This window comes from Streptomyces sp. NPDC048191, from assembly GCF_040652655.1.
GTDB lineage: Bacteria > Actinomycetota > Actinomycetes > Streptomycetales > Streptomycetaceae > Streptomyces.
Genome location: NZ_JBEZMO010000002.1, coordinates 283,117 through 397,406, shown reverse-complemented (window position 1 = coordinate 397,406; position 114,290 = coordinate 283,117). Strand labels below are relative to the sequence as shown.

At 72.0% G+C, this 114,290-nt stretch carries 105 protein-coding genes, 4 pseudogenes and 1 riboswitch (2 of these 110 only partly in view); of the genes and pseudogenes, 69 read left to right on the top strand and 40 right to left on the bottom strand.

Annotation, left to right across the window (positions count from 1 at the left end; genetic code table 11):
- Positions 1-168 carry the 5' portion of a sulfur carrier protein ThiS gene (gene thiS, locus AB0D93_RS04835; protein ID WP_362112976.1) on the bottom strand. 51 nt of this gene lie to the left of the window's left edge, so only the first 168 of its 219 coding nucleotides appear in the window; its start codon is at positions 166-168; the stop codon falls past the left edge of the window.
- On the bottom strand, positions 165-1,337 hold the full coding sequence (gene thiO, locus AB0D93_RS04830; protein ID WP_362112972.1) for a glycine oxidase ThiO: 1,173 nt from the start codon (positions 1,335-1,337) through the stop codon (positions 165-167). Before thiO ends, thiS begins: the two co-directional genes overlap by 4 nt.
- Positions 1,335-1,445: riboswitch (TPP riboswitch) on the bottom strand. It overlaps the preceding gene by 3 nt.
- 53 nt (positions 1,446-1,498) lie before the next feature.
- Here thiO and AB0D93_RS04825 point away from each other — a divergent pair.
- The 6 genes from AB0D93_RS04825 (at position 1,499) to AB0D93_RS04800 (ending at position 6,364) form a co-directional block, all read left to right on the top strand.
- Entirely contained in the window at positions 1,499-1,849 is a 351-nt protein-coding gene (locus AB0D93_RS04825) for a hypothetical protein (protein WP_362112969.1), read from the top strand.
- 32 nt (positions 1,850-1,881) lie between these two features.
- Positions 1,882-3,114 carry an FAD-dependent oxidoreductase gene (locus AB0D93_RS04820; protein WP_362112966.1) on the top strand — a complete coding sequence of 411 codons (1,233 nt, stop codon included), beginning with the start codon at positions 1,882-1,884 and terminating at the stop codon, positions 3,112-3,114.
- 64 nt (positions 3,115-3,178) lie between these two features.
- Positions 3,179-3,544, top strand: coding sequence for an Rv2175c family DNA-binding protein (locus AB0D93_RS04815; RefSeq protein WP_055707421.1), 366 nt, complete (start codon positions 3,179-3,181; stop codon positions 3,542-3,544).
- A 92-nt stretch (positions 3,545-3,636) separates the two neighbouring features.
- Complete coding sequence (gene thiE, locus AB0D93_RS04810) at positions 3,637-4,284, top strand: thiamine phosphate synthase (protein WP_362112961.1); 648 nt, start codon at positions 3,637-3,639, stop codon at positions 4,282-4,284.
- A 152-nt stretch (positions 4,285-4,436) separates the two neighbouring features.
- Entirely contained in the window at positions 4,437-5,360 is a 924-nt protein-coding gene (gene metF / locus AB0D93_RS04805) for a methylenetetrahydrofolate reductase [NAD(P)H] (RefSeq protein ID WP_362112958.1), read from the top strand.
- A gap of 56 nt (positions 5,361-5,416) precedes the next feature.
- Complete coding sequence (locus tag AB0D93_RS04800) at positions 5,417-6,364, top strand: hypothetical protein (RefSeq protein ID WP_362112955.1); 948 nt, start codon at positions 5,417-5,419, stop codon at positions 6,362-6,364.
- A gap of 15 nt (positions 6,365-6,379) precedes the next feature.
- Here the strand turns inward: AB0D93_RS04800 and AB0D93_RS04795 are convergent, their stop codons facing one another.
- The 4 genes from AB0D93_RS04795 to AB0D93_RS04780 all read right to left on the bottom strand — a co-directional run bounded on the left by AB0D93_RS04795 (position 6,380) and on the right by AB0D93_RS04780 (position 11,806).
- Positions 6,380-7,891, bottom strand: coding sequence for an NAD(P)/FAD-dependent oxidoreductase (locus AB0D93_RS04795; protein WP_362112952.1), 1,512 nt, complete (start codon positions 7,889-7,891; stop codon positions 6,380-6,382).
- Between the two features lie 384 nt (positions 7,892-8,275).
- The gene (locus AB0D93_RS04790; protein ID WP_362112949.1) at positions 8,276-8,905 is read right to left on the bottom strand and encodes a TetR/AcrR family transcriptional regulator; all 630 of its coding nucleotides are present in this window, start codon (positions 8,903-8,905) and stop codon (positions 8,276-8,278) included.
- A gap of 47 nt (positions 8,906-8,952) precedes the next feature.
- The gene (locus AB0D93_RS04785) at positions 8,953-11,037 is read right to left on the bottom strand and encodes a YhgE/Pip domain-containing protein (RefSeq protein WP_362112946.1); all 2,085 of its coding nucleotides are present in this window, start codon (positions 11,035-11,037) and stop codon (positions 8,953-8,955) included.
- A complete protein-coding gene (locus AB0D93_RS04780) occupies positions 11,024-11,806 on the bottom strand; it encodes an ATP-binding cassette domain-containing protein (RefSeq protein WP_362112943.1) in 783 nt (260 codons plus the stop codon). Before AB0D93_RS04780 ends, AB0D93_RS04785 begins: the two co-directional genes overlap by 14 nt.
- A 167-nt stretch (positions 11,807-11,973) precedes the next feature.
- Here AB0D93_RS04780 and AB0D93_RS04775 point away from each other — a divergent pair, with 167 nt between their 5' ends.
- From AB0D93_RS04775 to AB0D93_RS04765, 3 genes are all read left to right on the top strand, one after another.
- Positions 11,974-12,537 carry an SAV_6107 family HEPN domain-containing protein gene (locus AB0D93_RS04775; protein WP_362112940.1) on the top strand — a complete coding sequence of 188 codons (564 nt, stop codon included), beginning with the start codon at positions 11,974-11,976 and terminating at the stop codon, positions 12,535-12,537.
- Positions 12,538-12,668: 131 nt separating this feature from the next.
- Positions 12,669-13,436 (top strand): methyltransferase, encoded by a 768-nt coding sequence (locus AB0D93_RS04770; protein ID WP_362112937.1) that lies wholly within the window; start codon positions 12,669-12,671, stop codon positions 13,434-13,436.
- A 278-nt stretch (positions 13,437-13,714) separates the two neighbouring features.
- A complete protein-coding gene (locus AB0D93_RS04765) occupies positions 13,715-14,098 on the top strand; it encodes a DUF3040 domain-containing protein (protein WP_362112934.1) in 384 nt (127 codons plus the stop codon).
- Between the two features lie 81 nt (positions 14,099-14,179).
- Here AB0D93_RS04765 and AB0D93_RS04760 read toward each other — a convergent pair whose 3' ends face one another.
- From AB0D93_RS04760 to AB0D93_RS04745, 4 genes are all read right to left on the bottom strand, one after another.
- Positions 14,180-16,564 (bottom strand): DUF3488 and transglutaminase-like domain-containing protein, encoded by a 2,385-nt coding sequence (locus tag AB0D93_RS04760; protein WP_362112931.1) that lies wholly within the window; start codon positions 16,562-16,564, stop codon positions 14,180-14,182.
- On the bottom strand, positions 16,561-17,922 hold the full coding sequence (locus AB0D93_RS04755) for a DUF58 domain-containing protein (RefSeq protein ID WP_362112928.1): 1,362 nt from the start codon (positions 17,920-17,922) through the stop codon (positions 16,561-16,563). Before AB0D93_RS04755 ends, AB0D93_RS04760 begins: the two co-directional genes overlap by 4 nt.
- Positions 17,922-18,962, bottom strand: a complete 1,041-nt coding sequence (locus tag AB0D93_RS04750; RefSeq protein WP_362112925.1) for a MoxR family ATPase — start codon at positions 18,960-18,962, stop codon at positions 17,922-17,924. The genes AB0D93_RS04755 and AB0D93_RS04750 overlap by 1 nt, the downstream gene beginning before the upstream one ends.
- Positions 18,963-19,206: 244 nt before the next feature.
- The gene (locus AB0D93_RS04745; RefSeq protein WP_362112922.1) at positions 19,207-19,755 is read right to left on the bottom strand and encodes a carbonic anhydrase; all 549 of its coding nucleotides are present in this window, start codon (positions 19,753-19,755) and stop codon (positions 19,207-19,209) included.
- Positions 19,756-20,175: 420 nt separating this feature from the next.
- On the opposite strand from AB0D93_RS04745, the gene rsmH reads away from it, so the two are divergent.
- The 16 genes from rsmH (at position 20,176) to AB0D93_RS04665 (ending at position 38,550) form a co-directional block, all read left to right on the top strand.
- Positions 20,176-21,132 carry a 16S rRNA (cytosine(1402)-N(4))-methyltransferase RsmH gene (gene rsmH, locus AB0D93_RS04740; protein ID WP_362112919.1) on the top strand — a complete coding sequence of 319 codons (957 nt, stop codon included), beginning with the start codon at positions 20,176-20,178 and terminating at the stop codon, positions 21,130-21,132.
- A gap of 72 nt (positions 21,133-21,204) precedes the next feature.
- Positions 21,205-21,777 (top strand): septum formation initiator family protein, encoded by a 573-nt coding sequence (locus tag AB0D93_RS04735; RefSeq protein ID WP_362112916.1) that lies wholly within the window; start codon positions 21,205-21,207, stop codon positions 21,775-21,777.
- 543 nt (positions 21,778-22,320) lie between these two features.
- Entirely contained in the window at positions 22,321-24,285 is a 1,965-nt protein-coding gene (locus AB0D93_RS04730; protein ID WP_362112913.1) for a penicillin-binding protein 2, read from the top strand.
- Between the two features lie 28 nt (positions 24,286-24,313).
- The gene (locus tag AB0D93_RS04725) at positions 24,314-26,026 is read left to right on the top strand and encodes a UDP-N-acetylmuramoyl-L-alanyl-D-glutamate--2,6-diaminopimelate ligase (protein WP_362112910.1); all 1,713 of its coding nucleotides are present in this window, start codon (positions 24,314-24,316) and stop codon (positions 26,024-26,026) included.
- Between the two features lie 28 nt (positions 26,027-26,054).
- Positions 26,055-27,461: a UDP-N-acetylmuramoyl-tripeptide--D-alanyl-D-alanine ligase gene (murF, locus tag AB0D93_RS04720; RefSeq protein WP_362112907.1), complete on the top strand. Its 1,407-nt coding sequence runs from the start codon at positions 26,055-26,057 to the stop codon at positions 27,459-27,461.
- Positions 27,458-28,531 carry a phospho-N-acetylmuramoyl-pentapeptide-transferase gene (gene mraY / locus AB0D93_RS04715; RefSeq protein WP_362112904.1) on the top strand — a complete coding sequence of 358 codons (1,074 nt, stop codon included), beginning with the start codon at positions 27,458-27,460 and terminating at the stop codon, positions 28,529-28,531. The genes murF and mraY overlap by 4 nt, the downstream gene beginning before the upstream one ends.
- Entirely contained in the window at positions 28,513-29,949 is a 1,437-nt protein-coding gene (gene murD / locus AB0D93_RS04710) for a UDP-N-acetylmuramoyl-L-alanine--D-glutamate ligase (RefSeq protein ID WP_362112901.1), read from the top strand. Before mraY ends, murD begins: the two co-directional genes overlap by 19 nt.
- Before the next feature lie 68 nt (positions 29,950-30,017).
- Entirely contained in the window at positions 30,018-31,385 is a 1,368-nt protein-coding gene (ftsW, locus tag AB0D93_RS04705; protein WP_362112898.1) for a putative lipid II flippase FtsW, read from the top strand.
- A gap of 6 nt (positions 31,386-31,391) precedes the next feature.
- Complete coding sequence (gene murG / locus AB0D93_RS04700; protein WP_362112895.1) at positions 31,392-32,480, top strand: undecaprenyldiphospho-muramoylpentapeptide beta-N-acetylglucosaminyltransferase; 1,089 nt, start codon at positions 31,392-31,394, stop codon at positions 32,478-32,480.
- A gap of 26 nt (positions 32,481-32,506) precedes the next feature.
- Entirely contained in the window at positions 32,507-33,301 is a 795-nt protein-coding gene (locus AB0D93_RS04695; protein WP_362113511.1) for an FtsQ-type POTRA domain-containing protein, read from the top strand.
- A gap of 279 nt (positions 33,302-33,580) precedes the next feature.
- Positions 33,581-34,786: a cell division protein FtsZ gene (ftsZ, locus tag AB0D93_RS04690; protein WP_362112892.1), complete on the top strand. Its 1,206-nt coding sequence runs from the start codon at positions 33,581-33,583 to the stop codon at positions 34,784-34,786.
- Complete coding sequence (gene pgeF / locus AB0D93_RS04685; RefSeq protein WP_362112889.1) at positions 34,783-35,511, top strand: peptidoglycan editing factor PgeF; 729 nt, start codon at positions 34,783-34,785, stop codon at positions 35,509-35,511. Before ftsZ ends, pgeF begins: the two co-directional genes overlap by 4 nt.
- Positions 35,512-35,517: 6 nt before the next feature.
- The gene (locus AB0D93_RS04680; RefSeq protein ID WP_362112886.1) at positions 35,518-36,237 is read left to right on the top strand and encodes a YggS family pyridoxal phosphate-dependent enzyme; all 720 of its coding nucleotides are present in this window, start codon (positions 35,518-35,520) and stop codon (positions 36,235-36,237) included.
- Between the two features lie 128 nt (positions 36,238-36,365).
- Positions 36,366-37,007 carry a cell division protein SepF gene (sepF, locus tag AB0D93_RS04675; protein WP_362112883.1) on the top strand — a complete coding sequence of 214 codons (642 nt, stop codon included), beginning with the start codon at positions 36,366-36,368 and terminating at the stop codon, positions 37,005-37,007.
- Between the two features lie 60 nt (positions 37,008-37,067).
- Positions 37,068-37,355 carry a YggT family protein gene (locus tag AB0D93_RS04670; RefSeq protein WP_055707297.1) on the top strand — a complete coding sequence of 96 codons (288 nt, stop codon included), beginning with the start codon at positions 37,068-37,070 and terminating at the stop codon, positions 37,353-37,355.
- A 55-nt stretch (positions 37,356-37,410) separates the two neighbouring features.
- On the top strand, positions 37,411-38,550 hold the full coding sequence (locus AB0D93_RS04665) for a DivIVA domain-containing protein (protein WP_362112878.1): 1,140 nt from the start codon (positions 37,411-37,413) through the stop codon (positions 38,548-38,550).
- Positions 38,551-38,788: 238 nt separating this feature from the next.
- On the opposite strand, the gene ileS is transcribed toward AB0D93_RS04665, so the two are convergent.
- Positions 38,789-41,932 carry an isoleucine--tRNA ligase gene (ileS, locus tag AB0D93_RS04660; RefSeq protein ID WP_362112875.1) on the bottom strand — a complete coding sequence of 1,048 codons (3,144 nt, stop codon included), beginning with the start codon at positions 41,930-41,932 and terminating at the stop codon, positions 38,789-38,791.
- A 605-nt stretch (positions 41,933-42,537) separates the two neighbouring features.
- Between ileS and AB0D93_RS04655 the strand changes: the two genes are divergently transcribed.
- The 6 genes from AB0D93_RS04655 (at position 42,538) to AB0D93_RS04630 (ending at position 48,531) form a co-directional block, all read left to right on the top strand.
- Entirely contained in the window at positions 42,538-43,899 is a 1,362-nt protein-coding gene (locus AB0D93_RS04655) for a histone H1-like repetitive region-containing protein (protein ID WP_362112872.1), read from the top strand.
- Between the two features lie 67 nt (positions 43,900-43,966).
- Positions 43,967-44,554, top strand: a complete 588-nt coding sequence (gene lspA / locus AB0D93_RS04650; RefSeq protein ID WP_362112869.1) for a signal peptidase II — start codon at positions 43,967-43,969, stop codon at positions 44,552-44,554.
- A gap of 63 nt (positions 44,555-44,617) precedes the next feature.
- Positions 44,618-45,562: an RluA family pseudouridine synthase gene (locus tag AB0D93_RS04645; RefSeq protein ID WP_362112866.1), complete on the top strand. Its 945-nt coding sequence runs from the start codon at positions 44,618-44,620 to the stop codon at positions 45,560-45,562.
- Entirely contained in the window at positions 45,559-46,026 is a 468-nt protein-coding gene (locus tag AB0D93_RS04640) for a GNAT family N-acetyltransferase (RefSeq protein ID WP_362112863.1), read from the top strand. The genes AB0D93_RS04645 and AB0D93_RS04640 overlap by 4 nt, the downstream gene beginning before the upstream one ends.
- Before the next feature lie 95 nt (positions 46,027-46,121).
- Positions 46,122-47,708, top strand: coding sequence for a Na+/H+ antiporter (locus AB0D93_RS04635; RefSeq protein ID WP_362112860.1), 1,587 nt, complete (start codon positions 46,122-46,124; stop codon positions 47,706-47,708).
- Positions 47,709-47,790: 82 nt separating this feature from the next.
- Entirely contained in the window at positions 47,791-48,531 is a 741-nt protein-coding gene (locus tag AB0D93_RS04630) for an SDR family oxidoreductase (RefSeq protein ID WP_362112857.1), read from the top strand.
- On the opposite strand, the gene AB0D93_RS04625 is transcribed toward AB0D93_RS04630, so the two are convergent.
- Positions 48,494-49,576, bottom strand: a complete 1,083-nt coding sequence (locus AB0D93_RS04625) for a mechanosensitive ion channel domain-containing protein (protein ID WP_362112853.1) — start codon at positions 49,574-49,576, stop codon at positions 48,494-48,496. The two genes, AB0D93_RS04630 and AB0D93_RS04625, sit on opposite strands and share 38 nt — an antisense overlap.
- 104 nt (positions 49,577-49,680) lie before the next feature.
- Here AB0D93_RS04625 and AB0D93_RS04620 point away from each other — a divergent pair, with 104 nt between their 5' ends.
- The gene (locus AB0D93_RS04620; protein WP_362112850.1) at positions 49,681-50,259 is read left to right on the top strand and encodes a dienelactone hydrolase family protein; all 579 of its coding nucleotides are present in this window, start codon (positions 49,681-49,683) and stop codon (positions 50,257-50,259) included.
- A 6-nt stretch (positions 50,260-50,265) separates the two neighbouring features.
- On the opposite strand, the gene AB0D93_RS04615 is transcribed toward AB0D93_RS04620, so the two are convergent.
- The 4 genes from AB0D93_RS04615 to AB0D93_RS04600 all read right to left on the bottom strand — a co-directional run bounded on the left by AB0D93_RS04615 (position 50,266) and on the right by AB0D93_RS04600 (position 55,006).
- Positions 50,266-51,936: an alkaline phosphatase D family protein gene (locus AB0D93_RS04615; protein WP_362112847.1), complete on the bottom strand. Its 1,671-nt coding sequence runs from the start codon at positions 51,934-51,936 to the stop codon at positions 50,266-50,268.
- Positions 51,937-52,029: 93 nt separating this feature from the next.
- Entirely contained in the window at positions 52,030-52,842 is an 813-nt protein-coding gene (locus tag AB0D93_RS04610; RefSeq protein WP_362112844.1) for a DsbA family protein, read from the bottom strand.
- A gap of 80 nt (positions 52,843-52,922) precedes the next feature.
- Complete coding sequence (locus tag AB0D93_RS04605) at positions 52,923-53,612, bottom strand: hypothetical protein (protein WP_362112841.1); 690 nt, start codon at positions 53,610-53,612, stop codon at positions 52,923-52,925.
- 68 nt (positions 53,613-53,680) lie between these two features.
- Positions 53,681-55,006, bottom strand: a complete 1,326-nt coding sequence (locus AB0D93_RS04600) for a DUF2252 domain-containing protein (protein WP_362112838.1) — start codon at positions 55,004-55,006, stop codon at positions 53,681-53,683.
- 201 nt (positions 55,007-55,207) lie between these two features.
- Here AB0D93_RS04600 and dnaE point away from each other — a divergent pair, with 201 nt between their 5' ends.
- Positions 55,208-58,747: a DNA polymerase III subunit alpha gene (dnaE, locus tag AB0D93_RS04595; protein WP_362112835.1), complete on the top strand. Its 3,540-nt coding sequence runs from the start codon at positions 55,208-55,210 to the stop codon at positions 58,745-58,747.
- 83 nt (positions 58,748-58,830) lie between these two features.
- Here dnaE and AB0D93_RS04590 read toward each other — a convergent pair whose 3' ends face one another.
- Entirely contained in the window at positions 58,831-59,007 is a 177-nt protein-coding gene (locus AB0D93_RS04590) for a hypothetical protein (protein WP_362112832.1), read from the bottom strand.
- A 225-nt stretch (positions 59,008-59,232) separates the two neighbouring features.
- Between AB0D93_RS04590 and AB0D93_RS04585 the strand changes: the two genes are divergently transcribed.
- From AB0D93_RS04585 to AB0D93_RS04570, 4 genes are all read left to right on the top strand, one after another.
- A complete protein-coding gene (locus AB0D93_RS04585) occupies positions 59,233-60,450 on the top strand; it encodes an NYN domain-containing protein (protein WP_362112829.1) in 1,218 nt (405 codons plus the stop codon).
- A gap of 84 nt (positions 60,451-60,534) precedes the next feature.
- Complete coding sequence (locus tag AB0D93_RS04580; protein ID WP_362112826.1) at positions 60,535-61,548, top strand: ABC transporter ATP-binding protein; 1,014 nt, start codon at positions 60,535-60,537, stop codon at positions 61,546-61,548.
- A 64-nt stretch (positions 61,549-61,612) separates the two neighbouring features.
- Positions 61,613-62,434, top strand: coding sequence for an ABC transporter permease (locus AB0D93_RS04575; RefSeq protein ID WP_362112823.1), 822 nt, complete (start codon positions 61,613-61,615; stop codon positions 62,432-62,434).
- Positions 62,435-62,468: 34 nt separating this feature from the next.
- Positions 62,469-63,107, top strand: a complete 639-nt coding sequence (locus AB0D93_RS04570; RefSeq protein WP_362112820.1) for an AAA family ATPase — start codon at positions 62,469-62,471, stop codon at positions 63,105-63,107.
- A gap of 68 nt (positions 63,108-63,175) precedes the next feature.
- Here the strand turns inward: AB0D93_RS04570 and ybaK are convergent, their stop codons facing one another.
- The 4 genes from ybaK to AB0D93_RS04550 form a co-directional block, all read right to left on the bottom strand.
- On the bottom strand, positions 63,176-63,676 hold the full coding sequence (ybaK, locus tag AB0D93_RS04565; RefSeq protein ID WP_362112817.1) for a Cys-tRNA(Pro) deacylase: 501 nt from the start codon (positions 63,674-63,676) through the stop codon (positions 63,176-63,178).
- A gap of 9 nt (positions 63,677-63,685) precedes the next feature.
- On the bottom strand, positions 63,686-64,426 hold the full coding sequence (locus AB0D93_RS04560; RefSeq protein WP_362112814.1) for an LON peptidase substrate-binding domain-containing protein: 741 nt from the start codon (positions 64,424-64,426) through the stop codon (positions 63,686-63,688).
- A gap of 11 nt (positions 64,427-64,437) precedes the next feature.
- On the bottom strand, positions 64,438-65,523 hold the full coding sequence (locus tag AB0D93_RS04555) for a hypothetical protein (RefSeq protein ID WP_362112811.1): 1,086 nt from the start codon (positions 65,521-65,523) through the stop codon (positions 64,438-64,440).
- Between the two features lie 580 nt (positions 65,524-66,103).
- Positions 66,104-67,681 carry an oxidoreductase gene (locus tag AB0D93_RS04550; protein WP_362112808.1) on the bottom strand — a complete coding sequence of 526 codons (1,578 nt, stop codon included), beginning with the start codon at positions 67,679-67,681 and terminating at the stop codon, positions 66,104-66,106.
- Positions 67,682-67,843: 162 nt separating this feature from the next.
- Here AB0D93_RS04550 and hisD point away from each other — a divergent pair, with 162 nt between their 5' ends.
- Genes hisD through hisF form a run of 8 tightly spaced genes read left to right on the top strand, consistent with a single transcriptional unit; the run spans position 67,844 to position 73,551 of the window.
- Positions 67,844-69,169 carry a histidinol dehydrogenase gene (gene hisD / locus AB0D93_RS04545; RefSeq protein ID WP_362112805.1) on the top strand — a complete coding sequence of 442 codons (1,326 nt, stop codon included), beginning with the start codon at positions 67,844-67,846 and terminating at the stop codon, positions 69,167-69,169.
- Positions 69,166-70,272 carry a histidinol-phosphate transaminase gene (locus AB0D93_RS04540; RefSeq protein WP_362112802.1) on the top strand — a complete coding sequence of 369 codons (1,107 nt, stop codon included), beginning with the start codon at positions 69,166-69,168 and terminating at the stop codon, positions 70,270-70,272. The genes hisD and AB0D93_RS04540 overlap by 4 nt, the downstream gene beginning before the upstream one ends.
- Before the next feature lie 3 nt (positions 70,273-70,275).
- The gene (gene hisB / locus AB0D93_RS04535) at positions 70,276-70,869 is read left to right on the top strand and encodes an imidazoleglycerol-phosphate dehydratase HisB (protein WP_055710051.1); all 594 of its coding nucleotides are present in this window, start codon (positions 70,276-70,278) and stop codon (positions 70,867-70,869) included.
- Complete coding sequence (locus AB0D93_RS04530) at positions 70,866-71,030, top strand: hypothetical protein (RefSeq protein ID WP_362112798.1); 165 nt, start codon at positions 70,866-70,868, stop codon at positions 71,028-71,030. Before hisB ends, AB0D93_RS04530 begins: the two co-directional genes overlap by 4 nt.
- Positions 71,021-71,668 carry an imidazole glycerol phosphate synthase subunit HisH gene (hisH, locus tag AB0D93_RS04525; RefSeq protein ID WP_362112795.1) on the top strand — a complete coding sequence of 216 codons (648 nt, stop codon included), beginning with the start codon at positions 71,021-71,023 and terminating at the stop codon, positions 71,666-71,668. Before AB0D93_RS04530 ends, hisH begins: the two co-directional genes overlap by 10 nt.
- Before the next feature lie 3 nt (positions 71,669-71,671).
- The gene (priA, locus tag AB0D93_RS04520) at positions 71,672-72,397 is read left to right on the top strand and encodes a bifunctional 1-(5-phosphoribosyl)-5-((5-phosphoribosylamino)methylideneamino)imidazole-4-carboxamide isomerase/phosphoribosylanthranilate isomerase PriA (RefSeq protein WP_362112792.1); all 726 of its coding nucleotides are present in this window, start codon (positions 71,672-71,674) and stop codon (positions 72,395-72,397) included.
- Positions 72,394-72,789, top strand: coding sequence for a RidA family protein (locus AB0D93_RS04515; RefSeq protein ID WP_362112789.1), 396 nt, complete (start codon positions 72,394-72,396; stop codon positions 72,787-72,789). Before priA ends, AB0D93_RS04515 begins: the two co-directional genes overlap by 4 nt.
- Before the next feature lie 6 nt (positions 72,790-72,795).
- Complete coding sequence (gene hisF / locus AB0D93_RS04510; protein WP_362112786.1) at positions 72,796-73,551, top strand: imidazole glycerol phosphate synthase subunit HisF; 756 nt, start codon at positions 72,796-72,798, stop codon at positions 73,549-73,551.
- 140 nt (positions 73,552-73,691) lie between these two features.
- On the opposite strand, the gene AB0D93_RS04505 is transcribed toward hisF, so the two are convergent.
- Complete coding sequence (locus tag AB0D93_RS04505) at positions 73,692-74,090, bottom strand: VOC family protein (RefSeq protein ID WP_362112783.1); 399 nt, start codon at positions 74,088-74,090, stop codon at positions 73,692-73,694.
- Between the two features lie 12 nt (positions 74,091-74,102).
- Complete coding sequence (locus AB0D93_RS04500) at positions 74,103-74,738, bottom strand: TIGR03085 family metal-binding protein (RefSeq protein ID WP_362112780.1); 636 nt, start codon at positions 74,736-74,738, stop codon at positions 74,103-74,105.
- 74 nt (positions 74,739-74,812) lie between these two features.
- On the opposite strand from AB0D93_RS04500, the gene hisI reads away from it, so the two are divergent.
- From hisI to lgt, 11 genes are all read left to right on the top strand, one after another.
- Positions 74,813-75,274, top strand: a complete 462-nt coding sequence (gene hisI / locus AB0D93_RS04495) for a phosphoribosyl-AMP cyclohydrolase (RefSeq protein ID WP_362112777.1) — start codon at positions 74,813-74,815, stop codon at positions 75,272-75,274.
- Between the two features lie 11 nt (positions 75,275-75,285).
- Positions 75,286-76,764 carry an anthranilate synthase component I gene (locus tag AB0D93_RS04490; RefSeq protein WP_362112774.1) on the top strand — a complete coding sequence of 493 codons (1,479 nt, stop codon included), beginning with the start codon at positions 75,286-75,288 and terminating at the stop codon, positions 76,762-76,764.
- Positions 76,765-76,836: 72 nt separating this feature from the next.
- Positions 76,837-77,475, top strand: coding sequence for a TIGR02234 family membrane protein (locus tag AB0D93_RS04485; protein WP_362112771.1), 639 nt, complete (start codon positions 76,837-76,839; stop codon positions 77,473-77,475).
- 171 nt (positions 77,476-77,646) lie between these two features.
- Positions 77,647-77,907 carry an HGxxPAAW family protein gene (locus AB0D93_RS04480; RefSeq protein ID WP_362112768.1) on the top strand — a complete coding sequence of 87 codons (261 nt, stop codon included), beginning with the start codon at positions 77,647-77,649 and terminating at the stop codon, positions 77,905-77,907.
- A 196-nt stretch (positions 77,908-78,103) separates the two neighbouring features.
- Positions 78,104-78,496 carry a DUF2752 domain-containing protein gene (locus tag AB0D93_RS04475; RefSeq protein ID WP_362113508.1) on the top strand — a complete coding sequence of 131 codons (393 nt, stop codon included), beginning with the start codon at positions 78,104-78,106 and terminating at the stop codon, positions 78,494-78,496.
- Positions 78,497-78,630: 134 nt separating this feature from the next.
- Positions 78,631-79,440, top strand: coding sequence for an indole-3-glycerol phosphate synthase TrpC (gene trpC / locus AB0D93_RS04470; RefSeq protein WP_362112765.1), 810 nt, complete (start codon positions 78,631-78,633; stop codon positions 79,438-79,440).
- Between the two features lie 21 nt (positions 79,441-79,461).
- Complete coding sequence (locus AB0D93_RS04465; RefSeq protein WP_362112762.1) at positions 79,462-79,668, top strand: tryptophan synthase subunit(beta); 207 nt, start codon at positions 79,462-79,464, stop codon at positions 79,666-79,668.
- 69 nt (positions 79,669-79,737) lie between these two features.
- Entirely contained in the window at positions 79,738-81,021 is a 1,284-nt protein-coding gene (gene trpB, locus AB0D93_RS04460; protein WP_362112759.1) for a tryptophan synthase subunit beta, read from the top strand.
- On the top strand, positions 81,018-81,836 hold the full coding sequence (gene trpA / locus AB0D93_RS04455; RefSeq protein WP_362112756.1) for a tryptophan synthase subunit alpha: 819 nt from the start codon (positions 81,018-81,020) through the stop codon (positions 81,834-81,836). Before trpB ends, trpA begins: the two co-directional genes overlap by 4 nt.
- An 89-nt stretch (positions 81,837-81,925) precedes the next feature.
- A complete protein-coding gene (locus tag AB0D93_RS04450) occupies positions 81,926-82,702 on the top strand; it encodes a thioredoxin domain-containing protein (protein ID WP_362112753.1) in 777 nt (258 codons plus the stop codon).
- A gap of 101 nt (positions 82,703-82,803) precedes the next feature.
- Positions 82,804-83,820 carry a prolipoprotein diacylglyceryl transferase gene (lgt, locus tag AB0D93_RS04445; protein WP_362112750.1) on the top strand — a complete coding sequence of 339 codons (1,017 nt, stop codon included), beginning with the start codon at positions 82,804-82,806 and terminating at the stop codon, positions 83,818-83,820.
- 70 nt (positions 83,821-83,890) lie between these two features.
- Here the strand turns inward: lgt and AB0D93_RS04440 are convergent.
- The 6 genes and pseudogenes from AB0D93_RS04440 to AB0D93_RS04415 form a co-directional block, all read right to left on the bottom strand.
- Positions 83,891-84,132: pseudogene (locus AB0D93_RS04440) on the bottom strand (CoA ester lyase); the annotation flags it as partial.
- Positions 84,133-84,173: 41 nt separating this feature from the next.
- Positions 84,174-84,287: pseudogene (locus AB0D93_RS04435) on the bottom strand (CoA transferase); the annotation flags it as partial.
- Between the two features lie 198 nt (positions 84,288-84,485).
- Entirely contained in the window at positions 84,486-85,379 is an 894-nt protein-coding gene (gene rbsK / locus AB0D93_RS04430; protein WP_362112747.1) for a ribokinase, read from the bottom strand.
- Positions 85,376-86,758 carry an ADP-ribosylglycohydrolase family protein gene (locus tag AB0D93_RS04425; RefSeq protein ID WP_362112744.1) on the bottom strand — a complete coding sequence of 461 codons (1,383 nt, stop codon included), beginning with the start codon at positions 86,756-86,758 and terminating at the stop codon, positions 85,376-85,378. Before AB0D93_RS04425 ends, rbsK begins: the two co-directional genes overlap by 4 nt.
- A pseudogene (locus tag AB0D93_RS04420) lies at positions 86,746-86,931 on the bottom strand (ADP-ribosylglycohydrolase family protein); the annotation flags it as partial. The pseudogene AB0D93_RS04420 and the gene AB0D93_RS04425, both read right to left, overlap by 13 nt.
- A 59-nt stretch (positions 86,932-86,990) precedes the next feature.
- A pseudogene (locus AB0D93_RS04415) lies at positions 86,991-87,271 on the bottom strand (ADP-ribosylglycohydrolase family protein); the annotation flags it as partial.
- 220 nt (positions 87,272-87,491) lie between these two features.
- On the opposite strand from AB0D93_RS04415, the gene AB0D93_RS04410 reads away from it, so the two are divergent.
- From AB0D93_RS04410 to AB0D93_RS04400, 3 genes are all read left to right on the top strand, one after another.
- Complete coding sequence (locus tag AB0D93_RS04410) at positions 87,492-88,223, top strand: VIT1/CCC1 transporter family protein (RefSeq protein ID WP_362112741.1); 732 nt, start codon at positions 87,492-87,494, stop codon at positions 88,221-88,223.
- A gap of 479 nt (positions 88,224-88,702) precedes the next feature.
- Entirely contained in the window at positions 88,703-93,295 is a 4,593-nt protein-coding gene (gene gltB, locus AB0D93_RS04405; RefSeq protein WP_362112738.1) for a glutamate synthase large subunit, read from the top strand.
- Positions 93,288-94,751: a glutamate synthase subunit beta gene (locus AB0D93_RS04400; RefSeq protein ID WP_362112735.1), complete on the top strand. Its 1,464-nt coding sequence runs from the start codon at positions 93,288-93,290 to the stop codon at positions 94,749-94,751. Before gltB ends, AB0D93_RS04400 begins: the two co-directional genes overlap by 8 nt.
- A 114-nt stretch (positions 94,752-94,865) precedes the next feature.
- Here the strand turns inward: AB0D93_RS04400 and AB0D93_RS04395 are convergent, their stop codons facing one another.
- Positions 94,866-95,543, bottom strand: a complete 678-nt coding sequence (locus AB0D93_RS04395) for a hypothetical protein (protein ID WP_362112732.1) — start codon at positions 95,541-95,543, stop codon at positions 94,866-94,868.
- 56 nt (positions 95,544-95,599) lie between these two features.
- Positions 95,600-96,466, bottom strand: a complete 867-nt coding sequence (locus AB0D93_RS04390; protein ID WP_362112729.1) for a rhomboid family intramembrane serine protease — start codon at positions 96,464-96,466, stop codon at positions 95,600-95,602.
- 143 nt (positions 96,467-96,609) lie between these two features.
- Between AB0D93_RS04390 and AB0D93_RS04385 the strand changes: the two genes are divergently transcribed.
- The gene (locus tag AB0D93_RS04385) at positions 96,610-97,335 is read left to right on the top strand and encodes a VWA domain-containing protein (protein WP_362112726.1); all 726 of its coding nucleotides are present in this window, start codon (positions 96,610-96,612) and stop codon (positions 97,333-97,335) included.
- An 18-nt stretch (positions 97,336-97,353) separates the two neighbouring features.
- Here the strand turns inward: AB0D93_RS04385 and AB0D93_RS04380 are convergent, their stop codons facing one another.
- Together AB0D93_RS04380 and AB0D93_RS04375 are read right to left on the bottom strand one after the other, a co-directional pair.
- Positions 97,354-98,364, bottom strand: coding sequence for an acyl-CoA dehydrogenase family protein (locus AB0D93_RS04380; RefSeq protein WP_362112723.1), 1,011 nt, complete (start codon positions 98,362-98,364; stop codon positions 97,354-97,356).
- A complete protein-coding gene (locus AB0D93_RS04375; protein ID WP_362112720.1) occupies positions 98,364-99,503 on the bottom strand; it encodes an acyl-CoA dehydrogenase family protein in 1,140 nt (379 codons plus the stop codon). Before AB0D93_RS04375 ends, AB0D93_RS04380 begins: the two co-directional genes overlap by 1 nt.
- A 60-nt stretch (positions 99,504-99,563) precedes the next feature.
- Between AB0D93_RS04375 and AB0D93_RS04370 the strand changes: the two genes are divergently transcribed.
- From AB0D93_RS04370 to AB0D93_RS04360, 3 genes are read left to right on the top strand one after another with little or no spacing between them, the layout of a single operon-like run.
- Entirely contained in the window at positions 99,564-100,349 is a 786-nt protein-coding gene (locus tag AB0D93_RS04370; RefSeq protein ID WP_362112717.1) for an SDR family oxidoreductase, read from the top strand.
- Between the two features lie 15 nt (positions 100,350-100,364).
- Positions 100,365-100,976 carry a TetR/AcrR family transcriptional regulator gene (locus AB0D93_RS04365; RefSeq protein WP_362112714.1) on the top strand — a complete coding sequence of 204 codons (612 nt, stop codon included), beginning with the start codon at positions 100,365-100,367 and terminating at the stop codon, positions 100,974-100,976.
- Positions 100,977-101,016: 40 nt separating this feature from the next.
- A complete protein-coding gene (locus tag AB0D93_RS04360; RefSeq protein ID WP_362112711.1) occupies positions 101,017-102,174 on the top strand; it encodes an acetyl-CoA C-acetyltransferase in 1,158 nt (385 codons plus the stop codon).
- Here the strand turns inward: AB0D93_RS04360 and AB0D93_RS04355 are convergent.
- Genes AB0D93_RS04355 through AB0D93_RS04340 form a run of 4 tightly spaced genes read right to left on the bottom strand, consistent with a single transcriptional unit; the run spans position 102,158 to position 105,613 of the window.
- Entirely contained in the window at positions 102,158-103,219 is a 1,062-nt protein-coding gene (locus AB0D93_RS04355; RefSeq protein WP_362112708.1) for a nitronate monooxygenase, read from the bottom strand. The genes AB0D93_RS04360 and AB0D93_RS04355 overlap by 17 nt on opposite strands.
- A 4-nt stretch (positions 103,220-103,223) precedes the next feature.
- Positions 103,224-104,021, bottom strand: a complete 798-nt coding sequence (locus AB0D93_RS04350; RefSeq protein ID WP_362112705.1) for a CoA-transferase — start codon at positions 104,019-104,021, stop codon at positions 103,224-103,226.
- Positions 104,018-104,869, bottom strand: coding sequence for a CoA-transferase (locus AB0D93_RS04345; protein WP_362112702.1), 852 nt, complete (start codon positions 104,867-104,869; stop codon positions 104,018-104,020). Before AB0D93_RS04345 ends, AB0D93_RS04350 begins: the two co-directional genes overlap by 4 nt.
- Positions 104,870-105,613, bottom strand: coding sequence for an enoyl-CoA hydratase family protein (locus AB0D93_RS04340; protein WP_362112699.1), 744 nt, complete (start codon positions 105,611-105,613; stop codon positions 104,870-104,872).
- Positions 105,614-105,697: 84 nt separating this feature from the next.
- On the opposite strand from AB0D93_RS04340, the gene AB0D93_RS04335 reads away from it, so the two are divergent.
- Both AB0D93_RS04335 and AB0D93_RS04330 read left to right on the top strand, forming a co-directional pair.
- Entirely contained in the window at positions 105,698-106,507 is an 810-nt protein-coding gene (locus AB0D93_RS04335; protein ID WP_362112696.1) for an SDR family oxidoreductase, read from the top strand.
- A gap of 1 nt (position 106,508) precedes the next feature.
- A complete protein-coding gene (locus tag AB0D93_RS04330) occupies positions 106,509-107,414 on the top strand; it encodes an SDR family oxidoreductase (protein WP_362113505.1) in 906 nt (301 codons plus the stop codon).
- A 106-nt stretch (positions 107,415-107,520) separates the two neighbouring features.
- On the opposite strand, the gene AB0D93_RS04325 is transcribed toward AB0D93_RS04330, so the two are convergent.
- On the bottom strand, positions 107,521-108,003 hold the full coding sequence (locus AB0D93_RS04325; RefSeq protein WP_362112693.1) for a MarR family transcriptional regulator: 483 nt from the start codon (positions 108,001-108,003) through the stop codon (positions 107,521-107,523).
- A gap of 111 nt (positions 108,004-108,114) precedes the next feature.
- Between AB0D93_RS04325 and AB0D93_RS04320 the strand changes: the two genes are divergently transcribed.
- Positions 108,115-109,554, top strand: coding sequence for an MFS transporter (locus AB0D93_RS04320; protein ID WP_362112690.1), 1,440 nt, complete (start codon positions 108,115-108,117; stop codon positions 109,552-109,554).
- A gap of 28 nt (positions 109,555-109,582) precedes the next feature.
- On the opposite strand, the gene AB0D93_RS04315 is transcribed toward AB0D93_RS04320, so the two are convergent.
- Both AB0D93_RS04315 and AB0D93_RS04310 read right to left on the bottom strand, forming a co-directional pair.
- The gene (locus AB0D93_RS04315) at positions 109,583-110,464 is read right to left on the bottom strand and encodes a hypothetical protein (protein ID WP_362112687.1); all 882 of its coding nucleotides are present in this window, start codon (positions 110,462-110,464) and stop codon (positions 109,583-109,585) included.
- A 58-nt stretch (positions 110,465-110,522) separates the two neighbouring features.
- Positions 110,523-112,280 carry a beta-galactosidase family protein gene (locus tag AB0D93_RS04310; protein WP_362112684.1) on the bottom strand — a complete coding sequence of 586 codons (1,758 nt, stop codon included), beginning with the start codon at positions 112,278-112,280 and terminating at the stop codon, positions 110,523-110,525.
- Between the two features lie 111 nt (positions 112,281-112,391).
- On the opposite strand from AB0D93_RS04310, the gene AB0D93_RS04305 reads away from it, so the two are divergent.
- From AB0D93_RS04305 to pepN, 3 genes are all read left to right on the top strand, one after another.
- The gene (locus AB0D93_RS04305; protein ID WP_362112681.1) at positions 112,392-113,309 is read left to right on the top strand and encodes an AraC family transcriptional regulator; all 918 of its coding nucleotides are present in this window, start codon (positions 112,392-112,394) and stop codon (positions 113,307-113,309) included.
- A gap of 5 nt (positions 113,310-113,314) precedes the next feature.
- A complete protein-coding gene (locus AB0D93_RS04300) occupies positions 113,315-113,662 on the top strand; it encodes a chorismate mutase (RefSeq protein ID WP_362112678.1) in 348 nt (115 codons plus the stop codon).
- Between the two features lie 217 nt (positions 113,663-113,879).
- Positions 113,880-114,290 carry the start of an aminopeptidase N gene (gene pepN / locus AB0D93_RS04295; RefSeq protein WP_362112674.1) on the top strand. 2,103 nt of this gene lie beyond the right edge of the window, so the window shows 411 of its 2,514 coding nt (coding positions 1-411); it begins with the start codon at positions 113,880-113,882; its stop codon lies beyond the right edge, outside the window.

The following is a 114,290-nucleotide window of genomic DNA, read 5'->3' as shown; positions in this document are numbered from 1 at the left end:
CACCGTGCTCGCCCACTCGGTGCGCGGCACCACGGTCTCGTTGACGGCGGCGGCGACCCCGGAGGGCGCCGCGACCAGCGAGCGTACGACGGCGTCGAGAGCGGTACCCGGAACGATCTCCCGGCGCTCTCCGTTGACGGAGATGGGAACGGTGACAGGGATGCTCATGCGGGCTGCTCCAGGAGGACGGCGGCGCCGAAGCGCCGCGGCGTGAACGGACGGGCCTCGTCCGGCAGTTCGCCGTCGGCCAGCAGCCGGGCCATGACATCGCCGGTGACCGGGGTGAGCAGCACCCCGTTGCGGTAGTGCCCGGTGGCCAGCAGCAGCCCGTCCAGCCCGGACGGGCCGAGCAGGGGCGCGTTGTCGGGCGAGCCGGGGCGCAGCCCGGCCCGGGTCTCGGTGAGCGGCAGTTCGGTTATGCCCGGCACCAGCTCATGGGCGTCGCGCAGCAGCTCGTACACCCCGCCCGCGGTGACCGTCGTGTCCCAGCCCAGCTCCTCGCTGGTGGCGCCGACGACCAGTTCGCCGTTCTCGCGGGGCACCAGGTAGACCTGGCTGCCCCGGACGACGGCCCGTACGGTCCGGCTGAGGAACGGCGCGTACCCGCTGGGCACGGTGAGCCGCAGCACCTGCCCCTTCACCGGCCGCACCGGCGGCAGCAGCGCCTCCGGCAGCCCCGCGAGCCGCCCGCTCATGCTCCCGGCGGCGAGCACCACCTGTCCGGCGCGCAGCTCGGCGCCGTCCGCCGTGGTGACCCCGGCGGCCCGGTCCCCCGCGACGTCCAGCCGCTCGGCCCACGCCCGGTGGAACCTCACGCCGGTCCGCTCGCACGCGGCCACCAGGGCCGCCGCCAGCCGCCGCGGGTCGATCTGGTGGTCGCCGTCGACCCGCAGGCCACCGCGCACCCCGGGCGCCAGCATCGGCTCCAGGCGCCGGCACTCCCGCCCGGACAGCCACTCCGACTCCAGCCCCGAGCGCTGCTGCAGGGCGTGCAGTTCGCGCAGGTGGGCGCGGTCGTCGGCGTCCATCGCGACCGCGAGGGTGCCGCAGCGGCGGTAGCCGAGGTCGTGGCCGGTCAGTTCGGTCAGTTCGGCCGCGAAGTCCGGGTAGCGGCGGGCCGATTCCAGGTTCAGGGCGAGTAGTCTCTCCTCGCCGTAGTGCAGTTCGGTGACCGCGGCCAGCATCCCGGCCGCGACCCGCGCGGCCCCGCCGCCGGGCTCGGGATCCACCACGGCCGTGGCGAGCCCGCGCTGCGCCGCGCGCCAGGCGGTGACCAGGCCGATGATTCCGCCCCCGATGACGAGGACGTCGGACGTATCGGACGTACGTGACGACATGGGCGGTAAGCCCCTCCCTTCGCCGGCATGACCCGGATCAGGTTCGTACGGTCGGAGGCCGCCAGCCTCCCTCTCAGCCCGGTGCGCCGGGCTCCCGCGAGTGCTTGTACGGTGGCCACCCTAGCCCGCCCCGCTCCTCACCCGTAAGGGAGCCCCTGCTCATGGCCCGGTCGCTCGACGGACTGACCTTCGCCCCCGTGGCGGATCAAGCCCCAGGTCAGGTGGGCACCCGCACCCGGTTCGCGTACCACGAGGAGGGCGGCGGGATCTGGGCCGAGTACGCGGGCGGCGACGTCGTACGCGGCCGTCTGGTCGGCACCCGGGAGGGCGACCGGCTGGACTTCCGCTACGTCCAGCTGAAGACCGACGGCACGACCTCCTGCGGGCACTGCGTGTCCACCGTCGTGGAGCTGCCGGACGGCCGGGTGCGGCTGGAGGAGACCTGGGAGTGGGAGTCCCAGGCGGGCGCCGGTACGAGTGTTGTGGAACAGGTCACCGAGCACGCCCGCTGACTGACGCTCCGTCACATGTCTATGGTGATCGGGTGAGCGAGCAGACAGCACAAGAGGGCACGTCACAGGGGCGCCGCGTGGTCGTCGCGGGCGCCGGCATGGCCGGGGTGCAGACCGCGGTCGCGCTGCGGGAGCAGGGCTTCAAGGGCCCCGTCACCGTGATCGGGGCGGAGCCGCACCAGCCGTACGACCGGCCGCCGCTGTCGAAGGCCGTGCTGCTCGGCAAGGCCGAGGACTCCGCCTTCGACGTGGACTTCGAGTCCCTCGGCGTCGAGCTGCGGCTCGGCTGCGAGGTGCTGGGCCTGCGTCCCGCCGAGCACGAGCTGGACACCGAGGCGGGCCCGGTGCCGTACGACGTCCTGGTCATCGCCACCGGCGCCGAACCGATCACCCTGCCCGGCACCGAGGGCGTGCCCGGCGTGCACCTGCTGCGCACCCTGGACGACGCCGAACGGCTGCGCCCGGTGCTCACCCAGCAGCACGAGATCGTGGTCGTCGGGGCCGGCTGGATCGGCGCCGAGTTCGCCACGGCCGCCCGTGAGGCCGGCTGCGTGGTGACCGTCGTGGAGGCCGCCGACCGGCCCCTCGCCGGCGCCCTGCCCGCCGAGGTCGCCGCCCCCATGGCCGCCTGGTACGCCGACGCGGGCGCCGAGTTGCGCACGCACGCGCGCGTGGAGCGCGTCGAGCCCGGCGCGGTGATCCTCGCCGACGGCACCCGGCTGCCCGCCGGAGCCGTCGTCGTCGGCATCGGCGCCCGCCCCGCCACGGCCTGGCTGGCCGGCTCCGGCGTCGAGCTGGGCCCGCACGGGGACGTCCTCGCCGGCGACCGGCTGCGCACCTCCGTGGCGGACGTGTACGCCGTCGGCGACTGCGCCTCCTTCCCCTCGGCCCGCTACGGCGAACGGCTGCTCGTCCACCACTGGGACAACGCCCTGCAGGGCCCGCGCACGGTCGCCGCGAACATCCTCGGCGAGACCCCGGAGGTCTACGACCCGGTGCCGTACTTCTGGTCCGAGCAGTTCGGCCGGTTCGTGCAGTACGCCGGTCACCACGCCGCGGCCGACCGCGCGGTGTGGCGCGGCGACCCGGCGGGCCCCGCCTGGACGGTGTGCTGGCTGCGCGAGGACCGCCTCGTCGCCCTGCTGGCGGTAGGCCGCCCGCGTGATCTGGCGCAGGGCCGGAGACTGATCGAGTCGGGCCGCGGCATGGACGCGCGGGCCCTGGCGGACCCGGCGAAGCCCCTGAAGGACGCCACGGCCGACTAGCCCGGCCGTCCCGGCCGGACCTGCCTGACTTCCGACTGTCAGTGGGGGATGGCAGGCTTGTCCTGTGACCGAGATTGACGCAAAGATCGATGCTCTCGTCCCCGCCTGGCTCACCCTCCCCGACATCGCCGAACAGCTCGGCGTCGAGGTGACGCGCGTCCGGCAGCTGGTCAAGGAGGGCCAGCTCATCGCCGTACGCCGAGGTGAGAACCGCGCGCTGCACGTCCCCGCCGCCTTCATCGACGGGGACAAGGTCGTCAAGGGCCTGTCCGGCACCCTGACGCTCCTGCGGGACGACGGCTTCACGGTCGAAGAGATGATCGAGTGGCTCTTCACCCCCGACCCGACCCTGCCCGGCACCCCCGCGCAGGCCCTGAGCGAGAATCGCGGCACGGAGGTGAAGCGCCGCGCCCAGGCGCTCGCCGTCTGAGCCGCACCGCACCACGAGGGGTGGCGTGCGGGCCGTGGCCCGTACGCCACCCGTGAACACCACCAGGGACACCGACCAGGGGGGACCCACGTATGCCCGACACCGCACGCGCCGCGCTCGCCGACGCCCGTCTGTACCTCTGCACGGACGCGCGCACGCGCCAGGGCGACCTTCCCGAGTTCCTGGACGCGGTCCTGGCCGGCGGTGTCGACATCGTGCAGCTGCGCGACAAGGGCATGGAGGCCGCCGAGGAGCTGGCCCACCTGGAGGTCTTCGCGGACGCCTGCGCCCGGCACGGCAAGCTCCTCGCGGTGAACGACCGCGCGGACGTCGCCCACGCCGCCCGCGCCGACGTGCTGCACCTCGGCCAGGGTGACCTGCCGGTCCCCGCGGCCCGCGCCGTCCTCGGCGAGGAGGTGCTGGTCGGACGCTCCACGCACGCCGAGTCCGAGGCCGCCGCGGCCGCCGTGCAGGAGGGCGTGGACTACTTCTGCACCGGCCCCTGCTGGCCCACCCCCACCAAGCCGGGCCGGCACGCGCCCGGCCTGGACCTGGTGCGGTACACGGCAGGCCTGGGCACCGACCGCCCCTGGTTCGCGATCGGCGGGATCGACCTCTCCAACCTCGACCAGGTGCTGGACGCCGGTGCCCGCAGGGTGGTCGTCGTCCGCGCGATCACCGGGGCCGACGACCCGGGAGCGGCGGCAGCGGAGTTCGCGAAGCGGCTGCGGGAGGCCTGACGGCGGTCGCCGGTGGCTTCGTCCGACCGGCCGGCGCGATCCTCGTCGGCCCTGTCCGGAGTTCTGTCCAAGGGGTGGACATGAGACGGACAATTCGGGCAAATTTCCGGCATCCGGTTGGGGTACCGCCCACCCCTGGCTAACCTGCCCGTATGGCCCTCGGAACCTCCTCCACCAGGACTGATCGCGCACGCACCGTGCGCGACATGCTCGCCACCGGCAAGACCACGTACTCGTTCGAGTTCTCGGCGCCGAAGACCCCCAAGGGCGAGCGGAACCTGTGGAGCGCACTCCGGCGGGTCGAGGCGGTCGCGCCCGACTTCGTCTCCGTGACCTACGGCGCCGGCGGCTCCACCCGGGCCGGCACGGTCAAGGAGACCCAGCAGATCGTCGCCGACACCACGCTCACCCCGGTCGCCCACCTCACCGCGGTCGACCACTCCATCGCCGAACTGCGGAACATCATCGGCCAGTACGCGGACTCCGGGATCCGCAACATGCTCGCCGTGCGCGGCGACCCGCCCGGCGACCCCATGGGCGCATGGGTCCCGCACCCGCGGGGCCTGACCTACGCGGCCGAACTCGTCCGGCTCATCAAGGAGTCGGGCGACTTCTGCGTGGGCGTCGCCGCGTTCCCCGAGATGCACCCCCGTTCCATGGACTGGGACACCGACGTCGCCCACTTCGTGGACAAGTGCCGGGCCGGTGCCGACTACGCCATCACACAGATGTTCTTCCAGCCGGAGTCGTATCTCCGGCTGCGCGACCGCGTGGTGGCCGCGGGCTGTGACACCCCCGTGATCCCCGAGGTCCTGCCTGTCACCAGCGTGAAGATGCTGGAACGGTTGCCCAGGCTCAGCAATGCGGTCTTCCCGGACGCCCTGAAAGAGCGGATCCTCACAGCGAAGGACGATCCGGCGGCGGTACGCTCCATCGGTATCGACTTCGCCACGGAGTTCTGCGCTCGGCTGCTCGCCGAGGGGGTGCCCGGACTGCACTTCATCACGCTGAACAACTCCACGGCGACCCTGGAAATCTACGAGAACCTGGGCCTGCACCACCCCCCGCAGGCCTAGACCGGCCGCACCGCGATACGACACACTGCGTAGCGGTCACTGGGAGAGGGGCGTACATGGGCTGGACGGTCCTCTACATCGCGTTCGGCGTCGTCGCACTGTGGTTGCTCGGCGAGGTGCTGCTGCAGTACAAGGCACGCCTGCGCTGGCGGCTGCTCGCTTTCGCCGGGTTCCTCGGCGTCGTGGTCGGCGTGCTGATGCCGTCCGTGATCGTGATCGGGGTCGGCGCCATCGCCTTCGCGGTCGGCCAGACCTACGTCACGCTGTCGTTCCGCCGCGGCTTCGCCGCCGGCTGGGCGGTCAAGCGTCCCGACGTCGAGGCCGAGCCCGCGGGCGGCAGCAAGCGCCGCCGCGGCAAGGCGGACCGGCACGACCTCGAGCCGGACATCACGGACCCGGAGTACGACGGCACCGCCGACGACAGAGACGCCGGCCGGGCCGGTTACGACCAGGGTCACGGCGACTACGACGACTACGACCGCGACGACGTCTTCACCCCGGCCCGCCCCGCCGATCCGGGCGCCGCCGAGACCACCACCGTCTACGAGCCGCAGCCCCTGCCGGAGGACACCGGCTCCTACGGTGTCTACGGCGACACCGCCACCCACGCGGCCGCGGCCCAGCACCAGGACGCCGGACAGCAGGCCTACGCCTACGACTACTCCGGCTACGCCCAGCAGGGCTACGGCTACGACGCCGGTGGTCAGCAGGCCTACGCCAACTACTCCGACCCCTACATCGGCAGCCAGTCCTACGGCGGCGCCGGCTACGACACCGGCTACGACGGGCAGTACGGCCAGCAGGGCTACGCCCAGGACCCGTACGCCGCCGGCGGCTACGGTCAGACCCCGGCGGGCGGGGTGTGGGTGCCGCAGCAGCGCACCGACGAGACCTACGGCGGCGAACTCCCGCAGGAGCAGCCCTACCCGTACCAGGACCAGGGGCACGGCCAGGCCCACCAGCAGCAGCCCGGCGCCGGATACGACGAGCAGTACCGCTTCTGAGGGGCCGAGCCCGGCTCACTGGGAGCCGCGGAAGTCCGGGCCCTCCACGATCAGCCCGGCCACCAGCGCACCCGACATGCCCGCGTGCGGCAGCCCGCCACCGGGATGGGCCCAGCCGCCGACCCGGTACAGCCCCGGCAGCCGCGTGGTGTTCGCCGGGTGCAGGAAACGGCCCTGACCGGCGGCGAGGGCGGGGGCCGGCACCGCGCCGAGGAAGGCGCCCGTCTCGTCGTCGGTGTGCGCGGGAGTGCGCACCTCCTGCCACAGGACGCGGTCCCGCAGCCCCGGCATCGCGGTCCCGGCGGCTTCGAGGAGATGGTCCGTGTACTGCCGGACCGTGCCCTCCTGGGCCCAGTCGGCGTCGGTCGGCACCACCGCGGACAGCACCACGGACTCGTGGGCGTCGTCCGGTCTGAGCGTCGGGTCGTCGGGGCGCAGCACGGTCACCGTGGGACGCGGCGGCCGGTCCCCGCCCGGTGAGGCGAGGAAGTCCAGCTCGGACTCCGGCGCCCGCGGATGCACGACCGTGCGGTGCGCGGCCCCGGCCTCGCGTCCGCCGCGCAGGGCCAGCAGCACGCTGAACCGCCCCGGCCGGGACGTGAACGGATCGGCTCGTACGTCCCCGTCCTCGTCCAGCCGGTGCTCCGTCAGCGACTTCAGCCGGGCCGGGTCCACGCCCGCCACGACATGGTCCGCCGCGGCGACCTCGCCGGCTCCCAGCTCCACGCCCGCCGCCCGGCCGTCCTTCTCCAGGATCCGGGTGACCTCCGCGCCGAAGACGAACTCGACCCGCCGCTCCACGCACCGCTCGTACACCGCGCGCGCCAACTCCCGGATGCCGCCGCGCACATACCAGGTGCCGAAGGCGTGCTCCATGTAGGGCAGTACCGCCGCGCTCGCCGGTGTGGTCCGCGGATCGAGGCCGTGTGCGAGCGCGGAACTCTCCAGCAGGGCCCTGAGGCGCTCGTCGCGCAGCTCCCGGGCGGCGATCTCGGACAGCGTGCTCGCGCGCCGCGTGCGCAGCAGCCGCTTGTGCGGGACCGCCGGATACGGCTCCTTGTCGGCCAGCACCTGCCAGTTGGGCCACAGCGGTTCCTCCAGCAGCGGCCTGCGCGTGCGGTCCCAGGCCTCCCGGGCCCGCACCAGGAAGTCGCCCCAGCGCTCGCCCGCGCCCGCACCCAGTGCCTCGTCCAGGGCCGCGACCACACCCGCGCGTGAGGCGTTCGGCAGCGACACCGCGGTGCCGTCCGCGAAGACGTGCCGCGCGGACGGGTCGACCTGGACCAGCTCGACGCGGTCCTCCAGCGGCTCCTTGCCGGTCTTGACGAACAGGTCGCGGTAGACGGCGGGCAGCGTCAGCAGTCCCGGGCCGGTGTCAAAACCGAACCCGTCCCGCTCGAAGCGGCGCACCGCACCGCCGTACGTGTCCGTACGCTCGTACACCACCACCCGGTGGCCCGCGACGGCCAGCCGGGCGGCGGCCGCCATCGCGCCCGTCCCGGCGCCGATCACCGCAATCCGTGCCATGACCGCGACTTTATCGACCGCCACCGACACTCCGGTCCGCGGGCGGCCGTGGGCAGGCCGACGTGACCGGCGTGGGAGGGTGCGCGCGCGGCTGAGTACCCGTACCTAGGACGCGAGATGAGTACCCGCGCGGATGGGCCGGGACCCCGGCGGACGGGAGAGTGGAGACACGGCAAGGGGGCGCGGCCCGGCACCGCCGACACGGGGCGGCGGAACGGCGCCCGCCGCCCGGCCGCTCCTTCCGCCGATCCGTCGGCGGAAGCGAGACGGGGGACCCGGGGGGACGACCACCCACGGGGGACCACTGGGGGAGAACCGCAAGGGGGAGTACGGGGGAACGGGAAGGCGCCGGTCCGGCAGCGGACCGGCGCCTTCCCCATGCGCTCAGCCCTTTCCGCTCACCCGTCCCTGGAGCAGCCGGGACAGGGCCGCGTGGACGTCGTCCAGGGAGCGCTCAGGCTGGAAGGACTTCCAGTCCAGCGCGGCCACCAGGACCATGCCGACCAGCGCGGCCGCCGTCAGCTGGACGTCGATCTCGTCGCTGAACTCGCCGGCCGCCACGCCCTCGCGCAGCACCCCCTCGACCACCGCGACGGCCTCCTGCCGGACCACCATCAGCGTGGACTGCCAGGCCCGGTTGGTGCGCCACAGCTCGGCCACGTACAGCTGGGTGAAGGCGGGGTAGCGGTCGATGAAGACCAGGCCCGCCCGGACCATCGCGTCCAGCGCGTCCACCTTGCCGCCCCCGGCCCGCGCGGTCTGCTCCGCCGCCTCCTTCAAAGAGGCGGTGAGCAGGCCCACCCCGTGCCGCAGCAGCTCCTCGAAGAGGACCGACTTGCTCGCGAAGTTGTAGTAGACCGTGCCCTTCGCGACTCCGGCCCGCTCGGCGATCTCGTCCACCGTGGTCGCGGAGAAGCCCTGTTCGGCGATGAGCGTGACGGCCGCTTCGTAGAGCTTCTGCCGGGTGGCCTCGCGGCGCGTGCTGCCGCCGGACCTGGCGCTGCTGCTTTCCATGGCCCTGATTCTCACAGGTACGCGCGTGTGCGGCGGCCGCCCGGGGATCACAGACTCAGTTCCGGGTGCAGCCGGTCCAGTGTCCACACCTGTCGGCGCCGGGCCGCGACGGCGGTCAGGGCCAGCGCGCCCGCCGTGAACGCGGCCAGCACGGCGCACGCCTGCCAGACCGGGCCGAGCCCGCCACCGGTGATCAGCCGGCGCAGCCCCGCCACGACGTAGCTCATCGGCAGGAACGGGTGGATCGCGTTGAAGAAGCCCGGGCTCGTCTGCACCGGGTACGTGCCGCCCGCCGAGGTCAGCTGGAGCATCAGCAGGGCGAGCACCAGGATCCGGCCCGCCGCGCCGAAGCGGGCGTTCAGCCACTGCACGATCGCCGCGAAGCACGCCGTGACCAGGCACAGGAAGCCGATCGTGCCGGCCGCGCGCAGCATCTGCAGACCGATCGCCCAGTGCAGTACGGCCATCAGGGCGCCCACCTGGAGCACGCCCACCGCGACCACCGGCAGCCAGCCGGCGAGCGCGATCCGCCAGGCCGGCGAACCCGCCGCCAGAGCGCGCCGGTTGAGCGGTGTGATCAGCATGTAGGCGACCATCGCGCCGACCCACAGCGACAGCGGGATGAAGTACGGGGCGAAGCCGGTGCCGTAGTTCGGTGCCCGGTGCAGGTCGTGGGAGGCCAGCTGGACCGGGTCGGCCATCACGCCGGTGCGCTGGTCGCGGTCCTTCTTGTCGTAGTCCGGGATCTTGTGCGCGCCGTCGTGCAGCCCGCCGGCGAGCCTGCCGGAGCCGTCGGACAGCTTGTAAAGGCCGCCGCTCAGGGTCTGGGCGCCCGACGCGGCCGTGCCGATGCCCTTGTCCAGCGCGGTCGCGCCGCTCTGGGCGGTACCCAGCCCGGTGTGCAGCTTCTCGGCGCCGGCGGCGACCTTGTGCGCGCCGTCGTTCAGCTTGTGGATCTTCTTGACGGCGTCGTCGACGTCCTCGTACAGGTGGGGTGCGCGCTTCTCGAGGGCCGTGGCCTGGCTCTGGAGGGTGCCGAGGTTGTCCCGCATCGTCTTCAGGTCGCCGTCCTGGTCGGCGATCAGCGTGTTGAGGTCGTCGGCGACGGTGGCCACCTCGGCCGCGGCCGTCGTGGCCCGCTTCAGGTCCGGGCAGACCGGGTCGGGGACGGTCACGGTCGCGCAGCGCGTCTTGTAGACCCCGGCCAGCACGTCGGCGTTCAGGTGGGCGGCCTTCGCGGCGCCCGGGGCGAGCTTCACCAGGACGTCGAGATTGTCCTTGACGGTCCTGGCCGAGTCGGCGACCAGCCGGGCGGTGTCCCCGATGGTCTTCTCGTTGTCCTTCAGGAAGGGGCCGGCCTGGCCGTAGACGCCGTCGACCTTGTCGGAGAGCGCCTGGGTGCCGTCGGCGACCTGCCGAGAGCCGTCCTGGAGGTCGCCCGCGCCCGTGTTCAGCTTCTTCAGGCCCTTGGCCAGCTTGCCGCTGCCGCTCTTGGCGTCCTTCAGCCCGTCGGTGAGATCCCTGGAGCCCTGTTCCGCTTTCCCGATGCCGGTGTTCAGCCGGTCCGCGCCCTTGGCGGCCGTGACGGTCTTGTCGTGGATGTCGGAGAACGAGACGAAGATCTTGTCGAGGAAGGTGCGGGAGGCCTTGGTGGAGGCGGCCGAGCGGACCTCGTTGAAGACGGTGCGGGAGATCTGGCCGACGATGTAGTTGTTCGCGTCGTTGGTGCGCACCTGAAGGGCGCCGGTCTGCGGGGAGGCGCCGGAACTGGAGGCGATGCGCCGGCTGAAGTCGGACGGCATGGTCAGCGACAGGTAGTACGTGCCGTTCTCCACGCCCCGGCGGGCCTCCTCGTCGCTCACCTCGTGCCACTCGAAGGTCCGGCTGCCGCGCAGCCCGTCGACGATGTCGTCACCGGCGCTGATCCTCTTCCCGCCGGCCGTGGCGCCGCTGTCGTCGTTCACCAGGGCCACCGGGATGCGGTCCAGACGGCCGTACGGGTCCCAGAACGACCACAGGTACAGGGCGCCGTAGAGCAACGGCAGCACCAGCAGGGCGACAAGGGCGGCGCGCGGCAGCTTCCCGCGCCCGAAGCGCCTCAGCTCGAGCGCGGCCAGCCTAGGCGAGCGCATCGACGTCCTCCTTGGGGTCGCTCTTCTCGGTACTCGCGGAGGTCCCCGGTACCTTGCCGGCACGGGTCCGCACCGCCGTCTCCTCCGGCCCGGTCGGTACGACGACGCAGTCACCGGGGGCGGTGCGGCAGACGACCGCCACGGTCGTGCCCGCGCGCGTGAGCGTGCGCAGCAGGTCCCACAGTTCGGCGCGTTCGGTGTCCGAGAGCTTCGTGTCGAGGTCGTCGACGCCGAGCAGCGCGGGCCGGCCGAGCAGGGCCAGGGCGATGGACAGGCGCAGTTCCTGGGGCCGTTCCAGGTCACGGACGGCCGTCCGGGAGCCCTTGGGCAGCGTTTCGAGGTCGAGTCCGGCGGCCGCGAGGGCCGCGTCGATCCGCAGCCGTGCCTCGTGCACGCGTTGGGCGCGGGGGCGCAGCAGGTCGCGCAGGGCGTCGCTGAAACGGCTCTGCAGCAGGGCGCGTTCACGCAGGTGCTCGCCGACCGTCAGCGCCGGCTCCAGGTCGGTCACCCCGGCCACGTTGGCCACCGCGCTGATCCGCCGCAGCCGTGCCATGTGCCTCGGGAGCCGGAACCCGCCGACGGTGGCCGTTCCTTCGGTGGGTTTCATCCGTCCCGTGAGCGAGAGCAGCAGACACGTGCGGCCCGAGCCGGACGGTCCCTCGATCGCGATGAGTGAGCCGGGCTCCGCGTCGAGGGTGATGCCGCGGAAGGCCCACCCCCGCGGCCCCTTGAGTCCGAAGCCCTCGGCCCTGACGTCCACGCCGTCCACAAGCCCCCCTGCCTGGTCGCAGTTTTTGAACTGACTGGTCAGTGCAAAAATACGCCCGAACCTACGATCGAAGCAAAACCGCAGGTCAGAACGGATTGTCAGTGCCATACCTCACGATGGGCACATACGGCACCCGTGCCGTGTACCCAGACGACAGGAGGTTCGTCATGGCCAATCCGTCCGCAGCCGCCGCCCGCCGGCGCCGCGCCACCGGCCCTGCCCCCTCACTGACCGGCCCGGCGAGCGATGTGCACCCCGTGCTCCGCCGGTCCACGGCCCCGCCCGCCGCCCTCGACCTCCTCGCCCAGGCCCGCGCCGCACTGGACGAGGCCGCCGTCCTGGAGACACCCAACGAGCGCTATGCGACGGCCCACCTCGCCGCCCTGCGCACCGCCGCCGCCGTGCTCGCCGCCCGGGGCCGCCCCGAAACCTCCCCGCGCCGCCGCGCCCGGATCCGCAGCGCCTGGGAAGTGCTGCCCGAGATCGCCCCCGAACTGACCGAGTGGAGCGCGCTGTTCGCCTCCGGCGCCGCCCGCCGCGCCCGTGCCGAGGCCGGCATCCAGGGCGCGGCGAGCCGCCGGGACGCCGACGACCTGATACGGGACGTCGCGATGTTCCTGCGCATCGTCGAGCGGATGCTCGTCCTCCAGCCGGTCCTGCCGCAGCCTCGCCAGGACCCCGCGGAGCCGGCCGGCCCGAGCGCACGCGGTGACCTCCCGGACGCGGGCTGACCACCGGGAAGTCCGCCGTGCGAGACGCGTCGGCCGTACCCGCCCGCGGTGACCGGGTACGGCGGCCGAGGCAATAGGGTGGAGGACGACTGAAGCCTTCAGCCTTCCGCTCTGCCGAGGAGTCAACTGCCGTGTCGGACCCGATGCGACCCCGCGCCTCCCTCCGTACCGCCGTGGTCTGGGAGGTCCTCCAGGACGCCCTCGACCGACGGGTCAAGGCGACGGGACGGGAGTCGCTGGACGTCCTCGACACCGGAGGCGGCAGCGGCAACTTCGCCGTGCCCCTCGCCCGTCTCGGCCACCGCGTCACCGTCGTCGACCCCAGCCCCAACGCGCTGTTCGCGTTGGAGCGCAGGGCCGCCGAGGCCGGCGTGGCCGACCGCGTCCGGGGCGTCCAGGGCGATGCGCACGGCCTGTTCGACGTGGTCGAGCGCGATGGCTACGACGCCGTGCTGTGCCATGGCGTCCTGGAGTACGTGGACGACCCGGCCGAGGGCGTCCGCAACGCCGTGGCCGCCCTGCGCTCCGAGGGTGTGCTCAGCCTGCTCGCCGCCGGACTCGGCGGTGCCGTGCTGGCCCGTGCCCTCGCCGGTCACTTCACGGAGGCCCGGCAGGCGCTGCAGGACCCCGAGGGCCGCTGGGGCGCCGGCGACCCGATGCGCCGGTTCACCGCCGAGCAGCTCACCGCGCTGGTCGAGGGCGTGGGCCTGAAGGTCGGTGCCGTGCACGGCGTGCGGGTCTTCGCCGACCTCGTCCCCGGCGTTCTCGTGGACACCGAGCCCGGTGCCCTCGACGCGCTGCTGAAGCTGGAGGCCGCCGCGGCCGAACTGCCCGCGTTCCACTCGGTGGCCACCCAGCTGCACGTGCTCGGTGAGACCCCGGGGGCCGGCGAGGCCTGAGCGCACCCGTCGTCACCCGCCGCTGATCAGGGCCTTGGCAGCGGATGGAGTACGCCACAAGACCCCCGATCGTGGGGTTTGCGCCGTATGATCGAGGTACACCACCCGGCATGACGGGTCGGCCGCCGGGGAATGGAAGCCTCAGCGAGCCGAGACGGCCATGACGGATTCCGGTTGGCCAATTGGCGTAGAGGGGCGGGTTTCACGGGGGCGATTCCCTGCCTATCCTGAAGGGACCCCCCGGGTCGCCCCGGCGACTGCACGATGAGGAGGACTCCGTGCCGCTCTCGGAGCACGAGCAGCGCATGCTCGAGCAGATGGAGCGAGCGCTGTACGCCGAAGATCCCAAGTTCGCGTCGGCGCTTGAGGGAAGCGGGCTGCGTACGTACACCCGGCGGCGGGTCTACCAGGCGGTCGCAGGCTTCCTCGTGGGTATCGCGCTCCTCATGGCCGGAATGGTCGCGCAGCTGATCTGGGTCAGCGTGGTGGGTTTCCTCGTCATGCTGGGCTGTGCCGTACTCGCCGTCACCGGCTGGCGCAAGGCCCCCAAGCCGGGCGAGCAGCCCGCGGGCGCCGTCCGTCGCCAGGCGCGGCCGAAGCGGTCCATGATGGACCGGATCGAGGAGCGCTGGCAGCGCCGCCGGGACGAACACGGCCACTAGCCGTCCAGCGGTCTCCGCAGATCGCCGACAGACAACGTGTGAGGGGCGACCACCATCGGTGGTCGCCCCTCACACGTGTTCTCAGCCCCGCTGTTCCGACGGCCGGCGCGGACTCGGCCGTGCCGCAGCCACCCGGGCCCTGAGCGCCGACCAGCGGGCCGACACCGCCCATAGCACACGCACCGAGGAGCGGGGCAGGAACAGTGCACGCAGCCGCGCGCCGGTGTTCACCGTGCCACGCAGTCCCTCGGTCACCCGGCGCACGTCCTCCGCCGCACCCGCCGCCGGACGCGGCCGGGGCGCGTACAGCACCTGCTCCACCGCGTCCGCGACCCGGTGCACCGCGGCACCGGTCGCCGCGTCCAGCCGCCCGAGCTCGACGATCCGGGCGGCCGCTCGGCGCGGGGTCAGCGACTCGTCCGGCGCGATGCCGTGGTCCCAGGCGCTGTCCGTCAGCTCCTGCCAGGCCGCCAGGGCGTGCTCGGCGGCGCCCTGCTCGGTCCGGGCGTGCCCGCCCAGCCGTACCGCCCGCACCCGCATCCGCCACAACATCGGCGACAGCGGAACCGCCAGGACGGCCAGCGCGGCCAGGCCGATCAGCGGATACCACCACGGGCCCGTGCCGCCGCCCCCGCCCTGCGGGGCCGCCGCGGCGGACGCGGTGTCGCAGCCCTGCAGCTTGACCAGCTCGGGCGTGCAGCTCTGGCTCGCCGAGGCCGCCGCCGAGGGCGCCGTGGACGACTGGTGGGACGGCAGGTCCTGGTCCGGCAGCGAGGTGCCGGGTGTGTTCGACACGGTGTACGACGGCGTGGTACCGCGGGTCGGGGTCGGCTCGAACCGGGTCCAGCCCACGCCCTCGAAATACAGCTCGGGCCAGGCGTGCGCGTCCTTCTGGTTCACCGCGACCGTGCCGTCGGCCTGCGGGGTGCCGGGCGCGAAGCCCACCGCGACCCGGGCCGGGATGCCGAGGGTGCGGGCCATGGCCGCCATGGCGAAGGAGAAGTGGACGCAGAAGCCCTGCTTCTCCTTCAGGAAGTTCGCGATGGCGTTCGGGCCGCGGCCGACCTCCACCTGGGTGTCGTACTGGAATCCGCCGGAGACGGCGAAGTAGTCCTGGAGCTTGACGGCCTCCTCGTAGTGGCTGCGCGCGCCCGCCGTGATCTCCTTCGCGGTCGTGGCCACCACCTTCGGCAGCGAGGACGGCACCTTCGTGTACTCGCGCTTCAGGACCGCCGGCGGCTCCGGCGCCGCGGACAGCTGCGCGGCCGTGGGCTGCACGTCCAGGTTGGTCACCTGGTAGGTCTCACCACGCGTGGTCTGGCCGTGGTCGCCGACGAGGGTCATGCCGACCGGCTCGTAGCGCCAGCGGCCGGCGACCTGCACACCGCTCGGCGGATACGGCATCGGCAGCCAGTCCTGGGCGTACCAGTCCGCCGCCCTGACGGTGGTCGTCACCGTGCTGCGCTTGACGTCGGCGTCGAGGCCGATGGGCGTGGGGAACCTGTCCGGTACGCCCACGATGTGCCGCTGGGCCGGTTTCCAGGTGGTGCCGTCGAAGTCGTCCAGCGACACTATCCGCAGATACAGGTCCGAGATGTCGTTCGTGCTGGTCCGCAGGGTCAGCACCTGACGGTCGTCGTTCGTGTTCAGACTGTCGCGCAGGGACACCAGCGGGTTGACCGCGGAGATCGTGCCCCCGTTGCCGTTGCCCGCTCCCACACCCGTGCCGGCGGCGTCCAGCAGGCCCCCCTGCATCGCGGGCAGGGCGAGCGGCACCACCAGGGCCGCGCCGAGCGCGACCGCGCCGATACGGCGTCCCGTGCGCACCGGGGCCACCGCTCCGGCCTCCGCAGATCCCGGGGAGTGGGCTGCGCCGCCGAAGACCCGGCCCCACTGCGCCAGCCGGTCCCGGCCCTCGGCGAGCAGCAGCATGAGATAACCGGCCGCCGCCACCAGGAACCACAGCCAGTCCGCCCCGCCCTCGGACAGACCGGCGGCCACCGAGTACAGCGCGAGCAGCGGCAGCCCGGCCGGGGCCGCGCTGCGGAAGGTCACCGCGAGGGTGTCCACCAGCAGGCCGATCAGCAGCACGCCGCCGATCAGCATCAGCTTGATGCCGGCGGTGAGCGGCGCCGGTATCGCGTACTCGCTCACGTCGGTGGAGCCCTGCTGGAGCAGGTCGGCGAAGTGCCGGAAGGCGTCCGGGCCGGGGATCAGCCCGACGACCGCGTGCTCCCGCGCGAAGACCAGGGTCAGCATCATCAGGGTGACCAGCGCCTGCGCCGCCACGGTCAGCGGCCGGCCCAGCGGCACCCGGCGGGCCGCCGCGCCCACCCCGGTCTGCACGGCCACGAGCGGGACCAGCTGCAGCAGCCAGGTCGGCTCCGCGACCAGGGGCAGCAGCGAGCAGGAGGCCATCAGGGTGGCCGCGGCCGCGCACAGCGCCAGGCGTGCCCGCCCGCTCATCGCATCGCCTCCCCGCTCATCGCGGCCAGGCCCGAGCGCTCCCGGTCGGCCTGCTGCCACAGCGCGTCCAGTGCGCCGCCGCGCGGCACGCTCAGCGCCGTCCAGCCCGCCTCGCGCAGCATGCGCAGCCGCTCGGCGTGCCGGTCGTCCGCCCCCGGCACGTCGGTCGACTCCCGCACCCAGGTGTCCGGGTCCAGCACGAAGGCGACGGCGCCGCCGCTGCGCCGGCTCATCTTGGCGATCGTCGTGGCCTGCTCCTCGTCCAGGTCGCCGAGGAAGGCGATCAGCAGCCCCTCGTTCCCGCCGCGCAGTACGTCGTACGCCCGGGACAGGCCCGTGCCGTCGGAGTGGTCGATCACCGCGAGGGTGTCCATCATCAGCCCGGCCGCCTCCGCGGTCTCCTGGCCGCTGCCCGCGAACCCGTCCGCGCCCTCGCCGGGCACCACGCTGCCGCTGTCGGTCAACAGCCGTACGGAGAAGCCGCGTTCGAGCATGTGCACCAGCACCGAGGCGGCACCGGAGACGGCCCACTCGAAGGCCGAGTCGGGGCCCGCGCCCTCGTAGGCGCCGCCCCGGGTGTCCAGCAGTACGGTGCACCGGGAACGCCGGGGCTGCTCCTCGCGCCGCACCATCAGCTCGCCGTAGCGCGCGGTGGACCGCCAGTGCACCCGGCGCAGGTCGTCGCCGTAGCGGTAGCCGCGCGGGATCACGTCGTCCTCGCCCGCCAGGGCCAGCGAGCGCTGCCGCCCGTCGCCGTACCCCTTGGCCTCGCCGCTGAAGCGGACCGGCGAGAGCGGCTCCACGCGCGGGATGACGGTCAGGGTGTCGTACGCCGAGAAGGAACGGGTCAGTTCGCACATCCCGAAGGGGTCGGTCAGCCGCAGCTGCAGCGGGCCCAGCGGGTAGCGGCCGCGAAGGTCGGAGCGGACCCGGTAGGAGACCTCGCGGCGGCCGCCCGGCTCCACCCGGTCCAGCACGAACCGGGGGCGCGGCCCGAGGACGTACGGCACCCGGTCCTGGAGCATCAGCAGGCCGGTGGGCAGCCGCGAGACGTTGTCCATCCGCAGGTGCACCCGGGCCTCGCTGCCCGCCGGCACGCGCGCGGGGGCGAGCCGGCGGGTGCCGGCCACCCGGTAACGCGTGCGGTACACGACCGTCGCGCAGATCAGGGGCAGCGCGGCCAGCAGCAGCCCGACCCGCAGCAGATCGCTCTGGCCCAGCACGTACGCGCAGATCGCGGCCGCGATCCCGGCCGCGAGGAAGGAGCGGCCACGGGTCGTCAGCCCCGCGAGGGCCGTACGGACGCCGCCCGCCTCCCCTCGGTCGGCCTCCGCCTGCCCGGTCCCCCCGGCGCTCATCACAGACTCCGCGGAGGCTGCTGGGGGTACTCCGGGACGCTCCGGCCGAGGCCGCCGAAGCCGCTCTGCCGGCCCGGCGCCGCGGGCACCGGGGCGTGCTGGAGGATCTCCTGCACGACCTGCTCGGCCGTACGGCGGTTCAGCTGGGCCTGGGCGGTGGGCAGCAGACGGTGCGCGAGAACGGCGACGGCGAGTGCCTGGACGTCGTCCGGCAGCGCGTACTCCCGGCCGGCGAGGGCCGCGGACGCCTTCGCCGCGCGCAGCAGGTGCAGCGTCGCGCGCGGGGAGGCGCCGAGTCTGAGGTCGGGGTGCGTGCGCGTGGCGGCGACCAGCTCCACCGCGTACCGCCGGACCGGCTCGGAGACGTGCACGGTGCGCACCGCCTCGACCAGCTTCACGATGTCGTGCGCGTGCGCCACCGGCTGCAGGTCCTCCAGCGGGCTCGCCCCGCCGTGGACGTCGAGCATCTGCAACTCGGCCTCCACGCTCGGGTAGCCGACCGAGACGCGGGCCATGAAGCGGTCGCGCTGGGCCTCGGGCAGCGGGTAGGTGCCCTCCATCTCGACCGGGTTCTGCGTGGCCACCACCATGAACGGGCTCGGCAGTTCGTACGTCTGCCCGTCGATGGTGACCTGCCGCTCCTCCATGGACTCCAGCAGCGCCGACTGGGTCTTGGGCGAGGCCCGGTTGATCTCGTCGCCGATCACGATCTGCGCGAAGATGGCGCCCGGCTTGAACTCGAAGTCCCGGCGCTGCTGGTCCCAGATGGACACACCGGTGATGTCCGAGGGCAGCAGGTCGGGCGTGAACTGGATGCGCCGTACCGAGCAGTCGATGGACCGCGCCAGCGCCTTGGCCAGCATCGTCTTGCCGACTCCGGGGACGTCCTCGATCAGCAGGTGGCCCTCGGCGAGCAGCACGGTCAGGGCGAGCCGTACGACCTCGGGCTTGCCCTCGATCACGCCCTCCACCGAACCGCGCACCCGCTCCAGCGTGGCGGTCAGATCTGTGAGGCTCGCTCGATCGTCATAGGTCGTCACCCGGCCCTCCTCGGCCCGTTCTTTCCGGGCCGACGCTGCTTGCGAAACCGGCCCACCCCGAAACACGGGCACCACGCGGGAAAAGTTCCGCGTGACGCCACACCCCGCATTCTTGCCGCCGTTACCGATTCGTGTCACTCGCCTGTGGACAACTGCCCGCACGATGTCGGTCTTACGTCTTTTTCGACCCCGATTTCGATGCGGGGCGGCGGGATGCTTTCGGGGAGGCCGGTGGTGCGCCGGATCAGGCCGGGTCGATCTCCCGCAGCTGACCGGTGCGCACGTCGAACACGAAACCGCGCACGTTGTCGGTGTGCAGCAGGAACGGCGAGGTGCGCACGCGCTCCATGGACTGGCGCACGTCCTGGTCGACGTCCCGGAAGGACTCCACGGCCCAGGCCGGGCGCTGGCCGACCTCCATCTCCAGGTCGTGCCGGAAGTCCTCGGTGATGGACTCCATGCCACAGCCGGTGTGGTGGATGAGTACGACGCTGCGAGTGCCGAGCGCCCGCTGGCTGATGGTCAGGGAGCGGATCACGTCGTCGGTGACGACACCGCCCGCGTTGCGGATGGTGTGACAGTCGCCGAGCTGAAGGCCGAGCGCGGCGTGCAGGTCGAGACGGGCGTCCATACAGGCCACGACCGCGACCTTGAGAACGGGGCGGGCGTCCATACCCGGATCGGCGAACGCGGCGGCGTACCGCTGGTTGGCCTCCACCAGGCGGTCCGTGACGGTGTCGCCCTTCGCTATGGCGCCTTCGGATCCAGTGGGAACTGCTGCGGAAGTCGTCATACTCATGACGTTACTGGTCACGCCCGGTCCTGGCCCGCTGTGAGACGGGACAAAGAACGCCATCGAGGCTTGTTGTGAGCTAACCCACAGGGAGGGCAAACCTGGTCCGGCCGGGTGAATCCCGTCGAATCGCGGCTCCCGTCACGATGCGGTAGGCGACGCGCAGGCCGGTTGATTGACCGCGAGACAGGGTGGACTAAAGTGACGCGAAGCGGGAGGCGCGGCTCTCCCTGCTGGTGAAAACCCCGGAGACCCCGGCTCACCCCCGGAACGTCTCCCCACGTGCGCGGCGCGTACGTACGGCTCGGCCTCCTCCCGCTCCCGGTCCGGCTGACGCTTCCGGCGCCGGCAGGCCTGACCCTTCACGAGCTGGCGGGGACCCGGCGGTGCGTGCGGCCCGCCGGAAGATGAGAGGCCTCCTTGAGCCAGAGTCGACACGTCCCGGTGATGCTCCAGCGGTGCCTGGACCTGCTGGCGCCCGCCCTGGAGCGCCCGGATGCGGTGGTCGTCGACTGCACACTCGGCCTCGGCGGACACAGCGAGGCGCTGCTGAGCCGGTTCCCCGAGGCGCGGCTGATCGGCCTCGACCGGGACAAGGAGGCGCTGCGCCTGTCCGGCGAGCGGCTGGCGCCCTACGGCGAGCGCGCCACCCTCGTGCACGCCGTCTACGACGAGCTGCCCGCCGTACTGCGCCGGCTCCGCATCGCGCGCGTGCAGGGCGTCCTGTTCGACCTCGGGGTCTCCTCCATGCAGCTCGACGAGGCCGACCGGGGCTTCGCCTACGCCCAGGACGCGCCCCTGGACATGCGCATGGACCAGACGACCGGCATCAGCGCCGCCGAGGTCCTCAACACGTATCCGGCGGGCGAACTCGTGCGGATCCTGCGGGCGTACGGCGAGGAGAAGCAGGCCAAGCGGATCGTGGCCGCGGTCGTGCGCGAGCGCGAGAAGGAGCCGTTCAGCAACAGCGGCCGGCTCGTGGAGCTGATCCGGGACGCCCTGCCGCAGGCCGCCAAGCGCACCGGAGGCAATCCCGCCAAGCGCACCTTCCAGGCGCTGCGCATCGAGGTCAACGGTGAACTGTCCGTTCTGGAGCGGGCGATCCCGGCCGCGGTGAAGGCGCTCGACGTCGGCGGGCGCATCGCGGTGCTGGCGTACCACTCGCTCGAAGACCGCCTGGTCAAGCAGGTCTTCGCGGCCGGCGCGGCCTCCACGGCACCCCCCGGCCTGCCGGTCGTGCCCGAGCGCTACCAGCCACGGCTCAAGCTGCTCACCCGGGGTGCCGAACTTCCCACCGAGGAGGAGGTCGCCGAGAACCGCCGGGCCGCACCGGCCAGGCTGCGCGGCGCCGAGCGCATCAGGGAGGACGCCGAGTGAGCGAGACGGGTCGCTTGGATCCCCGAACGCCGGGGGGAGTCATGAGGGCTTCCGGAACCCGCCGGGGGAGCCGTGAGTAGGTCACCCGAACTGAGGGGGCGGGCCGCGCGGCTCGCCCGGCTCTTCCCGGCCGGCCGTGCCCGGGCCGCCCGTACCCCGTTCGTCCTCCTCGTCGTACTGCTCCTCGGCGGCGGCCTCATCGGTCTGCTCGTGCTGAACTCCGCCCTCAGCGAAGGCTCGTTCAAACTCGCCGACCTGCAGAAGCAGACGAAGAACCTCACCGACGAGGAACAGTCCCTCCAGCGGGACATCGACGGCTACTCGTCCCCCGACGCCCTCCAGCGCCGCGCCCGGCAACTCGGCATGGTCCCGGGCGGCGACCCGGCCTTCCTCGGTTCCGACGGCAAGGTCAAGGGCGTCCCGAGCGCCGCCGCCCCCGAGTCCGCCGCCCTCACCGCGCCGGTCGCCCCCGAGGCACTGCCCCCGGCCGCCGGCCCCTCCGCGAGCCCGGTCACGACCACCACCCCGGCCTCCGCCACGCCCTCCCCCACACCGGCCCAGGGCCAGCCCACCCTCGCCGTCCCCGCCGGTGCCGTCCCCCCGCCCCCGTCCATCCTCCAGCCCACCTCGATCCCCGGCAGGTGAGGAAAGTGTCCGACAGGGAACCGCCGCGCCGCCGTGTGCCCGGGCCTGCGTGTGCGCTCCGCCCGGGTGCCGGAGGACGCGGGTGTCGGCTGCGGCTCGGTACGGCTGTGGTGGGCCGCCGGTCCGGTGGCGGGGCCGCGCTCGCGCGAGGGTGCCGCCCGGCCCGCACCGGGGTCCCGCTCGTGCGAGGGTGCCGCCCGGCCCGCATCGGTGCCCGCGTACCGCTGCCGATGTCCCAGCCCATTGCCACCTCGACCCCCGGCAGGTGAGGGAAGTGTCCGACAGGGAACCGCCGCGCCGCCGTGTGCCCGGGCCTGCGTATGGGCTCCGCCCGGGTGCCGGAGGACGCGGATACCGGCTGCGGCTCGGTACGGCTGTGGTGGGCCGCCGGTCCGGTGGCGGGGCCGCGCTCGCGCGAGGGTGCCGCCCGGCACGCACCGGGGTCCCGCTCGTGCGACGGCGGCGCCCGGCCCGCATCGGTGCCCTCGCACCGTTGCCGATGTCCCAGCCCATTGCCACCTCGATCCCCGGCAGGTGAGGGAAGTGTCCGACAGGGAACCGCCGCGCCGCCGTGTGCCCGGGCCTGCCAAGCCGCCGCGGCCCAGGAGTGCTGCCGTGCGGCGGCAGCCGGGGCCCGGTGCGCGTCCGGTCCGGCGGCCGAGCGCTCGGCCGCCGATCCAGCGTCCGCTGCGGCTCGGCAGCCCGCGGCCCCGGCTGCGCATGGTCAGCCTCACCCTGACCCTCGTCCTGGTCGCCTTCGTCGTACGGCTGCTCCAGGTGCAGGCCGTCGACGCCAGCGCGTACGCCGCGCGGGCCGAGCAGAACCGGTATGTCGTGCACACGCTGGCCGCCGAGCGCGGCGGGATCACCGACCGCAACGGCGTGGCCCTCGCCATCAGCGAGGACGCGTACGACATCACGGCCGATCCCACGATGTTCAGCAGGAAGCAGCTGAAAATCGACGACGGACCCGAGCAGGCCGCCGCGCTCCTCGCGCCGATCCTCGGGCAGAGCCAGGCCGCCATCGTGAAGAAGCTGCGGCCCAAGAACAGCAACTCCCGCTACACCCGGCTCGCCACCCGGCAGACCCCGCAGGTCTGGAAGCAGATCAAGGACCTGAAGGCCGCGCTCGCCAAGAAGGCGGGGACGGACGACAACACCGCCAACGTGCTCGCCGGCGTCTTCGCCGACCCCAGCAGCCAGCGCGTCTATCCGAACCACGACCTCGCCGCCGGGATACTGGGCTGGGTCAACGCCGACGGCCGGGGCGCCGGCGGCATCGAGCAGGAGCTGAACAAACAGCTCTCCGGCAAGGACGGCAAGATCCGCTACGCCCAGTCCGGCGGACGCGAGGTGCCCACGGCCGGATCGAACGAGACGCCCGCCGTACCCGGCTCCGACGTCGAGCTGACCATCGACCGCGACATCCAGTGGGCCGCGCAGAACGCCATCACCGAGCAGGTGAGGAAGTCCAGGGCGGACCGCGGTTACGTCGTCGTCCAGGACACCCGCACCGGCCAGATCCTGGCCATGGCCAACTCGCCGGGTTTTGACCCCAACGACCTGTCGAAGGCCGACAGCGCGGCCATGGGCAACGCGGCCGTCCAGGACGCCTACGAACCCGGCTCCACCGCCAAGGTGATGTCCATGGCGGCCGTGCTGGAGCAGAACGCCGCGACCCCGCTCACCCACGTCGTCGTACCCAACCGGCTGCACCGCGGCGACCGGCTCTTCTCGGACGACGTCGACCACGACACCTGGTACCTCACGCTCAACGGCGTGCTCGCCAAGTCCAGCAACATCGGCACCATCCTGGCCACCGGCCAGCTCGGCAGGACCCAGCCCGAGGCCAACAAGGTCCTCTACTCGTATCTGCGCAAGTTCGGCATCGGCAGCTACACCGGGCTCGGCTTCCCCGGCGAGACCCGGGGCATCCTCGCGCCCTACCAGAAGTGGTCCACCTCGCAGCAGTACACGATCCCTTTCGGCCAGGGTTTCTCCCTCAACGCGATGCAGGCCGCCTCCGTGTACTCGACCATCGCCAACGGCGGGGTCCGGATCCAGCCGACCCTGGTGCGCGGCACCAAGGGCGCCGACGGGCGCTTCACCCCCGCGCCCAAGCCCGGGCAGACGAGGGTCGTCAGCGCGAGGACGGCCCGGACCCTCGCCCGGATGCTGGAGTCCGTCGTGGACGACGAACAGGGCACCGGCATCAAGGCCCGCATTCCCGGATACAACGTCGCGGGCAAGACCGGAACGGCCAACCGCGTGGATCCGGCCACCGGCAGGTACCGCGGGTACACCTCGTCCTTCGCCGGGTTCGCGCCCGCGGACAACCCCCGCATCACCGTCTACTGCGCGATCCAGAACGCGACCGCCGGCAGCTACTTCGGCGGTCAGATCTGTGGCCCGATCTACAAGCAGGTGATGGAGTTCGCCCTGAAGACCCTGCAGGTCCCGCCGACCGGCACGCCGGCCGCGAACCTGCCCGTCGACTACAAGCCCTGATCAGCACCGGAACACCAGGAACGAATTCGTGACAACGATCACCCCGGAACCCGGGAACCACGGCGCCCCGAGCCCCTCGCTTCGCCCCGGAGCGGGTACGCCCGGTACGCTCACCGCCGTGCCACACGCTGATCAGTCCCAAACCACCCAGAAGGGCCAACCCGTGACATATCCGGGACTGCCCAGGCCGACGCTGCTCCCGGCCACCCCCCTCGCGGAGCTCGCCGACCAGCTGGGTGTCACCGCGCCGGAGAGCGCCGCCGAGATCAAGGGCATCACCCATGACTCGCGCGCCGTCCGCCCCGGCGACCTGTACGCCGCCCTCCCGGGCGCCCGGCTGCACGGCGCCGACTTCGTCACCCAGGCCGCGAGCCTGGGCGCCGCCGCCGTGCTCACCGACCCCACGGGCGCCGAGCGCGCCGCAGCGACCGGACTGCCCGTCCTGGTCGTCGACGACCCGCGCGGTCGGATGGGGGAGCTGGCGGCGACGATCTACCGCCACCCGGGCCGCGACCTGCTCCAGATCGGCATCACCGGCACCTCCGGCAAGACCACCACCGCCTATCTGGTCGAGGGCGGCCTGGACGCGTCCCACCCGGCGGACGAGGGGGGCCGGCGCGAAGCGCCGTCGGTTGAGGGCGGTGGTGGGCGACGGGCGGGCCTCATCGGCACGGTGGAGATCCGCATCGGCGACGAGCGCATCAAGTCGGAGCGCACCACTCCCGAGGCCACCGACCTCCAGGCCCTGTTCGCCGTCATGCGCGAGCGCGGCGCCGAGGCGGTCGCCATGGAGGTCTCCAGCCACGCCCTGGTCCTCGGCCGGGTCGACGGCTGTGTCTTCGACATCGCCGTGTTCACCAACCTCAGCCCGGAACACATGGAGTTCCACTCCGACATGGAGGACTACTTCCGGGCCAAGGCACAGCTGTTCACGCCGAAACGCAGCAAGCTCGGCGTGATCAACGCCGACGACGAGTACGGCCGCCGGCTCGCCCAGGAGGCCACCGTCCCGGTCGTCACCTTCTCCGCCGAGGGCCACCCCGACGCCGACTGGCGCGCCGAGGGCGTCGAGGTCGGCCCCATGGACTCGACGTTCACCGTCGTCGGCCCGAACGGCGAGCGGATCCACGCCAAGTCGCCGATCCCCGGCCCCTTCAACGTGGCGAACACCCTCGCCGCCATCGTCGCCCTCGCCGCCGCCGGACTCGACCCGCAGACCGCCGCCGACGGCATCGCCGCCGTACCGGGCGTCCCCGGCCGCCTGGAGCGCGTGGACGCCGGGCAGCCCTACCTCGCCGTCGTCGACTACGCCCACAAGACCGACGCCGTCGAGTCCGTGCTCAAGGCGCTGCGCAAGGTCACCAAGGGCCGGCTGCACGTCGTCCTCGGCTGCGGCGGCGACCGCGACCGGACCAAGCGCGCCCCGATGGGCGCCGCCGCGGCCCGCCTCGCCGACACGGCCGTACTGACCTCCGACAACCCCCGCTCCGAGGATCCCCTCGCGATCCTCGCGACCATGCTCCAGGGGGCCGCCTCCGTGCCCGCGCACGAGCGTGGCGAGGTGGTCCTCTTCGAGGACCGGGCCGCCGCGATCGCCGCCGCCGTGGGCCGCGCCCGGGCCGGCGACACCGTGCTGGTCGCGGGCAAGGGGCACGAGCAGGGCCAGGACATCGCCGGCGTGGTCCGTCCCTTCGACGACCGCCAGGTGCTCCGCGCAGCCATCCAGAAGACCCAGGGATGAAAATCCAGAAGACCCAGGGGATGAACTTGTGATCGCCCTCTCCCTCGCCGAGATCGCAGCAGTCGTCGGCGGGCAGACGCACGACATACCGGATCCGTCCGTGGCCGTCACCGGACCGGTCGTCCGGGACTCCCGCGAGGTGGTGCCCGGCAGCCTGTTCGCCGCCTTCGTCGGCGAGCGCGTGGACGGCCACGACTTCGCGGCGCGGGTCGTCGAGGCGGGCGCGGTCGCCGTACTGGCGTCACGGCCCGTCGGCGTGCCCGCGATCGTCGTCGAGGACGTCCAGACCGCCCTCGGCGCCCTCGCCCGGCACGTCGTACGCCGGCTCGGCGCGACCCTCGTCGCCCTGACGGGTTCGGCGGGCAAGACCAGCACCAAGGACCTCATCGCACAGGTCCTCCGGCGCAAGGCGCCGACGGTGTTCACGCCCCAGTCGCTCAACAACGAGATCGGGCTGCCGCTCACCGCGCTCACCGCCACCGAGGAGACCCGGTTCCTCGTGCTGGAGATGGGGGCCCGGGGCATCGGGCACATCCGTTACCTCACCGGCCTCACCCCGCCCAGGATCGGCCTGGTCCTCAACGTCGGCACCGCCCACATCGGCGAGTTCGGCGGCCGCGAGCAGATCGCGCAGGCCAAGGGTGAGCTGGTGGAGGCGCTGCCGGAGGACGGTGTCGCCGTCCTCAACGCCGACGACCCCCTGGTCCGCGCCATGGCCTCCCGTACCAAGGCGAAGGTGGTCCTTTTCGGAGAGTCGGCCGAAGCGGACGTACGCGCCGAGAACGTGCGACTCACGGACAGCGGACAGCCCGCCTTCAGGCTTCTCACACCCTCCGGTGCATGCGATGTGACCATGCGCCTGTACGGTGAGCACCACGTGTCGAACGCGCTCGCCGCGGCCGCCGTCGCCCATGAGCTGGGCATGTCCGCGGAAGAGATCGCCACCGCGCTCTCCGAGGCGGGCACCCTCTCCCGCTGGCGCATGGAGGTCACCGAGCGCCCGGACGGCGTGACCATCGTCAACGACGCCTACAACGCCAACCCCGAGTCCACGCGGGCCGCCCTTCGGGCGCTCGCGGCCATGGGCAAGGGGCGCCGCACGTGGGCGGTGCTCGGCAAGATGGCCGAGCTGGGGGACGAGGCGCTCGCCGAGCACGACGCCGTCGGACGGCTCGCCGTCCGGCTCAACGTCAGCAAGCTCGTCGCCGTCGGGGGGATTGAGGCCTCCTGGCTGCAACTGGGCGCATATAACGAGGGTTCGTGGGGTGAGGAGTCGGTGCACGTGTCCGACGCACAGGCGGCGATCGACCTGTTGCGCAGCGAGTTGCGCCCGGGGGATGTCGTACTCGTGAAGGCGTCCCGTTCGGTGGGTCTGGAGAGCGTTGCCCAGGCGCTCGTCGAGACCGGTGCCGAGGGCGAGGTTGCCGCCCGATGATGAAGCAGATCCTGTTCTCAGGAGTCATTGGCCTCTTCCTGACGCTGATCGGCACCCCGCTGCTGATCAAGCTCCTGGCCCGCAAGGGCTACGGCCAGTACATCCGCGACGACGGTCCGCGCGAGCACGCCAGCAAGCGCGGTACGCCGACCATGGGCGGCATCGCCTTCATCCTGGCGACCATCGCCGCGTACTTCCTGAGCAAGCTCATCACCGGCTACCCGCCCACCTACTCCGGGATCCTCGTCCTCGGCCTGATGTTCGGCATGGGCCTGGTCGGCTTCCTCGACGACTACATCAAGATCGTCAAGCGGCGTTCGCTGGGTCTGCGGGCCAAGGCGAAGATGGCCGGCCAGCTGATCGTCGGCATCTCCTTCGCCGTGCTGTCGCTGATGTTCTCCGACGCGCGCGGCAACACCCCGGCCTCCACCAAGCTGTCGTTCATCACCGACTTCGGCTGGACGATCGGCCCGGTGCTGTTCGTCGTCTGGGCGCTGTTCATGATCCTCGCGATGTCCAACGGCGTGAACCTCACCGACGGTCTGGACGGCCTCGCCACCGGCGCCTCCGTGCTGGTCTTCGGCGCCTACACGTTCATCGGCGTCTGGCAGTTCCAGGAGTCCTGCGCCAACGCGCAGACCCTGACCAACCCGGCCGCCTGCTACGAGGTGCGCGACCCGCTCGACCTCGCGGTGATCGCCTCCGCGCTCATGGGTGCCTGCCTGGGCTTCCTGTGGTGGAACACCTCGCCGGCGAAGATCTTCATGGGCGACACCGGCTCGCTCGCCCTCGGCGGTGTCCTCACCGGTCTGGCCATCCTCTCCCGCACGGAGCTGCTGCTGGCCATCATGGGCGGTCTGTTCGTCCTCATCACCATGTCGGTCGTCATCCAGGTCGGCTCCTTCCGGCTCACCGGCAAGCGTGTCTTCCGGATGGCGCCACTCCAGCACCACTTCGAACTCAAGGGCTGGTCCGAAGTCCTGGTGGTGGTCCGGTTCTGGATCATCCAGGGCATCTGTGTGATCGTCGGACTGGGCCTCTTCTATGCGGGATGGGCAGCGGACAAGTGACCTCCACCTCGGAGCTCTTCGACTTCCAGGGCAAGCACGTCACCGTCGCCGGGCTCGGTGTCTCCGGCGTCCCGGCGGCCAAGGTGCTGCACGCGCGGGGGGCGATCGTCACGGTCGTCAACGACGGCGACGACGCACGCGCGCGTGAACAGGCCGCGGAGCTTCGGGCGCTCGGCATCACCGTGCGCCTCGGCGACGGAGCGACCCTGCCGGAGGGCACCGAGCTGATCGTCACCGCGCCCGGCTGGAAGCCCGACAAGCCCCTCTTCACGGCGGCGGCCGAAGCGGGCGTGCCGGTCTGGGGCGACGTCGAGCTGGCCTGGCGCCTGCGCGGGCCCGACGCGGCGCCCTGGCTGGCCGTCACGGGCACCAACGGCAAGACCACCACCGTGCAGATGCTGGCGTCGATCCTGAAGGCCGCGGGCCTGCGCACCGCCGCCGTCGGCAACATCGGCGTCTCCCTGCTGGACGTGGTTCTCGGCGAGGAGCGGTACGACGTCCTCGCCGTCGAACTGTCCAGCTACCAGCTGCACTGGGCGCCCTCGCTGCGCGCCCACTCGGCGGCCGTCCTGAACCTCGCCCCGGACCACCTCGACTGGCACGGCTCCATGGAGGCGTACGCGCGCGACAAGGGCCGTATCTACGAAGGCAATCGGGTCGCCTGCGTCTACAACGTCGAGGACAAGGCCACCGAGGACCTGGTCCGCGAGGCCGACGTCGAGGAGGGCTGCCGGGCCATCGGCTTCACCCTCGGCACCCCCGCGCCCTCCCAACTCGGCGTCGTCGAGGGCATCCTGGTCGACCGCGCCTTCGTGGAGAACCGACAGAAGAACGCGCAGGAGCTCGCCGAGGTCTCCGACATCGACCCGCCGGCCCCGCACAACATCGCCAACGCCCTTGCCGCGGCGGCCCTCGCCCGTGCCTTCGGGGTGCCCGCCAGGGCCGTGCGCGAGGGCTTGAAGGCCTTCCGTCCGGACGCCCACCGCATCGCGCACGTCGCCGACGTCGACGGGGTCGCGTACATCGACGACTCCAAGGCGACCAACACCCATGCCGCGGAAGCGTCTTTGGCGGCATATGAGTCGATCGTATGGATTGCGGGCGGTCTGGCGAAGGGTGCGACCTTCGACGAGCTGGTCGCCAAGTCGGCGAAGCGGCTTCGCGGCGCGGTCCTGATCGGCGCCGACCGGGCGCTGATCCGCGACGCCCTCGCGCGACACGCCCCGGAAGTACCCGTGGTCGACCTCGACCGGACCGACACTGGGGCGATGCTCCAGGCGGTGACGGAAGCGAAGCGGCTCGCTCAGCCCGGCGACACGGTGCTGCTGGCCCCGGCCTGCGCCTCCATGGACATGTTCACCAACTACAACCAGCGCGGTGACGCGTTCGCGGCGGCGGTCCGCGAACTCGGAGCCTGACCCCGGCCGCCCGCCGGGCGGAACTTGGGAGGGACGCGTGGGACGGTCGACGTTCAGTGGAGGCGCCGATGCCCAGTAGCCGTACCGGTAAGCCGCCCGTGCAGCGGGCGTCCCGGCGTCCGCGTCCCGCCGTTCCCGGCCCTCGGCGCGAGAACCCCCTGCAACGGTTCTGCAGCCGGGCGCGGAAGGCCTGGGACCGGCCGCTGACCGCCTACTACCTGATTCTCGGCGGCAGCGTGCTGATCACCGTGCTGGGACTGGTGATGGTCTACTCGGCCTCCCAGATCACCGCGCTGCAGATGTCCCTGCCGGGGTCGTACTTCTTCCGCAAGCAGCTGCTGGCCGCCGTGCTGGGCGGGGTGCTGCTGTTCGTGGCCTCCCGCATGCCGGTGAAACTGCACCGGGCCCTCGCCTACCCGATCCTCGCCGCAGCCGTCTTCCTGATGGCCCTGGTGCAGGTGCCCGGGATAGGGATGGCGGTCAACGGCAACCAGAACTGGATCTCCCTCGGCGGCTCCTTCCAGATCCAGCCCAGCGAGTTCGGCAAGCTCGCCCTGGTGCTGTGGGGCGCGGACCTGATCGCCCGCAAGCAGGAGAAGAAACTGCTGAACCAGTGGAAGCACATGCTGGTGCCGCTGGTGCCGGGCGCCTTCCTGCTGCTGGGGCTGATCATGCTCGGCGGCGACATGGGCACCGCGATCATCCTCACGGCGATCCTGTTCGGCCTGCTGTGGCTCGCGGGGGCGCCCACCCGGCTGTTCGCCGGGGTGCTGACGATCGCGACCCTGATCGGCGGGGTCCTCATCAAGACCAGCCCCAACCGGATGGCCCGGCTCGCCTGCATCGGCGCCACCCAGCCCAAGGCCGGCGTAGCCGACTGCTGGCAGGCCGTGCACGGGATCTACGCCCTCGCCTCCGGCGGGCTCTTCGGCTCCGGTCTCGGTGCGAGTGTGGAAAAATGGGGGCAACTGCCGGAAGCCCACACCGACTTCATCTTCGCCGTCACCGGCGAGGAACTGGGCCTGGCGGGGACGCTGTCGGTGCTCGCCCTGTTCGCGGCTCTAGGCTATGCGGGTATCCGCGTGGCCGGACGCACGGAGGACCCCTTCGTGAGGTATGCCGCGGGAGGCGTGACCACCTGGATCACCGCCCAGGCGGTGATCAACATCGGTGCGGTGCTCGGTCTGCTGCCGATCGCCGGCGTCCCCCTCCCGCTGTTCTCCTACGGAGGGTCCGCCCTGCTGCCGACCATGTTCGCCATCGGGCTGCTGATCGCCTTCGCACGCGACGAGCCCGCTGCGCGGGCGGCGCTTGCGACGCGGCAACCTCGCTTTGGTAGAAAGCGGGCGGGAGGCTCCGGTGCCGAGCGGGGGCCTCGGAGATGGAACACGATGCGACGGCGTGCCCCAGTGGCGCGTTCGTCCGGAGAGCGGTGAATTTCGGTGCATGTCGTACTCGCCGGTGGGGGGACCGCCGGCCACATCGAGCCCGCGCTCGCCCTCGCGGACGCCCTGCGCAGGCAGGACCCGACCGTGGGGATCACGGCCCTGGGCACGGAGCGCGGCCTGGAGACCCGGCTCGTCCCGGAGCGCGGCTATGAGCTGGCGCTGATCCCCGCGGTACCGCTGCCCCGCAAGCCCACCCCCGAGCTGATCACCGTCCCGGGCCGGCTGCGCGGCACGATCAAGGCCGCCGAGCAGATCCTGGAGCGCACCAAGGCGGACGCCGTGGTCGGTTTCGGTGGTTATGTCGCACTGCCCGGCTATCTGGCCGCCAAGCGGCTCGGCGTGCCCATCGTGATCCACGAGGCCAACGCCCGCCCGGGCCTGGCCAACAAGATCGGCTCGCGGTACGCGGCCCGGGTCGCCGTCTCCACGCCGGACAGCAAGCTGCGCGACGCCCGCTACATCGGCATCCCGCTGCGCCGCTCCATCGCCACACTGGACCGCGCCGCCGTCCGCCCCGAGGCCCGCCACCGCTTCGGTCTCGACCCCAACCTGCCCACGCTGCTCGTCTCCGGCGGCTCGCAGGGCGCCCGCCGCCTCAACGAGGTCGTCCAGCAGGTCGCGCCGTGGCTCCAGCGGGCCGGCATCCAGATCCTGCACGCGGTCGGCCCGAAGAACGAACTGCCGCAGGTGCACCAGATGCCGGGAATGCCCCCCTATATCCCGGTAAGTTACCTGGACCGGATGGACCTCGCGTACGCCGCGGCCGACATGATGCTCTGCCGTGCGGGCGCGATGACCGTCGCCGAACTCTCCGCCGTCGGGCTCCCGGCCGCCTACGTCCCGCTGCCCATCGGCAACGGCGAACAGCGGCTCAACGCCCAGCCGGTGGTGAAGGCCGGCGGCGGACTTCTCGTCGACGACGCGGAACTGACCCCGGAGTGGGTGCAGCAGAACGTCCTGCCCGTGCTGGCCGATCCGCACCGGCTGTACGAGATGTCCCGCGCGGCAAGCGAGTTCGGCCGCCGGGACGCCGACGACCTGCTCGTCGGCATGGTGTACGAGGCGATCGCCTCGCGCCGTTAGGACCGTATGACGAAAGGGCAATGAGCGTGGCCGGACCGACGACCGCCGAGCGCGGTGACCGCCAGCAGGAGTCGTCCGGCCCGCCGCCCGCCCGCGGTCTCAGAAGACGGCGCCTTCGTACGATCGTCATCCTGGCGGTGCTCTGCGTCCTCCTCGGCGCCGGTGGTACCTGGTTGTTGTACGGCTCCCAGTGGCTGCGCGTGCGGCACGTCTCGGTGTCCGGCACGCTCGTGCTGACCCCCGCCGAGGTGCGCGAGGCGGCGGCCGTGCCGGTGGGGGCGCCGATGATTTCCGTCGACACCGACCGGATCGAAGCCCGACTTCGCCGGAAATTGCCCCGAATTGACACCGTTGATGTGGTCCGTTCCTGGCCCCATGGAATCGGTCTGAAACTGACCGAGCGCACTCCGGTTCTGCTTGTGGGAAAGGGCGGGAACTTCGTCGAAGTCGACGACGAAGGTGTCCGGTTCGCTACGGTTTCTGAGGCGCCGAAAGGCGTTCCGATGCTGGAATTGTCCGTCTCCCGTACGGGTTCGGGTGCCGCGAGCTTCCGGCGCTTCGGCACCGACCGGCTGGTGCGCGAGGCGGTACGGGTCGCCGGTGATCTGCCGGCCGCCGTGTCGAGGGAGACCCGGACCGTCCAAGTCCGTTCCTACGACGACATCTCGCTGCAGTTGGCCGGCGGTCGCACGGTGGCGTGGGGCAGCAGCGAGAACGGCCGCGCCAAGGCAAGGGCCCTCGCAGCTCTCATGAAAGCAGCCCCGGGCGCGCGGCACTTCGATGTCAGTGTGCCCACCGCCCCTGCGTCCTCGGGGAGTTGACGCCCATCAGTGCAGGCCAGCACCCTGGTTGGGCACTGCTACGGCTGATCACATAGGGTGAAAAGAAAAACGGGAGGTTCGGCGTGTTCGTTGAACGTGCGCCACTTGTCGACTTAGTGTCCTGTTCAGAAGACTCCAGGGAACAGACACACTGGTAACCCTAAACTTCAGGGTTAGGGTTCGGGTCGGCGCTACGGACCGTCCCATTCGGCATCCGTCGTCCCGGCGCGGGGCACCGCACGGCGGCGACAACGTAATTCGAGGCGAGAGGCCTTCGACGTGGCAGCACCGCAGAACTACCTCGCAGTCATCAAGGTCATCGGTGTCGGCGGCGGTGGTGTCAATGCCATCAACCGGATGATCGAGGTCGGTCTCAAGGGCGTCGAGTTCATCGCCATCAACACCGACGCTCAGGCGCTGTTGATGAGCGACGCCGACGTCAAGCTCGACGTGGGCCGCGAACTCACCCGCGGACTCGGCGCCGGCGCCAACCCGGCCGTCGGCCGCAAGGCCGCCGAGGACCACCGCGAGGAGATCGAGGAGGTCCTCAAGGGGGCCGACATGGTCTTCGTGACGGCCGGTGAAGGCGGCGGCACCGGCACCGGCGGCGCGCCCGTCGTGGCCAACATCGCACGCTCCCTCGGTGCCCTCACCATCGGTGTGGTCACGCGCCCGTTCACCTTCGAGGGGCGGCGCCGCGCGAACCAGGCCGAGGACGGCATCGCGGAGCTGCGCGAAGAGGTCGACACCCTCATCGTCATCCCCAACGACCGGCTGCTGTCCATCTCGGACCGCCAGGTCTCGGTCCTGGACGCCTTCAAGTCCGCCGACCAGGTCCTGCTCTCCGGTGTCCAGGGCATCACCGACCTCATCACCACGCCCGGCCTGATCAACCTCGACTTCGCCGACGTGAAGTCGGTCATGTCCGAGGCCGGTTCGGCCCTCATGGGCATCGGCTCGGCCCGCGGCGACGACCGCGCGGTGGCCGCGGCCGAGATGGCGATCTCCTCGCCGCTGCTGGAGGCGTCCATCGACGGCGCCCGCGGCGTGCTGCTCTCCATCTCCGGCGGCTCCGACCTCGGCCTGTTCGAGATCAACGAGGCCGCCCAGCTGGTCAGCGAGGCCGCCCACCCCGAGGCCAACATCATCTTCGGCGCGGTCATCGACGACGCCCTCGGCGACGAGGTCCGGGTCACCGTGATCGCGGCCGGCTTCGACGGCGGCCAGCCGCCGGCCCGCCGGGACAACGTGCTCGGCTCATCCTCGACTTCGGCCTCTTCCCGCCGCGAGGAGCCCCCGGCGCGGCAGCCCGAGCCCAGCCGGCCGACCTTCGGCTCGCTCGGCAGCGTGACGCCCAAGGAGGAGCCGGAGCCGGCGCCCGAGCCGGTGGCCGACATCCCGAGCGCCCCGCCGGTGACGCCGTCGCCGCGGACCTACTCGGACAGCGCGGCCGAGGAGCTGGACGTTCCGGACTTCCTGAAGTGATAGGACAGCGCGAGAGCGTGAGCGGCGCGCACTTCGCCTTCACCGACCGGTGGGGCGGGGTGAGCGCCGCTCCGTATGAGGAGCTCAACCTCGGCGGCGCGGTCGGCGACGCCCCGGAGGCCGTACGGACCAACCGGGACATCGCGGCCAAGTCGCTCGGTGTCGACCCGGGTCTGGTGGTCTGGATGAACCAGGTGCACGGGGCCGGCGTGGCCGTGGTGGACGAGCCCTGGGGAGAGCGTCCGGTACCGGAGGTCGACGCGGTCGTCACCGCCCGCCGCGGACTCGCCCTAGCCGTCCTCACCGCCGACTGCGTGCCGGTGCTGCTGGCCGATCCCGTCGCCGGGGTCGCCGCGGCGGCGCACGCGGGCCGGCCCGGCATGGTCAAGGGGGTCGTCCCCGCCGCCGTGCGGGCCATGGTCGAACTCGGCGCCGAGCCGGGCCGGATCGTCGCCCGCACGGGGCCGGCCGTGTGCGGGCGGTGCTACGAGGTGCCGGAGGCGATGCGCGCCGAGGTGGCGGCCACCGAGCCGGCGGCGCACGCCGAAACGAGCTGGGGTACGCCGGCGGTCGACGTGAGCGCCGGGGTGCACGCGCAGCTCGACCGGCTCGGGGTGCGCGACCGGGCGCAGTCACCGGCGTGCACGCTGGAGTCGGACGACCACTTCTCCTACCGCCGTGACCGCATCACCGGGCGGCTCGCGGGCTATGTGTGGCTGGACTGATGGGGCATGACGGACCGTAAGACCCAACTCGCCGCAAACCTGGCGAAAGTGGAGGAGCGCATCACCGCCGCGTGCGTGGCGGCCGGGCGCAAGCGGGAGGAGGTGACCCTGATCGTGGTCACCAAGACCTACCCGGCGAGCGATGTGCGGATGCTGTCGGAACTCGGTGTACGTCATGTCGCCGAGAACCGCGACCAGGATGCGGCGCCGAAGGCCGCCGCATGTGCGGATCTGCCGCTCAAATGGCACTTTGTCGGTCAGTTGCAAACCAACAAGGTCCGTTCCGTGGTCGGTTACGCCGATGTCGTGCAGTCCGTCGACCGCGCCCGGCTCGTCACCGCGCTGTCGAAGGAGGCGGTGCGGGCGGAGCGCGAGGTGGGCTGTCTGATCCAGGTCGCGCTGGACGCGGGCGCGAGCGGCCGGGGCGAGCGCGGAGGCGTCGCGCCGGACGGGATCGAAGAGTTGGCCGACCTCGTCGGCGGGGCGCCGGGGCTGCGGCTCGACGGACTGATGACCGTCGCCCCGCTCACCGGCGAGTACGCGGGGCGTGAACAGGCGGCGTTCGAGCGGCTCATGGATTTGTCGACTGACCTGCGCCGAGCCCATCCGGCTGCAACCATGGTGTCGGCAGGGATGAGTGCGGACCTCGAACAGGCCGTGGCCGCCGGGGCGACACATGTGCGCGTCGGCACTGCGGTACTCGGAGTCCGCCCCAGGCTCGGGTAACGTCGCCAAGAAGTCGGACCACAGCAGAAAATATGGTCAATGCCTGTGAAGGCGGGCACAACGACCTCGTGGATCGCGGGCACTTGGCAGTCGTCAGCCGATCCACCACAGAGCGGAGGACTCAGAGCATGGCCGGCGCGATGCGCAAGATGGCGGTCTACCTCGGCCTCGTGGAGGACGATGGGTACGACGGCCGCGGTTTCGACCCCGACGACGATTTCGAGCCCGAGCTGGACCCGGAGCCCGAGCGGGATCACCGACGGCATGAATCTTCACACCAGTCGCACGGCGCACATCAGTCCCAAAGGGGCGAAGAGGTGCGAATCGTGCAACCGCCCGCGCCGCGCGAGCCGGTGGTCCGTTCGACTTCGCTCGCCGCGGAATCCGGACGTCCGGCGCGCATCGCGCCCGTGGCATCCATCACACAAGAACGTCAGCCCCTCGAGAAGAACGCGCCGGTGATCATGCCCAAGGTTGTGTCCGAGCGAGAGCCTTACCGGATCACCACGCTTCACCCCCGGACCTACAACGAGGCCCGTACCATCGGGGAACACTTCCGTGAGGGCACCCCGGTGATCATGAATCTGACTGAGATGGATGACACAGACGCGAAGCGACTTGTCGACTTTGCGGCCGGTTTGGTGTTTGGTCTTCACGGCAGCATCGAGCGGGTGACGCAGAAGGTGTTCCTGTTGTCTCCTGCTAACGTCGATGTCACGGCGGAGGACAAGGCCCGCATCGCAGAGGGCGGGTTCTTCAACCAGAGCTGAGACGCACAACCGGATCGAAGTTCGGAAGAGCACGGAGCAGGGGAGAGGGAAGCGCAGGCCATGAGCGTGTTCGTCACGGTGGTCCACACCGCGCTGCTGGTGTTTCTCGCCGTGCTCATCTTCCGGCTGGTCATGGATTATGTGTTCCAGTTCGCCCGCTCGTGGCAACCCGGCAAGGCGATGGTGGTCGTACTGGAGGCCACCTACACTGTCACCGATCCACCGCTGAAGCTTCTGCGGCGGTTCATCCCGCCGCTGCGTCTCGGGGGCGTGGCGCTCGACCTGTCCTTCTTCGTACTGATGATCATCGTCTACATCCTCCTCTCCATCACGGGGAGCTTCATGTGATGAGGGTGGACGATACGGTCTTGCCGACTGCCGATGACTACGTTGAGGTGAAGAGATGCCGTTGACCCCCGAGGACGTGCGGAACAAGCAGTTCACGACCGTCCGCCTCCGAGAAGGCTATGACGAGGACGAGGTCGATGCCTTCCTCGACGAGGTCGAAGCCGAACTGACCCGTCTACTCCGCGAGAACGAGGACCTGCGCGCCAAGCTGGCCGCGGCGACCCGTGCGGCCGCGCAGAACCAGCAGAACATGCGCAAGGGCCCGCCGGAGCAGGACCAGCCGCAGCACCCGCAGCAGCAGGGCATGCGAGGTCCCGGCGCGCCGGTGCCCGCCGGCATATCGGGCCCGCCGCAGCAGCAGATGGGCGGCCCCATGGGTGGCCCGCCCCAGCTGCCGAGCGGCGCCCCGCAGCTGCCCGCCGGTCCCGGCGGCCAGGGCGGCCCGCAGGGTCCCGGTCCGATGGGCCAGGGCCCGATGGGTCAGGGTCCGATGGGCCAGGGCCCGATGGGCGGCCAGCCGCCCATGCAGCAGCAGATGGGTGGCCCGATGGGCGGCCCCATGGGCGGTCCGATGGGCGGCCCCGGTCAGGGCCCCGGTGGCGACAGCGCCGCCCGAGTCCTCTCGCTGGCCCAGCAGACCGCCGACCAGGCGATCGCCGAGGCCCGCTCCGAGGCCAACAAGATCGTCGGCGAGGCCCGCAGCCGCGCCGAGGGTCTGGAGCGTGACGCCCGTGCCAAGGCCGACGCCCTGGAGCGGGACGCGCAGGAGAAGCACCGCGTCGCGATGGGCTCCCTGGAGTCCGCCCGCGCCACGCTGGAGCGCAAGGTCGAGGACCTGCGCGGCTTCGAGCGCGAGTACCGCACGCGCCTGAAGTCGTACCTGGAGTCGCAGCTGCGCCAGCTGGAGACCCAGGCCGACGACTCCCTGGCCCCGCCGCGTACCCCGGCCACCGCGTCCCTGCCGCCGTCCCCGGCGCCCTCCATGGCCCCGGCCGGCGCGAGCGCCCCGTCCTACGGCGGCAACCAGACGATGGGCGGCAACCCCGCTCCGTCCGGCCCGTCGTACGGCGGTCAGCAGCAGATGACCCCGGCCATGACCCAGCCCATGGCCCCGGTCCGCCCGCAGGGTCCGTCCCCGATGGGCCAGGCGCCCTCGCCGATGCGCGGGTTCCTGATCGACGAGGACGACAACTGAGCACCGGGCACTAGTACGACAACGGCGTCGGCAGCGTCCCATAGGGCGGGCCCCCCGGACTTCGGTCCTGGGGGCCCGCCCTTTTTACGCGGGTTGACGGGCATGTCGGCGGTGGTTCCGCGGTGACCGCTGATCGCCGACGAGGCGGGCGGAGCGCACGGAGACGGCCCCGACGACGCCCATGAGGAAGGGCCCGGCCTCCCCACGGAGACCGGGCCCTTCTCGAACCGCTCGGCGCCTACACCTTCCGCAGCCGGAACGTCAGGGACAGCCCCTCGTCGGTGAACGGCTCACCGAAGCTGTCGTCGGCCTCGCCCTGGGCGAAGTCGGTCGACAGGACCTCGTCGGCGATCAGTTCGCTGTGCTCGGTCAGGGCCGCGATCACCGCGGCGTCCGTCGAGCCCCACCGCAGGGCGATCCGGTCGGCCACGTCCAGGCCGCTGTTCTTGCGGGCCTCCTGGATCAGCCGGATCGCGTCGCGGGCCAGGCCCGCCTGCCGCAGCTCCTCGGTGATCTCCAGGTCCAGGGCGACCGTGGCACCGGAGTCGGAGGCCACCGACCAGCCCTCGCGCGGGGTCTCGGTGATGATCACCTCGTCGGGGGCGAGGGCGACCGTCTCACCGTCGACCTCCACCGACGCCGTGCCCTCACGCAGGGCGAGGGACAGCGCGGCGGCGTCCGCGTTCGCGACGGCCTTCGCCACGTCCTGCACCCGCTTGCCGAACCGCTTGCCCAGGGCTCGGAAGTTGGCCTTGGCGGTGGTGTCCACCAGCGAGCCGCCGACCTCGGAGAGGGACGCCAGCGAGGAGACGTTCAGCTCCTCGGTGATCTGGGCGTGCAGCTCCGGGTGCAGGGACTCGAAGCCGGTCGCGGCGATCAGCGCGCGGGACAGCGGCTGACGGGTCTTGACGCCCGACTCCGCGCGCGTGGCGCGGCCCAGCTCCACGAGCCGGCGGACCAGGACCATCTGCCGGGACAGCTCCGGGTCGATGGCGGACAGATCCGCCTCCGGCCAGCCGGCCAGGTGCACGGACTCCGGCGAACCCGCCGTCACCGGCACGATCAGGTCCTGCCACACCCGCTCGGTGATGAACGGGGTGATCGGCGCCATCAGCCTGGTGACCGTCTCCAGCACCTCGTGGAGCGTGCGCAGTGCGGCCTTGTCGCCCTGCCAGAAGCGGCGCCGCGAGCGGCGGACGTACCAGTTGGACAGGTCGTCGACGAACGCCGACAGCAGCTTTCCGGCGCGCTGGGTGTCGTAGGCCTCCAGGGACTGCGTCACCTGGTCGGTCAGCGCGTGCAGCTCGGACAGCAGCCAGCGGTCGATCAGCGGCCGCTCGGCCGGGGCCGGGTCCGCGGCGCTGGGCGCCCACTGGGACGTACGGGCGTACAGCGCCTGGAAGGCGACCGTGTTCCAGTACGTCAGCAGGGTCTTGCGGACGACCTCCTGGATGGTGCCGTGGCCGACCCGGCGGGCCGCCCACGGGGAGCCGCCGGCCGCCATGAACCAGCGCACCGCGTCCGCGCCGTGCTGGTCCATGAGCGGGATCGGCTGCAGGATGTTGCCGAGGTGCTTGGACATCTTGCGGCCGTCCTCGGCGAGGATGTGGCCCAGGCAGACGACGTTCTCGTACGACGACTTGTCGAAGACCAGGGTGCCGACGGCCATCAGCGTGTAGAACCAGCCGCGGGTCTGGTCGATCGCCTCGGAGATGAACTGCGCCGGGTACCGGCTCTCGAACAGCTCCTTGTTCTTGTACGGGTAGCCCCACTGCGCGAACGGCATCGAACCCGAGTCGTACCAGGCGTCGATGACCTCCGGCACGCGCGTGGCCGTCCTGCCGCAGCCGTCGTGGCGGCAGGCGAAGGTGACCTCGTCGATGTACGGCCGGTGCGGGTCGAGGCCCGACTGGTCGGCGCCGGTCAGCTCGGTCAGCTCCGCGCGGGAGCCGACGCAGGTGAGGTGGTCGTCCTCGCAGCGCCAGATGGGCAGCGGGGTGCCCCAGTAGCGGTTGCGGGACAGCGCCCAGTCGATGTTGTTGTTCAGCCAGTCGCCGAAGCGGCCGTGCTTGACCGTCTCCGGGAACCAGTTGGTCTTCTCGTTCTCCTGGATGAGGCGGTCCTTGATCGCCGTCGTGCGGATGTACCAGGAGGGCTGCGCGTAGTAGAGCAGCGCGGTGTGACAGCGCCAGCAGTGCGGGTAGCTGTGTTCGTACGGCAGGTGCTTGAAGAGGAGGCCGCGCTGCGACAGGTCCTCGGTGAGCTTTTCGTCCGCCTTCTTGAAGAAGACGCCGCCGACCAGGGGGACGTCCTCCTCGAAGGTGCCGTCCGGGCGGACCGGGTTGACCACGGGCAGGCCGTAGGCGCGGCAGACCTTGAGGTCGTCCTCACCGAAGGCGGGGGACTGGTGCACCAGACCCGTACCGTCCTCGGTGGTCACGTAGTCGGCGTTCACCACGAAGTGCGCCGGTTCCGGGAACTCCACGAGCTCGAACGGACGTTGGTACGCCCAGCGCTCCATCTCGGCGCCGGTGAAGGTCTGGCCGGTGGTCTCCCAGCCCTCGCCGAGCGCCTTGGCGACGAGCGGCTCGGCGACGACGAGCTTCTCCTCACCGTCGGTGGCGACGACGTAGGTGACCTCCGGGTGCGCGGCGACGGCCGTGTTGGACACCAGGGTCCAGGGGGTCGTCGTCCACACCAGGAGCGCGGCCTCGCCGGCGAGCGGACCGGAGGTGAGCGGGAAACGGACGTACACCGACGGGTCGACGACCGTCTCGTAGCCCTGCGCCAGCTCGTGATCGGACAGGCCGGTGCCGCAGCGCGGGCACCAGGGGGCGACCCGGTGGTCCTGGACCAGCAGGCCCTTGCCGAAGATCTCCTTCAGCGACCACCAGACCGACTCCACGTACTCGGGGTCCATGGTGCGGTAGGCGTCGTCCAGGTCGACCCAGTAGCCCATGCGGGTCGTCAGCTCGGCGAAGGCGTCGGTGTGCCGGGTCACGGACTCGCGGCACTTGGCGTTGAACTCGGCGATGCCGTACGCCTCGATGTCCTGCTTGCCGGAGAAGCCCAGCTCCTTCTCGACGGCCAGCTCCACGGGCAGGCCGTGGCAGTCCCAGCCGGCCTTGCGGGCCACGTGGTAGCCGCGCATGGTGCGGAAGCGCGGGAAGACGTCCTTGAAGACGCGTGCCTCGATGTGGTGGGCGCCGGGCATGCCGTTGGCGGTGGGCGGGCCTTCGTAGAACACCCATTCCGGGCGGCCCTCGGACTGCTCCAGGCTCTTGGTGAAGATCTTCTGGTCGCGCCAGAAGTCGAGCACGGCGTGCTCAAGAGCGGGCAGGTCGACCTGTGCGGGCACCTGGCGGTACGTCGGCGCTGTCATCTGCGAGCATCCTCCAACGGACTTGCTGCCTTCCGTCGGAGGGACGAGAGCCTTCGATCCTGCTTACGCCGTGTGCGGCGCGCTCCCGCGGTACCACCCTCCTTGGCCCTCCGCCGCGCCGTGCACGCCGGTGAGCCCCCTCATTGGGGTCGCGAAGCCGGTTCTACTCGCCCCAGCGCCGTGGCTGTGGCTTTCTTCCGGCGGCTCCGGGGTGATCTTCACGTCGCGCTCGCCCCCGGGCTTCCACCGTCCCCGGGTCGCTCTGGGCTGCGTACGCCGCTACTCGTCCCCATCCACGCTTCTCGCTCCGCCCAGTGTACGGCGCCGCACGGACAGCGGCTGACCGGTTTTCCGCGCGGTGCGGCCGTGGTCCGGGCGAGAGGCCGGGATGACCCGAATGGCGAGGTGGCGGGCGCTCGGGTCCCGGCAGGCCCGGCCCGGCGGATTACCCGGCGGGGAGCTGGGCACAACGGATGCAGGCCCGCTGCGCGGGGGGTGCGGGCGGGCGAATCGGGCGGTGTGCCCCGTTGCCGCGGGACTCAAGTCGATTTATCGTCCCAGCACGATTCGCGAGCAAGATCACAATATGTGAAGGGGCCGCGGCCATGGTGGCGAAAAAGACCGCCGTACAGCAGCCGGCTACCGGCCGGCGCCGGGGCGTGGCCGCCTCCGGCGCTGCGGCTTCCTCCGGCGGCGAGGCCGAGGGAGCGGCCGCGAGGAAGCGGGCGGCCGCCGGGAAGGACGCGGCGCCGGTCACCAGGAGGACGACGGCGAAGGAGACCGCCGGGAAGGATCCGGCCGGGAAGAATCCGGCCGCCAGGAGAACCACCGCCGAGAAGACCGCGGTGAGGGAGACGGCGGGCGGGAAGTCCGTGGCCCGGGGGACGGCCGCCGCCGGGACGGCCGACGGGAAGTCCGTGGCCAAGGGGAGGGCCGTCGGGGGGACGGCCGGCGGGAAAGCGGGCGCGGAGAAGAGCACGGTGAGGGAGGCGGCTGGCGGGAAGTCTGTCGCCAAGGAGACGGTCGCCAAGGGGACGGTCGGCGAGGGGACGGCCGGCGAGGAGGCGGCTGCCAAGGGGGCGTCGGTCAAGAAGGGCGCCGCGAAGAAGGCCGCCGTCGGCAAGACCGTGGCGGGGAAGCCCGAGGCGAAGGAGGCACCCGGCAAGAAGGCGGCCGGCAAGGAGACGGCGGCGAAGAAGTCCGCTGCCGGGAAAGCCGTGGCCAAGAAGGCGCCGGCCGACAAGGCGGCCGGTGGCGACGCGGCGGCGGGCACGGCGGTTGCGAAGAAGGCGCCGGCCGAGAAGGCCGGCGGGAGGAAGCCGACGGCGAAGGGGGTGGCCCAGGCGGAGGAGACGGCCGCGAAGAAGCCGGCGGCGAGGAAGGCCGGCGGCAGGAAGGCGGCCGCCGAGGGCGTCTCCACGGAGGCGGCCGGGACGAGCACGGCCAAGAAAGCGGGCGCGGCGCGGGCCGCGAAGCAGACGGGAGCCACGACAGTGGTTGCGAAGAAGACTCCTGGTACGGCCACGACGGGCACCGCCGTTCCGAAGGCGCGGGTCGCCGCGGCGGAGCCCGGCGAACTGGCGGTGCGCCCCGGTGAGGACCCCTGGACCCCGGAAGAGGTCGCGGAGGCCCGTGCCGAGCTGCTGTCCGAGGTGGAGCGGCTGCGCGACGAGATCAGCTCCTCCGAGGCGTCCCTCGCGGGCCTGATGCGGGACTCCGGGGACGGCGCGGGAGACGACCAGGCCGACACCGGGACCAAGAACATCACCCGGGAGCACGAGCTGGCCCTGGCCGCCAACGCGCGCGAGATGCTGATCCAGAACGAGCACGCCCTGGAACGGCTGGACGCGGGCACCTACGGCCTGTGCGAGAACTGCGGCAATCCCATCGGCAAGGCGCGGATGCTGGCCTTCCCCAGGGCCACCCTGTGTGTGGAGTGCAAGCAGAAGCAGGAACGTCGCTCCTGAACGTGAGGGGCCGCCGGGCCGTGCCGTAGTCTCGTCCTCAGCCAGGCACCTAGGTTGAGGGACTCACGTGGCAGAGGCGGAGCGCATCATCGGTACGCCGGACACCCCGGACGACAGCGGCGAGCGGACGGCGGGCGAGCAGCCGGCCCCCGAGCGGGTGCGGGGCCGCCGCGGGCGCCGGATCGCCCTGCTGTTCGCGGTGGCCGCGTTCGCGTACGCCCTGGACCTGATCAGCAAGACGCTCGTGGTCGCCAAGCTGGAGGGCCACGCCCCGATCAAGCTGATCGGGGACTGGCTGGAGCTGAACGCCATCCGCAACCCGGGCGCGGCCTTCGGCTTCGGCGCGGCCTTCACCGTCATCTTCACCGTGATCGCGGCCGCCGTGATCGTGGTGATCATCCGCCTGGCCCGCAAGCTGTACAGCTACCCCTGGGCCATCGCGCTCGGCCTGCTGCTCGGCGGCGCCCTCGGCAACCTCACGGACCGGATCTTCCGGTCTCCCGGGGTCTTCGAGGGCAAGGTCGTGGACTTCATCGCGCCCAAGGGCTTCGCCGTTTTCAACCTGGCGGACTCGGCGATCGTGTGCGGCGGCATCCTGATCGTGCTGCTGTCCTTCCGGGGGCTGGACCCGGACGGCACGGTCCACAAGGACTGACCCCGCGGCCGGTCTTCCACAGGCTCGTGCGGGCCGCTTCCGCCGGTCCGGCATACTCGACGGGTGAGCACGCTTCCCGAGATCCGTACCCTGCCCGTGCCCGACGGCCTGGAGGGCGAGCGCGTCGACGCCGCCATCTCCCGCATGTTCGGCTTCTCCCGCACCAAGGCGGCGGAGCTGGCCGCGGCCGGCAAGGTCCAGGTCGACGGCGCCGTGGTCGGCAAGTCCGAGCGGGTGCGCGGCGGCGCCTGGCTCGAGGTCGAGATGCCGCAGGCGCCCGCGCCGGTGCAGGTGGTCGCCGAGCCGGTCGAGGGCATGGAGATCGTGCACGACGACGAGGACGTGGTCGTGATCGTCAAGCCGGTCGGTGTGGCCGCGCACCCGTCGCCCGGCTGGAGCGGCCCCACCGTGATCGGCGGTCTGGCCGCCGCCGGGTACCGGATCTCCACCTCCGGCGCCGCCGAGCGCCAGGGCATCGTGCACCGCCTGGACGTCGGTACCTCGGGCCTGATGGCGGTCGCCAAGTCGGAGCGGGCATACACCTCGCTCAAGCGCCAGTTCAAGGAGCGCACGGTCGACAAGCGCTACCACACCCTGGTCCAGGGCCACCCGGACCCGACGAGCGGCACGATCGACGCGCCGATCGGCCGCCACCCGAACCACGACTACAAGTGGGCGGTCACGGCCGACGGCAAGCCCTCCGTGACGCACTACGACCTCATCGAGGCGTTCCGCGCCGCCTCCCTGCTGGACGTGAAGCTGGAGACCGGCCGCACCCACCAGATCCGCGTCCACATGTCCGCCCACCGCCATCCCTGCGTCGGCGACCTCACCTACGGCGCCGATCCCACGCTGGCCAAGCGGCTGCGCCTGACCCGGCAGTGGCTGCACGCCGTGCGCCTCGGCTTCGAACACCCCGCGGACGGAGGGTGGGTGGAGTTCGAGAGCGCCTACCCCGAGGACCTGCAGAAGGCCCTCGACCAGGTCCGTGAGGAGACGTACGCGTGAGCGCGCCGTACACCGTCCGGATCGCGGAGGACCCGGCCGACCGCGAAGCCTGCTTCACGGTCCGCAAGGACGTCTTCGTCGTGGAGCAGGGCGTCGACGAGGACATCGAGTACGACTCCTACGACGCGGTCGCCGTGCATGTGCTGGCGGTCCGCGAGGACGGCGTGCCGCTCGGCACCGGCCGGCTGCTGCACGGTGAGGCGGCCGCCGCCAAGACCGGTGGGGACGCCTCGGTGGGCTCCCTGGGCCGGCTCGCCGTCTCCCGCGAGGCCCGTGGGCTCGGGGTCGGCGTGGCCCTGGTGCGGGCCATCGAGGACGCGGCACGCGCGCGGGGGCTCACGGCGGTCGACCTGCACGCGCAGACCCACGCCCTGGGCTTCTACGAGCGCCTCGGCTACGCGGCGTACGGCCCGGAGTTCCCGGACGCCGGCATCCCGCACCGGGCGATGCGCCGGGCCCTGTAGGCCTCGCGCCGCGCCTTGCGGCGGCAGGCGTTCGCGTCGGCCGGATGGCAGGCTTGAGGCCTGCCGTGTGATCGTCGACCCCCGGAGCGCCGGCCGTGGATCAGTTGGCCCTGTTGTTCGTACTGCTGCTCGGGGCCCTGGTGAGCGTCCCGGTGGGGGACCGGTTCGGGGTGCCGGCGCCCGTACTGATGACGGTGTTCGGCGGGGTGCTCGCGGTGGCGGACTTCGTGCCCAACGTGAACATCCCGCCGGAACTGATCCTGCCCGGACTGCTTCCGCCGCTGCTCTACGCCGCCGTACGACGCACCTCCTGGCGGCAGTTCGCGGCCAACATCCGCCCGATCTTCCTGCTGGCCGTCGCCCTGGTGTTCGTGACGACGGTGTGCGTGGCGTTCGTCGCCAACGCGATCGTGCCCGGGCTGCCGATCGCCGCCGCCGTCGCGCTCGGTGCGCTGATCGCCCCGCCCGACCCGATCGCCGCGACCAGCGTCGCCGGACAACTGGGGCTGCCGCGCCGACTGGTGTCCATCCTGGAGGGCGAGGGGCTCTTCAACGACGTCACGGCCATCGTGCTGTACCACGTGGCGATCGCCGCGGCCGTGAGCGGCTCGTTCTCGGCGTGGCGGGCCGGACTCGACCTGGTGCTGTCGGCCGTGGTCGCGGTGGCCGTCGGCCTGCTGCTGGGCTGGGGCGCGAACAGGCTGATGGACCTGCTCGGCGATCCGACCCTGCAGATCGGCATGACCCTGCTGGTGCCGTACGCCTCCTACGTCCTCACGGAGAAGCTGCACGGGTCCGGGGTGCTGGCGGTGCTCACCACGGCGCTCTTCCTCGCCGAGTACTCCACCGACGCCGACGACGTGATGACCCGGCTCGCCGGGCACACCTTCTGGGACATCATCGACACCCTGGTCACGGGCGTCGCCTTCGGGCTCATCGGTCTCGAACTGCACAACGCCATCCGCACGGCCCAGGGGCGCTGGGGGGAGATGCTCGGCTGGGCCGCCGCCGTGGTGGGCGTCGTGATCGTCGTACGGCTGGTGTGGCTGCTGCCCGCGAGCTGGCTGACCAAGCGGCTGCACGCACGGCGGGACTACGACGAGGAGGTCCCCATGAGCATGCGGGAGACCGTCGTGATGTGGTGGTCCGGGATGCGCGGGGTGGCCTCGGTGGCGCTGGCGCTGGCCGTCCCGCTGAAGACCGACGACGGCTCCCCGTTCCCCGACCGCGGCGAGATCATCTTCATCGCCTTCGGGGTCATCATCGTCACGCTGGTACTGCAGGGGCTCACGCTGCCGTGGCTGGTGAAGCGGCTCGGTGTGCGGGCCGGCTCCGAACGGGAGAAGGAGTTCGAGAAGGAGCTGGCGGTACGGGCCGCGAAGGCGGCCAAGCGCAGGCTGCGGGAGATCGAGCAGGTGGAGGACCTGCCCGAGGACCTGTCCGAGCAGATGCTGCGGCGCGCCTTCGACATCGGGATCCGGATCAGCCCCGACATGGGCGAGCAGGAGCGGCGGGAGGCGCAGCACCAGCGGGTCAAGCGGCTGAAGCGGATCCGGAACATCCAGAACGAGATGCTGAGCGCGGCCCGGCACGAGGTGCTGGCGGCGCGCAGCGAGCCGGGCGCGGACCCGGAGATCGTGGACCGGGTGCTCAGGCATCTCGACGTGCGGAGTCTGCGGTGACCCGACAGGAACAGTCATACAAATGTGCCGAACCTGTGGATAAATCCCGGCGTCGCCGGCCGGTCGCTCCTACTCTCGGATCATGACTCGCAACATCGTGATCAGTGGTGGCGGTACGGGCATCGGGCGGGCGGCGGCTCAGGCGTTCGCGGCGGACGGCGACCGGGTGCTGTTGCTGGGGCGGCGCGCGGAGGTACTGGAGAAGGCCGGGGTGCCCGGGGCGCTGACCCGTGCGGCGGATCTCTCCGAGCCCGGGCAGGTGCGCGGGGTGGCCCGGTTCGTCGCCGAAGAGCTGGGCACGGTCGACGTGCTCGTGCACGGTGCGGGCGGCGCCGGGCAGCTGGAGCCGCCGGCCGAGAGCGACGACCCCCTGGACCGGGTGGCCCACGACTGGACGGTCAACTTCCGGCAGAACGCGCTGACGGCCGCGCTCCTCACCGAGGCACTGAAGGACCGCCTCGCCGAGCCCGGCGGGCGGGTGCTGTTCATCTCGTCCATCGCCGCCTACCGGGGTTCGGGCACCGGCGCCTACGCGGCCGCCAAGGCCGGGCTGCATCCCTACGCGCACGACCTGGCCCGGGAGCTGGGCCCGCGCGGCATCACCGTGAACGTGGTCGCGCCGGGTTTCGTCGAGGACACCGAGTTCTTCGGGGACACCATGGACGAGGCCCGGCGGGCGCGGCTCGTCGCCGACACGGTGACCGGCCGCGCGGGGATACCGGGAGACGTGGCCGCGACCCTGCACTGGCTGGCCTCGCCCGGCGCCGGGCACATCACCTCACAGGTCATCCAGGTGAACGGGGGTGCGGAGCGCGGCCATTGACCAACTCCGCGGGGCGCCGCACCGCCTCGGAGGTGTTGACGCGGGGGAGCGCGTAGGGGTGCTCGCTCAGCAGCCACGCGATCATCTGCTCGCGGACCGTGACGCGTACGGTCCAGATGTCGTCGGAGTCCTTCGCGGTCATCAGGGCCCGGACCTGGATGGTGTTGGGCGTGCTGTCCGTCACCACCAGACCGTAGGAGCGGCCGTCCCAGGCCGGGCTCTCGCGCAGGATGTCGCGCAGTTTCTCGCGCATCTCCTCGACGGGCGCGCTGTGGTCGAGGTGCCAGAAGACGGTGCCGGTCATCTGCGGGGTGCCCCGCGACCAGTTCTCGAAGGGTTTGGAGGTGAAGTACGACACCGGCATGGTGATCCGGCGTTCGTCCCAGGTCCGTACGGTCAGGAAGGTCAGGGTGATCTCCTCGACCGTGCCCCACTCGCCGTCCACGACGACCGTGTCCTCGATGCGCACCATGTCGCCGAAGGCGATCTGCAACCCGGCGAACATGTTGGACAGGGTCGACTGGGCCGCCACACCGGCGATGGCAGCGATGATGCCCGCCGAAGCCAGCAGCGAGGCGCCGGCCGTGCGCATCGCCGGGAAGGTCAGCAGCATGGCGGCGATCGCCACGACGATGACGACCGCCGACACGACCCGCATGATCAGCTCCACCTGCGTGCGCACCCGGCGCACCCGGGCCGCGTCCCGGTGCGCGCGGGCGTAACGGCTGTAGGTGGTCTCGACGATCGCCGCGGCGATCCGGATCACCAGCCAGGCGGCGGCGCCGATCAGCACCAGGGTCAGCGTCCGGCCGATGCCGGCCTGGTGCCGCTCCAGCAGCTTCGCCTGGTCGTACGAGCCGCGCAGCAGGGCGGCGCACAGCACGAGCTGGTAGGGGATGCGGGCGCGGCGCAGCAGTCCCCACAGGGGTGAGTCGTGCTCGCGTGCGTCGGCCTTGCGCAGCAGCCGGTCGGTGGCCCAGCCGATGACCAGCGTGAGGAGCACCGAGCTGCCGATCACGATGACGGGGCGGACTACGTTCTCCATGCCTCCGCTCCTAACCGGAGCCCGGCGGACATGAACATGTGAGTTCGGCGCGTTCCCGGGTACGGCGGCTCGGGCGGAGTCGTACCGGCTGGCACCATGGCCACATGAACATCATGCTTTTTCACTCGACCTACGGCCTCAGGCCCGCGGTGCGCGCGGCCGCGGACCGGCTGCGCGCGGCCGGCCACGAGGTGTGGACGCCGGACCTCTTCGAGGGGCGCACGTTCGACACCGTCGAGGAGGGCATGGAGTTCAAGGAGCGGATCGGCAAGGAGGAGCTGCTGAAGCGGGCCGTGCTGGCGGCGGCCCCGTACTCGGACCGCGGTCTGGTGTACGCCGGGTTCTCACTCGGCGCCTCCATCGCCCAGACGCTCGCCCTCGGCGACGACAAGGCGCGCGGCCTGCTGCTCCTGCACGGTACGTCGGACATCGCGCCGACCGCGCACGTGGACGAGCTGCCGGTGCAGCTGCACGTGGCCGAGCCGGACCCGTTCGAGACGGACGACTGGCTGACCGCCTGGTATCTGCAGATGGGCCGGGCCGGTGCCGACGTGGAGGTCTACCGGTACGCCGGCGCCGGGCATCTCTACACCGACCCCGAACTGCCGGACCACGACGCCGAGGCCGCCGAGGCCACCTGGCGGGTGGCACTCGGCTTCCTCGACAGCCTGCGGTCGGCGTAGCCCCGGCTACACCGGGTCGTAGGTCCGCTCGACCTTCTGGGTGCCGCTGCGGGTGCGGTAGGAGCGCACCCACTTGGAGGTCGCGTTCGCGTCGGTGCGGTCGGACAGCACGTAGTAGTCCATCTGCGCGCGGTCGGCGGTGATGTCCAGCACGCCGTAGCCGTGCCGGTCGGTGTCCACCCAGTGGACGTGCCGGTTCGCGGCCTCGATGAGCGGCGCGGCGACGGCGGAGACGGTGCCCTCCGGGACCTTGACGATGTCGTCGAGGTTGTCGGAGGTCACCGACGTGATCACGAACTCGGTGGCCGCCGACGGCGACAGCGGGTAGGTGCCCGCGTCCACCGGCACGTCGTTGGCCCAGGACATGTGGATGTCCCCGGTCAGGAAGACGGTGTTGCCGATGGCGTTCGAGCGCAGGTGGTCGAGGAGTTCACGGCGGTCGTGGGTGTAGCCGTCCCACTGGTCGGTGTTGACGCCGATGCCGTCCTGCGGCAGGTCGAGCAGCTTGGCGAGCGGCTTGAGCAGGTCGGCGGTGAGGGACCCGATGACGAACGGCGCGATCATCACCGAGTTGCCGACCAGCCGCCACTTGGTGTCGGAGGCCTTCAGGCCCGCCTTCAGCCAGTCGAGCTGGGCCCGGCCGGTGATCGTCCGGTTGGGGTCGTCCACCGAGCCGCTGCCGGTGGACGCCTGCTGGGAGCGGAACGAGCGCAGGTCCAGCAGCGACAGATCGGCGAGCTTGCCGAAGCGCAGCCGCCGGTAGGTGGTGCCCTCGACCGCGGGGCGGACCGGCATCCACTCGAAGTAGGCCTGCTTGGCGGCCGCCTTGCGGGCGGTCCAGGTGCCCTCGGCGCCCTCGGTGTGGTTGACCGCGCCACCCGACCAGGCGTTGTCGGCGAACTCGTGGTCGTCCCAGATCGCGACGACCGGCGCCTTCAGGTGCAGGGCCTGCAGATCGGGGTCGGTCTTGTACTTCGCGTGCCGGATCCGGTAGTCGGCGAGCGTGATGATCTCGTTCGCCGGCGCGTGCGGGCGGACGACCGTGCCGCGCGCCGCGTACTCGCCGGACTTGTACTCGTAGATGTAGTCGCCGAGGTGCAGCCAGGCGTCCAGGTCGCTCCGGGCCGCGAGATGGCGGTAGGCGGCGAAGTAGCCGGCCTCCCAGTTGGCGCAGGTGACCACGCCGAAGCGCAAGGAGGACACGGCCGCGTCCGCCGCCGGCGCGGTGCGGGTGCGGGCCACCGGGGAGTCGGTGCCGCCGGCCGAGAACCGGAACCAGTAGTCGGTCGCCGGCTCCAGGCCACGGACGTCCGCCTTGACGGTGTGGTCGGAGGCGGCCGTCGCCGTCACGGAGCCCTTGGCGACGATGTCGCTGAACGCCTTGTCCTTGGCGACGGCCCAGTTCACCTCGGTGTCCGGGCCGATCCCGGAGCCGGGTACGGCGTCAGGGGCCGGGGTCACCCGGGTCCACAGCAGGACGCCGTCGGGCAGCGGGTCACCGGAGGCGACACCGTGCAGGAAGGCGGGGGCCTGGTCGGCGGCGCGCGCCGGGAGCGAGGCGGCGAGCGGGCCGGCCAGCACAGCCGTCGCCGCCGCGGCCTTGACGACCGTACGGCGGCGGGGCGAAAGGAAGTTGAGGCCTTCGGCGGCCGTGGATGATCTGTATCGACTGGTCACGACCGATCAGGTTACTGATCGGTACGCGCGAGAGCGGGCGAACCCCGAAAGTTCGCCCGCTCTTCACGGGAGGGACGGTTTCCCGGCGTTCCGTCAGCCCTTGAGCGCCGCGTCGAGGGCCTTGTTGAACTCGGCCACGGTCATGGGCGGGTTCTTGCCGTCGGCGCCCGTCAGCGTCTTGCCGTCCATCTTCAGGGTCGGGGTGCCCTTGATGCCGTCCTTGTCGAAGATCTTGGACTCCTCCAGCGCCCACCGGTCGTAGGTGCCGTCCTTCACGGCCTTCTGGAACGCCGCGTTGCCCTTCAGGGCGGGGACCGTGTCGGCGATCTTGATCAGATAGGCGTCGTCCTTGAACTTGTCGTCGTTCTCGTCGGGGTGCCACTTCGTCGAGTACATCGCGGCCTTGTACTCGAGGAACGCCTCGGGGCTGACGTTGAGCGCGGCGCCGAGTGCGCTGAGCCCGTTCTTGGAGCCCACGCCCGGCAGGTTGGTGTCGAGGAAGGTGGCACCGACGTACCGGAGCTTGAACTTGCCGCTGTCGATGCCCTGCTTCACCGCCGGACCGACGGTCTGCTCGAACTGCGCGCAGACCGGGCAGCGCGGGTCCTCGTAGATGGTCAGGGTCTTCTGGGCGGTGCTCTTGCCGATGACCACGGTCGTGCCGTCCGCGCCCGTGGTGTTGGCCGGCTTCACGAGCGGCTGGCTCTTCGCGGCGTCCCACCCGGTGGGCTTGTTCGCCTGGACGACGGCATAGCCGATGCCGCCGGCCGCGGCCAGCACGGCCACGACCGAGGCGGCCACGATGACCTGCCGCCTGGCCTTGTCGCGCTTGGCCTGCCGCTCGCGCTCCTGGCGCAGCCGCTCCCGGGCCGCCGTCTTCGCCGTCTGGCTGTTCCGCTTGCTCATAGTGGTGATCTCCGTGTGGGACGCGCACATGCCGTACGCGGGATACGTATGGGGGACTGGGGGTGCTCAGATCTCGCCGCTCAGCCGATGGCGAGGGCGGGCGAGCACGGCGGTCCACGTCGTCCCAGGGAGTGCACGAAGAGCCGGTCGCGGGCGGCGGCCCGGCGCGGAGCAGGGCGCGGCTGCCGGCGGACCGGGGCCGGCCGGACGGTGACCGCGGCCACCGCGAGCAGCAGCGGCCGGAAGGTGGTGGCGGCGACCGCGCGCAGCAGCTGCACCAGCGCCCGCTCGCCCCGGCGCAGCCAGGCCGCGGCGAGCAGGCCCACGCCGACGTGCGTGGCGAGCAGCAGCCAGGCGGCCGCCGGACTGGCGTGCGCGAGCAGCGCCGCCGGGCGGCCGTGGGCCCCGGTCATCTGGGCCAGGGGGGTGCCGACGGCACCCCCCTGGCACAGCACGTCGAAGCCGAACGCGTGCAGGGGGCCGGCGACCGGGCCGCCCGCCCTGCCGTAACAGGTGCTCTGGCCGGTGGTGAACACCGTGTCGGCGGCCAGCTCCAGCGGGATCAGCAGGGCCGCGATCCGGCCGAAACCACGCTCGCGGCCCGCCAGCGCGAACGCGGTGGCGAGCACGCCGGCACCGACCGCCAGCACCGTCGCCACCGGCAGCGGGGCCCGGGACAGCAGCACGTGCGACGCGGTGCTGAGCGTCACGACGACAGCCGTGAACAGCGCCGCGCGCACGGCTCTGAGCTGGATCCCGGATATGTCCATAGCGAGAGAAGAGTCTGACACGTGAGCGGTTAAGGGACCCCTAAAGGGTGCCTGTGAGTGCGCGAAGGTTACAGCCCCGGAATCCGGCCGTTGCGGAACAGGTCGACGAAGATCTGGTGGTCGGCACGCGCGCGTGCGCCGTAGCTGTGCGCGAAGTCCACCAGGAGGGGCGCGAAGCCCTCCTCGTCGGCCGCGAGCGCCGCGTCGATGGCCCGCTCGGTGGAGAACGGCACCAGGGACTCGCCGGAGGTGTCGTCGGCCGCCGCGTGCATCGTCGCCGTGGCCCGGCCCAGGTCGGCGACGACCTGCGCGATCTCCTCCGGGTCGTCGATGTCGCCCCAGTCCAGGTCGACGGCGTACGGCGAGACCTCGGCCACCAGCTGGCCCGCGCCGTCCAGCTCGGTCCAGCCCAGCCACGGGTCGGCGTGCGCCTGCAGGGCACGCTGGGAGATCACCGTGCGGTGTCCCTCGTGCTGGAAGTAGCCGGCGATGGCCGGGTCGGTGATGTGCCGGGAGACGGCCGGGGTCTGGGCCTGCTTGATGTAGATCACGACGTCGTTCTCCAGGGCGTCGCTGTGGCCCTCCAGCAGGATGTTGTACGACGGCAGGCCGGCCGAGCCGATGCCGATGCCGCGGCGGCCGACGACGTCCTTGACGCGGTAGGAGTCCGGGCGGGCGAGGGAGGAGTCCGGCAGCGTCTCCAGATAGCCGTCGAAGGCCGCGAGGACCTTGTAGCGGGTGGCAGCGTCCAGCTCGATGGAGCCGCCGCCCGGCGCGAAGCGGCGCTCGAAGTCGCGGATCTCCGTCATCGAGTCCAGCAGCTCGAAGCGGGTCAGCGAACGGGCGGCGCGCAGCGCGCCCAGCAGGGGGCCCTCGGCGCTGTCCAGGGTGAACGGCGGCACCTCGTCGCTCTTGGCACCCGTGGCCAGGGCGTGGACGCGCTCGCGGTAGGCACCGGCGTAGGTCCGCACGAGCTCGGTGATCTGCTCGTCACTGAGCGCCTTCGCGTACCCGATCAGCGCGATCGACGCCGAGAAGCGCTTCAGGTCCCAGGTGAAGGGGCCGACGTAGGCCTCGTCGAAGTCGTTGACGTTGAAGACCAGGCGGCCGTTGGAGTCCATGTACGTGCCGAAGTTCTCCGCGTGCAGGTCGCCGTGGATCCACACGCGCGAGGTGCGGTCGTCCAGGTACGGGCCGCCCCGCCGCTCGGCGTCGAGGTCGTGGTAGAAGAGGCACGCCGTGCCCCGGTAGAACGCGAAGGCCGAGGCCGCCATCTTCCGGAACTTCACCCGGAACGCGGCCGGGTCGGCGGCCAGGAGCCGGCCGAAGGCGGTGTCGAAGACAGCGAGGATCTCCTCGCCGCGCTGCTCGTCGTTGAGCTGGGGTGCCGACATCGCTGGGTGCCTCCTGGTGCATTACCTGTACGACAGCGTTTCTGCCGTCTCCAACGGGCGACGCCGCGCGGGAGTGCCCGGTTCCCGCATGAAGGTACGCGGGGATCCACCGCGAGTGTCAGTCCCGAGGCATAGACTTCGACGCTGTCCCCCAGAGTGTCCGTCCACCCGTCGTCGACCGTTTCCGTTGGAGGCCACACCGTGTCAAAGCCGCCCTTCACGCACCTGCACGTCCACACCCAGTACTCGCTGCTGGACGGTGCCGCGCGGCTCAAGGACATGTTCAACGCCTGCAACGAGATGGGCATGACGCACATCGCCATGTCCGACCACGGCAACCTCCACGGGGCGTACGACTTCTTCCACTCCGCGAAGAAGGCCGGAATCACCCCGATCATCGGGATCGAGGCGTATGTCGCCCCGGAGTCCCGGCGCAACAAGCGCAAGATCCAGTGGGGCCAGCCGCATCAGAAGCGGGACGACGTCTCCGGTTCCGGCGGCTACACCCACAAGACGATGTGGGCCGTGAACAAGACGGGGCTGCACAACCTCTTCCGGCTCTCCTCGGACGCCTACGCCGAGGGCTGGCTGCAGAAGTGGCCCCGGATGGACAAGGAGACCATCGCCCAGTGGTCCGAGGGCATCGTCGCCTCCACCGGCTGCCCCTCGGGCGAGGTGCAGACCCGGCTGCGCCTCGGCCAGTTCGACGAGGCCCTCAAGGCCGCCGCCGACTACCAGGACATCTTCGGCAAGGACCGCTACTTCCTGGAGCTGATGGACCACGGCATCGACATCGAGCACCGGGTCCGTGACGGCCTGCTGGAGATCGGCAGGAAGCTCGGCATCCCCCCGCTGGTCACGAACGACTCGCACTACACGTACGCGCACGAGGCCGGCGCCCACGACGCCCTGCTGTGCATCCAGACCGGCAAGAACCTCTCCGACCCGGACCGCTTCAAGTTCGACGGCACCGGCTACTACCTGAAGTCCACGGACGAGATGTACGCCATCGACTCCTCGGACGCCTGGCAGCAGGGCTGCGCCAACACGCTGCTCGTCGCCGAGATGGTCGACACCGACGGCATGTTCGAGAAGCGCGACCTCATGCCCAAGTTCGACATCCCCGAGGGCTACACCGAGGTCACCTGGTTCAAGGAGGAGGTGCGCCGCGGCATGGAGCGCCGCTTCCCCGGCGGCATCCCCGAGGACCGCCAGAAGCAGGCGGACTACGAGATGGACGTCATCATCTCGATGGGCTTCCCCGGCTACTTCCTCGTGGTCGCCGACTTCATCATGTGGGCCAAGAACAACGGCATCGCGGTCGGCCCCGGCCGAGGCTCCGCGGCCGGCTCGATCGTCGCCTACGCCATGGGCATCACCGACCTCGACCCGATCCCGCACGGCCTGATCTTCGAGCGGTTCCTCAACCCCGAGCGCATCTCGATGCCCGATGTCGACATCGACTTCGACGAGCGCCGGCGCGTCGAGGTGATCCGGTACGTGACCGAGAAGTACGGCGCCGACAAGGTCGCCATGATCGGCACCTACGGCACCATCAAGGCCAAGAACGCGATCAAGGACTCCGCGCGCGTCCTGGGCTACCCGTACGCGATGGGCGACCGCATCACCAAGGCCATGCCCGCCGACGTCCTCGGCAAGGGCATCCCGCTGTCCGGCATCACCGACCCGCAGCACCCGCGCTACAGCGAGGCCGGCGAGGTCCGCGCGATGTACGAGAACGAGCCGGACGTGAAGAAGGTCATCGACACCGCGCGCGGTGTGGAGGGCCTGGTCCGGCAGATGGGCGTGCACGCCGCCGGCGTGATCATGTCCAGCGAGACCATCACCGAGCACGTCCCGGTCTGGGTCAGGCACACCGACGGCGTGACCATCACGCAGTGGGACTACCCGAGCTGTGAGTCGCTCGGCCTGCTGAAGATGGACTTCCTGGGCCTGCGCAACCTCACGATCATGGACGACGCGGTCAAGATGGTGAAGGCCAACAAGGGCCTCGACATCGACCTGCTCTCCCTGCCGCTCGACGACCCCACGACCTTCGAACTGCTCCAGCGCGGCGACACCCTCGGCGTCTTCCAGTTCGACGGCGGGCCCATGCGCTCCCTGCTGCGCCTGATGAAGCCCGACAACTTCGAAGACATCTCCGCCGTGTCGGCCCTGTACCGCCCGGGCCCGATGGGCATGAACTCCCACACGAACTACGCGCTGCGCAAGAACAAGCAGCAGGAGATCACGCCGATCCACAAGGAGTTGGAGGAGCCCCTCGAAGAAGTCCTGGCCGTCACCTACGGCCTGATCGTCTACCAGGAGCAGGTGCAGAAGGCCGCCCAGATCATCGCGGGCTACTCGCTCGGCGAGGCCGACATCCTCCGCCGCGTGATGGGCAAGAAGAAGCCCGACGAGCTGGCCAAGAACTTCACCATCTTCCAGGCCGGCGCCCGTAAGAACGGCTACAGCGACGAGGCCATCCAGGCCCTGTGGGACGTGCTGGTCCCGTTCGCCGGCTACGCGTTCAACAAGGCCCACTCCGCCGCGTACGGCCTGGTGTCGTACTGGACGGCGTACCTGAAGGCGAACCACCCCGCCGAGTACATGGCCGCCCTCCTCACCTCCGTCAAGGACGACAAGGACAAGTCGGCGGTCTACCTCAACGAGTGCCGCCGCATGGGCATCCGGGTGCTCCCGCCGAACGTCAACGAGTCCGAGGCCAACTTCGCCGCCCAGGGCGACGACGTGATCCTCTTCGGCCTCTCCGCCGTCCGCAACGTCGGCACCAACGTGGTCGAGTCGATCATCAAGTGCCGCAAGGCCAAGGGGAAGTACGCCTCCTTCCCCGACTACCTCGACAAGGTCGAGGCGGTGGTCTGCAACAAGCGCACCACGGAATCGCTGATCAAGGCCGGCGCCTTCGACGAGATGGGCCACACCCGCAAGGGCCTCACGGCGCAGTACGAGCCGATGATCGACAACGTCGTGGCGGTCAAGCGCAAGGAGGCCGAGGGGCAGTTCGACCTCTTCGGCGGCATGGGCGAGGAGACCAGCAGCGAGCCCGGCTTCGGACTCGACGTGCAGTTCACCGACGAGGAGTGGGACAAGACCTATCTGCTCGCCCAGGAGCGGGAGATGCTCGGTCTCTACGTCTCCGACCACCCGCTCTTCGGCCTGGAACACGTCCTCGCCGACAAGGCCGACGCGGGCATCGCCCAGCTCACGGGGGGCGAGCACGCCGACGGCGCGGTCGTCACCATCGGCGGCATCATCTCGGGCCTGCAGCGCAAGATGACCAAGCAGGGCAACGCCTGGGCGATCGCCACCGTCGAGGACCTCGCCGGCTCCATCGAGTGCATGTTCTTCCCGGCGACCTACCAGCTCATCTCGACCCAACTCGTCGAGGACGCCGTGGTGTTCGTCAAAGGCCGCCTCGACAAGCGCGAGGACGTGCCCCGGCTCGTCGCCATGGAGCTGATGGTCCCGGACCTGTCCAACGCGGGCACCAACGCGCCGGTGATCCTCACCATCCCGGCCACCAGGGTCACCCCGCCCATGGTCAGTCGCCTCGGCGAGATCCTCAGCCACCACAAGGGCGACAGCGAGGTCCGCATCAAGCTCCAGGGCCCGCGCAAGACCACCGTGCTGCGCCTGGACCGGCACCGGGTCAAGCCCGACCCCGCCCTCTTCGGCGACTTGAAGGTGCTCCTCGGCCCGTCCTGCCTGGCCGGCTGAGCCCGCGTCCGGCGAGCACACACGCGAAGGGGCGCACCCGCCAAGGGTGCGCCCCTTCTGTGTGCCTGGGCTTCAACTGCCCTTTAGTTGTGGCCGAAGCTCTTCCGCTTCTTGCCGGCAACATCCGCGGGACTGCCCTGGATGTGCGACACCGGTGACTCGTGTGCCTCCGTCTGCCGCTGCGCGTGCTCGTGGCTCTGCTCGCCCTGCGACGCGCGGTTCTGAGGGCCGGCCTGCTTGCGGTTCTTGTTCTTGGCCATGGTGATCTGCCTCCTGTGGGGGATCTAGGGGCCAGGGCCGGGACCAGATTCACATACGCTGACATCAATCGCATGTCGGATAATTACCGTGTGTGACAGGGCAGCTGGGCGAGCGGGACCCCTAAACGCCACGCCGAAGATCGAGTTCCGGCCGTTAACCCTCGCGCCGTCGGGCAGACTCGAAGGAAGTCCGAAGCAAAACCTCCCGGGAAGAGGGTGAGTCGCGTGGACCGCTGCATCGTCCTGGTGGACGCCGGGTACCTGCTGGGAGCCGCCGCCAGCCTCCTCGCCGGTGAGCCCTCGCGGTCCCGGATCACCGTCGATCACACCGCGCTGATCCAGGCGCTGCGAGTACGCGCCGAGTCGGAGACCGAGCGTCCGCTGCTGCGCATCTACTGGTTCGACGGCGCCCCCGACCGTGTCCCCCAACCGGAGCATCGCCGGCTGCGCGTGATGCCCCGGGTCACCGTCCGGCTCGGCGCCCTCACCCGCAGCGACGGACGCTGGGCGCAGAAGGGCGTGGACGCCGCCATGCACGCCGAGCTGACCGAGCTGGCCCGCAATCGCGCCTGCTCCGACATCGTCCTCGTCACCGGCGACGGTGATCTGCTCCCCGGCATGATGGCAGCCAAGGAGCACGGCGTCGCCGTCCACCTGTGGGCCGTCCAGGCCGCCGACGGCGACTACAACCAGTCCGAGGACCTGGTCGCCGAGGCCGACGAACGACGCGTGCTGGACCGTGCCTGGATCACGCAGGCCGTCCGCGCCAAGGAGCTGACCAGCGTCTGCGCCCCGCCGCCCGCACCCCGGCCCGAGATCGCCGCCATCCTCTCCGCGCCGCTGCCCGAGTCCGCCCTCGCGGCGGCGGCCGAGCGGCCGGCCGACCAGGGCGCGCCCCAGTCGGCCGGCGCGGCGACGGAGAACGGCAGCCAGGAGCGGGCCGCCGGCTCCAAGGGCGTACCCACCCCCAAGGACCTCGCCGCCCTGCGCGCCCCCGGCGCCCAGCCCGTCCAGAACCCCACGACCGCGACCCTGCGGTGGTCCTCCGACAAGGGCTGGGTGGACCGCCCGGGCGCCGTCGCCGAGCCGCCCGAGGTGGCCTCCATGCCGACGCTCGCCCAGCTCACCACGGCCGAGCAGCGGTGGGCCGACCGTGAGGAGGACATCACCACCGTCGGCGGCGACCCGTACGAGGTGGGACAGGTCTTCGCCCGCCGCTGGATGTCGCGCCTCGGCGACCAGCTGCACCTGCAGAGGCTGTCCCAGCTGTACCCCCGCATCCCGCACCGCATCGACGGCGAGCTGCTGCGGTACGCCGCGCGGTTCGGGCTGCTCGCCCACAAGGACGACCAGATCGACGAGCACGACCGTTACGCCATCCGGGCGGGCTTCTGGCGGGAGATCGACGTGCCGGCCGCGGCGGAGAGCGTCCCGGGGGAGTGAGCCGGGCTGCGTCTCCTTACCGGTCGCGTACGGATGTGGCCCCAAAGGCGAGTAAAGCGCCCCTACCCCGTACCCTCGTCCCTTGTGAGTACGCGCGCGGCACAGGCACCTCGGTACGACGAGGTCGTACGCGTGCGCGGGCTCGGCAAGACCTATCCGGCCGTGAAAGGGCGCCGCGGCGCGCCCGGCACTCCCGAGGTACGGGCCACCGACGGGGTCGAACTGGACGTGCGACGCGGCGAGGTCTTCGGGCTGCTCGGGCCGAACGGCGCCGGCAAGTCCACCCTCGTACGGCAGCTCACCGGGCTGCTCCGGCCGGACACCGGCAGCGTCGAGATCCTCGGCCACGACATCGTCCGGCACCCCGAGCGGGCCGCGCGCATCCTCGCCTACCTGGGCCAGGAGTCCTCCGCGCTGGACGAGCTCACCGTCTCCCTCGCCGCCGAGACCACCGGACGCCTGCGCGGACTGGACCTGCGGCGGGCCCGGGCCGAGCGGGACGCCGTACTGGAGGAGCTGGGGCTCACGCCGATCGCCGGGCGGGCGCTGAAGAAGCTGTCGGGCGGGCAGCGGCGGCTGGCCTGCTTCGCCGCCGCACTCGTCGGCGAGCGGCCGCTGCTGGTGCTGGACGAGCCGACCACCGGCATGGACCCGGTGGCCCGGCGTGCCGTCTGGGCGGCCGTGGACCGACGGCGCGCCGAGCGCGGTACGACGGTGCTGCTGGTCACCCACAACGTCATCGAGGCCGAGACCGTACTCGACCGGGTCGCCGTCATCGACCAGGGACGGGTCATCGCCTGCGACACACCGGCCGGGCTGAAGGAACAGGTCGCCGGCGAGGTGCGGGTGGAGCTGGTGTGGCGGGAGCGGGCGCCGCTGGAGGTGCCGGAGGTGGCCGTGCTGCGCGAGCGCGCGGTGGAGTCCGGACGGCGCTGGACGCTGCGGCTCGCGCCCGAGGAGGCCCGCGCCGCCGTCGCCACGGTGACCGGTGGGGACGCCTTCGCGGCCCTGGACGACTTCACCCTCGCCACGCCCAGCCTGGAGGACGTCTACCTGGCGCTGGGCGGCGCGGCACGGCAGGGTCTGGTGAAGGCATGAGCGTGGGGGCCGCGGCGAACGTATGGGTGTGCGCGACCGCCGTACGGAAGAGGAGCAGCTCGTCGTGAGTGTCGTACCCGCGGAGGTTCTGCCGGGCGGTGCCCGGGCCGTGCCGGACAGGGTGACCGGCGCGGCCGAACTCGGCCCGGCGGCCCGGCTGTGGCCGTCGCTGGCGGCCGTCTACCGGGCGCAGCTGTCCCGGGCCCGGGTGTCGCGGATCCCGCTGCTGTTCGTGGCCACCTTCCAGTCCGTCGGCATCGCCGTGATGATGCGGGGCGTCGTCGACAGCGGCAGCGAGGCCCAGTCCGTGGTGGCCGGTTCCTCGGTGCTGGTCGTCGCCTATGTGGCCCTGAACCTGCTGTCGCAGTACTTCGGGCAGTTGCGGGCGAGCGGCGGGCTCGACCACTACGCCACGCTGCCGGTGCCGCCGGCCGCGGTGGTGCTGGGCGCGGCGGCCGCGTACGCCTCCTTCACCGTGCCGGGGACCCTGGTGACGGCCGTGTTCGGGTGTGTGCTCTTCGGGCTGCCGCTGTCCAACCTGTGGATCCTGCTGGCCGTGATCCCGCTCGCCGGGGCCGCCCTGGCCGGGCTCGGCGCCGCCTGCGGGCTGCTCGCGCCCCGGCCCGAGCTGGCCACGCTGCTCGGACAGCTGGGCATGTCCGCGGCACTGCTGCTGGGGGTGCTGCCGGCCGACCGGATGCCGGAGATCATCCGGCTGGCGCGGGATCTGCTGCCGTCGACCTACGGCGTGGAGGCGTACGCCCGGACTTTCGGGGCACACCCCGACTGGGCCGTCGTCCTCGTCGACCTGGGGGTGTGTGCGGGTGTCGGAGTCGTCTCGCTGGCGGTGGCGACCCGGGCGTACCGCCGAGCCGCCGTCCGGTGACGCGCCGCACAGGGCGACCTGGCACGATGGCAGGGTGACCGCACCGCTGACGCCGCCCACGCCGCCGCACAACCAGTCCTCCAACGACGCCTGGCAGGCGCCGCCGCCTGCCGGGGTGCCGGGGGGCGTGTACGAACAGGACGGTCCCGGGATGAAGACCGAACTGCGGGACGCCGCCGTGATCACGGTGGCCGTGGCGTTGGGCGGGGTGCTGCTGGGGCTCCTCTGGTTCTGGCTGGCGCCGCATCTGCCGCTGGTCGGCGAGGTGGTCGACAAGAGCTGGGTCGTCTACCGCAAGGACAGCGAGGGTGAGCAGGCGATCGGGGTGGACGGCACGTTCACCCTGCTGGCGCTGGGCTTCGGGCTCGTCAGTGCGGTGATCGTCTTTCTGCTGCGGCGACGTGGGGGTGTGCCGGTCGTGGTGGCGCTCGGACTCGGTGCGCTGCTCGGGTCGGTGCTGGCGTGGCGGCTGGGGATATGGCTCGGGCCCTCGAAGGACGCGCTGGCGCATGCCCAGCACGTGGGGCAGGGGGTCGTCTTCTCGGCCGCGCTGGATCTGGGGGCGAAGGGGGCGCTGCTGGCCTGGCCGTTGGGCGCGTTGCTGGTCCACCTCGGACTGACGGCGCTGTTCGGGCCCCGGGACCCTGAGCCGCAGTATCCGCACCAGCCGTAACCAGCAGGCTCCGCCCCCTGGCCCCGGTTCGGCCGCCGTCAGCCCGCGGGCAGGGGGCTCGTCGCCCGTCAGGCTCGGGCGACCGGTGCCAGTGTGGCGTTCGTCAGTCGTGCCAAGTCGGTGGGGGAGAGCTCCACTTCCAGGCCCCGGCGGCCCGCGGACACGCAGATCGTGTCGTGGGCCTTCGCCGAGTCGTCCAGTACCGTCGGCAGTGTCCTGCGCTGGCCGAGGGGTGAGATGCCGCCCCGTACGTAGCCGGTCGTGCGTTCCGCGAGTGCCGGATCGGCCATGGCCGCCCGCTTGCCGCCCACCGCGGCCGCCAGGGACTTGAGGTCCAGGGAGCCGGAGACCGGGACGACGGCCACGGTCAGGGTGCCGTCGACGTCCGCCACCAGGGTCTTGAAGACGCGGTCGGGGGACACGCCCATCGCCTCCGCCGCCTCCTCGCCGTAGGAGGGGTGGGCGGGGTCGTGGTCGTAGGAGTGGATCGTGAAGTCCACGCCGGCCGATGCGAGGGCGACCGTCGCCGGGGTGCCGCCGGACTGCTGTTTCTTCGACTTCTTCGCCATCCGTCTTCCTCAGTTCAGGCTCGTCGGCGCCCGGGTCAGCTCGAACGCGGGCAGCGACGGAAGACTACGGATGATGGCCGTCTCGGAGCGAAGGAGTTTCAGCTCGTCGCGCAGGCGGGACGCGGTGTCGGGCGCCTGGAGCAGCCGCTGCTTGGTCGGCGTGTCGTGCACCATCGCGGCGGCCACCAGGTACGACACCACGCCCGGGTCGTCCGGCAGCTCGGCCCCGGTGGACAGCGAGCGCTCGCGGGCACCCGCCAGACGCTTCTGGTACTGGCGGAAGGAGCGCAGCACGCCCTCGGCCAGCGCGCCCGCCTCGTCGCCCGGCTCCTCCGGCAGTTCCTCCAGCTCCGCCGTCAGGAACGGGCCCGACGCGTCGACGGACAGCAGACGCACCCGGGTCGTGCCGGTGGCCAGCACCTCGAAGGTGCCGTCGGCCCGCTCCCGGATGGTTGCCGCGTCCGCCACACAGCCCACCCCGTGGAAGGCCTTGAGCGGCTCCGGGCCGAAACCCGCGGCCGGTCCCCGCTCGGGCTGTGCCGTCGGGTCCGGCATGCCGGGGGCGCTCGGCGCCACCTCGTAGCCGTCACGGATGGCCACGACGGCGAACCGGCGCGGTTCGTCCTCCGGTGTCTTGAGCAACTCGCGCATCATCGCGCGGTAGCGCTCCTCGAAGACGTTCAGCGGCAGCACCAGCCCCGGGAACAGCACCGTGTTCAGGGGGAAGAGCGGGAGTCGGGCGGTGGTCACGACGCCCCAGCCTAGTGGTCACCGGCGTCGGCGTGTCCGCCGTGTTCGCCGAGCGGGGCCGGGGGCCAGGTCGTCAGCCCCGCCGGGACGGCCCGGGGACCCGGCGTCAGCAGGTGCTCGCGCAGCCGCAGGAAGTGGCCGAGCGGGTCGTCGGAGAACCGGTCCCAGGGGAAGGACGTGGCGTACGGGCCGATCAGGGCGAGCTGGGCACGTGCGTCCTCCCAGCGGTCCAGGCGTATCAGGACGTACAGGAGCTTGTTACGGATCTGGGCGGGCCACGGGTCGGCGGCCGCGAAGCGGGCGGAGAGCGCGAGCGCCCGGTCGGCGGCGTCGTCCAGCCGGGCGCGCGGGATCTCGGGGCCGCAGCCGTCGGTGAGGTAGCCGAAGGCGGCCCGGGCCGGCAGGGCCTGGACGAGCGAGTCGGCCGGGGCGTCCTGCGCGGCGCGGTCGGCGAAGTCGAAGCACTCGCGGTGCGAGGCCCGGCGGGCGTGCGGGGCGTCGCCCCACAACACGCAGCAGGAGGCGGCCAGATAGCGCAGCGCGGCCACATGGCAGCCGTAGTGGTGCGGGGCGCGCCGGACGGCCGCCTCCCACAGCTCCTCGAAGTACCGGTGGCCCGCCCGCGAGCCGCGCGCGTGGTCCAGCGCGATCCGCCAGGGCACCGGGTCGCGGTCGTCGGCCCGGGCGGCCGCCGTGATCAGCGGGCTCACCTCGCGCAGCAGTTCGGCGCGGGCCGGCGAGGGCCAGACGCGGTCCACCGCCAGCTGTGCCCCGACCAGCAGGGCGCCGGGGTCCTCCGGGGCGGTCGCGCGCCAGGTCTCGAGCCACTCGGGGCGCGAGCGGGCGAAGCCGGCCAGGCGCCGCACGTACCGGTCGTGGTTCTCCCAGGCCGCCGCGGCGCGGGTGGCGGCCAGCAGACCGCCCGCGGCGGCGTACTCGCCGCGGGCGGCAGCGACCAGCGCGGGCGAAAGCCGGTCGTCGGGCGCGTCGAGCACGGCCTCGTCCCCGGCCGGGGGACGGCCGGCCGAGCGCGCGGAGCGTTTGGTCATCCGGGTGGGGCGGATGAACGAGGGCAGCAGAGCCATGGTGCCGACCATTGAAAGACCGCAGGTCGGCGGCGCGCCAGAGGCTTCGGGCAAGTCATGGAAAGTTGTACGGCGGTCGGTCAAGGACCGGCAAAGGTGATTCTTCAACTTTTGAGACCCCTGTGGCTTCTGCGCCCCTCGTGCCACCATGCGCCCCCACCGCAGCAGCCGCGTCAGCCCGGCAGTGGCAGCCGTCTCGGTCCCGCAGTGGCCGCGTCAGCCCGGCAGCGGCCGCGTCAGCCCGGCAGCGGCCGCGTCAGCCCGGCAGTGGCAGGCGTCTCAGTCCCGTAGCCGCAGTCGGGTCAGCCCGGCAGCGGGCAGTCGTCTCAGCCCCGTAGCCGCAGCCGGGTCAGCCCGGTAGCGGCAGCCGTCTCAGTCCCGCAGACGGCAGCCGCGTCAGCCCGGCAGCGGCAGCCGTCTCAGTCCCGCAGCCGTCTCAACCCCGTAGCCGCAGCAGTCTCGGTCCCGCAGCCGCAGCCGTTTCAGCCCCGCAGCCACAGCCGTCTCAACCCCGTGGTCGCAGCCGCGTCAGCCCGGCAGCGGCAGCCGTCTCAGTCCCGCAGCGGCAGCGGCAGCCGTAGCCGTAGCCGTGTCAGCCCCGCCGCAGCAGCCGTGTCGCCCCCGCTGCCACCGTCGTCGCCAGGATCCAGCCGAGCAGGATCATCACGGCCGCCAGCCACTGCCAGCCGCCGCGCAGCTGCCACTGGCCCACCTGGCCGAGGTCGATCACCGGCAGCAGCAGGTCCAGGGTGAACAGGGCCGGGCTCCAGTACGGATGCGCGTCGTGGCTCACCGGCGGATGGTCCGCGTGCGCGAACGCCAGCGTGCCCGCCGCCCACAACACCGCCATCCACACCGCGGCCCGGCCCGGACGGTAGCCGTAGGCCACGGCCCAGTCCTGCACGAATCCCCAGATCTTCGCGGCCGGCGGCAGCGTCTCGCGGCGCCGGCGCTGCTTGGCGAGCAGCACCTCGCGCGCGTCCTCGTCCTCCCCGGCCGCCCGCAGCACCGAGGCCAGCCGTTCGTACGGCTCCGGGGCGTACTCCGCGGTGGCCGCCGCCACCCAGTCCAGCCGGCCGGTCAGCGGGAACGGGCCGCGCGGGACGAGGTTCTCGTAGACGAAGCCGCCCATGTGCAGATTGCCCGGACCGGGCCAGCTCGCCGCCCGGTCGACCAGGTTGACGGTCCGCGCGCCGGACAGCACCACCTTGCCGCCCTGCGGCATGTCGCCGAGGAAGCGCAGCTCCGACGCGTGCACCCGGCGCAGCGACAGCTCCTGGTCGTCGGTGAGGGTGAACCGGGCCCGCTCGAGGTCGACGGCGTCCCCGAACCGCCCGTCGTCCAGGCGTATCCCGCCCCGGCACTCGAAGCGCTGGATCCGCGTCCCGCGCGCCGGGGTCGTGCCGCTCAGCAGCGGGCTGCCCACCCCGGCCGGGGTCAGGTACAGGGTGCGCTCGACGGTCAGCTGGGGCGCGTTCAGGGCGTAGCGGGAGTACGGGTTGTCCAGCACCGCGCCGCGCAGGCTGAGCGACACGCCGACCTTGGCGGCGCGCAGCCGCAGCTCACCGTGCGACTGCAGCATCTCCGCCTGCAGGTCCTGGCCGACGGTCATGCCGTCCGCCGAGATCGACCGCCCGCCGCGGTCGCGGTACACCACCGCCTGGTTGAGCATCAGGTCGGTGCCGATGTGCGCGTCCGTCAGCCGGACGCCGTTCTGGAAGCGGCAGCGCGGCAGATGCAGGTCGCCCTCGGTGTGCACCCGGGCCGCCTCAAGACGGGGCACCGCGCAGTCCACCATGCGCAACGTCGTGAACCGGGCCTCCGGCAGCAGGACCTCGTCGTCGAACCGGCAGCCGCGCAGCTCGACGTACGGCTGGACCGTGCCGCCCGAGAGGTCCAGCGTGCCGTTGATCCGCACGCCGGTCAGCTTCAGCGCGGACACCCGGCCCGCGAGCGCGGGCGGCCCGTCCAGCAGCAGCCAGGCCACGATCCGCGCGCGCACCGTGCGCTCCGGGCCCCAGGGGTGACCGCCGTGCGGGTCGTCCACCACGGTGTCCCCGCAGCTCAGGTCGTACACGCTGCCGTTGCGGAAGGCCTGCCACATGCCCGCCTCGGCCGCGGTCAGCTGGTCGGGCAGGTCCCCGGCGACGACGCCGGCCCCCTCGGTCACCTCGGTCCTCTCCTGTCCAGTGCTTTCGTACAGCCGTTCATGCCCGCTGAGTGACGTCCGGAACACTAAACGTGAAGGCGATCTTCCGAGTTCGGCCACGTTCTGTATCAGCCATTGATACGCGCCCACGGCTCGGGACGGCGGTCTGAGAGAATTGGGACTGTGATCTCCCGAATCGATCTGCGCGGCGACGCCCTTCCCGAGGGCCCCGCCCTGCGCGACCTGCTGCCCCGAGCCGACTTCGACGTGGCGGCCGCCCTGGAGAAGGTGCGTCCGATCTGCGAGGCCGTGCATCATCGTGGCGACGCGGCGCTGATCGACTTCGCCGAGAAGTTCGACGGAGTACGGCTGGAATCCGTCCGTGTCCCGGCCCAGGCGCTCTCCGACGCGCTGGCCGCCCTCGACCCGGCCGTGCGCGCCGCGCTGGAGGAGTCCATCCGCCGCGCCCGCCTGGTCCACCGCGAGCAGCGCCGCGGCACCCACACCACCCAGGTCGTGCCCGGCGGCTCGGTCACCGAGAAGTGGGTGCCCGTCGACCGCGTCGGGCTGTACGCGCCGGGCGGCCGGTCCGTCTACCCCTCGTCCGTGATCATGAACGCCGTACCGGCCCAGGAGGCGGGGGTCGAGTCCATCGCGCTCGCCTCCCCGCCCCAGGCCGAGTTCGGAGGCCTCCCGCACCCGACGATCCTCGCCGCCTGCGCGCTGCTCGGCGTGGACGAGGTCTACGCGGCCGGCGGCGCCACGGCCGTCGCGATGTTCGCCTACGGCACCGAGTCCTGCCCGCCCGCCAACATGGTCACCGGCCCGGGCAACATCTGGGTGGCCGCCGCCAAACGCTTCTTCACCGGGAAGATCGGCATCGACGCCGAGGCCGGACCGACCGAGATCGCGATCCTCGCCGACGACACCGCCGACCCGGTGCACGTGGCCTCCGACCTGATCAGCCAGGCCGAGCACGACCCGCTCGCGGCGGCCGTGCTGGTCACCGACTCCGTCGAACTGGCGGAGGCGGTGGAGAAGGAGCTCCAGCCGCAGGTCACGGCCACCAAGCACGTCGAGGACCGGATCGTGCCCGCACTCAAGGGCAGGCAGTCCGCGATCGTGCTGGTCGACGGCGTCGAGGAGGGCCTGCGGGTCGTCGACGCGTACGGCGCCGAGCACCTGGAGATCCAGACCGCCGACGCGGCCGCCGTGGCCGACCGGGTCCGGAACGCGGGCGCGATCTTCATCGGCCCCTGGGCCCCCGTCTCCCTCGGCGACTACGCGGCCGGGTCCAACCACGTCCTGCCCACCGGTGGCTGTGCCTGCCACTCCTCGGGCCTGTCCGTGCAGTCCTTCCTGCGCGGTATCCACATCGTCGACTACACCAAGGACGCGCTGGCCGAGGTCGCGCACCACGTGGTGACGCTGGCGGAGGCGGAGGACCTCCCGGCGCACGGCGCGGCGGTCAAGGCGAGGTTCGGCTGGAAGGTACCCGAGAGCAAGTGAGCGACGTGAGGATCGACGATCTTCCCGTACGGGACGAACTGCGCGGCAAGTCCCCTTACGGCGCGCCCCAGTTGGACGTCCCCGTACGGCTGAACACCAACGAGAACCCCTACCCGCTGCCCGAACCGCTGGTCGAGCGGATCACGGAGCGGGTGCGGGAGGCCGCCCGCGACCTGAACCGCTACCCCGACCGGGACGCGGTCCAGCTGCGCACCGAGCTGGCCAAGTACCTGACGAAGACCGGCAAGCACCCGCTCGGCCTCGGGAACGTGTGGGCCGCCAACGGCTCCAACGAGGTCATCCAGCAGCTGCTGCAGACCTTCGGCGGGCCGGGCCGTACCGCCATCGGCTTCGAGCCGTCGTACTCGATGCACGCGCTCATCGCGCGCGGCACCGGCACGGGCTGGATCTCCGGGCCCCGGGGCGAGGACTTCACCATCGACCTCGCGGCGGCCGAGCGGGCCATCGCCGAGCACAAGCCGGACGTCGTCTTCATCACCACCCCCAACAACCCCACGGGCAACGCGGTCCCGCCCGGGACGGTCCTCGCGCTGTACGAGGCGGCCCAGGCGGCCAAGCCGTCGATGGTGATCGTGGACGAGGCGTACATCGAGTTCAGCCACGGCGACTCGCTGCTGCCGCTGCTGGAGGGCCGCCCGAACCTGGTGATCTCGCGGACGATGTCCAAGGCGTTCGGCGCGGCGGGCCTGCGCCTCGGCTACCTCGCCGCCGACCCGGCGGTCGTGGACGCCGTCCAGCTGGTCCGGCTGCCGTACCACCTGTCGGCGATCACCCAGGCGACCGCCCTGGCCGCCCTGGAGCACACCGACACCCTGCTCGGGTACGTCGAGCAGCTGAAGGCGGAACGGGACCGGCTGGTCGCCGAACTGCGCGCGACCGGCTACGAGGTCACCGCGTCCGACGCGAACTTCGTGCAGTTCGGGCGGTTCGCCGACGCCCACACCGCCTGGCAGCGGATCCTCGACCGGGGCGTCCTGGTCCGGGACAACGGCGTACCGGGGTGGCTGCGGGTGTCCGCCGGCACCCCGGAGGAGAACGACGCGTTCCTCGACGCGGTCCGTGAGTTGAAGAAGGAGCTGTGAGGCATGAGCCGCGTAGGACGCATAGAGCGCACCACGAAGGAGACCTCGGTGCTCGTCGAGATCGATCTCGACGGCACCGGCCGGACCGACATCGCCACCGGCGTCGGCTTCTACGACCACATGCTCGACCAGCTCGGCCGGCACGGTCTGTTCGACCTGACCGTGAAGACCGACGGTGACCTGCACATCGACTCCCACCACACCATCGAGGACACCGCCCTCGCGCTCGGCGCCGCCTTCAAGCAGGCCCTCGGCGACAAGGTGGGCATCTACCGCTTCGGCAACTGCACGGTCCCGCTGGACGAGTCCCTCGCCCAGGTGACCGTCGACCTGTCCGGCCGCCCGTACCTCGTGCACACCGAGCCCGAGAACATGGCGCCGATGATCGGCGAGTACGACACGACGATGACCCGGCACATCCTGGAGTCCTTCGTCGCCCAGGCGCAGATCGCGCTGCACGTGCACGTGCCGTACGGGCGCAACGCGCACCACATCGTGGAGTGCCAGTTCAAGGCGCTCGCCCGGGCGCTGCGCTACGCCTCGGAGCGCGACCCGCGCGCGGCCGGCATCCTCCCCTCCACGAAGGGCGCCCTGTGAACAGCCTGTCCTCGCTGCTGATCGTCGTCGGTCTCTTCCTGGTCGGCGGCATCGTCTCCTTCGTCAAGCAGAAGATGCCCGCGAGCCTGATCGTGCTGCTCTCCATCGGCGCCGGGCTGTGCCTCGTCGCGGGCGTCATGCGGCTGGGGGTGTGGAATTGACCGCTCCCAAGAAGGTCGTCGTCTTCGACTACGGCTTCGGCAACGTCCGCTCCGCCGAGCGTGCCCTCGCGCGCGTGGGCGCCGACGTCGAGATCACGCGTGACTTCGACGAGGCGATGAACGCCGACGGCCTGCTGGTGCCGGGCGTCGGCGCGTTCGCCGCCTGCATGCAGGGCCTGCGGGCCGCGCGCGGTGACTGGGTGGTCGACCGCCGGCTGTCCGGAGGCCGGCCCGTGATGGGCATCTGCGTCGGCATGCAGATCCTGTTCGCGCGCGGCATCGAGCACGGCGTGGAGGCCGAGGGCCTGGACGAGTGGCCCGGCACGGTCGCGCCGCTCGAGGCCGAGGTCGTGCCCCACATGGGCTGGAACACCGTCGACGCCCCCGCCGACTCGGAGCTGTTCGCCGGCCTGGACGCCGACGCCCGCTTCTACTTCGTCCACTCCTACGCCGTCCACGACTGGCAGCTGGAGTCGCACAACCCGGTGATCGCGGCCCCCAAGGTGACCTGGTCGACGCACGGCAAGCCGTTCGTGGCCGCCGTGGAGAACGGCGCCCTGTGGGCCACGCAGTTCCACCCCGAGAAGTCCGGCGACGCCGGCGCCCAGCTCCTCACCAACTGGATCGGAACCCTGTAGACCATGGCCAAGCTCGAACTCCTCCCCGCCGTCGATGTCCGCGACGGCCAGGCCGTCCGCCTCGTGCACGGCGAGTCCGGGACCGAGACCTCCTACGGCTCCCCGCTGGAGGCCGCCCTCGCCTGGCAGCGCTCCGGCGCCGAGTGGCTGCACCTGGTCGACCTGGACGCGGCCTTCGGCACCGGCGACAACCGCGAGCTGATCGCCGAGGTCGCCGGGGCCATGGACATCAAGGTGGAGCTGTCCGGCGGCATCCGGGACGACGCCTCGCTGGCCGCCGCCCTGGCCACCGGCTGCACCCGGGTCAACCTCGGCACGGCCGCCCTGGAGACCCCCGAGTGGGTCGCCAAGGTCATCGCCGAGCACGGCGACAAGATCGCCGTCGGCCTGGACGTGCGGGGCACGACCCTGCGCGGGCGCGGCTGGACCCGCGACGGCGGCGACCTCTACGAGACGCTGGAGCGCCTCAACAAGGAGGGCTGCGCCCGCTACGTCGTCACCGACATCGCCAAGGACGGCACCCTCCAGGGCCCGAACCTCCAGCTGCTGAAGAACGTGTGCGCGGCCACCGACCGCCCGGTCGTGGCCTCCGGCGGCGTGTCGTCCCTGGACGACCTCCGCGCCATCGCCGACCTGGTACCCCTCGGTGTCGAGGGCTCCATCGTCGGGAAGGCCCTGTACGCGAAGGCGTTCACCCTGGAAGAGGCCTTGGAGGCTGTGTCGTCATGACGTCCGATGCCGTGCGGCGGGTGCAGAGCGGAAGTCCCTGGGAAGAGAGTTTCGGGTTCGCGCGCGCCGTCGCGGCGGGCGACCGGGTGTCCGTCGGGGGCACCACGTCCTTCAAGGGCACGGTGCTGTACGGCGAGGGCGACCCGTACGAGCAGACCAGGGTCGCCTTCGGCAACGCCCTGGAAGCGCTGAAGGAGTTCGGGCTCGGTGTCGAGTCCGTGATCCGGACCCGTATGTATCTGAGCCATGTGCGCGACGTCGACGAGGCGGGGCGGGCCCACAAGGAGCTGTTCGACTCCGTGCGCCCGTGCTCGACCCTGCTGGTGGTCGAGGGCTTCGTCGATCCGCGCATCCTGGTCGAAGTCGAGCTTGAAGCATTCAGAGGAGCCTGAGCAGTCATGACCCTGGCGGTCCGAGTCATCCCCTGCCTGGACGTGGACAACGGCCGGGTCGTCAAGGGCGTCAACTTCCAGAACCTGCGCGACGCGGGCGACCCCGTCGAGATGGCCAAGGTGTACGACGCCGAGGGCGCCGACGAGCTGACGTTCCTGGACATCACCGCGTCCTCCGGCAACCGGGAGACCACCTACGACGTGGTGCGCCGCACCGCCGAGCAGGTGTTCATCCCGCTGACGGTCGGCGGCGGCGTCCGCACGGCCGAGGACGTGGACAAGCTGCTGCGGGCGGGCGCGGACAAGGTGGGCGTGAACACGGCCGCCATCGCGCGCCCCGACCTGATCCGCGAGATCGCCGAGCGCTTCGGCCGGCAGGTGCTGGTGCTGTCGGTGGACGCCCGCCGCACCGGGTCGGGGTCCTTCGAGGTCACCACCCACGGCGGCCGCAAGGGCACGGGCATCGACGCCGTCGAGTGGGCGCACCGGGCGGCCGAGCTGGGGGCGGGCGAGATCCTGCTCAACTCTATGGACGCCGACGGCACCAAGGACGGCTACGACCTGGAGATGATCGCGGCCGTCCGGAAGCACGTGACCGTCCCGGTGATCGCCTCGGGCGGCGCCGGCAAGCTGGCCGACTTCCCGCCGGCCGTCGGTGCGGGCGCGGACGCGGTGCTCGCCGCCTCCGTCTTCCACTTCGGTGACCTGCGGATCGGCGAGGTGAAGCAGACGCTGCGGGAGGCGGGGCATCCCGTTCGGTAGTCCGAGGTATCCCGAAGGCCAGGCAGATCATGGCCGACTTCGAGGAGCGGTTCCCGGCGGGGCTGACGAAGCCGACCTGACGGAGACCGCCCGACTGCTGCGCGAGTGGGCCGCCTGACCGGGCGACCGGTGCCGGTGTTTCACTCCTTCGGCTGGACCAGTTGGACCAGATTGCCGCAGGTGTCGTCGAACACCGCGGCCAGCACCGGGCCCTGCCGCTGTGGCTCGTGCGTGAAGCGGACACCCCGGCCGGTCAGTCGCTCGTACTCCGACCCGAGGTCGTCCACGGAGAAGACGATGCACGGGATGCCGGCCTCGTACAGCGCCCGCCGGTACGGCTCGGCGATCGGGCCCTGGCCCGGTTCCAGCAGCAGCTGGAGATCCGGCTGGCCGCCCTGCGCGGCCCCGACCGTGACGAATAGCGTGCCGCCGCCCAGGTCCATGTGGGTGCGGGTCTCGAAACCGAGGACCTCCGTGTAGAAGGCGTGCGCCTGCGCGACGTCGTCCACGTACACCCCGGTCATGGCCACCTTGATCACGGGGCGGCCCTCTCAGATGCCCAGCTGCCTGGAGTCGTGCAGCCTGGTGATCGCGTCCGTCTCGCCGTCCACCTCCACCTCGGCCGCGTCCTGCCGGCCGAACGCGAACATCAGCAGCTCCGACGGCTCACCGGTCACCGTCACCACCGGGGCGCCCCGGTGCGCCACCGCCGTCTGCCCGTCCGGACGGCGCAGCACCAGACCCGTCGGCACCCCCCGGGCCACCAGCCGGGCGGTGCGCTCCAGCCGGGACCACAGGGCTTCCTGGAAGACGGAGTCCAGCTCGCGCGGGCTCCAGTCGGGCTGGGCGCGGCGGACGTCCTCCGTGTGGATGTAGAACTCGACGATGTTGGCCGCCTCGTCGACCTGCTTGAGCTGGAAGGGCGAGAAGCGCGGCGGGCCGGTACGGATCAGCTGGATGAGCTCCTCGTACGGCTTCGCGGTGTACTCGGCCATCACCTTCTCCAGGCGCGGCGCGAGCTGCTTGATCAGCGTGCCCCCGGCCGCGTCGGGGCGGCGCTCGCGCACGATCACGTGCGCGGCCAGATCCCGGGTCCGCCAGCCCTCGCAGAGGGTCTCGGCGTCCGGCCCCACGGTTTCCAAGAGGTCGGCGAGCAGGAGCCGTTCACGCTTGGCGAAGGTCGACATGGAGTCAGCCTACGACTCCGCGCCGAGTCCGCGCAGTGGACACGGCACCGGCTCCACCGGAGCCGCGCGGCACAATGGCACCCATGACCAGTACGACCGGGACGCCCGCCCGTCGCCCGACCACCGCCCCTGACCGAGACGGCTCGCGCCGCAGCGTTCCCCCCAGCAGCCTCGCCCCGGAGATCGCCGCCCGCCTCAAGCGCAGCCCCGACGGTCTCCTGCCCGCCATCGCCCAGCAGTACGACACCGGTGAGGTGCTCATGCTCGGCTGGATGGACGACGAGGCGCTGCACCGCACGCTGACCACCGGCCGCTGCACCTACTGGTCGCGCAGCCGCCAGGAGTACTGGGTCAAGGGCGACACCTCGGGCCACTTCCAGTGGGTGAAGGCGGTCGCGCTGGACTGCGACGCCGACACCGTGCTGGTCAAGGTCGACCAGGTGGGCGCGGCCTGTCACACCGGCGCACGTACCTGCTTCGACGAGGACGTGCTGCTCAAGGACGCGAATTCCGCCGTTCCGGCAAACGATCAGTAAGGTCAGCCGCCATGGACCTCGAGACCTTCCGCAAGCTCGCCACCGACCGCCGCGTCATCCCGGTCACGCGCAAGCTGCTCGCCGACGGCGACACCCCGGTCGCGCTCTACCGCAAACTGGCCGCCGAGCGCCCCGGCACCTTCCTGCTGGAGTCCGCGGAGAACGGCCGCTCCTGGTCCCGGTACTCCTTCGTCGGGGTCCGCTCCGCCGGGACGCTGACCGAGCGCGACGGACAGGCCCACTGGCTCGGCACCCCGCCCGTCGGCGTCCCCGTCGACGGCGACCCCCTGAAGGCCCTGCGCGCCACGCTGCAGACCCTGCACACCCCGCAGCAGGAAGGCCTGCCGCCCTTCACCGGCGGCATGGTCGGCTACCTGGGCTACGACATCGTCCGCCGCCTGGAGAAGATCGGCCCCGGCGAGCGCGACGACCTGAAGCTCCCCGAGCTGACCATGCTCCTGACCAGCGACCTCGCCGTCATGGACCACTGGGAGGGCTCCGTCCTGCTGATCGCCAACGCGATCAACCACAACGACCTCGACACCGGTGTGGACGAGGCCTACGCCGACGCCGTGGCCCGGCTCGACGCGATGGAGGCCGACCTCGCGCGCGCGGTCCCCCAGCCCCCGGCCGTGCTGCCGCCCTCCGAGCTGCCCGAGTACACCGCGCTGTGGGGCGGCCCGGACTTCCAGGTGGCCGTCGAGGACGTCAAGGAGCGCATCCGCGCGGGCGAGGCCTTCCAGGTCGTGCCCTCCCAGCGCTTCGAGACCCCGTGCACGGCGAGCGCCCTGGACGTCTACCGGGTGCTGCGGGCCACGAACCCGTCGCCGTACATGTACCTGTTCCGCTTCGACGGCTTCGACGTCGTCGGCTCCTCCCCCGAGGCCCTGGTCAAGGTCGAGGACGGGCGCGCGATGGTCCACCCCATCGCCGGCACCCGGCCCCGCGGCACCACCCCGCAGGAGGACCAGGCCCTCGCCGAGGAGCTGATGGCCGACCCCAAGGAGCGCGCCGAGCACCTGATGCTGGTGGACCTCGGCCGCAACGACCTCGGCCGGGTCTGCCGGCCCGGCTCGGTCGAGGTGGTCGACTTCATGTCCGTCGAGCGCTACTCGCACGTGATGCACATCGTCTCGACGGTCACCGGTACGGTGGCCGACGGCCGCACCGCCTTCGACGTGCTCACCGCCTGCTTCCCGGCGGGCACCCTCTCCGGCGCCCCCAAGCCCCGCGCGATGCAGATCATCGACGAGCTGGAACCCTCCCGGCGCGGCCTGTACGGCGGCTGCGTGGGCTACCTGGACTTCGCCGGCGACTCCGACACCGCGATCGCCATCCGTACGGCGCTGCTCCGGGACGGCACGGCCTACGTCCAGGCGGGCGCCGGCATCGTCGCCGACTCGAACCCGGTGGCCGAGGACCAGGAGTGCCGCAACAAGGCGGCCGCGGTGCTCCGGGCCGTGCACACCGCCAACCGGCTGGGCGGGTAGGGATCTTCCCGGCGCGATGGGGCGCTTCTCATACGAACCCCGGGTGACGGTTCGCCCGGGGTCCGGGCGATAGTGGAGTACGTGACTGCTGTACCTCACCCCCGTACCGAAGCCGCCGCACCCGTCCGGTCCGGCCGGCGCAGCCTCGCCCTGGCCCTCCTGTGCGGTGCGCTCGGCGCGGCCGTGGCGCTGCTCGCGACCCGGCAGCGCTGGGCGGAGGGCACCGCGACGGTGGCCGGCGGCGCGTTCCCGCTCACCGTCAAGGGCAGCGACGTCACGGGCGTCCCCGCGGCCCTCGCCATAGTGGGCCTCGCCGCGCTCGTCGCCGTCTTCGCCGTCCGCAGGGCCGGCCGCTTCGTCGTCGCCGGGCTGCTCGCGCTCTGCGGTGCCGGCATCGCGGCCGCCGCCCTCGTGGCCGCCACCGACGACTCCGCGCTGGACGACAAGGCCGCCCAGGCCAGCGGCGACACCTCCGCCACCGTCACCGCGCTCAGCCACACCGGCTGGCCCTACGTCGCGGCCGTCGGCGGGGTGCTGATCCTGCTGGCCGGCCTGCTGGCGCTGCGCTACGGCCGTCTGTGGCCCGCCATGTCCGGCCGCTACGAGCGCGGCGGCGACCGCCCGCGGCCCAGGGCCCGGCCGGTGGACCCGGAGCGGCCGGAGGAGATCTGGAAGGCCCTGGACCGGGGCGAGGACCCGACCGGCGCCTGACCCGGCCCGCCGGATGTGGCGAACCAGACGCCACCCCCGCGTCCGCCGCGCGCGTGCGTACGGGACAATGGACGACGAGCGTCCGGCTCGGACAGTGACGGGCGGGCTCGGAGCCGTACGACACGTACGCCGCTCTCCTGGGACACGTACACAGCAACGAGGAGCACAGACATGGCGGGCAGCAGCCACGGCCACGGTCACACCCCGGCCGCCTGGACCGGTGTCATCATTTCCTTCATCGGTTTCTGCGTCGCGGGCGCCTTCATGGTGATGGCCCAGCCGGTCGGCTTCTGGGCCGGCATGGTGCTCATCGTCGGCGGTGCGGTGGTCGGCGGCATCATGCGTGCCATGGGCCTCGGCGCGCAGCAGGCCCCCCTCAAGGTGGCCGGCACCCCGGTCGCGACCCGCGAGCCGGCCGGCGTGGAGAGCTGAGCTCACCCCACCCTTCACGAGGGGCGGCCCGGCACCCGGACAGGGTGCGGGCCGCCCCTCGTCGTGTGCGGCGGACCGGCGTGCGCCGTGCCGGGCGGGGAGCGACAATGATCGGGTGAACGTCCCGCCCACGGCATCGCCTCGCACCCCGCAGGCCGTCCCCCGTGACGTTTCGGCCACCGTCCCGGCCGGCCCGCTGTGGCGGCGCCTCGCCGTCCCGGCGGGGGTCCTCGCGGTCGTCGCCGGGGCCTTCGCGTACGTCGGCGCCGTGGACCCGAACGAGCCCGGCCACTACCCCGTCTGCCCGCTGTACCGGCTCACCGGGCTGTACTGCCCCGGCTGCGGCGGGCTGCGCGGCGCGCACGCCTTCGTCCACGGCGACCTCCTCACCGCCCTGCGCGACAACGCGCCGGGTGTCGCCGCCTACCTGGGCTTCGCGGTGCTGTGGACCCTGTGGGTGGCCGGCGCCGTGCGTGGCCGGCCGGTCCGGCTGGATCCGCGTCCGGCGCACCTGTGGGCGGCCGGCGCGCTGCTGCTGGTGTTCACGGCTGTCCGGAACCTGCCGTCGGTCGGCTGGTTGCACCCTTGATCACTGGGGGAGCGTCCAGCTACTGGGACCGGTGTCCACCGGATGCGAGGGCTCCGGCCTCCTCCGGATACCATCGCAGTGACCACGGGTTTTCAAGACCTGAAGGAACCACCGTCTGAAAGGGGGCCGCTCGCGTGAGTGTGCTCGACGAGATCATCGACGGAGTCCGTGCCGACCTCGCAGAGCGGCAGGCACGCGTCAGCCTCGACGAGCTCAAGGAGCGCGCGGCCAAGGCTCCCGCCGCCAAGGACGGGGTGGCCGCGCTCAAGGGCGACGGCGTCAAGGTGATCTGCGAGGTCAAGCGCTCCAGCCCCTCCAAGGGCGCGTTGGCGGCGATCGCCGACCCGGCCGGGCTCGCCGCGGACTACGAGGCGGGCGGCGCGGCCGTCATCTCCGTCCTCACCGAACAGCGCCGCTTCGGCGGTTCGCTCGCCGACCTCGAGGCCGTCCGCGCCCGCGTGGACATCCCGGTGCTCCGCAAGGACTTCATCGTGACCTCGTACCAGCTGTGGGAGGCCCGGGCGTACGGCGCCGACCTCGCGCTGCTGATCGTGGCCGCCCTGGACCAGCCGGCCCTGGAGTCGCTGATCGAGCGTGCGGTGTCGATCGGGCTGACCCCGCTCGTCGAGGTGCACGACGAGGACGAGGTCGAGCGTGCCGTGGACGCGGGTGCCAGGATCATCGGCGTCAACGCGCGCAACCTGAAGACGCTGGAGGTCGACCGCGGCACGTTCGAGCGGGTCGCGCCGGAGATCCCGGACCACCTGGTCAAGGTCGCCGAATCCGGTGTCCGCGGCCCGCACGACCTGATCGCCTACGCCAACGCCGGCGCCGACGCGGTACTGGTCGGCGAGTCCCTGGTCACCGGCCGTGACCCGAAGACCGCCGTCGCCGACCTGGTCGCCGCGGGCGAACATCCCGCTCTGCGCCACGGCCGGAGCTGATCACCGGGTAGGCTGACACCGATGAACCTCACCGTGACGACCGTGGACCGCTACGCCCGCCTGGCGCGCGGCTGCCGCCCGAGGGGCTGCCGCGCCCCCGCGCGGCGTGTGCACGGTCGTCGCGTGCGGTACGTCATCGGCGACGAGCCCGGGCAGGTCAACGGCATGCGATGGCAGCGCGCCCCGAAGGGGCGCGGGGAACTGCGCGACCAGCCACACACGGCCTGAGGTCGTACGACGAACTCCGCCCCCACGGCGAATAGTGTCTTTCACACGCACTCACCGTGAGGTTCCGGCATGCCCAGCAACTTCTTCTTCCCTGACCCCACCGGCCAGGTCCCCAGTGCCGAGGGCTACTTCGGCGCGTTCGGCGGCAAGTTCATCCCGGAGGCCCTCGTCGCCGCCGTGGACGAGGTCGCCGTCGAGTACGACAAGGCCAAGCACGACCCCGAGTTCGCCCGGGAGCTCGACGACCTGATGGTCAACTACACCGGCCGCCCCAGCTCTCTCACCGAGGTCCCCCGTTTCGCCGAACACGCTGGTGGCGCCCGGGTGTTCCTCAAGCGGGAGGACCTCAACCACACCGGCTCCCACAAGATCAACAACGTGCTCGGCCAGGCCCTGCTCACCAAGCGGATGGGCAAGACGCGCGTGATCGCGGAGACCGGTGCCGGACAGCACGGCGTCGCGACCGCCACCGCCTGCGCCCTCTTCGGCCTCGACTGCACCATCTACATGGGTGAGGTCGACACCCGGCGCCAGGCCCTGAACGTCGCCCGCATGCGCATGCTGGGCGCCGAGGTCGTGTCCGTGAAGTCCGGCAGCCGTACGCTCAAGGACGCCATCAACGAGGCGTTCCGCGACTGGGTGGCGAACGTCGACCACACCCACTACCTGTTCGGTACGGTGGCCGGCCCGCACCCCTTCCCGGCCATGGTCCGCGACTTCCACCGCGTGATCGGCGTGGAGGCCCGCCGCCAGCTCCTGGAGCGCGCCGGCCGGCTGCCCGACGCCGCGATCGCGTGCGTCGGCGGCGGCTCCAACGCCATCGGCCTCTTCCACGCCTTCATCCCCGACGAGGGCGTCCGGCTCATCGGCTGCGAGCCCGCCGGCCACGGCATCGAGACCGGCGAGCACGCGGCCACGCTCACCGCCGGTGAGCCCGGCATCCTGCACGGCTCCCGGTCGTACGTCCTGCAGGACGACGAGGGCCAGATCACCGAGCCGTACTCGATCTCGGCCGGTCTGGACTACCCGGGCATCGGCCCCGAGCACTCCTACCTGAAGGACTCGGGCCGCGGCGAGTACCGCGCGGTCACCGACGACGCGGCCATGCAGGCCCTGCGCCTGCTGTCCCGTACCGAGGGCATCATCCCGGCGATCGAGAGCGCCCACGCCCTGGCCGGCGCCCTGGAGGTCGGCAGGGAGCTGGGCGAGGACGGCCTGATCGTCGTCAACCTCTCCGGCCGCGGTGACAAGGACATGGACACCGCCGCCCGCTACTTCGGCCTCTACGACACCGACGCCGAGGTGGCCGCCGACGAAGCCGACACCGCCGAGATCGAGGGGGACGCCAAGTGAGCGGGAACATTCGGCTGCTGACCGACACCCTCGCCGCCGCCAAGGCGGAGGGCCGGTCCGCACTCATCGCCTACCTCCCGGCCGGGTTCCCGACCGTGGACGGCGGCATCGAGGCGATCAAGGCCGTCTTCGACGGCGGGGCCGACGTCGTGGAGGTGGGCCTGCCGCACAGCGACCCCGTCCTCGACGGCCCGGTCATCCAGACCGCCGACGACATCGCCCTGCGCGGCGGGGTCCGGATCGCCGACGTCATGCGGACGGTCCGGGAGGCGTACGCGGCGACCGGGAAGCCCGTGCTCGTCATGACGTACTGGAACCCCATCGACCGCTACGGCGTCGAGCGGTTCACCGCCGAGCTGGCCGAGGCGGGTGGCGCCGGCTGCATCCTGCCCGACCTGCCCGTCCAGGAGTCGGAGCTGTGGCGGGAGCACGCCGAGAAGCACGGTCTCGCGACGGTCTTCGTCGTGGCACCGAGCAGCAGGGACGAGCGGCTCGCCGAGATCACCGCGGCGGGCAGCGGCTTCGTGTACGCGGCCTCGCTGATGGGTGTCACCGGCACCCGCGAATCCGTCGGCGCGCAGGCCCAGGACCTGGTCGAGCGCACCCGCGCCACCAGCACCGAGCTGGCCGTCTGCGTCGGACTCGGCGTCTCCAACGGCGCTCAGGCCGCCGAGGTGGCCGGCTTCGCCGACGGCGTCATCGTCGGCTCGGCCTTCGTGAAGCGGATGCTGGAAGCCCCCGACCACGCCTCGGGTGTCGTGGCGGTCCGCGAGCTCGCCGGGGAACTGGCCAAGGGCGTGCGCGGACAGGCGTAACCGTCAGTAATCGGAAACATTCGGTCACTCGAACGAGTGGACCTGGGACCGGGGAGGCGCGCTGCGCCTCCCCGGTTCGTTCTGGGGGTGTGAGCGAGAAGAACCGTGACGGAAAGCGCGCCGCCAGGGAGCGGCTGGCGGTGGAGCGCGAGAAGCAGAAGTCCGCGGAGAAGCGACGGCGCGCCCTCATCGTGGGCGCGAGCGTGGTCTGCGTCCTGGGCCTCGCGGCGGTGATCGGCGTGATCGCCGCGAACTCCGGCAAGAACAAGGGCGGCGAGAAGGCGGGGCCGGTCGTGGCGCCCTCGGGCGCGCAGGGCAAGGACAGCCTCGCGATCCCGGTCGGCAAGGACAACGCCAAAGCGACGCTCACCGTCTGGGAGGACGTCCGCTGCCCGGCCTGTCAGGCCTTCGAGGTCGCCTACCGCCCAACGCTCCACGAACTGGTCGACTCCGGCAAACTCAGAATCGAGTACCACCTGATCCGGCTGATCGACGGCAACCTCGGCGGTACCGGCTCCCTGCGCGGCGCCAACGCCGCGGCCTGCGCCCAGGACGCCGGAAAGTTCCGCGACTACCACGACGTGCTGTACGCGAACCAGCCCAAGGAGAGCGACGACGCCTACGCCGACAACGCCAAGCTGATCGAGCTGGCCGGCAAGGTCGGCGGCCTGGACACGCCCGCCTTCCAGAAGTGCGTCAAGGACGGCACCCACGACAGCTGGGTCGACAAGGCCCACAAGGCCTTCCAGACCAGCGGCTTCGACAGTACGCCCACGGTCCTGCTGAACGGGAAGGACATCTACAAGGACCACACCCTGACCCCGGCCAAGCTCAAGCAGATGGTGGAGGCGGCCAACCGCGGGTGATGATCTTCCTTCCGCCGCCCGTTTTCTCACTCCCCCGTTATGGACCCGTAGCCGGGCTGCTTGCCGTCCCCGCGGCCCGGCACGGTAGCGTCGGACTTGCCATGGAACTTGCCTACATTCCCAGCCCGTCGCGCGGGGTGCTCTATCTCGGGCCCATCCCGCTGCGCGGCTACGCCTTCTGCATCATCATCGGCGTCTTCGTCGCCGTCTGGCTCGGCAACAAGCGCTGGATCGCCCGCGGCGGGCGGGCCGGCACCGTCGCCGACATCGCGGTCTGGGCTGTGCCGTTCGGTCTGGTCGGCGGCCGTCTGTACCACGTGATCACGGACTACGAGCTCTACTTCAGCCCGGGCCGTGACTGGGTGGACGCCTTCAAGGTGTGGCAGGGCGGCCTGGGCATCTGGGGCGCGATCGCGCTCGGCGCGCTCGGCGCGTGGATCGGCGCGCGGCGCCGGGGTGTCCCGATGCCCGCCTACGCCGACGCCGTCGCGCCGGGTATCGCCTTCGCGCAGGCCATCGGCCGCTGGGGCAACTGGTTCAACCAGGAGCTGTACGGCCGTGAGACGCATGTTCCCTGGGCACTGCACATCACCTCCTCCGAGGGCGGCCGGGTACCGGGCTACTACCACCCGACCTTCCTCTACGAGTCCCTGTGGTGCATCGGCGTGGCCCTCCTCGTCATCTGGGCCGACCGCCGCTTCAAGCTGGGCCACGGCCGGGCGTTCGCCCTGTACGTCGCCGCCTACTGCGTGGGCCGCGGCTGGATCGAGTACATGCGCGTGGACGACGCGCACCACATCCTGGGCCTCCGCCTGAACGACTGGACCGCGATGATCGTGTTCCTGCTGGCGGTGGCGTACATCGTGGTGTCGTCGAAGCTACGGCCGGGACGGGAAGCCGTCGTCGAGCCGGGTGTCTCCGACGGCCCGGCCGAGGGTACGGAGGGTGCCGGCGAGGCGCAGGACGACGCCGACCAGGCCGGCAAGGCCGGCAAGGCCGAGGCCGAGCCGGATGCCGTGGAGGCCGAGCCCGACGCCGTGACGGCGGAGGACGAGAAGGAACAGGCGGAGGCGGCCGAGTCGGCGGAGTCGGCGGAGTCGGCGTCCAAGAAGAGCTGACCGCGGGTCGTACGACGCCGAGGGCGCCCGGAGACCGTCCGGGCGCCCTCGGCGTGTGCGGCACACCCTGTCACAGCCGGTACCGCGCCGGCGCCACCGCCGCCGCGTCGACGAAGCGGCCGTCGGGCAGCGCCTGGGCGCCCTCTTCCGTGGCCGTCGCCTTCAGGACCGTCTCGGCGTGCTCTATCTCCGCCGGAGTGGGCAGGTAGGCCCGTTCGATCACCGGCAACTGCCGGGGTGGATCGCCGCGCGGCCCAGGAAGCCCAGGGCCCGGCCGTGGGCGCAGGAGGCGGCGAGGCCGTCCAGGTCGCGGCCGCCTCGCCGAGCGCGATGCCCCGCAGGGCCGGGCGCGCGGTGGCGAACCACGGCTCCTCGATCAGCTCCGGGCGGCCCACCAGGCGCATCACCCGCTCCGCGACCGACTGGGCGGAGGTGGAGACGGCGACCCACAGGCCGTCGGCGGTGCGGGGCCCAGCTGGTCGTACCAGGCGACGTGGGGGCCGAGGACCGCCGGCCGAGCACCTTCCATCACAGGCCGACGCCGTGCTGGGCCCGGCCGTGCCCACGGGAGGGGTCGGGCCGTCGCGGACGCTCGACCTTGATCACCTCGGCGCCGAGAGGGACGGTGTCGTCGTACTCATGCGTCGTACCTCATGCGCCGCACCTCACGCGGTGAACCGGGCGTCGATCTCGGGGCGGTACGGCATCGACGCCGACGCTCCCACCCGCTGTACGGAGATCGCCGCGGCGGCCGCCGCCCAGGACAGCGCCTCCCGCACCGGCTTCTCCTCGGCGAGGGCCACCGCGAGCGCACCCACGAAGGTGTCACCGGCGCCCGTGGAATCGACGGCGGTCACCCGTGGCGCCGGGATCACCAGCGGGTCGGCGCCCCGGGCCAGATACAGGCTGCCGGTCGCGCCGAGGGTGACGACGACCTCGGGCACCAGGTCCAGCAGGGCGGCGGCCGCCTCGCGCGGGTCGGTGCGGCCGGTGAGGGTGACCGCCTCGTACTCGTTGGGTACCAACAGGTCGGTCGCGGCGAGGAGTTCGTCGGGCAACGGCTGGGCGGGCGAGGGGGTCAGGACGGTACGGACCCCGTGCCGGCGGGCCGCCTGAGCGCCCGCGACGACCGCGGCCAGCGGGATCTCCAGTTGCAGCAGCAGGGCGTCGGCGGAGGCGAGCACGCCCTCGTCGCCGGGGGAGAGGTGGTCGACGGTGCCATTCGCGCCGGGGATGACGACGATGGAGTTGGCGCCCTCCTCGTCCACCACGATGTGCGCGGTGCCGGACGGCCCCTCGACCGTACGCAGGAAGTCGGTGTCCACGCCGGAGTGTTCGAGGGTGTCGCGCAGCCGCAGGCCGAAGGCGTCGTTGCCGACCGCGCCGATCATCGAGACGGTGGCGCCGGCGCGGGCCGCGGCGATCGCCTGGTTGGAGCCCTTGCCGCCGGGGATGGTGTGGAACTCCCGCCCCGTCACGGTCTCGCCGCGCTGCGGGGCCTTGGTGACGTAGGTGACGAGGTCCATGTTGGTGCTGCCGAGGACGACGATGTGGGTCATGAGCGGGTCGTCTCCAGGTGGGTGAGGTGGGCGAGGGTGTCGAAGCCGGTGCCGTCGAAGTCGGCGACGGTCGTGGCGAGCCGGTTCTTCAGCGGGGCCCGCCAGCGGTCGGGCAGCGCGGCCGGGTCGCCCGCGAGCAGCCCGGCGATGCTGCCGGCCGTGGCGCCGACCGAGTCCGTGTCCCAGCCACCCGACACCGCCCGGCAGACGGCGCCGGAGAAGTCGCCGTCCGCGTGGGTGAGGGCGGCGGTGAGCAGGGCGGTGTTGGGGACTGCGTGGACCCAGTGGTGGGCGGGGGAGTAGCGGGCGTGGAGTTCGTCGACGACGTCGTCGAAGTCGGCGTGGGAGCCGGCCAGTTGCACGGCGTGGTCGATCGCCCGGGCGAGCCGGGAGCGGGGCGGGATCACCCGGCGGCCGGTGCGCAGGCAGGCGTGGACGTCGTGGCCGCCACCGGCCGCGGTGGCGATCACGGCGGCCGTGAACATGGCCGCGTAGACGCCGTTCGCGGTGTGGCTGAGGACCGCGTCGCGGTGCGCCTGTTCGGCGGCGGCCGCCGGGTCGCCGGCGTTGGTCCAGCCGTGCACGTCGGCGCGGATCAGGGCGCCGGTCCACTCGCGGAAGGGGTTGCGGTGGCGGGCCGTGTGCGGGGGTTCGATGCCGCTGAGGAGGTTGCGGTAGGCGACGCGTTCGGCGGTGAAGGTGCGGCCGGGCGGGAGTTCGTCCAGCCAGAGCCGGGCCACGTCGGCGGTGGTGAAGGTCTTTCCGTGCCGGCGCAGCAGGAGCAGGTTCAGCAGGGGGCGGTCGAGGTCGTCGTCCTGCGGCATGCCGTCGATGTTCTCGGCGAGGGACGTGGGGGCGGAGCGGCGGTTCCAGGGGTACTGGGCGAGGAGGTCGTCCGGGACGCCGACGGCGGTGAAGTAGGTGGTGAGGGGCCAGTTGCCGGCGGCCCGGGCGAGGGCGCGGATGCCGTCGAGGGGCAGCTTTTCGACGGGCCTGCCGAGGAGGCAGCCGATGGCCCGGCCCAGCCAGGCGGCTTCGAGGGCTTCCCGGGCCGGTGCCGGCCCGGTGCGAGGCCCGCCTGCCCGCGTCGGCGGAGCCGGCCAGTCCGGGCACAGGGACCTGATGCGGGCCAGGTTCGTCGGCTCGTCGTGGTGCAAGCCGCTGGGGAGGTCGGCCAGCTCGTCCAGGAGGTCTTCCGCCAGGAGGCGCAGATACCGGGAGACGCCGTGTGCGGACGCTCCCGCGCGGACCGGCGCGTCCGGGCCGCCCGCCGCCCGCCAGCGGGCCTCGATCGCCGACGGCTCCCGCCCGTCCAGGCGCGCCTGGCGGAGCTCGTGGGCCAGGAGGTCCTCCGGCTGGACCCAGGTCAGTCGGAGCATCCGGTGCCTCCGAGAGCCGCGAACGCCTGCTCGTGGGCGCGCCGGCGGCGTACGTCCCGCGCGAAGACCTCGCGCGCGACACCGGGGAGCGTGCGGGCCGGTTCCCACAGGTCCAGGCGGCTGGCCTCGGCCACCGTCTTCGCCCAGTCCTCCGGCACGGGCGAGCCGAGGGACGGACTGCTGCTTTCTTGCTCTTCGAGTCCTTTGGGCTCATTGGGCGTCATGTCCCGAATCATCCTCCTGGGCGGGCCGGTTGTGCGGCTTCCCGGAGTCCGGCGAGTTCCACCAGGTCGGTGCCGGTGAGGCGGGGCAGGGCGCAGCCGGACAGCGTGCGGCAGGCGGTGCGGCCGCGCCACCGCCGAGGGCTCCGGCGAGGGCGGGGTGGAGTCGGCGACCCGGGACAGGCAGACGGCGGCGGGCACGGCCTCGGTGATTCGGCCGCCGGCGGCGGTGGCTGGCCGGCGCGAGGGCGACCGGGACGGTCTCGGCGGCGGCGATGCCGTAGCTGTAGACGAAGGCAGCCGGACCACGAAGACGCTGTGCGGATGTGTGCCGCAGTGCGGCGCGGCGCGAGCCTCCCCGGGATTCGCGCTGCCCTCTTGAACGGGCAAAGGTGCAGGTTAGCCCAGCCTTTCCTTGCTGGCGGGAATGGATGAATCGGCGTAGGTTCAGCGTTGTCGAAAAGTAGAACTCGTCCAAAGTTAGCTTTGGCTAAGCTATCCCGGGGGTCCGCATGGCCGTCATAGAAACCCAGGCCACGCTGCACGAGGCGCACCGTGACAACCACACCCACCGCGACGTCAACGGCGGCTGGCTGCGCCCCGCCGTCTTCGGCGCCATGGACGGCCTCGTCTCCAACCTCGCCCTGATGACCGGTGTGGCCGGCGGAGCCGTGAGCCAGCAGACCATTGTCATCACCGGCCTCGCGGGGCTCGCCGCCGGTGCCTTCTCCATGGCGGCCGGCGAGTACACCTCCGTCGCCTCCCAGCGGGAGCTGGTCGAGGCCGAGCTCGATGTCGAGCGCCGTGAGCTGCGCAAGCACCCCCAGGACGAGGAGGACGAGCTCGCCGCACTCTACGTCGCCCGGGGCGTCGAGCCCGACCTGGCCCGGGAGGTCGCCCGGCAGCTGTCCAAGGATCCCGAGCAGGCCCTGGAGATCCACGCCCGCGAGGAACTGGGCATCGATCCCGGTGACCTGCCCTCGCCGCTGGTCGCCGCCGTCTCCTCCTTCGGCTCCTTCGCCCTCGGCGCCCTGCTGCCCCTGCTGCCGTATCTGCTCGGCGCGCATGTGCTCTGGCCCGCCGTGCTGCTCGCCCTCGCCGGACTCTTCGGCTGCGGCGCCGTCGTGGCCAAGGTGACCGCGCGCAGCTGGTGGTACAGCGGGCTCAGGCAGCTCGCGCTGGGCGGTGCCGCGGCCGGTGTGACGTACGCCCTGGGCAGTCTGTTCGGAACGGCCGTAGGATAGCGCTGCCGGTACTTATGCGTTGGGCCGCATAAGTAGCCGCCAATTCCCGTTACTCGCTGGTTTCGACCGCGTGACCACCGGGCATGAGCCGTAAGCGCTGTGGGCAATGACGCCTGCCGCACCCCGTGGGGTGAGTGAAGACGCTCCCCCCGCTCCCCTTGGGCCGCCGGACGCCGATCCGACCGATCTTGTCCGCAGCGGTCCCCTCACGCGTTCGCCGCCACCGCGCGGCACCCCCGGCCGCCCCGCGCGGTCCCCGCCGCGACCGTGCGGCACCCCCGCCGCCAGGCGCGGCACCCCGCCGTCACCGTGCGGCACCACGGCCACGGACCCCGTGGCGTCCGCATGCTGGAACGGAGTATCCGGTTCCCGGGAACGCCTCCATCATGTAACCTGCACGAAATTTCGCCACTTTCGCAGAGGGCCAACGTCGTCCCTCGGCACTTGCCACATGCCTCATGACGACGACGGGAGAGCCGATGCGTACGCCGCGCCAGCCGTCCCAGCATTCCGCGAATGGCCAGAACTGGTCCTTCATGGATGCTCGCCCTGCTGCGCAGGGTATGTACGACCCCCGCAACGAACACGACGCCTGTGGCGTCGGTTTCGTCGCCACCCTCACCGGCGAGGCGTCCCACACGCTTGTCGAGCAGGCGCTCACCGTCCTGCGCAACCTGGAGCACCGCGGTGCCACCGGCTCCGAGCCCGACTCGGGCGACGGCGCGGGCATCCTCTCCCAGGTCCCCGACGCCTTCTTCCGCGAGGTGGCCGGATTCGAACTGCCCGCCGCCGGCTCTTACGCCGTCGGTATCGCCTTCCTGCCGACGGAGGGCACCGAGGACGCCGTCTCACAGATCGAGACGATCGCCGGCGAGGAGGGCCTCACCGTCCTCGGCTGGCGTGAGGTTCCGGTCGCCCCCGAGCTGCTGGGCGCCACCGCCCGCTCCACCATGCCGGTCTTCCGGCAGATCTTCGTCGCCGACCACGCCAGCGAGGGCATCGCGCTGGACCGCAAGGCGTTCGTGCTGCGCAAGCGCGCCGAGCGCGAGGCCGGTGTCTACTTCCCGTCGCTCTCCGCGCGCACGATCGTGTACAAAGGCATGCTGACCACCGGCCAGCTGGAGCCCTTCTTCCCGGACCTGTCCGACCGCCGCTTCGCCTCCGCGATCGCGCTCGTACACTCCCGGTTCTCCACGAACACCTTCCCGTCGTGGCCCCTCGCGCACCCCTACCGCTTCGTCGCCCACAACGGTGAGATCAACACCGTCAAGGGCAACCGCAACTGGATGCGCGCCCGCGAGTCCCAGCTGCTCTCCGACCTGTTCGGCGACAAGGGCCTGGAGCGGATCTTCCCCGTCTGTACGCCGGACGCCTCCGACTCCGCCTCCTTCGACGAGGTGCTGGAGCTGCTGCACCTGGGCGGCCGTTCGCTGCCCCACTCCGTGCTGATGATGATCCCGGAGGCGTGGGAGAACCACGACTCCATGGACCCGGCCCGCCGCGCCTTCTACGGCTTCCACTCCACGATGATGGAGCCCTGGGACGGCCCCGCCTGCGTCACCTTCACCGACGGCACCCAGGTCGGCGCCGTGCTCGACCGCAACGGCCTGCGCCCGGGCCGCTACTGGGTCACCGACGACGGCCTGGTCGTCCTCGGCTCCGAGGTCGGCGTCCTCGACATCGACCCGGCCAAGGTCGTCCGCAAGGGCCGTCTGCAGCCCGGCAAGATGTTCCTGGTCGACACCGCCGAGCACCGCATCATCGAGGACGACGAGGTCAAGGCGACCCTCGCCGCCGAGCAGCCGTACGCCGAGTGGCTGGAGGCCGGCGAGATCGAGCTGGGCGACCTGCCCGAGCGCGAGCACATCGTCCACACCCACGCCTCGGTCACCCGCCGCCAGCAGACCTTCGGCTACACCGAGGAGGAGCTGCGCGTCATCCTCGCGCCGATGGCCCGCACCGGCGCCGAGCCGATCGGCTCCATGGGCACGGACTCGCCGATCGCGGCCCTGTCCGAGCGCCCGCGGCTGCTCTTCGACTACTTCACCCAGCTGTTCGCGCAGGTCACCAACCCGCCGCTGGACGCGATCCGCGAGGAGCTGGTCACCTCCCTGCGCTCGTCGCTGGGCCCGCAGGGCAACCTGCTCGACCCGACCGCCGCCTCCTGCCGGTCCGTCGTGCTGCCCTTCCCGGTCATCGACAACGACGAGCTGGCCAAGCTCATCCACATCAACGCCGACGGCGACATGCCCGGCTTCAAGGCCGCGACCCTGTCGGGCCTGTACCGGGTCTCCGGCGGCGGTGACTCGCTCGCCGCGCGCATCGAGGAGATCTGCGCCGAGGCCGACGCCGCCATCGAGAACGGCGCCCGCCTGATCGTCCTGTCGGACCGCCACTCGGACGCCGAGCACGCCCCGATCCCGTCGCTGCTGCTCACCGCGGCCGTCCACCACCACCTCATCCGCACCAAGCAGCGCACCCACGTGGGCCTGCTGGTCGAGGCCGGCGACGTCCGCGAGGTCCACCACGTCGCCCTGCTCATCGGGTTCGGCGCCGCCGCCGTCAACCCGTACCTGGCGATGGAGTCGGTCGAGGACCTGCTGCGTGCCGGTACCTTCCTGAGCGGCCTGGAGCCCGAGAAGGCCATCAAGAACCTGATCTACGCCCTCGGCAAGGGCGTCCTGAAGGTCATGTCGAAGATGGGCATCTCCACCGTCGCCTCCTACCGCGGCGCCCAGGTCTTCGAGGCCGTGGGCCTGGACGAGGCCTTCGTCGAGAAGTACTTCGACGGCACCGCCACCAAGATCGGCGGCGTCGGCATCGACGTCATCGCCGAGGAGGTCGCCGCCCGCCACGCCAAGGCCTACCCGGCCTCCGGCATCGCCCCGGCGCACCGCGCGCTGGAGATCGGCGGCGAGTACCAGTGGCGCCGCGAGGGCGAGCCGCACCTGTTCGACCCGGAGACGGTCTTCCGCCTCCAGCACTCCACGCGCACGGGCCGCTACGACATCTTCAAGAAGTACACCGGCCGGGTGAACGAGCAGTCCGAGCGCCTGATGACGCTCCGCGGGCTCTTCGGCTTCAAGTCCGGCCGCGCCCCGATCTCCATCGACGAGGTGGAGCCGGCGAGCGAGATCGTCAAGCGGTTCTCGACCGGCGCGATGTCGTACGGCTCCATCTCCAAGGAGGCGCACGAGACCCTCGCCATCGCCATGAACCAGCTGGGCGGCAAGTCCAACACCGGTGAGGGCGGCGAGGACCCGGAGCGCCTGTACGACCCGGCGCGCCGCTCGGCGATCAAGCAGGTCGCCTCCGGCCGCTTCGGCGTGACCTCCGAGTACCTGGTCAACGCGGACGACATCCAGATCAAGATGGCTCAGGGCGCCAAGCCCGGTGAGGGCGGCCAGCTGCCCGGCCACAAGGTCTACCCGTGGGTCGCCAAGACCCGGCACTCGACGCCGGGTGTCGGCCTGATCTCCCCGCCGCCGCACCACGACATCTACTCCATCGAGGACCTGGCCCAGCTGATCCACGACCTCAAGAACGCGAACCCGCAGGCGCGGATTCACGTCAAGCTGGTCTCCGAGGTCGGCGTCGGCACGGTCGCCGCGGGTGTCTCCAAGGCGCACGCGGACGTGGTCCTGATCTCCGGTCACGACGGCGGCACCGGTGCCTCGCCTCTCACGAGCCTGAAGCACGCGGGCGGCCCCTGGGAGCTCGGCCTCGCCGAGACCCAGCAGACCCTGCTGCTCAACGGCCTGCGCGACCGCATCGTCGTCCAGACCGACGGCCAGCTCAAGACCGGCCGTGACGTGGTCATCGCCGCGCTGCTGGGCGCCGAGGAGTTCGGTTTCGCGACCGCCCCGCTCGTCGTCTCCGGCTGCGTGATGATGCGCGTCTGCCACCTGGACACCTGCCCGGTCGGCATCGCCACCCAGAACCCGGTGCTGCGCGACCGCTTCGCCGGCAAGGCCGAGTACGTGGTGAACTTCTTCCAGTTCATCGCCGAGGAGGTCCGCGAACTGCTGGCCGAGCTGGGCTTCCGCTCCATCGAGGAGGCCGTCGGCCACGCCGAGGTGCTGGACGTCGAGCGCGCGGTGGACCACTGGAAGGCGCAGGGCCTGAACCTGGAGCCGCTGTTCCACGTGCCGGACCTGCCCGAGGGCGCCGTCCGCCACCAGGTGGTCGCCCAGGACCACGGCCTGGAGAAGGCCCTGGACAACGAGCTGATCAAGCTCGCCGCCGACGCCCTGGCCGCGAACGACGCCACCGAGGCGCAGCCGGTGCGCGCCCAGGTCGCCATCCGCAACATCAACCGCACGGTCGGCACGATGCTCGGCCACGAGGTGACGAAGAAGTTCGGCGGCGCGGGTCTGCCCGACGACACCATCGACATCACCTTCACCGGCTCGGCCGGCCAGTCCTTCGGCGCGTTCCTGCCGCGCGGCGTCACGCTGCGCCTGGAGGGCGACGCCAACGACTACGTCGGCAAGGGCCTCTCCGGTGGCCGTGTCGTCGTCCGCCCGGACCGGGCCGCCGACCACCTCGCCGAGTACTCGACCATCGCGGGCAACACCATCGGCTACGGCGCCACCGGCGGCGAGCTGTTCCTGCGCGGCCGTACCGGTGAGCGGTTCTGCGTCCGCAACTCCGGCGCGCTGGTCGTCTCCGAGGGCGTGGGCGACCACGGCTGCGAGTACATGACCGGTGGTCGCGCGGTCGTCCTCGGCCCGACCGGCCGCAACTTCGCGGCGGGCATGTCCGGCGGCATCGCCTACGTCATCGACCTCGACCGTGACAACGTCAACGCCGGCAACGCCGGCTCGGTCGAGGCGCTGGACGACGCGGACCGGCAGTGGCTGCACGACGTGGTGCGCCGCCACGCCGAGGAGACCGGATCGACGGTCGCCGAGAAGCTGCTCGCCGACTGGGAAGCGGCCGTGGAGCGGTTCAGCAAGATCATCCCCAGCACGTACAAGGCAGTGCTCGCCGCCAAGGACGCCGCCGAGCGAGCCGGTCTCACCGAGACCGAGATCACCGAGAAGATGATGGAGGCGGCGATCAATGGCTGACCCGAAGGGCTTCCTGAACCACGGCCGCGAGGTCGCCAAGACCCGTCCCGTCGGTGAGCGCGTCAAGGACTGGAACGAGGTCTACGTCCCCGGCTCCCTGCTGCCCATCATCAGCAAGCAGGCCAGCCGGTGCATGGACTGCGGCATCCCGTTCTGCCACAACGGCTGTCCGCTGGGGAACCTGATCCCCGAGTGGAACGACTACGCCTACCGCGAGGACTGGACGGCCGCCTCCGAGCGGCTGCATGCGACCAACAACTTCCCGGAGTTCACCGGTCGCCTCTGCCCGGCCCCCTGTGAGTCGGCGTGCGTGCTCGGCATCAACCAGCCGCCGGTCACCATCAAGAACGTCGAGGTCTCGATCATCGACAAGGCCTGGGACGAGGGCACCGTCGCCCCGCAGGCCCCCGAGCGCCTGTCCGGCAAGACGGTCGCGGTCATCGGCTCGGGTCCGTCGGGTCTCGCCGCCGCCCAGCAGTTGACCCGGGCCGGCCACACGGTCGCCGTCTACGAGCGCGCGGACCGCATCGGAGGTCTCCTCCGGTACGGCATCCCCGAGTTCAAGATGGAGAAGCGGCACATCAACCGCCGTATCGAGCAGATGCGCGCGGAGGGCACCCGCTTCCGCACCGGTGTCGAGATCGGCCGCGACATCAACGCCCGTGACCTGAAGAAGCGGTACGACGCGATCGTGATCGCCGCCGGCGCCACCATGGCCCGTGACCTCCCCGTCCCCGGCCGGGAGCTCAAGGGCATCCACCAGGCGATGGAGTACCTGCCGCTGGCGAACAAGGTCCAGGAGGGCGACTACGTCACCGCGCCGATCTCGGCCGAGGGCAAGCACGTCGTCGTCATCGGCGGCGGTGACACCGGCGCGGACTGCGTGGGCACCGCCCACCGCCAGGGCGCGGCCTCGGTCACCCAGCTGGAGATCATGCCCCGTCCGAACGACGAGCGGCACGCGACGAACCAGCCCTGGCCGACCTTCCCGATCCTGTACAAGGTCACCTCGGCCCACGAGGAGGGCGGCGAGCGGATCTACTCCGCCTCCACCACCCACTTCGAGGGCGACGAGGACGGCAACGTGCAGTGGCTGCACCTCGCCGAGGTCGAGTTCGTGGACGGCAAGCTGACCTCGAAGCCGGGCACCGAGCGCAAGATCCCCGCCCAGCTGGTCACCCTCGCCATGGGCTTCACCGGCACCGACCGGGAGAACGGCCTGGTGGAGCAGTTCGGCCTGGACCTCGACGAACGCGGTAACATCGCCCGCGACGCCGACTTCCAGACCAACGTGCCGGGTGTGTTCGTCGCCGGTGACGCCGGCCGCGGCCAGTCCCTCATCGTGTGGGCGATCGCGGAGGGCCGCTCGGCCGCCCGCGGTGTCGACCGGTTCCTGACCGGTGCCAGCGACCTGCCGGCCCCGATCCGCCCGACCGACCGCGCCCTGGCGGTCTGACGGCACCCCCGAAGACGTCCCGTACAACGGCGTACGGAACACCGAACGACGCCTGCCCTGTCCCCGACCGGACGCCTGGGCAGGCGTCGTTGCTTTCGGCCTCGGGCCGAGGACTCACTCGTACCAGACGCCGGGAAGGGGCCCGCGCTCGGTGACGGCCCGCACCCCCGGCGGCAGCACGGCCCTGCCCAGATCGCCGCGGATGTGCTGGTACAGCGTGGGCGTGGGCAGGCCGGCGGTCTGGATCCAGCCACGGCCGTGCACATGGCCGGCCGCGATCAGTTCCTCCGCCTGTCCGGGCGGTGCCAGGTCCCTCTGGTACATCTGGCTGATCGTCCGGTCTTCGTCCGCGTGGACGAACCGGGCCGCGTACGCGTAGCGGTCGTCGTTCAGCCACACGTACAGCACGACGGGCTTGTCCAGCACCGTCCGGAACCAGGCCGCGGACCGGTCGGCCAGCTCCTCGACGGCGCCGGTGGCCTCCAGCGCCCAGCCGGAGGGCCGGTCGGTCAGGGTGAACATCTGGTTGTGCAGACGGTCGCCGCGGACGCGGTCGCCGTAGAAGTGCACTCCGACGTCGATCAGGTGGTGCCGGGCACCGGGGTCGCCGAAGGAGAGGCAGGCGACCAGCGAGTCCCAGCCGTCCGACCGCAGGAGCTCACCGTCGACATGGGGCTCGGCCCAGCCGGCGGTGCGCTCGCGCAGGGCGGCCGCGAAGGCGCGCTCGTCGTCGGTGAACTCGAACTCGTCGTCGTCTTCCGGTTCGATGACGAACCAGGGGTGCTCAGCCATGGCCGGAAGCGTACGGTCGGCGACTTCGGCGGGACACCTGGTTTTCCCGGGCCCGCTCAGCTCGTCAGCGAGGAGACCTTCACCCAGGTGAGGACCAGCAGCAGCGTCAGCAGCGCCGCACACACGCCCGCCTGGACCAGGGTGCGCCGGCCGTCGCGGGGCGCGTACGCGTACGCCAGCGCGACCACCGCGCCCGTCAGGAGGCCGCCGAGGTGGGCCTGCCAGGAGGTCGCCCAGGCGGAGATCACCATCCACAGCAGCAGCCCGGCCATGTACTGGTTCACGGCCCGCATGTCGTGCCCGAGGCGGCGGCCCATGACCCAGTACGCGGCGCCCAGGCCGAAGATCGCGCCGGACGCGCCGACCGTGAAGGACGTGGGGGCGAGCAGCAGCACCAGCACCGAGCCGCCCAGCGCCGACAGCAGATACAGCGTCAGACAGCGGACCCGGCCCAGCTGCGCCTCCACCACCCGGCCGATGTTCCACAGCGCGAGCATGTTGAACAGGATGTGCGTGAGGCCGAACGTGCCCTCCCCGGGCGTCAGATGCAGGAACGCGCCGGTCAGCAGCCGGTACCACTCGCCGTGCGCGACGCCCTCCGGGAGGTACCCCGCGGGCACGGTGCCGAGCATGGCGAAGCGGTCCTCGACCGACGGCCGGGCCAGTTCGGCGAGATACGCGAGCACGTTGAGCCCGAGGAGGACGTACGTCACCAGCGGTACGGCGCTGATCCGGCCGCCGAACACGGTGCGTGCCTGCCGCACCGAGCGCGCTCCCTCCTTCACGCACTCCACGCACTGGTGACCGACGGCCGCCTCGCGCATGCAGGACGGACAGATGTAGCGGTCGCAGCGGGTGCAGCGGACATGGGACTCCACCTGCGGATGACGGAAGCAGGTGGTGATGACGGAATCGGCGGCCACGGCCGGCTCCTCGCGGGGGAGAAGGGGGACGGATGGAGCCGGTGGGGTCGGCGGCGAACAAAATAGCGAACTGATGTGACGGGGGCGAGAACCGGGGCGGGTGATCACGTAGGCTCGGCCGTCCGGACAGCCGAGGGGGGACCATGGCCGCGATCAGTCTCAGCAAGGTGGCGGAGACCGCGCCCGCGCTCGTCAGCGCCTACAGGTCGGCCGGAGTGTCGCTCACCAAGCACGGGCTGGACGGGCTGCGCGCCGCCGTCTACCTGGTGGTCGACTACTCCGGCTCGATGAAGCCGTACTACGGGGACGGCAGCGTGCAGACCCTCGCCGACCGGGTGCTCGGCCTGTCCGCACACCTGGACGACGACGGCCGGGTGCCCGTGGTGTTCTTCTCCACGGACGTCGACGCGGTCACCGACATCGCCCTCGACCGGCACGAGGGCAGCGTCGAGCGGATCGTGGCCGGGCTCGGGCACATGGGGAAGACGAGCTACCACGTGGCCATGGACGCCGTCATCGACCACTACCTGGACAGCGGCGCCACCGACCCGGCCCTGGTCGTCTTCCAGACCGACGGCGGCCCGGTCAACAAGCTCGCCGCCGAACGCTATCTGTGCAAGGCGGCCAGGCTCCCGCTGTTCTGGCAGTTCGTCGGCTTCGGCGACCCGGGCAGCCGGCAGTTCGACTTCCTGCGGAAGCTGGACGAGCTGGCCGTGCCCGACCGGCGGATCGTGGACAACGCGGGCTTCTTCCACGCCGGCCACGACCCGCGACGCGTCTCCGACGCCGACCTGTACGACCGGCTCGTCGGCGAGTTTCCGCGGTGGCTGGCGGCCGCACGCGCCGCGGGCGTCGTCCGGCCGGCCTGAGTCGCGCTCCGGCGTCGGTCACCTGCCCCGCCCACGGTCCCACGGCCCCTTGACCGCGTCGTCGAGGACCACCTCCCGGCACTGCTCGGGCGTGCCCCACGCCGCGCGCAGCGCACGGGCCTTGGTCAGCCACAGGGACAGGTCGTACTCCGCGGTGTAGCCGATGGCGCCGTGCAGCTGGAGCGCGGCGCGGGCGGTGGCGTACGCCGCCTCGCACGCCGTGAGCTTCGCCGCGGCCACGTCCGCGGGGTGGAGCGCCACCGCCGCGCCGAGGACCAGGGGGCGGGCGAACTCCAGGGCGATCCTGGCATCGGCGAGGCGGTGCTTGACCGCCTGGAAGGAACCGATGGGGACGCCGAACTGTGTGCGCTGTCCGGCGTACGCGACCGTGCGGTCGAGGAGCGCGAGCCCGGTCCCGAGGGCCTGGGCCGCGGTGGCCAGGCGGGCCCAGAGGAGGGCCCGGTCGAACGGGGGGTCGGGAACGAGGGGTTCGCCGGCCGGGGTGAGCGGGGTCAGGCGGCGCGCGGGGTCGAGGGAGCGGCGTACCGGGCCCGCCGTCGACAGGTACAGGCCGTCGGGCGCGACCGTGAGGCGGAGGGTGGCCGCGTCGCCGTCGAGGGCCTGTCCGGCGAGCGACGGCACGGCACCGGGCGCGGGGCGGGGGAGTGCCGCCACGGTCGCGAGATCCGTGCCCGCCGCGAGCCCCGGCAGGAACCGCCCGGCCTGGGGCGGCGCGCCGAGGAGCACGGCCGCCGTGACCGTCTCCACCAGCGGTCCGGGTACCGCGTGCCGCCCCAACTCCACGAAGGAGAGGGCCAGTTCCACGGGATGCGGTCCCAGCCCGCCGTACTCCTCCGGCACCGCGAGGCCGAACACGCCCGCCTCCGCGATCCGTGACCACAGCGCGCGCCCGCTCGCGTGGTCGCCGCGGCTCCAGTCCCGGATCACCGCCGGGGTGTTCGCGGCCGACAGCATCGCGTGCAGGGAGTCGGTGAAGGCGCGCTGTTCGGCGTCGAGCAGGAAGCGCATCAGCGGCGTCCCTTCGGCAGGCCGAGCAGCCGCTCGGCGACGATGTCCCGCTGGATCTCGTTGGTGCCGGCGTAGATCGGCCCGGCGAGCGAGAACACATACCCCTCGGACCAGGTGGTGCCGGCGAACTCGCCCTCCTCTCCGAGCAGGTCCAGCGCCGTCTCGTGCAGCGCGAGGTCCAGCTCGGACCAGAAGACCTTGTTCATGCTGGATTCGGGGCCGAGTTCCGCACCGGCCAGGAAGCGGGAGGCGGCCGCGTAGGTGAACAGCTGGTAGGCGCGGGCGCCGATCAGGGCGTCGGCCACCCGGGCTCGGGCGTGCTCCGGGCAGCCGCGCGAGCGCCACAGCTCTGCCAGCCGGTGCGCCGAGGCGAGGAAGCGGCCCGGCGGGCGCAGGGTGAGCCCGCGTTCGTTGCCCGCCGTGGACATCGCGATCCGCCAGCCCCGGCCGGGCTCGCCGATCACGTCCTCGTCCGGCACGAACACGTCGTCCAGGAACAGCTCCGCGAAGGCCGGCTTGCCGTCCAGGCGGCCGATCGGGCGGACCGTGACCCCCGGCGCCCGCAGGTCGAACATCAGATACGTGAGCCCCTGGTGCGGCTTCGGCGCCGCGGGATCGCTGCGGAACAGGCCGAAGGCCCTGTCGGCGAAGGCCGCCCGCGACGACCAGGTCTTCTGCCCCCGCAGGAGCCAGCCGCCGTCCGTCCTGACCGCCCTGGACGTGAGCGAGGCCAGGTCGGAGCCCGCCTCCGGCTCGGACCAGGCCTGGGCCCAGACCACCTCGCCGGTGGCCATCGGCGGCAGCACACGCGCGCGTTGCTCCCGCGTGCCGTGGTCGAAGAGCGTCGGTGCGAGCAGGCTGATCCCGTTCTGGCCGACGCGGCCCGGCGCGCCCGCCGCCCAGTACTCCTCCTCGAAGACCAGCAAGCGCAGCAGCCCCGCGTCCCGGCCGCCGTACTTCTCCGGCCAGGACACCACCGACCAGCGGTCCGCGGCCAGTTCGGCCTCCCAGGCGCGGTGGGCCGCAAAACCCTCCGCCGTCTCCAGGGAGGGCAGCGGCGTGCGCGGCACATGCGCGGCGAGCCAGGCCCTGGCCTCGGCGCGGAACTCCTCGTCGGCCTCGGAGTGCGACAGGTCCACCGCCGGCACCTTCTTCCCTCGACCTTCCCTAACAAGTGTTTGGTAGGTTAGCGTGGCCCCATGACAGGCGTCGAGAGCCCGGCCTACGTACCCGGGCACGGACTGCTCCGGGGCCGCACCGCCGTCATCACCGCGGCGGCCGGCGCCGGCATCGGAGGCGCGACCGCGCGCCGCTTCCTCGAGGAGGGCGCGCACGTCGTCATCAGCGACGCGCACACGCGCCGGCTGAAGGAGTACGAGGCCGAACTGGGCCGCAGGTTCCCGGGCCGGGTGACGGCCGTGCCCTGCGACGTCACCGACGAGGGGCAGGTGCGCGCCCTGTTCGAGACGGCGGTGGACGAGCACGGGCGGCTGGACGTCGTCGTCAACAACGCGGGCCTGGGCGGCACTTCGCAGCTGGTCGACATGACCGACGAGCAGTGGTCCCGGGTGCTGGACGTCACCCTCAACGGCACCTTCCGGTGCACCCGCGCCGCCCTGCGTGCCCTGCGCGAGACCGGGAGCGGTGTGATCGTCAACAACGCCTCCGTCGTCGGCTGGCGCGCCCAGGCCGGTCAGGCGCACTACGCCGCCGCCAAGGCCGGCGTGATGGCCCTGACCCGGTGCGCGGCGATCGAGGCCGCCCCCTACGGCGTGCGGGTCAACGCGGTCGCCCCGAGCCTCGCCATGCACCCCCACCTGGCGAAGGTCACCTCGGCCGAGCTCCTCCACGAGCTGACCGGACGGGAGGCCTTCGGGCGGTACGCGGAGCCCTGGGAGGTGGCCAACGTGATCGTGTTCCTGGCCTCCGGCTACTCCTCGTACATGACCGGCGAGGTCGTCGCCGTCAGCAGCCAGCACGCCTAGGACCAGAATGGGTGTGTGCCGACCAAGAAGAAGCCCCAGGTGACCGCGGCAGCGGCCCGGCGCGGCGAACTCCTCAGCACCGCTGCCGAGGTCTTCGCCGAGCACGGCTACAACGCCACCACCGTCCGCCGGATCGCCGACCACGCCGGGATGCTCGCGGGCAGCCTCTACTACCACTTCGACTCCAAGGAGTCGATGCTCGAGGAGATCCTGCGGACCTTCCTCGACGAGCTGTGGGACGGCTACGACACCGTCCTCGCCGCCGGACTCGGGCCCCGCCAGACGCTGGAGGCGCTCGTCACCGAGTCCTTCCGGGAGATCGACCGGCACCGCGCGGCCGTGGCGATCTACCAGAAGGAGAGCAGACAACTCGTCGCCCAGGACCGGTTCGCGTTCCTCGCCGAGTCCCAGCGCCGGTTCGAGCAGGCGTGGCTCAGCACGCTGGAACGCGGAGTCGCCGAGCGTGCCTTCCGCGCCGACCTCGACGTCCGCCTCACCTACCGGTTCGTGCGCGACACCGTGTGGGTCGCCGCCTCCTGGTACCGGCCCGGCGGACAGCACACCCCGGAGGAGATCGCCCGCCAGTATCTGTCGATGGTGCTGGACGGGATCGCCGTACGCGAGTGACACCGTTCGCACAACACCCCTTTCCTGTGAGGGAGTCGCCATGGCAGAGGCCTACATCGTCGAAGCGGTCCGCACACCCGTCGGGCGGCGCGGGGGAGGGCTGAGCGCGGTCCACCCGGCCGACCTGGGCGCGCATGTGCTGAAGGCTCTGGTGGAGCGGACCGGGATCGACCCGGCCGCCGTGGAGGACGTGGTCCTCGGCTGTCTCGACGCGGTCGGGCCGCAGGCCGGGGACATCGCCCGCACCTGCTGGCTGGCCGCCGGGCTGCCCGAGGAGGTGCCGGGCGTGACCGTCGACCGGCAGTGCGGCTCCTCGCAGCAGGCCGTGCACTTCGCCGCGCAGGCCGTGCTGTCCGGCACCCAGGACCTGGTGATCGCCGGCGGGGTGCAGAACATGTCCCTGATCCCGATCGCCTTCGCCTCCCGTCGGGCCGCCGAGCCCCTGGGGCTGACCGACGGCCCCTTCCTGGGCAGCACCGGCTGGCGCGCCCGCTACGGCGACCAGCCCGTCAACCAGTTCAGCGGCGCGGAGATGATCGCCGCCAAGTGGGGCATCGGCCGCGAGGAGCAGGAGGAGTTCGCCCTGCGCTCGCACCGGCGCGCGATCCGGGCCGTGGACACCGGCCGCTTCGACCGCGAGACCGTCCCCTACGGCCAGGTCGCCGTCGACGAGGGCCCGCGCCGGGACACCTCCCTGGAGAAGATGGCCGCACTGAAACCCGTCGTCGACGGCGGCACCATCACCGCCGCCTGCTCGTCCCAGGTCTCCGACGGCGCCGCCGCCCTGCTGCTCGCCTCCGAGCGGGCCGTACGCGACCACGGACTGCGTCCGCGCGCCCGCGTCCACCATCTCTCCGTGCGCGGCGAGGACCCGATCCGCATGCTCTCGGCACCGATCCCGGCCACCGCGCACGCCCTGCAGAAGACCGGCCTGACCATCGACGCCATCGACCTCGTGGAGATCAACGAGGCCTTCGCCCCGGTCGTCCTCGCCTGGCTGCGGGAGACCGGTGCCGACCCCGGGAGGGTCAACGTCAACGGCGGCGCGATCGCCCTCGGCCACCCCCTCGGCGCGACCGGCGTCCGGCTGATGACGACCCTCCTGCACGAACTGGAGCGCACCGGCGGCCGCTTCGGCCTGCAGACCATGTGCGAGGGCGGCGGCCAGGCCAATGTGACGATCATCGAACGGCTCTGAGCCGCGCCAGTGCCTCCAGCACCTCCTCCGCCTCCTTCACGATCCGCTCCACCAGCTCCGCGCACGACGGCAGGTCGTCGATCACCCCGGCGACCTGCCCGGACGCCATCACCCCGAGGTCCGTACGTCCGTCCACCATCGCGGACTTCAGCAGCATCGGCGTGTTCGCGGCCAGCAGTACCTGACTCCAGGACAGCTCCTTGCCGTGCCTGAGCGCGAGACCGTCCCGGACCAGCTGCCGCCACGTCAGCCCCGACAACCGCCGGAAACCGGCCGCCTTCCGCAGGGCGTGCGCCAGGACCCGTATCCGGCCCGACCGCTCCAGCGTGTCCACCAGGTCCGTGCGCAGCATCCGGTGCGGCAGGCCGTCCACCGCCCGGGTCACCGTGACGTCCCGGACCGTCGCCGCCAGATAGCGGGCCTTCACCGCCTCCGGCACGGCCGAGTCCGAGGTGAGCAGGAACCGTGTGCCCATCGCCACCCCGGCCGCCCCGTACGCCAGCGCCGCCACCAGGCCCCGCCCGTCGAAGAAGCCGCCCGCCGCCACGACGGGTATGTCCACCGCGTCCACCACCTGCGGCAGCAGCACGCTCGTGGCCACCTCACCGGTGTGCCCGCCGCCCTCGCCGCCCTGCACGATCACCGCGTCCGCGCCCCATCCGGCCACCTTCTCGGCGTGCCGGCGCGCCCCCACGGACGGGATGACGATCACCCCCGCCCCCTTCAGCCGCGCGATCAGCTCGCGCGAGGGGGCCAGGGCGAAGGAGGCCACCCCGACGCCCTCCGCCAGCATGATCTCCACCCGGTCGGCCGCGTCGCCCGCGTCGGCCCGCAGATTCACCCCGAACGGCGCGTCGGTACGGGACCTCACCTCCCGTATCGCCTCACGCAGCCGGTCCGGCGTCATCGTCGCCGAGGCCAGGATGCCGAGCGCGCCCGCGTTCGCCGCCGCCGAGACCAGCCGAGGGCCGGCCACCCAGCCCATCCCGGTCTGCACGATCGGGTGCCGTACCCCGACCAGCCGGGTGAGGGCGGTCTCCCTCATCCCCTCACCCCCTCGCGGGCTCGGGCACCTCACGCGCCCGTGCCCCGTCCGGGTCCAGCACCTCACGGATCAGCCGCAGTTCCGCCGCCTCGGGCTCCCGGGTGCGGGGCACCCCGTCCGGCACGGCGAGCTCGAAGCCCGTGGCCTCCCGCACCTGCTCCACGCTCACGCCCGGGTGCAGCGAGGCGAGCCGCATCGAGCGGTCCGGGGTGGCAAAGTCGAAGACACCGAGGTCGGAGACGACCCGGACGAGGTCGTGGAACCGGGCCGAGGAGCCCAGGGCGGCCGCCCGGTCGTACCCCACCCCGCACACCATGTCCACGCGCTCCACGAACACCCGCCTGGAGTGCCGCGGGATCCAGTAACTCGTCGGATTGTTGAGGGTGTTGAGGGGCGCCCCGCGCACCCCGAGAAGCTGCCGGCGCGGGTGCGCCCAGTCGCCGACGCAGGAGATGTTCTGGTTGCCGTAGCGGTCGATCTGGCTCGCGCCCATCATCACGTGCCGGCGACCGCCCGCCACCAGCTCCAGGTGCTGCCGGTACGGCAGCCAGCCCTCGGGCGTGCCGTCCGGGCGGACCAGCAGGGCCTCGCCGTCGGTCAGCAGCAGATCCGGCGCGAAGGTGAGCCGGGCCAGCCGCGCGCCCAGGGAGGGGATCCGGCCCATCGGGCTGGCCAGGATCTCCCCGGCGCCGCGCCAGGCGTCGGCGCAGGCGATCACGCAGTACTCGGCGCGGGTGGGCGGGGGCAGGGGGGCGTGCGTGGGCGGGTCGGGCGGGACGGGTGGGGTGCGGGTGTCCTTCATCGTCCCTCCTCCGTCCGCCACGTCCGGACCGCCGCCCGGTAGGCGCCCTCGTCGCCGCGGAGGAACCGGTCGGCGAACTCCGGCCAGGGCGTGGACGCGTACAGCCGCTGGAACGCCTCGTCCCTGCCGTAGTCCGGCGCGCAGGAGGTGAAGTGCGCGCCGTTCGGGGCCTGAACCACGCCGGTCACCGCGAGCCGTTTCAGGACCAGCGACTGCAGGGGCGCCTCCTTGGTCAGCTCGGCGGTGTCCACGATCCGCTCGCACGAGACGTAGGCCGCGTCCGCCGCCTCGCAGAACAGGTCGTCGAAGTACGGGTCCGGGCCCAGACACTGGCCGTTGCCCAGCCGGTCGGCGCGGTCCACGTGCACCAGGGCCGCGTCCATCCGCAGGGCGGGCATGGCCACGAACGTCTCCCCGTCCTCGTACGGCGAAGTGACCGTCCGCAGGCCGGGGTTGACGCGCATGACGTCCGAGCCGAGTCCCGCTCGCACCGGCACGAAGGGCAGCCGGTGCGCCGCCGCCCTGAGGCCCCACTGGAACATCCCCTCGTCGACCTCCGTCAGCTCGAAGGCCGCCCGCTCACGTGCCGCGCGATAGTGCGGTTCCAGCGGGATGGAGTCGAGCGTGACGAAGGCGGTGACCAGCCTGCGGATCCGGCCGGCCGCGGCCAGCATCCCGACGTCCGGGCCGCCGTACGACACGACCGTGAGCTCCCTGACCGATGTCCGCAGCAGCGCTCTGACCAGCGCCATCGGCTTGCGGCGGGAACCCCAGCCGCCGATGCCGAGGGTCATGCCGCTCTCCAGCCGGGAGACCACCTCGTCGGCGGTCATCGTCTTGTCGCCCATCTACGTGCCCTCCTTGCCGAACGTGTCGCGGACCCGGTCGGCCAGTCCGCTGAGGTTGGCCTCGAAGGTGAAGCCCTGTTCGAAGCGGTAGCTGCGGCGCACGTCGACCGGGTCGATGCCGTTGATGGCGGCCTTGGCCATGCGCAGCAGCCGTCCGTCCTTGGCGGCGATCTCGCGGGCCAGCTCCAGTGCCGCCGCCCGCAGCCCGGCGCGCGGCACCACGCGCCACACCGAGCCGTGCCGGTGCAGTTCCCCGGCGCTCGCCGTGCGCCCCGTGTAGTACAGGGCGCGCATCAGGTGCTGCGGGACCAGCCGGGCCAGGTGGGTCGCGGCCCCCAGCGCGCCCCGGTCCAGCTCGGGCAGCCCGAAGACGGCGTCCTCGCTCGCCACGATGGCGTCCGCGTTGCCCGCCAGGCCCATCCCGCCGCCCAGGCAGAAGCCCTGCACCGCCGCGACGACCGGGACCGCGCACTCGTAGACCGCGGCGAAGGCCTCGGCGCAGCCGTGGTTGGCGCCGATCAGCGCCTCCTGTCCCCGCGCCTGTATCTCCTTGATGTCCACGCCCGCGTTGAACCCGCGACCCTCCGCGGCGAGCACCACGCACCGGACACCGGCGTCGCGGCCGGACTCGAGCAGGGCGTCGGCCAGGGCGAACCAGCCGGACACCGGCAGCGCGTTCACCGGCGGGAAGTCGACGGTGACCACGGAAATCCCTTTTTCCGGGGACGAACGGGAGACACCCATGGGCGCATCAGCTACCTTTCCACCAAACATTTGTTAGGTGCGAGCTTCGAAGCTAGCAGTCGGCACAGACGAGCGGGAGGGCCTGTGGACAACTCGGCGGCGCACCCTGTGGACAACGTGTCGCGCGCGAGGACCGTGGTCGTCACCGGCGGCACCCGGGGGGTCGGGGCCGGGATCGCCCGGGCGTTCGCCGAGACCGGTGCCAGGGTCCTGGCCTGCGCCCGAAGACCGCCCGAACGTCCGCTGAAGGGCGTCGAGTTCAGCCCGCTCGACCTGCGCGACCCGCTCGCCGTCCAGGCCTTCTTCGCCGCGCTGCCCCGGCTCGACGTGCTCGTCAACAACGCGGGCGGCACCCCGTACCGGCGGCTCGCGGACGCCGGCGCCGAACGGCACGCCAGGGTCGTCGAGCTGAACCTGATCGCCCCGCTGACCGCGTCCCTCGCCGCGTACGAGCACCTGCGGCGCAGCCGCGGCTCGGTCGTGATGATCGGCAGCGTCAGCGGCGGCCGGCCCTCACCCGGCTCGGCCGCCTACGGCGCGGCCAAGGCGGGCCTCGCGAACCTGGCCGCCTCCATGGCCGTGGAGTGGGCCCCGGAGGTCCGCGTCAACACGCTCGTGGTCGGCATGGTCCGCACCGAGCTGTCGCATCTGCACTACGGCGGACCGGACGGCATCGCCGCCGTCTCCCGCACCGTCCCACTGGGCCGGCTGGCCGTCCCCGACGACGTCGGCGCCGCCGCCGTCTTCCTCGCCTCCGACGCGGCGGCCTACATCACCGGAGCCAGTCTGCACGTGCACGGCGGCGGGGAGCGCCCCGCCTTCCTGGACGCCACAACCGCCCACCGTGAACCGCCCGTCGGGAGGAGTGACCGGGACCATGACAGGGGGAAGTGAGATGAGCGGAATCTGCGCAGGCCGGGTCGTCGCCGTCACCGGGGCCGGCCGCGGGCTGGGCCGCGCCCATGCCCTCGCCTTCGCCGCCGAGGGAGCCCGGATCGTCGTCAACGACCTGGGTGTCGCACTGGACGGGGCGCCCGGCGCGGAGAGCCCCGCCCAGGCGGTCGTCGCCGAGATACGGGCGGCCGGCGGCGAGGCGGTCGCCCACGGCGGCGACATCGCCACGACCGACGGCGCCGCCTCCCTCATCGGCACCGCCCTGGAGGCGTACGGCCGGCTCGACACGCTGGTCAGCAACGCCGGTTTCCTGCGCGACCGGATGCTGGTCAACCTCGACGAGGACGACTGGGACGCCGTGCTCCGCGTCCACCTCAAGGGCCACTTCCTGCCCCTGAAACACGCCGCCGCGCACTGGCGGGCCGAGGCCAGGGCGGGGCGCGTCCCCGAGGCCCGGATCGTCCACACCAGCAGCGGCGCTGGACTGCTGGGCTCGGTCGGGCAGGGCAACTACAGCGCCGCCAAGGCCGGAATCGTCGGGCTGACCCTGGTCGCGGCGGCCGAACTGGCCCGCTACGGCGTCCAGGTCAACGCCGTCGCGCCCGCCGCCCGCACCCGCATGACGGAACGCGTCTTCGCGGCGACCATGGCCGCCCCGGTCGCCGGCTTCGACGCCATGGCGCCCGGGAACGTCTCCCCGCTCGTGGTCTGGCTGGGCTCGGCCGCGAGCGCGGGGGTGACCGGCAGGGTCTTCGAGGCGGAGGGCGGCCGGATCACGGTCATGGAGGGCTGGCGGCCCGGACCGACCGTGGACAAGGGGGCGCGGTGGACGCCGGCCGAGGCGGGGGACGCGGCACGCGAGCTGCTGGCCGCGGCGGAACCCCCCGGGGCGGTCTACGGCGCCTGAGGGCCTGTCGTTCGGATCACGCCGCAGACGGCGCCGATCAGCCCCGGCGCTGTCCTGCGACCGGGGAGATCCGCCGGCCGCGGACAGGGGCCGGCGGTGGGGCGGTTCAGTCGGCCAGGCGGGCCACGGCCGCGCGCTGGCGCTCGCTCATCACGGACAGGAACCGGATCACTGTCCGCAACTCGTCGGCGCTGAACTCCTCGCAGGCCTCGACGATGTCCCCCGCCCAGTCCTCGAAGAACACGGCGAGCTCGTCGAGCTTGTCCCGGTCCAGTTCGACCAGCACCCGGCGCTTGTCCGTCGGGTGCTTGGCACGGTGGACAAAACCCTTGGTCTCCAGCCGGTCGAGCAGCCCCGTGACGGAGGCGGGGGCGAGCCCGGTCAGCTCGGCGAGGTCCTTAGCGGTGAGTGGCCCGTGCCGCTGGAGGAGGTCGAGGGTCTTCTCCTCCGTCGCGTTCAGCCCCTGCTTGGCGGCGACCGCCGAGTGGAACATGACCGTGACCCCGCTGTGGACCCGCCCCACCTCCATGAGCTGTCGCAGCGTCTCGGACCGCGCCGCCTCGTCCCGCTTCTCTTCTGCCTTGGCCATGCGCCCAGCCTAACAAAAATTTCGTTCGGTCGAACTAATGACTTGCGGAGCAGCTCTCCCGGATGCAACTCTTTCGTTAGGTCGAACGAAAGAAACCTGGAGGGGATCCTCATGTCCGCAACGCTCACCGAACCCGCCGACACCGCGGCGGAACCCCATCCGCGCCGCTGGGCCGCCGCCGTCGTGATGATGATCGCGGCGCTCATGGACCTGCTGGACGGCACGATCGTCAACGTGGCGGTGCCGTCCATCAGCCGTGATCTGCACGCCTCGCCGAGCGACCTGCAATGGACGGTCTCCGCCTATCTGCTCGGCTTCGCCGCCGCCCTGATCGTCTCCGGCCACCTCGGCGACCGCATCGGCCGCCGCCCGCTCTTCCTCGCCGGGACGGCCGGCTTCGGACTGGCCGGTCTCGCCTGCGGGATCGCCCAGTCACCGGGCCAGCTGATCGCCGCTCGCGCGGTGCAGGGCGTCCTCGCGGCCGTGCTGGTGCCGCAGGTGATCGGCTCGTTTCGCACCCTCTTCCAGGGCAGGGAACGCGGGGCCGCCTTCGGGATGTACGGCGCCGTCGCCGGGTTCGCCTCGGCCGTCGGGCTGTTGCTCGGCGGGGTGCTCACGGACGCCGACCTGTTCGGCTGGGGCTGGCGCTCGGTGTTCCTGGTGAACGTGCCGGTGGCCGTGGTGACCTTCGTCGGCGGGCTGCTGCTGGTCCCGGCCACACGCGAGCGGTCGGCGGGCCGGCCGGACGTCCTGGGCAGCCTGGTGCTGGCCGGCGGTCTGGTCGCGATCGTGCTGCCGCTGGTGCAGGGCCGCGAGAACGGCTGGCCGCTGTGGGGCTGGGTCTGCCTCGGGGCGGGTGTCGTGGCCGTGGCGGGGCTCGGGGCGTACGAGGCCCGGCGGCACCGGCCCGGGACCGTGCCGCTGCTGCCCGCGCGCGCCTTCCGGCTCCCCGCGTTCTCCGTCGGCGTGCTCGTCCAGCTGCTCTTCTCCGTCGGCATGCAGGGCTTCTTCCTCGTCTTCGCGGTGTGGCTGCAGTCCGGGGAGCGGTACACGCCGATGCAGGCCGGGCTGGTGACGGTCGCCTTCTCGGCCGGCGGTTTCCTCACCGCACCGGCCGCGGACGGGCTCGCCGTACGGTACGGGCGGCTGGTGCTCGGCGCCGGGGCGCTGATGATGGCGGGCGGCTTCGGCTGGGTGGGCGCCGTCGTCGACGGCGCGCCGGCCGTGCACGCCGGGGCGTGGCCGCTGGTGCCGGGGCTGGTCATCGCCGGGGCGGGGCTCGGGTTCCTGGTGGTGCCGCTGGTGAACGTGGTGCTGTCGGCGGTGCCGGGGGAGTTGGCCGGTGGGGCGTCGGGGATCTTCTCCACGGCTCAGCAGTTCGGGGGAGCGGTGGGCGCCGCCGTCGTCGGCACGGTGTTCTTCGGGGCCGTGGGGAAGGGGATGACCGGGGCGCTGGGGCATGCGATGCCGTGGGTCGTGGGGGCGTTCGTGGTGTGCGGGGCGTTGTGCGCGGCGCTTCCCCGGCGGGCGGTGTCCGAGGACCTGGGCTGAGTCTCCGCACAGGAGACGGCTCGTGAACCTAGGTGTCGCACTCCAGCACCGTCCGGCACAACCCGCACCGCGCCCGTACGCGTCCCTTCACCGGTACCCGGATCCGCTGGTGGCAGGTGGGGCAGGGGAAGGAGACGCGGAGGTGGCCGGCGGGGTCGGGGGCGAAGGCGTAGGGCGCCTCCGGTGCGACGGCGGGCGCGTGCCGGCGGTCGTGGGCGTAGCGGCGCCGGCCCGCCCAGCCGGCCCCGGTCAGCGGCGGCTGCTGCTCGTCCCGGCGGGCCCGGGCCATTCCCTTGCCGTACGCCTCGTAGGCCTGCGGGCTGGTGAACCACACTGAGGGGTCCTCGTGGAACAGCAGCGCCCGCTTGGCCAGGACGTAACCGAACTCCTCCGGGGTGAGGTACCCGAGCTTCTGCGAGGAGACCCCGTCCTCCCGGAAGGCGTCCAGCAGCAGCCAGCCGGCGCCGAGGTACGTCGTCACCGTGTCCGTCAGGATCTCGTTCTCCGCCGTGGTGGGAAAGGACAGGTCCAGGCGGTGCAGGTAGACGTGCGCCACCTCGTGGGCGAGCGCCGCGCCGATGTCCCTGCGGTGGGTGCGGAAACGGTCGTTCAGTTCCACGAAGTACTCGGGGCCCGCCGCCAGTTCGACGTTCGCCGCGTGCGTCATCTCCCGGAAGCCGACGATCAGCCGCGCGTCCGGCAGCCGGAAGTGCCGCACGATCTCGCGGGCCACCCGCTGCGCGCCCAGGTGCAGGTCGTCGGTGTCGCAGAAGGCCACGTCGGCGGGGGCCAGGCTGGTCGCGAACGTCTGGACGGTGTCGCGGGACAGGCGCTTGTACAGCGCGGTGATGGCGGCCCGCACCGTCTCCAGGTGCGGGTAGCCGTGCTGGACCGGTCCGCCGTTCGCCACGTCCGCACCCCCAAAGACGCCGGAAACCCCCTCCACTGTAGGCGGGACGGACGGCCGGTCACACAGGCAGCAGGCGCGGAGCCGGGTGGTCCGGGTCGGTGTCCTGCAGTTCCAGGATCCAGACCTCGTTCCCGCCCTCCCGCAGCACCGGGCCGGGCACGTACAGGGTCCGCTGGGGGCCCACCGACCAGTAGCGGCCCAGGTTGAAGCCGTTGATCCAGACGAAGCCGCGTGTCCGGCCGGGCAGCTCCAGCCGGGCGTCACCCGCGCCGCGGACCGTGACGGTGCCCCGGTACAGCCCCCGCCCGCCCTCCTCGGGCAGCGCGTCGAACGGCACCCGCTCCACACCGCCGCAGAACGCGTCCAGATCCAGGCCACGCGCGCGTACCCCGTGCAGAAACTGCCGCTCGTGCAGGATGCCGCCGGTGATCCCCTTCGCCTCGCCGAAGCGCGGCCCGTAGTTCACCCGCCCGAGGGACTCCACCCACAGCTCCACGTGCGCGGGGCCGGCGACGGGCTCCCTCAGCCGCGGTTCCTCCTCGGTGAGCACCCCGGCCCGCTCGCCGTCGACGTGGACCACCGCGAGGTCCCGCAGCCCCCGCGCGGTCAGTGGGCACGGCTGCCGGGGGCCGGGCACGTCCACCTCGTAGCGCACCAGGCCCCGGGTGACGTGCAGTTCCTCGAAGGTGGGCGGCAGGGGTGCGACTCGCTCCTCGCCGCCCAGTGTCTCCAGGACATTCCCCAGGGACGCCCAGCCGTCGAGCGTCACCTCCGCGGGGCCGCCCAACGGGGCGGGCATCGGGGGCAGTTCGGGCAGGGGGCCGCGGTGGTACTCGGCCAGCACCTCGCGGAAGCGCCAGAACTTCTCCGTCGGGCGGCCGTACTCGTCCACGGGGGCGTCGTAGTCGTACGAGGTCACGTCCGGCTCCAGAGGGCCCTCGCGCAGCGCGCCGCCGCCCCGGTTGGCGCCCGCCCAGCCGCCGAAACTCGTGCCGCCGTGCGCCATGTAGAGGTTGACCGACGCCCCGCACTCCAGGATCTCCCGCAGGGCCCCGGCGGCCTCCACGGGGTCACGGACGACGTGCTCGCCGGACCAGTGGTCGAACCAGCCGCACCAGAACTCCATGCACATCAGCGGGCCCTCGGGGCGGTGGCGGCGCAGCGTCTCGAAGGCCACGCGCGCGTGGGAGCCGAAGTTCACCGTGGCGAGCACCCCGGGCAGCGAACCGCCGGTCAGCATGTGGTCCTCGGGGCCGTCCGAGGTGAACAGCGGGACCGTGACCCCCTCGGCACGCAGCAGGGCGGCCAGCTCCCGCAGATGGCCGGTGTCACTGCCGTAACTGCCGTACTCGTTCTCGACCTGCACCAGGACCACCGGGCCGCCGCGGTCGATCTGCCGGGGCACGATCTCGTGCATCAGATGGTGGAACCAGTGCTCCACACGGGACAGATACCGCTCGTCACGCGTGCGCACGCGCGCGCCCGCCTCGCCCGTCACCCAGGGCGGCAGTCCGCCGTTCTCCCACTCGGCGCAGATGTAGGGGCCCGGCCGCACGATCGCCCACAGGCCCTCCTCCCGCACCGCGTCCAGGAACCGGCCGAGCGCCTGCACGTCCCGGTAGCGGCCCGGGGCCGGCCAGTGCAGGTTCCAGGGAACGTACGTCTCCACGCAGTTCAGGCCCATCGCCCGCAGCATCGCCAGCCGGTGCCGCCAGTGCCCCTCGTGCACCCGGAAGTAGTGCAGCGCCCCAGACAGCAGACGCACCGGCCGGCCGTCCAGCAGGAAGTCGGATTCCCCCACCGCGAACTCGCTCATGCGCCCCAGCCTCACCCCTTCCGGCGATCGGCGCCATGGACGAAGATCGGCGCTGCTTGGACAAAACGCCTGGACAGAAGTCCGCGGTCGCCGACGCCGGGAGGAGCGCCGATGTACCAGACCTGGATGCGGTTCTTCAGCCCCGGCCCCGCACACCACCGCCTCGGCCTGGTCTGTCTCGGCGTCGGCCTGCAGCACGGCGCGCTGCCCACGGTCGGCCCGCGGACCCTCGACCACCGCGTGGCCGTCGTGATCAGCTCCGGCCGCGGCTGGTACCGGGGCGCCGACGGCCGCCGTACCCCCGTCACCGCGCCCGCGCTGCTCTGGCTCACCCCCGGCGCGCCCCACCACTACGGGCCCGATCCGGACACCGGCTGGGACGAGGGCTTCGTCGACTTCACCGGGCCCGCCGCCACGACCTACACGGAACTGGGCTACATCGAGCCCGAGCGGCCCGTCGTCCCGCTCTCCGACGCCTCCGGGCCCCGCGCGGTGGTCGCCCGCATCGCCCGCGCCGCCCGCCGCGGCAACCCCCTGCTGGAGGTGGAGACCGGCGCCGCCGTGCACGAGCTCCTCGTCGCCCTGCGCCGCGCCCGCGCCGACCTCGCCCCGGACGGCGACCAGGTGCTCCAGGCGCTGGCACGGGACGCCTGCACGCCGATGAGCGTCGCCGACCACGCGCGCGTGCACGGCATGACCCCCGCCGAGCTGCGCGGCGCCGTGCGCCGGGCCGCGGGCTGCAGCCCCAAGGACTATCTGCTCGGCATCCGCCTGGGCCGGGCCAAGGAACTCCTCGCCGCCACCGAGCTGCCCGTCGCGGCCGTCGCCCGCCGGGTCGGCTACGACGACCCCGCCTACTTCTCCCGGCTGTTCACCCGCCGTGTGGGCCTCGCCCCGGTGCGCTTCCGCGCCCAGCAGGGCCGCAGCGTGCCCGGGGGCTGGAGCGACCGCGTCCCGGATCCTGACGATCCACCGATGATCCACCCTCCGGACAGCCCGGAGGCCGGGCCCTCGGAACCCATAGGGTGACGTGCATGACCACCAGCAACATCGGAACCGGTGATGTGGACCCCGGTGTCCGTCAGGAACTGGAGCGGCTGCGCGACAGCATCGACAACATCGACGCGGCCGTCGTCCACCTGCTCGCCGAGCGTTTCAAGGCCACCCAGCAGGTCGGCCGGCTCAAGGCGGTCCACCAGCTGCCGCCCGCCGACCCGGCGCGCGAGGCCCGCCAGATCGAGCGGCTGCGCCGCCTCGCGGAGAACGCCAAGCTCGACCCGGCCTTCGCCGAGAAATTCCTGAACTTCATCATCGCTGAAGTCATCAGACACCATGAGCGCATCGCCGAGGACACCGCCAACGGCCAGCAGCCGGACGCCTGACCCGTCACCGTCCCCCCGGCCGGACCCCCGCCGACCGCGTCCGGCACCGGCAGGGCGGTCGGAGGGCGCACGGGAACGGTCGGGGAGGGTCGGAAACGATCGAGGAACGCCGGGGGCGGTCGGACAGCGGGCGCGGGGCGGGGTGACGAGCCGGACATAACGCGTGAACGCCCCCGCCCCCTGTGCGCTGTCAGCGCGATCAGGCAGCATGGCCTGCATGTCCGTACTCACGCGCGATGAAGCGCAGCTCCGAGCTCAGCTCCTCGACGTCCACCGCTACACGGTCGAACTCGACCTCACGACCGGGGACGAGACCTTCGACTCCCGCACCGTGATCCGGTTCACCGCGCGGTCCGCCGGGGACACGTTCGTGGAGCTGAAGCCCGCCGAGTTGCGCGCGGTGACGCTGGACGGGAAGCCCCTCGACCCCGAGTCGCTGGACGACGGGCGGCTGCCGCTGAAGAACGTCTCCGCCGGCGAGCACGAACTGCGTGTCGACGCGGTCATGCGCTACTCCCGCACCGGCGAGGGCATGCACCGCTTCACCGACCCGAGCGACGGCGAGACGTACGTCTACACGCAGATGTTCATGGACGACGTCCAGCGCGTCTTCGCCGCCTTCGACCAG

Coding starts and splice junctions, on each gene's coding strand:
- thiO (WP_362112972.1), bottom strand. CDS start 1,337: ATGTCGTCACGTACGTCCGATACGTCCGACGTCCTCGTCATCGGGGGC.
- AB0D93_RS04825 (WP_362112969.1), top strand. CDS start 1,499: ATGGCCCGGTCGCTCGACGGACTGACCTTCGCCCCCGTGGCGGATCAA.
- thiE (WP_362112961.1), top strand. CDS start 3,637: ATGCCCGACACCGCACGCGCCGCGCTCGCCGACGCCCGTCTGTACCTC.
- metF (WP_362112958.1), top strand. CDS start 4,437: ATGGCCCTCGGAACCTCCTCCACCAGGACTGATCGCGCACGCACCGTG.
- AB0D93_RS04800 (WP_362112955.1), top strand. CDS start 5,417: ATGGGCTGGACGGTCCTCTACATCGCGTTCGGCGTCGTCGCACTGTGG.
- AB0D93_RS04795 (WP_362112952.1), bottom strand. CDS start 7,891: ATGGCACGGATTGCGGTGATCGGCGCCGGGACGGGCGCGATGGCGGCC.
- AB0D93_RS04790 (WP_362112949.1), bottom strand. CDS start 8,905: ATGGAAAGCAGCAGCGCCAGGTCCGGCGGCAGCACGCGCCGCGAGGCC.
- AB0D93_RS04785 (WP_362112946.1), bottom strand. CDS start 11,037: ATGCGCTCGCCTAGGCTGGCCGCGCTCGAGCTGAGGCGCTTCGGGCGC.
- AB0D93_RS04775 (WP_362112940.1), top strand. CDS start 11,974: ATGGCCAATCCGTCCGCAGCCGCCGCCCGCCGGCGCCGCGCCACCGGC.
- AB0D93_RS04760 (WP_362112931.1), bottom strand. CDS start 16,564: ATGAGCGGGCGGGCACGCCTGGCGCTGTGCGCGGCCGCGGCCACCCTG.
- AB0D93_RS04755 (WP_362112928.1), bottom strand. CDS start 17,922: ATGAGCGCCGGGGGGACCGGGCAGGCGGAGGCCGACCGAGGGGAGGCG.
- AB0D93_RS04745 (WP_362112922.1), bottom strand. CDS start 19,755: ATGACGACTTCCGCAGCAGTTCCCACTGGATCCGAAGGCGCCATAGCG.
- mraY (WP_362112904.1), top strand. CDS start 27,458: ATGATGAAGCAGATCCTGTTCTCAGGAGTCATTGGCCTCTTCCTGACG.
- murD (WP_362112901.1), top strand. CDS start 28,513: ATGGGCAGCGGACAAGTGACCTCCACCTCGGAGCTCTTCGACTTCCAG.
- ftsW (WP_362112898.1), top strand. CDS start 30,018: ATGCCCAGTAGCCGTACCGGTAAGCCGCCCGTGCAGCGGGCGTCCCGG.
- AB0D93_RS04680 (WP_362112886.1), top strand. CDS start 35,518: ATGACGGACCGTAAGACCCAACTCGCCGCAAACCTGGCGAAAGTGGAG.
- sepF (WP_362112883.1), top strand. CDS start 36,366: ATGGCCGGCGCGATGCGCAAGATGGCGGTCTACCTCGGCCTCGTGGAG.
- AB0D93_RS04670 (WP_055707297.1), top strand. CDS start 37,068: ATGAGCGTGTTCGTCACGGTGGTCCACACCGCGCTGCTGGTGTTTCTC.
- AB0D93_RS04665 (WP_362112878.1), top strand. CDS start 37,411: ATGCCGTTGACCCCCGAGGACGTGCGGAACAAGCAGTTCACGACCGTC.
- ileS (WP_362112875.1), bottom strand. CDS start 41,932: ATGACAGCGCCGACGTACCGCCAGGTGCCCGCACAGGTCGACCTGCCC.
- AB0D93_RS04655 (WP_362112872.1), top strand. CDS start 42,538: ATGGTGGCGAAAAAGACCGCCGTACAGCAGCCGGCTACCGGCCGGCGC.
- AB0D93_RS04630 (WP_362112857.1), top strand. CDS start 47,791: ATGACTCGCAACATCGTGATCAGTGGTGGCGGTACGGGCATCGGGCGG.
- AB0D93_RS04625 (WP_362112853.1), bottom strand. CDS start 49,576: ATGGAGAACGTAGTCCGCCCCGTCATCGTGATCGGCAGCTCGGTGCTC.
- AB0D93_RS04620 (WP_362112850.1), top strand. CDS start 49,681: ATGAACATCATGCTTTTTCACTCGACCTACGGCCTCAGGCCCGCGGTG.
- AB0D93_RS04610 (WP_362112844.1), bottom strand. CDS start 52,842: ATGAGCAAGCGGAACAGCCAGACGGCGAAGACGGCGGCCCGGGAGCGG.
- AB0D93_RS04605 (WP_362112841.1), bottom strand. CDS start 53,612: ATGGACATATCCGGGATCCAGCTCAGAGCCGTGCGCGCGGCGCTGTTC.
- AB0D93_RS04600 (WP_362112838.1), bottom strand. CDS start 55,006: ATGTCGGCACCCCAGCTCAACGACGAGCAGCGCGGCGAGGAGATCCTC.
- AB0D93_RS04590 (WP_362112832.1), bottom strand. CDS start 59,007: ATGGCCAAGAACAAGAACCGCAAGCAGGCCGGCCCTCAGAACCGCGCG.
- ybaK (WP_362112817.1), bottom strand. CDS start 63,676: ATGGCGAAGAAGTCGAAGAAACAGCAGTCCGGCGGCACCCCGGCGACG.
- AB0D93_RS04555 (WP_362112811.1), bottom strand. CDS start 65,523: ATGGTCGGCACCATGGCTCTGCTGCCCTCGTTCATCCGCCCCACCCGG.
- hisB (WP_055710051.1), top strand. CDS start 70,276: ATGAGCCGCGTAGGACGCATAGAGCGCACCACGAAGGAGACCTCGGTG.
- priA (WP_362112792.1), top strand. CDS start 71,672: ATGGCCAAGCTCGAACTCCTCCCCGCCGTCGATGTCCGCGACGGCCAG.
- AB0D93_RS04515 (WP_362112789.1), top strand. CDS start 72,394: ATGACGTCCGATGCCGTGCGGCGGGTGCAGAGCGGAAGTCCCTGGGAA.
- hisF (WP_362112786.1), top strand. CDS start 72,796: ATGACCCTGGCGGTCCGAGTCATCCCCTGCCTGGACGTGGACAACGGC.
- AB0D93_RS04500 (WP_362112780.1), bottom strand. CDS start 74,738: ATGTCGACCTTCGCCAAGCGTGAACGGCTCCTGCTCGCCGACCTCTTG.
- hisI (WP_362112777.1), top strand. CDS start 74,813: ATGGCACCCATGACCAGTACGACCGGGACGCCCGCCCGTCGCCCGACC.
- AB0D93_RS04490 (WP_362112774.1), top strand. CDS start 75,286: ATGGACCTCGAGACCTTCCGCAAGCTCGCCACCGACCGCCGCGTCATC.
- AB0D93_RS04480 (WP_362112768.1), top strand. CDS start 77,647: ATGGCGGGCAGCAGCCACGGCCACGGTCACACCCCGGCCGCCTGGACC.
- AB0D93_RS04465 (WP_362112762.1), top strand. CDS start 79,462: ATGAACCTCACCGTGACGACCGTGGACCGCTACGCCCGCCTGGCGCGC.
- trpB (WP_362112759.1), top strand. CDS start 79,738: ATGCCCAGCAACTTCTTCTTCCCTGACCCCACCGGCCAGGTCCCCAGT.
- lgt (WP_362112750.1), top strand. CDS start 82,804: ATGGAACTTGCCTACATTCCCAGCCCGTCGCGCGGGGTGCTCTATCTC.
- rbsK (WP_362112747.1), bottom strand. CDS start 85,379: ATGACCCACATCGTCGTCCTCGGCAGCACCAACATGGACCTCGTCACC.
- AB0D93_RS04425 (WP_362112744.1), bottom strand. CDS start 86,758: ATGCTCCGACTGACCTGGGTCCAGCCGGAGGACCTCCTGGCCCACGAG.
- AB0D93_RS04410 (WP_362112741.1), top strand. CDS start 87,492: ATGGCCGTCATAGAAACCCAGGCCACGCTGCACGAGGCGCACCGTGAC.
- gltB (WP_362112738.1), top strand. CDS start 88,703: ATGCGTACGCCGCGCCAGCCGTCCCAGCATTCCGCGAATGGCCAGAAC.
- AB0D93_RS04400 (WP_362112735.1), top strand. CDS start 93,288: ATGGCTGACCCGAAGGGCTTCCTGAACCACGGCCGCGAGGTCGCCAAG.
- AB0D93_RS04395 (WP_362112732.1), bottom strand. CDS start 95,543: ATGGCTGAGCACCCCTGGTTCGTCATCGAACCGGAAGACGACGACGAG.
- AB0D93_RS04385 (WP_362112726.1), top strand. CDS start 96,610: ATGGCCGCGATCAGTCTCAGCAAGGTGGCGGAGACCGCGCCCGCGCTC.
- AB0D93_RS04380 (WP_362112723.1), bottom strand. CDS start 98,364: ATGCGCTTCCTGCTCGACGCCGAACAGCGCGCCTTCACCGACTCCCTG.
- AB0D93_RS04370 (WP_362112717.1), top strand. CDS start 99,564: ATGACAGGCGTCGAGAGCCCGGCCTACGTACCCGGGCACGGACTGCTC.
- AB0D93_RS04360 (WP_362112711.1), top strand. CDS start 101,017: ATGGCAGAGGCCTACATCGTCGAAGCGGTCCGCACACCCGTCGGGCGG.
- AB0D93_RS04355 (WP_362112708.1), bottom strand. CDS start 103,219: ATGAGGGAGACCGCCCTCACCCGGCTGGTCGGGGTACGGCACCCGATC.
- AB0D93_RS04350 (WP_362112705.1), bottom strand. CDS start 104,021: ATGAAGGACACCCGCACCCCACCCGTCCCGCCCGACCCGCCCACGCAC.
- AB0D93_RS04345 (WP_362112702.1), bottom strand. CDS start 104,869: ATGGGCGACAAGACGATGACCGCCGACGAGGTGGTCTCCCGGCTGGAG.
- AB0D93_RS04340 (WP_362112699.1), bottom strand. CDS start 105,613: ATGGGTGTCTCCCGTTCGTCCCCGGAAAAAGGGATTTCCGTGGTCACC.
- AB0D93_RS04330 (WP_362113505.1), top strand. CDS start 106,509: ATGAGCGGAATCTGCGCAGGCCGGGTCGTCGCCGTCACCGGGGCCGGC.
- AB0D93_RS04325 (WP_362112693.1), bottom strand. CDS start 108,003: ATGGCCAAGGCAGAAGAGAAGCGGGACGAGGCGGCGCGGTCCGAGACG.
- AB0D93_RS04320 (WP_362112690.1), top strand. CDS start 108,115: ATGTCCGCAACGCTCACCGAACCCGCCGACACCGCGGCGGAACCCCAT.
- AB0D93_RS04310 (WP_362112684.1), bottom strand. CDS start 112,280: ATGAGCGAGTTCGCGGTGGGGGAATCCGACTTCCTGCTGGACGGCCGG.
- AB0D93_RS04305 (WP_362112681.1), top strand. CDS start 112,392: ATGTACCAGACCTGGATGCGGTTCTTCAGCCCCGGCCCCGCACACCAC.
- AB0D93_RS04300 (WP_362112678.1), top strand. CDS start 113,315: ATGACCACCAGCAACATCGGAACCGGTGATGTGGACCCCGGTGTCCGT.